At 58.4% G+C, this 113,480-nt stretch carries 102 protein-coding genes and 2 pseudogenes (2 of these 104 only partly in view); 32 read left to right on the forward strand and 72 right to left on the reverse strand.

Features of this window, described 5'->3' with window-relative positions:
- The 11 genes from ABVN21_RS08400 to ABVN21_RS08450 all read right to left on the reverse strand — a co-directional run.
- On the reverse strand, positions 1 to 874 hold the 5' portion of the coding sequence (locus tag ABVN21_RS08400) for a LysR family transcriptional regulator (RefSeq protein ID WP_339555750.1). It extends 20 nt beyond the left edge of the window; the window shows 874 of its 894 coding nt (coding positions 1-874); the start codon lies at positions 872 to 874; its stop codon lies beyond the left edge, outside the window.
- An 82-nt stretch (positions 875 to 956) separates the two neighbouring features.
- Positions 957 to 2,012: an alpha/beta hydrolase gene (locus tag ABVN21_RS08405; protein WP_339555749.1), complete on the reverse strand. Its 1,056-nt coding sequence runs from the start codon at positions 2,010 to 2,012 to the stop codon at positions 957 to 959.
- 49 nt (positions 2,013 to 2,061) lie between these two features.
- Positions 2,062 to 3,006 carry an alpha/beta fold hydrolase gene (locus tag ABVN21_RS08410; RefSeq protein WP_339555770.1) on the reverse strand — a complete coding sequence of 315 codons (945 nt, stop codon included), beginning with the start codon at positions 3,004 to 3,006 and terminating at the stop codon, positions 2,062 to 2,064.
- A 127-nt stretch (positions 3,007 to 3,133) separates the two neighbouring features.
- Entirely contained in the window at positions 3,134 to 3,907 is a 774-nt protein-coding gene (locus ABVN21_RS08415) for a carboxymuconolactone decarboxylase family protein (RefSeq protein ID WP_339555748.1), read from the reverse strand.
- Between the two features lie 229 nt (positions 3,908 to 4,136).
- Entirely contained in the window at positions 4,137 to 4,604 is a 468-nt protein-coding gene (locus tag ABVN21_RS08420; protein WP_339555747.1) for a cupin domain-containing protein, read from the reverse strand.
- A 59-nt stretch (positions 4,605 to 4,663) separates the two neighbouring features.
- Complete coding sequence (locus ABVN21_RS08425) at positions 4,664 to 5,656, reverse strand: aldo/keto reductase (protein ID WP_339555746.1); 993 nt, start codon at positions 5,654 to 5,656, stop codon at positions 4,664 to 4,666.
- A 25-nt stretch (positions 5,657 to 5,681) separates the two neighbouring features.
- Positions 5,682 to 6,272 carry a flavodoxin gene (locus tag ABVN21_RS08430; protein WP_339555745.1) on the reverse strand — a complete coding sequence of 197 codons (591 nt, stop codon included), beginning with the start codon at positions 6,270 to 6,272 and terminating at the stop codon, positions 5,682 to 5,684.
- Positions 6,269 to 7,258: an aldo/keto reductase gene (locus ABVN21_RS08435; protein ID WP_339555744.1), complete on the reverse strand. Its 990-nt coding sequence runs from the start codon at positions 7,256 to 7,258 to the stop codon at positions 6,269 to 6,271. Before ABVN21_RS08435 ends, ABVN21_RS08430 begins: the two co-directional genes overlap by 4 nt.
- A 464-nt stretch (positions 7,259 to 7,722) precedes the next feature.
- Positions 7,723 to 8,772 (reverse strand): DMT family transporter, encoded by a 1,050-nt coding sequence (locus tag ABVN21_RS08440; RefSeq protein ID WP_339555743.1) that lies wholly within the window; start codon positions 8,770 to 8,772, stop codon positions 7,723 to 7,725.
- Between the two features lie 195 nt (positions 8,773 to 8,967).
- Entirely contained in the window at positions 8,968 to 9,441 is a 474-nt protein-coding gene (locus ABVN21_RS08445; RefSeq protein WP_339555742.1) for an LEA type 2 family protein, read from the reverse strand.
- Between the two features lie 59 nt (positions 9,442 to 9,500).
- On the reverse strand, positions 9,501 to 10,973 hold the full coding sequence (locus ABVN21_RS08450) for a nucleobase:cation symporter-2 family protein (RefSeq protein ID WP_339555741.1): 1,473 nt from the start codon (positions 10,971 to 10,973) through the stop codon (positions 9,501 to 9,503).
- Between the two features lie 178 nt (positions 10,974 to 11,151).
- On the opposite strand from ABVN21_RS08450, the pseudogene ABVN21_RS08455 reads away from it, so the two are divergent.
- Positions 11,152 to 11,257 (forward strand): annotated as a pseudogene (locus ABVN21_RS08455) (arginase family protein); the annotation flags it as partial.
- Between the two features lie 65 nt (positions 11,258 to 11,322).
- Here ABVN21_RS08455 and ABVN21_RS08460 read toward each other — a convergent pair.
- On the reverse strand, positions 11,323 to 12,375 hold the full coding sequence (locus tag ABVN21_RS08460) for an aldo/keto reductase (RefSeq protein ID WP_339555740.1): 1,053 nt from the start codon (positions 12,373 to 12,375) through the stop codon (positions 11,323 to 11,325).
- Between the two features lie 169 nt (positions 12,376 to 12,544).
- Here ABVN21_RS08460 and zapE point away from each other — a divergent pair, with 169 nt between their 5' ends.
- From zapE to ABVN21_RS08475, 3 genes are all read left to right on the forward strand, one after another.
- Positions 12,545 to 13,663: a cell division protein ZapE gene (zapE, locus tag ABVN21_RS08465; protein WP_339555769.1), complete on the forward strand. Its 1,119-nt coding sequence runs from the start codon at positions 12,545 to 12,547 to the stop codon at positions 13,661 to 13,663.
- Between the two features lie 19 nt (positions 13,664 to 13,682).
- The gene (locus tag ABVN21_RS08470) at positions 13,683 to 14,264 is read left to right on the forward strand and encodes a DinB family protein (protein ID WP_339555739.1); all 582 of its coding nucleotides are present in this window, start codon (positions 13,683 to 13,685) and stop codon (positions 14,262 to 14,264) included.
- 108 nt (positions 14,265 to 14,372) lie between these two features.
- On the forward strand, positions 14,373 to 14,864 hold the full coding sequence (locus ABVN21_RS08475) for a GNAT family N-acetyltransferase (RefSeq protein ID WP_339555738.1): 492 nt from the start codon (positions 14,373 to 14,375) through the stop codon (positions 14,862 to 14,864).
- A gap of 55 nt (positions 14,865 to 14,919) precedes the next feature.
- On the opposite strand, the gene ABVN21_RS08480 is transcribed toward ABVN21_RS08475, so the two are convergent.
- From ABVN21_RS08480 to ABVN21_RS08490, 3 genes are all read right to left on the reverse strand, one after another.
- Positions 14,920 to 15,135 (reverse strand): hypothetical protein, encoded by a 216-nt coding sequence (locus tag ABVN21_RS08480; RefSeq protein ID WP_339555737.1) that lies wholly within the window; start codon positions 15,133 to 15,135, stop codon positions 14,920 to 14,922.
- Positions 15,136 to 15,458: 323 nt separating this feature from the next.
- On the reverse strand, positions 15,459 to 17,204 hold the full coding sequence (locus ABVN21_RS08485) for a phosphoethanolamine transferase CptA (RefSeq protein ID WP_339555736.1): 1,746 nt from the start codon (positions 17,202 to 17,204) through the stop codon (positions 15,459 to 15,461).
- Positions 17,205 to 17,404: 200 nt separating this feature from the next.
- Positions 17,405 to 17,581, reverse strand: a complete 177-nt coding sequence (locus tag ABVN21_RS08490; RefSeq protein ID WP_339555735.1) for a DUF6026 family protein — start codon at positions 17,579 to 17,581, stop codon at positions 17,405 to 17,407.
- Positions 17,582 to 17,855: 274 nt separating this feature from the next.
- On the opposite strand from ABVN21_RS08490, the gene gnd reads away from it, so the two are divergent.
- Genes gnd through ABVN21_RS08505 form a run of 3 tightly spaced genes read left to right on the forward strand, consistent with a single transcriptional unit; the run spans position 17,856 to position 21,189 of the window.
- Positions 17,856 to 18,836 (forward strand): phosphogluconate dehydrogenase (NAD(+)-dependent, decarboxylating), encoded by a 981-nt coding sequence (gene gnd, locus ABVN21_RS08495; RefSeq protein WP_353637233.1) that lies wholly within the window; start codon positions 17,856 to 17,858, stop codon positions 18,834 to 18,836.
- Positions 18,833 to 20,356 carry a glucose-6-phosphate dehydrogenase gene (gene zwf, locus ABVN21_RS08500; protein ID WP_339555734.1) on the forward strand — a complete coding sequence of 508 codons (1,524 nt, stop codon included), beginning with the start codon at positions 18,833 to 18,835 and terminating at the stop codon, positions 20,354 to 20,356. The genes gnd and zwf overlap by 4 nt, the downstream gene beginning before the upstream one ends.
- Positions 20,353 to 21,189 carry an HAD family hydrolase gene (locus ABVN21_RS08505; RefSeq protein WP_339555733.1) on the forward strand — a complete coding sequence of 279 codons (837 nt, stop codon included), beginning with the start codon at positions 20,353 to 20,355 and terminating at the stop codon, positions 21,187 to 21,189. Before zwf ends, ABVN21_RS08505 begins: the two co-directional genes overlap by 4 nt.
- 5 nt (positions 21,190 to 21,194) lie before the next feature.
- Here ABVN21_RS08505 and nhaB read toward each other — a convergent pair whose 3' ends face one another.
- From nhaB to ABVN21_RS08520, 3 genes are all read right to left on the reverse strand, one after another.
- Positions 21,195 to 22,697 (reverse strand): sodium/proton antiporter NhaB, encoded by a 1,503-nt coding sequence (gene nhaB, locus ABVN21_RS08510; protein ID WP_339555732.1) that lies wholly within the window; start codon positions 22,695 to 22,697, stop codon positions 21,195 to 21,197.
- Between the two features lie 53 nt (positions 22,698 to 22,750).
- Positions 22,751 to 24,064, reverse strand: a complete 1,314-nt coding sequence (locus tag ABVN21_RS08515) for a hypothetical protein (RefSeq protein ID WP_339555731.1) — start codon at positions 24,062 to 24,064, stop codon at positions 22,751 to 22,753.
- Between the two features lie 285 nt (positions 24,065 to 24,349).
- Positions 24,350 to 24,616: a hypothetical protein gene (locus tag ABVN21_RS08520; protein WP_339555730.1), complete on the reverse strand. Its 267-nt coding sequence runs from the start codon at positions 24,614 to 24,616 to the stop codon at positions 24,350 to 24,352.
- 342 nt (positions 24,617 to 24,958) lie between these two features.
- On the opposite strand from ABVN21_RS08520, the gene ABVN21_RS08525 reads away from it, so the two are divergent.
- Positions 24,959 to 26,284, forward strand: coding sequence for a sigma-54 dependent transcriptional regulator (locus ABVN21_RS08525; protein WP_339555729.1), 1,326 nt, complete (start codon positions 24,959 to 24,961; stop codon positions 26,282 to 26,284).
- Positions 26,285 to 26,325: 41 nt separating this feature from the next.
- On the opposite strand, the gene ABVN21_RS08530 is transcribed toward ABVN21_RS08525, so the two are convergent.
- The 9 genes from ABVN21_RS08530 to ABVN21_RS08570 all read right to left on the reverse strand — a co-directional run bounded on the left by ABVN21_RS08530 (position 26,326) and on the right by ABVN21_RS08570 (position 34,956).
- Positions 26,326 to 27,603: a hypothetical protein gene (locus ABVN21_RS08530; protein ID WP_339555728.1), complete on the reverse strand. Its 1,278-nt coding sequence runs from the start codon at positions 27,601 to 27,603 to the stop codon at positions 26,326 to 26,328.
- A 46-nt stretch (positions 27,604 to 27,649) separates the two neighbouring features.
- Positions 27,650 to 28,402, reverse strand: a complete 753-nt coding sequence (locus tag ABVN21_RS08535) for a hypothetical protein (RefSeq protein ID WP_339555727.1) — start codon at positions 28,400 to 28,402, stop codon at positions 27,650 to 27,652.
- Between the two features lie 33 nt (positions 28,403 to 28,435).
- Positions 28,436 to 29,116: a C39 family peptidase gene (locus ABVN21_RS08540; protein WP_339555726.1), complete on the reverse strand. Its 681-nt coding sequence runs from the start codon at positions 29,114 to 29,116 to the stop codon at positions 28,436 to 28,438.
- A gap of 61 nt (positions 29,117 to 29,177) precedes the next feature.
- The gene (locus tag ABVN21_RS08545) at positions 29,178 to 30,716 is read right to left on the reverse strand and encodes a heme utilization protein (RefSeq protein WP_339555725.1); all 1,539 of its coding nucleotides are present in this window, start codon (positions 30,714 to 30,716) and stop codon (positions 29,178 to 29,180) included.
- A gap of 50 nt (positions 30,717 to 30,766) precedes the next feature.
- A complete protein-coding gene (locus ABVN21_RS08550; RefSeq protein ID WP_339555724.1) occupies positions 30,767 to 31,339 on the reverse strand; it encodes an adhesin in 573 nt (190 codons plus the stop codon).
- A 1-nt stretch (position 31,340) separates the two neighbouring features.
- Entirely contained in the window at positions 31,341 to 31,778 is a 438-nt protein-coding gene (locus tag ABVN21_RS08555; RefSeq protein WP_339555723.1) for a hypothetical protein, read from the reverse strand.
- A 353-nt stretch (positions 31,779 to 32,131) separates the two neighbouring features.
- On the reverse strand, positions 32,132 to 32,662 hold the full coding sequence (locus tag ABVN21_RS08560) for an AAA family ATPase (protein WP_339555767.1): 531 nt from the start codon (positions 32,660 to 32,662) through the stop codon (positions 32,132 to 32,134).
- Entirely contained in the window at positions 32,659 to 33,222 is a 564-nt protein-coding gene (pnuC, locus tag ABVN21_RS08565; protein WP_339555722.1) for a nicotinamide riboside transporter PnuC, read from the reverse strand. The genes ABVN21_RS08560 and pnuC overlap by 4 nt, the downstream gene beginning before the upstream one ends.
- Positions 33,223 to 33,321: 99 nt before the next feature.
- Positions 33,322 to 34,956: a methyl-accepting chemotaxis protein gene (locus tag ABVN21_RS08570; RefSeq protein ID WP_339555721.1), complete on the reverse strand. Its 1,635-nt coding sequence runs from the start codon at positions 34,954 to 34,956 to the stop codon at positions 33,322 to 33,324.
- A gap of 261 nt (positions 34,957 to 35,217) precedes the next feature.
- Here ABVN21_RS08570 and ABVN21_RS08575 point away from each other — a divergent pair, with 261 nt between their 5' ends.
- Positions 35,218 to 36,048 (forward strand): undecaprenyl-diphosphate phosphatase, encoded by an 831-nt coding sequence (locus ABVN21_RS08575; RefSeq protein ID WP_339555720.1) that lies wholly within the window; start codon positions 35,218 to 35,220, stop codon positions 36,046 to 36,048.
- Positions 36,045 to 36,473 carry a DUF1294 domain-containing protein gene (locus tag ABVN21_RS08580; RefSeq protein WP_339555719.1) on the forward strand — a complete coding sequence of 143 codons (429 nt, stop codon included), beginning with the start codon at positions 36,045 to 36,047 and terminating at the stop codon, positions 36,471 to 36,473. Before ABVN21_RS08575 ends, ABVN21_RS08580 begins: the two co-directional genes overlap by 4 nt.
- Positions 36,474 to 36,535: 62 nt before the next feature.
- Here the strand turns inward: ABVN21_RS08580 and ABVN21_RS08585 are convergent, their stop codons facing one another.
- Both ABVN21_RS08585 and ABVN21_RS08590 read right to left on the reverse strand, forming a co-directional pair.
- The gene (locus ABVN21_RS08585; RefSeq protein ID WP_339555718.1) at positions 36,536 to 36,895 is read right to left on the reverse strand and encodes an MmcQ/YjbR family DNA-binding protein; all 360 of its coding nucleotides are present in this window, start codon (positions 36,893 to 36,895) and stop codon (positions 36,536 to 36,538) included.
- Complete coding sequence (locus ABVN21_RS08590; protein ID WP_339555766.1) at positions 36,892 to 37,800, reverse strand: LysR substrate-binding domain-containing protein; 909 nt, start codon at positions 37,798 to 37,800, stop codon at positions 36,892 to 36,894. The genes ABVN21_RS08585 and ABVN21_RS08590 overlap by 4 nt, the downstream gene beginning before the upstream one ends.
- A 130-nt stretch (positions 37,801 to 37,930) precedes the next feature.
- Between ABVN21_RS08590 and ABVN21_RS08595 the strand changes: the two genes are divergently transcribed.
- Both ABVN21_RS08595 and ABVN21_RS08600 read left to right on the forward strand, forming a co-directional pair.
- Complete coding sequence (locus tag ABVN21_RS08595; RefSeq protein ID WP_339555717.1) at positions 37,931 to 38,542, forward strand: FMN-dependent NADH-azoreductase; 612 nt, start codon at positions 37,931 to 37,933, stop codon at positions 38,540 to 38,542.
- Between the two features lie 167 nt (positions 38,543 to 38,709).
- Complete coding sequence (locus ABVN21_RS08600; protein ID WP_339555716.1) at positions 38,710 to 39,747, forward strand: dienelactone hydrolase; 1,038 nt, start codon at positions 38,710 to 38,712, stop codon at positions 39,745 to 39,747.
- Between the two features lie 110 nt (positions 39,748 to 39,857).
- Here the strand turns inward: ABVN21_RS08600 and ABVN21_RS08605 are convergent, their stop codons facing one another.
- Both ABVN21_RS08605 and ABVN21_RS08610 read right to left on the reverse strand, forming a co-directional pair.
- Positions 39,858 to 41,045 (reverse strand): MFS transporter, encoded by a 1,188-nt coding sequence (locus tag ABVN21_RS08605; RefSeq protein WP_339555715.1) that lies wholly within the window; start codon positions 41,043 to 41,045, stop codon positions 39,858 to 39,860.
- 219 nt (positions 41,046 to 41,264) lie between these two features.
- Entirely contained in the window at positions 41,265 to 42,851 is a 1,587-nt protein-coding gene (locus tag ABVN21_RS08610) for an ABC-F family ATPase (RefSeq protein WP_274075840.1), read from the reverse strand.
- Between the two features lie 483 nt (positions 42,852 to 43,334).
- Between ABVN21_RS08610 and lpxO the strand changes: the two genes are divergently transcribed.
- The gene (gene lpxO / locus ABVN21_RS08615; RefSeq protein WP_339555714.1) at positions 43,335 to 44,234 is read left to right on the forward strand and encodes a lipid A hydroxylase LpxO; all 900 of its coding nucleotides are present in this window, start codon (positions 43,335 to 43,337) and stop codon (positions 44,232 to 44,234) included.
- 99 nt (positions 44,235 to 44,333) lie between these two features.
- Here the strand turns inward: lpxO and ABVN21_RS08620 are convergent, their stop codons facing one another.
- Positions 44,334 to 45,194, reverse strand: coding sequence for a Ku protein (locus ABVN21_RS08620; protein WP_339555713.1), 861 nt, complete (start codon positions 45,192 to 45,194; stop codon positions 44,334 to 44,336).
- A 193-nt stretch (positions 45,195 to 45,387) separates the two neighbouring features.
- Here ABVN21_RS08620 and ABVN21_RS08625 point away from each other — a divergent pair, with 193 nt between their 5' ends.
- Together ABVN21_RS08625 and ABVN21_RS08630 are read left to right on the forward strand one after the other, a co-directional pair.
- A complete protein-coding gene (locus ABVN21_RS08625) occupies positions 45,388 to 45,732 on the forward strand; it encodes a hypothetical protein (RefSeq protein WP_339555712.1) in 345 nt (114 codons plus the stop codon).
- A gap of 51 nt (positions 45,733 to 45,783) precedes the next feature.
- Positions 45,784 to 46,926, forward strand: coding sequence for a PQQ-dependent sugar dehydrogenase (locus ABVN21_RS08630; RefSeq protein WP_339555711.1), 1,143 nt, complete (start codon positions 45,784 to 45,786; stop codon positions 46,924 to 46,926).
- Positions 46,927 to 46,987: 61 nt separating this feature from the next.
- Here ABVN21_RS08630 and rimI read toward each other — a convergent pair.
- Positions 46,988 to 47,431: pseudogene (gene rimI, locus ABVN21_RS08635) on the reverse strand (ribosomal protein S18-alanine N-acetyltransferase); the annotation flags it as partial.
- Between the two features lie 92 nt (positions 47,432 to 47,523).
- Here rimI and ABVN21_RS08640 point away from each other — a divergent pair.
- The 3 genes from ABVN21_RS08640 (at position 47,524) to ilvA (ending at position 51,356) form a co-directional block, all read left to right on the forward strand.
- Positions 47,524 to 49,098: a RimK family protein gene (locus ABVN21_RS08640; protein ID WP_339555710.1), complete on the forward strand. Its 1,575-nt coding sequence runs from the start codon at positions 47,524 to 47,526 to the stop codon at positions 49,096 to 49,098.
- 7 nt (positions 49,099 to 49,105) lie between these two features.
- Complete coding sequence (locus tag ABVN21_RS08645) at positions 49,106 to 50,029, forward strand: magnesium transporter CorA family protein (RefSeq protein WP_339555709.1); 924 nt, start codon at positions 49,106 to 49,108, stop codon at positions 50,027 to 50,029.
- Between the two features lie 313 nt (positions 50,030 to 50,342).
- Positions 50,343 to 51,356 (forward strand): threonine ammonia-lyase, biosynthetic, encoded by a 1,014-nt coding sequence (gene ilvA / locus ABVN21_RS08650; RefSeq protein ID WP_339555708.1) that lies wholly within the window; start codon positions 50,343 to 50,345, stop codon positions 51,354 to 51,356.
- Positions 51,357 to 51,400: 44 nt separating this feature from the next.
- On the opposite strand, the gene eco is transcribed toward ilvA, so the two are convergent.
- The gene (eco, locus tag ABVN21_RS08655) at positions 51,401 to 51,883 is read right to left on the reverse strand and encodes a serine protease inhibitor ecotin (protein ID WP_339555707.1); all 483 of its coding nucleotides are present in this window, start codon (positions 51,881 to 51,883) and stop codon (positions 51,401 to 51,403) included.
- 306 nt (positions 51,884 to 52,189) lie between these two features.
- On the opposite strand from eco, the gene ABVN21_RS08660 reads away from it, so the two are divergent.
- Positions 52,190 to 52,462, forward strand: coding sequence for a DUF1652 domain-containing protein (locus ABVN21_RS08660; protein WP_339555706.1), 273 nt, complete (start codon positions 52,190 to 52,192; stop codon positions 52,460 to 52,462).
- On the opposite strand, the gene ABVN21_RS08665 is transcribed toward ABVN21_RS08660, so the two are convergent.
- Together ABVN21_RS08665 and ABVN21_RS08670 are read right to left on the reverse strand one after the other, a co-directional pair.
- Complete coding sequence (locus ABVN21_RS08665; RefSeq protein ID WP_339555705.1) at positions 52,459 to 52,854, reverse strand: hypothetical protein; 396 nt, start codon at positions 52,852 to 52,854, stop codon at positions 52,459 to 52,461. The two genes, ABVN21_RS08660 and ABVN21_RS08665, sit on opposite strands and share 4 nt — an antisense overlap.
- Before the next feature lie 91 nt (positions 52,855 to 52,945).
- A complete protein-coding gene (locus tag ABVN21_RS08670; protein ID WP_339555704.1) occupies positions 52,946 to 53,218 on the reverse strand; it encodes a DUF2790 domain-containing protein in 273 nt (90 codons plus the stop codon).
- A 342-nt stretch (positions 53,219 to 53,560) separates the two neighbouring features.
- On the opposite strand from ABVN21_RS08670, the gene ABVN21_RS08675 reads away from it, so the two are divergent.
- Positions 53,561 to 54,862, forward strand: coding sequence for an OprD family porin (locus ABVN21_RS08675; RefSeq protein WP_339555703.1), 1,302 nt, complete (start codon positions 53,561 to 53,563; stop codon positions 54,860 to 54,862).
- A gap of 25 nt (positions 54,863 to 54,887) precedes the next feature.
- Here ABVN21_RS08675 and ABVN21_RS08680 read toward each other — a convergent pair whose 3' ends face one another.
- From ABVN21_RS08680 to ABVN21_RS08710, 7 genes are all read right to left on the reverse strand, one after another.
- Positions 54,888 to 55,826 (reverse strand): carbohydrate kinase, encoded by a 939-nt coding sequence (locus ABVN21_RS08680; protein WP_339555702.1) that lies wholly within the window; start codon positions 55,824 to 55,826, stop codon positions 54,888 to 54,890.
- 13 nt (positions 55,827 to 55,839) lie between these two features.
- Entirely contained in the window at positions 55,840 to 57,336 is a 1,497-nt protein-coding gene (xylB, locus tag ABVN21_RS08685) for a xylulokinase (RefSeq protein WP_339555701.1), read from the reverse strand.
- Between the two features lie 154 nt (positions 57,337 to 57,490).
- Entirely contained in the window at positions 57,491 to 58,963 is a 1,473-nt protein-coding gene (locus ABVN21_RS08690; protein ID WP_339555700.1) for a mannitol dehydrogenase family protein, read from the reverse strand.
- A gap of 15 nt (positions 58,964 to 58,978) precedes the next feature.
- Entirely contained in the window at positions 58,979 to 60,082 is a 1,104-nt protein-coding gene (gene ugpC, locus ABVN21_RS08695; protein WP_339555699.1) for a sn-glycerol-3-phosphate ABC transporter ATP-binding protein UgpC, read from the reverse strand.
- A gap of 141 nt (positions 60,083 to 60,223) precedes the next feature.
- Complete coding sequence (locus ABVN21_RS08700; protein ID WP_339555698.1) at positions 60,224 to 61,054, reverse strand: carbohydrate ABC transporter permease; 831 nt, start codon at positions 61,052 to 61,054, stop codon at positions 60,224 to 60,226.
- 10 nt (positions 61,055 to 61,064) lie between these two features.
- Complete coding sequence (locus tag ABVN21_RS08705) at positions 61,065 to 61,964, reverse strand: sugar ABC transporter permease (RefSeq protein ID WP_339555765.1); 900 nt, start codon at positions 61,962 to 61,964, stop codon at positions 61,065 to 61,067.
- A gap of 172 nt (positions 61,965 to 62,136) precedes the next feature.
- Positions 62,137 to 63,447 carry a sugar ABC transporter substrate-binding protein gene (locus ABVN21_RS08710; protein WP_339555697.1) on the reverse strand — a complete coding sequence of 437 codons (1,311 nt, stop codon included), beginning with the start codon at positions 63,445 to 63,447 and terminating at the stop codon, positions 62,137 to 62,139.
- 514 nt (positions 63,448 to 63,961) lie between these two features.
- On the opposite strand from ABVN21_RS08710, the gene ABVN21_RS08715 reads away from it, so the two are divergent.
- Positions 63,962 to 64,510: a cupin domain-containing protein gene (locus tag ABVN21_RS08715; protein WP_339555696.1), complete on the forward strand. Its 549-nt coding sequence runs from the start codon at positions 63,962 to 63,964 to the stop codon at positions 64,508 to 64,510.
- An 88-nt stretch (positions 64,511 to 64,598) separates the two neighbouring features.
- Here ABVN21_RS08715 and ABVN21_RS08720 read toward each other — a convergent pair whose 3' ends face one another.
- Positions 64,599 to 65,024: a hypothetical protein gene (locus tag ABVN21_RS08720; RefSeq protein ID WP_339555695.1), complete on the reverse strand. Its 426-nt coding sequence runs from the start codon at positions 65,022 to 65,024 to the stop codon at positions 64,599 to 64,601.
- 140 nt (positions 65,025 to 65,164) lie between these two features.
- A complete protein-coding gene (locus ABVN21_RS08725) occupies positions 65,165 to 65,383 on the reverse strand; it encodes a PLD nuclease N-terminal domain-containing protein (RefSeq protein WP_339555694.1) in 219 nt (72 codons plus the stop codon).
- A gap of 268 nt (positions 65,384 to 65,651) precedes the next feature.
- Between ABVN21_RS08725 and ABVN21_RS08730 the strand changes: the two genes are divergently transcribed.
- The gene (locus ABVN21_RS08730; RefSeq protein WP_339555693.1) at positions 65,652 to 66,320 is read left to right on the forward strand and encodes an ATPase; all 669 of its coding nucleotides are present in this window, start codon (positions 65,652 to 65,654) and stop codon (positions 66,318 to 66,320) included.
- A gap of 5 nt (positions 66,321 to 66,325) precedes the next feature.
- Here the strand turns inward: ABVN21_RS08730 and ABVN21_RS08735 are convergent, their stop codons facing one another.
- The 9 genes from ABVN21_RS08735 to ABVN21_RS08775 form a co-directional block, all read right to left on the reverse strand.
- Entirely contained in the window at positions 66,326 to 67,207 is an 882-nt protein-coding gene (locus ABVN21_RS08735) for a serine hydrolase domain-containing protein (RefSeq protein WP_339555692.1), read from the reverse strand.
- Between the two features lie 438 nt (positions 67,208 to 67,645).
- Positions 67,646 to 68,932, reverse strand: a complete 1,287-nt coding sequence (locus ABVN21_RS08740) for an FAD-binding oxidoreductase (RefSeq protein WP_339555691.1) — start codon at positions 68,930 to 68,932, stop codon at positions 67,646 to 67,648.
- Between the two features lie 148 nt (positions 68,933 to 69,080).
- A complete protein-coding gene (locus ABVN21_RS08745; RefSeq protein ID WP_339555690.1) occupies positions 69,081 to 70,445 on the reverse strand; it encodes a glutamine synthetase family protein in 1,365 nt (454 codons plus the stop codon).
- 389 nt (positions 70,446 to 70,834) lie between these two features.
- Positions 70,835 to 72,193 carry a chromate efflux transporter gene (gene chrA, locus ABVN21_RS08750; protein WP_339555689.1) on the reverse strand — a complete coding sequence of 453 codons (1,359 nt, stop codon included), beginning with the start codon at positions 72,191 to 72,193 and terminating at the stop codon, positions 70,835 to 70,837.
- 73 nt (positions 72,194 to 72,266) lie between these two features.
- Positions 72,267 to 72,722 carry a molybdopterin synthase catalytic subunit MoaE gene (gene moaE, locus ABVN21_RS08755; protein WP_339555688.1) on the reverse strand — a complete coding sequence of 152 codons (456 nt, stop codon included), beginning with the start codon at positions 72,720 to 72,722 and terminating at the stop codon, positions 72,267 to 72,269.
- Positions 72,723 to 72,725: 3 nt separating this feature from the next.
- Positions 72,726 to 72,977 carry a molybdopterin converting factor subunit 1 gene (gene moaD, locus ABVN21_RS08760; protein WP_339555687.1) on the reverse strand — a complete coding sequence of 84 codons (252 nt, stop codon included), beginning with the start codon at positions 72,975 to 72,977 and terminating at the stop codon, positions 72,726 to 72,728.
- Positions 72,974 to 73,414, reverse strand: a complete 441-nt coding sequence (gene moaC, locus ABVN21_RS08765) for a cyclic pyranopterin monophosphate synthase MoaC (protein WP_353637244.1) — start codon at positions 73,412 to 73,414, stop codon at positions 72,974 to 72,976. Before moaC ends, moaD begins: the two co-directional genes overlap by 4 nt.
- A gap of 109 nt (positions 73,415 to 73,523) precedes the next feature.
- Positions 73,524 to 74,351, reverse strand: coding sequence for a formate dehydrogenase accessory sulfurtransferase FdhD (gene fdhD / locus ABVN21_RS08770; RefSeq protein WP_339555685.1), 828 nt, complete (start codon positions 74,349 to 74,351; stop codon positions 73,524 to 73,526).
- 142 nt (positions 74,352 to 74,493) lie between these two features.
- Entirely contained in the window at positions 74,494 to 75,384 is an 891-nt protein-coding gene (locus tag ABVN21_RS08775; protein ID WP_339555684.1) for a LysR family transcriptional regulator, read from the reverse strand.
- A gap of 285 nt (positions 75,385 to 75,669) precedes the next feature.
- Here ABVN21_RS08775 and moaB point away from each other — a divergent pair, with 285 nt between their 5' ends.
- The gene (gene moaB / locus ABVN21_RS08780; protein WP_339555683.1) at positions 75,670 to 76,209 is read left to right on the forward strand and encodes a molybdenum cofactor biosynthesis protein B; all 540 of its coding nucleotides are present in this window, start codon (positions 75,670 to 75,672) and stop codon (positions 76,207 to 76,209) included.
- Positions 76,206 to 77,411 carry a gephyrin-like molybdotransferase Glp gene (gene glp / locus ABVN21_RS08785; protein ID WP_339555682.1) on the forward strand — a complete coding sequence of 402 codons (1,206 nt, stop codon included), beginning with the start codon at positions 76,206 to 76,208 and terminating at the stop codon, positions 77,409 to 77,411. The genes moaB and glp overlap by 4 nt, the downstream gene beginning before the upstream one ends.
- A gap of 197 nt (positions 77,412 to 77,608) precedes the next feature.
- Here the strand turns inward: glp and ABVN21_RS08790 are convergent, their stop codons facing one another.
- From ABVN21_RS08790 to ABVN21_RS08825, 8 genes are all read right to left on the reverse strand, one after another.
- A complete protein-coding gene (locus tag ABVN21_RS08790) occupies positions 77,609 to 77,899 on the reverse strand; it encodes an integrase core domain-containing protein (protein ID WP_339555510.1) in 291 nt (96 codons plus the stop codon).
- Entirely contained in the window at positions 77,883 to 79,259 is a 1,377-nt protein-coding gene (locus ABVN21_RS08795; RefSeq protein ID WP_353637232.1) for an IS30 family transposase, read from the reverse strand. The genes ABVN21_RS08790 and ABVN21_RS08795 overlap by 17 nt, the downstream gene beginning before the upstream one ends.
- The gene (locus ABVN21_RS08800) at positions 79,201 to 79,896 is read right to left on the reverse strand and encodes an IS3 family transposase (protein WP_353637234.1); all 696 of its coding nucleotides are present in this window, start codon (positions 79,894 to 79,896) and stop codon (positions 79,201 to 79,203) included. The genes ABVN21_RS08795 and ABVN21_RS08800 overlap by 59 nt, the downstream gene beginning before the upstream one ends.
- Entirely contained in the window at positions 79,893 to 80,198 is a 306-nt protein-coding gene (locus tag ABVN21_RS08805) for an IS3 family transposase (RefSeq protein ID WP_008047186.1), read from the reverse strand. The genes ABVN21_RS08800 and ABVN21_RS08805 overlap by 4 nt, the downstream gene beginning before the upstream one ends.
- A 1,715-nt stretch (positions 80,199 to 81,913) precedes the next feature.
- Positions 81,914 to 83,335, reverse strand: coding sequence for a TolC family protein (locus tag ABVN21_RS08810; RefSeq protein WP_339554458.1), 1,422 nt, complete (start codon positions 83,333 to 83,335; stop codon positions 81,914 to 81,916).
- Positions 83,335 to 86,514, reverse strand: a complete 3,180-nt coding sequence (locus tag ABVN21_RS08815) for an efflux RND transporter permease subunit (protein WP_339554459.1) — start codon at positions 86,512 to 86,514, stop codon at positions 83,335 to 83,337. The genes ABVN21_RS08810 and ABVN21_RS08815 overlap by 1 nt, the downstream gene beginning before the upstream one ends.
- Positions 86,515 to 86,529: 15 nt before the next feature.
- Positions 86,530 to 87,783, reverse strand: a complete 1,254-nt coding sequence (mexE, locus tag ABVN21_RS08820) for a multidrug efflux RND transporter periplasmic adaptor subunit MexE (protein WP_339554460.1) — start codon at positions 87,781 to 87,783, stop codon at positions 86,530 to 86,532.
- Between the two features lie 305 nt (positions 87,784 to 88,088).
- Complete coding sequence (locus tag ABVN21_RS08825) at positions 88,089 to 89,006, reverse strand: LysR family transcriptional regulator (protein WP_034146545.1); 918 nt, start codon at positions 89,004 to 89,006, stop codon at positions 88,089 to 88,091.
- A 269-nt stretch (positions 89,007 to 89,275) separates the two neighbouring features.
- On the opposite strand from ABVN21_RS08825, the gene ABVN21_RS08830 reads away from it, so the two are divergent.
- From ABVN21_RS08830 to pgm, 5 genes are all read left to right on the forward strand, one after another.
- A complete protein-coding gene (locus ABVN21_RS08830) occupies positions 89,276 to 90,298 on the forward strand; it encodes a zinc-dependent alcohol dehydrogenase family protein (RefSeq protein WP_339554461.1) in 1,023 nt (340 codons plus the stop codon).
- A gap of 184 nt (positions 90,299 to 90,482) precedes the next feature.
- The gene (locus ABVN21_RS08835) at positions 90,483 to 90,740 is read left to right on the forward strand and encodes a hypothetical protein (RefSeq protein ID WP_339554462.1); all 258 of its coding nucleotides are present in this window, start codon (positions 90,483 to 90,485) and stop codon (positions 90,738 to 90,740) included.
- A 121-nt stretch (positions 90,741 to 90,861) separates the two neighbouring features.
- Entirely contained in the window at positions 90,862 to 92,340 is a 1,479-nt protein-coding gene (locus ABVN21_RS08840) for a hypothetical protein (protein WP_339554463.1), read from the forward strand.
- A 37-nt stretch (positions 92,341 to 92,377) separates the two neighbouring features.
- Positions 92,378 to 93,778, forward strand: coding sequence for a PLP-dependent aminotransferase family protein (locus tag ABVN21_RS08845; RefSeq protein ID WP_339554464.1), 1,401 nt, complete (start codon positions 92,378 to 92,380; stop codon positions 93,776 to 93,778).
- A 107-nt stretch (positions 93,779 to 93,885) separates the two neighbouring features.
- Entirely contained in the window at positions 93,886 to 95,532 is a 1,647-nt protein-coding gene (gene pgm, locus ABVN21_RS08850; protein ID WP_339554465.1) for a phosphoglucomutase (alpha-D-glucose-1,6-bisphosphate-dependent), read from the forward strand.
- Between the two features lie 151 nt (positions 95,533 to 95,683).
- Here the strand turns inward: pgm and ABVN21_RS08855 are convergent, their stop codons facing one another.
- Complete coding sequence (locus ABVN21_RS08855) at positions 95,684 to 96,379, reverse strand: pirin family protein (protein WP_339554466.1); 696 nt, start codon at positions 96,377 to 96,379, stop codon at positions 95,684 to 95,686.
- A 278-nt stretch (positions 96,380 to 96,657) separates the two neighbouring features.
- Here ABVN21_RS08855 and ABVN21_RS08860 point away from each other — a divergent pair, with 278 nt between their 5' ends.
- Positions 96,658 to 99,132: a UvrD-helicase domain-containing protein gene (locus ABVN21_RS08860; RefSeq protein ID WP_339554467.1), complete on the forward strand. Its 2,475-nt coding sequence runs from the start codon at positions 96,658 to 96,660 to the stop codon at positions 99,130 to 99,132.
- Positions 99,133 to 99,200: 68 nt separating this feature from the next.
- On the opposite strand, the gene fabI is transcribed toward ABVN21_RS08860, so the two are convergent.
- From fabI to gloB, 8 genes are all read right to left on the reverse strand, one after another.
- Positions 99,201 to 99,995 carry an enoyl-ACP reductase FabI gene (fabI, locus tag ABVN21_RS08865; protein WP_020799278.1) on the reverse strand — a complete coding sequence of 265 codons (795 nt, stop codon included), beginning with the start codon at positions 99,993 to 99,995 and terminating at the stop codon, positions 99,201 to 99,203.
- 20 nt (positions 99,996 to 100,015) lie between these two features.
- Complete coding sequence (locus ABVN21_RS08870; protein ID WP_339554468.1) at positions 100,016 to 101,626, reverse strand: ABC transporter ATP-binding protein; 1,611 nt, start codon at positions 101,624 to 101,626, stop codon at positions 100,016 to 100,018.
- A 1-nt stretch (position 101,627) separates the two neighbouring features.
- Positions 101,628 to 102,647: an ABC transporter permease gene (locus ABVN21_RS08875; protein ID WP_339554469.1), complete on the reverse strand. Its 1,020-nt coding sequence runs from the start codon at positions 102,645 to 102,647 to the stop codon at positions 101,628 to 101,630.
- Position 102,648: 1 nt separating this feature from the next.
- Positions 102,649 to 103,722 (reverse strand): microcin C ABC transporter permease YejB, encoded by a 1,074-nt coding sequence (locus ABVN21_RS08880; RefSeq protein ID WP_339554470.1) that lies wholly within the window; start codon positions 103,720 to 103,722, stop codon positions 102,649 to 102,651.
- 4 nt (positions 103,723 to 103,726) lie between these two features.
- The gene (locus ABVN21_RS08885) at positions 103,727 to 105,568 is read right to left on the reverse strand and encodes an extracellular solute-binding protein (protein WP_339554471.1); all 1,842 of its coding nucleotides are present in this window, start codon (positions 105,566 to 105,568) and stop codon (positions 103,727 to 103,729) included.
- Positions 105,565 to 107,397: an extracellular solute-binding protein gene (locus ABVN21_RS08890; RefSeq protein WP_339554472.1), complete on the reverse strand. Its 1,833-nt coding sequence runs from the start codon at positions 107,395 to 107,397 to the stop codon at positions 105,565 to 105,567. The genes ABVN21_RS08885 and ABVN21_RS08890 overlap by 4 nt, the downstream gene beginning before the upstream one ends.
- A 266-nt stretch (positions 107,398 to 107,663) precedes the next feature.
- Complete coding sequence (locus ABVN21_RS08895; RefSeq protein ID WP_339554473.1) at positions 107,664 to 109,106, reverse strand: LysM peptidoglycan-binding domain-containing protein; 1,443 nt, start codon at positions 109,104 to 109,106, stop codon at positions 107,664 to 107,666.
- Between the two features lie 99 nt (positions 109,107 to 109,205).
- The gene (gloB, locus tag ABVN21_RS08900; RefSeq protein ID WP_339554474.1) at positions 109,206 to 109,973 is read right to left on the reverse strand and encodes a hydroxyacylglutathione hydrolase; all 768 of its coding nucleotides are present in this window, start codon (positions 109,971 to 109,973) and stop codon (positions 109,206 to 109,208) included.
- Positions 109,974 to 110,038: 65 nt separating this feature from the next.
- Between gloB and ABVN21_RS08905 the strand changes: the two genes are divergently transcribed.
- Together ABVN21_RS08905 and rnhA are read left to right on the forward strand one after the other, a co-directional pair.
- The gene (locus tag ABVN21_RS08905) at positions 110,039 to 110,797 is read left to right on the forward strand and encodes a methyltransferase domain-containing protein (protein WP_339554475.1); all 759 of its coding nucleotides are present in this window, start codon (positions 110,039 to 110,041) and stop codon (positions 110,795 to 110,797) included.
- Between the two features lie 90 nt (positions 110,798 to 110,887).
- On the forward strand, positions 110,888 to 111,340 hold the full coding sequence (rnhA, locus tag ABVN21_RS08910; protein ID WP_339554476.1) for a ribonuclease HI: 453 nt from the start codon (positions 110,888 to 110,890) through the stop codon (positions 111,338 to 111,340).
- Positions 111,341 to 112,583: 1,243 nt separating this feature from the next.
- Here the strand turns inward: rnhA and ABVN21_RS08915 are convergent.
- Positions 112,584 to 113,480, reverse strand: partial view of an IS1182 family transposase gene (locus ABVN21_RS08915; protein ID WP_339554477.1) — the 3' portion only. The gene runs 477 nt beyond the window's last position; the window shows 897 of its 1,374 coding nt (coding positions 478-1,374); its start codon lies off the right edge, out of view; it ends in the stop codon at positions 112,584 to 112,586.

A 113,480-nucleotide genomic window follows, 5' to 3' on the forward strand; every position in this document is an offset into this window, starting at 1 on the left:
CTTCAACTACAACGCCAAACGCTGATGAATGTTCACGGCGATTGGGGTAATAGAGATGGTAACCGGCAAAGGGTTGGCACCAGTCTTCCAACACTCGCACAAGGCTTCCCTCGGTAATCTCCTTGGCAACCATATCTTCCGGAAGGAAACCCAACCCACATCCCGCAACGGCGGCACGCAGAATCGGCACGCTGCTGTTGAACGTCCATTGTCCTTCAACGCGCGCCTTGAGTTCGTGACCATCCTTTTCAAAATCCCATTGCATCAGGCTTCCATGGGTGGGCAGGCGCAGATTGATGCAATTGTGTGCGGCCAGATCACCCGGCACCTTCGGCACTGGGCGCTGTTTGAAATACTCGGGTGAGCCCACGACCGCGATGCGCAAGGACGGCCCGATAGGAACGGCGATCATATCCTTGGCCACTTGGTCCCCAAGCCGTACCCCTGCGTCATAGCGCTGAGCGACGATGTCGGAGAGTGCGTAGTCGACGGTGATTTCGACCTTGATGTCCGGATAGTCGGGAAGCACCTTCAGCAACTTGGGCCAGAGAATATTGTTGGCTGCATGTTCGGATGCTTGAATCCGCACGTTCCCTGCCGGGGTGTCACGAAACTCGCTGACCGCTGCCAGTTCGAGTTCAATCTCTTCGAACCTCGGCGCCATGGATTGATATAACCGTTGACCGGCTTCGGTAGGGGATACGCTACGGGTGGTTCGGGTCAGCAGACGAACCCCGAGTCGCGTCTCAAGGGCACGTAGAGTATGGCTTAGCGCAGACTGCGAGACGCCCAGCTGCGCCGCAGCGCGGGTGAAGCTGCCTTCGCGGGTAATGATCACAAAGGCTTGCAGATCGTTGAGATTGGCGCGTGACATTGATGAGAGCCTCTCATGGGGATCGCGTAATTATTCCATGTAAGCAGGTTCCGCATGGATACGCGATCCCCCGAACAGCCCATCAAAGGGTTCGTGCGTAGAACGTTGTCAGCTTGCCCATTGCCGCGTCGACATAACGCGGGACCCAGTAGGTTTCGATGTGGGTGGCGCCGTCGATGATGAACAATTCCTTGTCCTTGGTGCCGGTGGCCTTGGGAAATGCATCCTGGGTCATGTACAGGCTGTCAGCCTTGCTGCCGGCGATCATCAGCAATGGCTGATTGATCAACTCAATCTGATTGGTCGCGTCAAAACGCATCAGGTCCAACAGGCTGCTGGTGGTGTACTTGAACGTTGAGTTCGGGTGCGCGTGGGTCTTCCAGTAGTACTCGTAGCCCTGGCGATACAGCTCGAAGGGCAGCTTGGCGATCTGCTCGTCGGTGAGGTTGGCGTCACCCGAATAGAGCACAGCACCGCCGGCCGCCTCCTGAGCGCGCGCAGCGGAAGCCTGTTGCAGGCGTTGCTGAACGCTGTCCAGTTGCGAGTCGTTGTAGCCGTTGCGACGCACCCGACCGGAGTTGAACATGCTGATGGTTGCCAGCGATTTGAAGCGTTTGTCGGTTTGCGCGACGGCCAACGAATAGCCACCGCCGCCGCAGATCCCGAGCAAGCCCAGGCGCGTGCTATCGACGCCCGCATATTGGCTGATGAAGTCTGCCATGCCATGGATGTCTTCGATGCGATACGCCGGCTTGTCGATGCTGCGAGGCTGTCCGCCACTTGCGCCCTGGTAGGCCGCATCGGCGGTGATCGTGATGTAGCCCTGTTCGGCCAGGCGCTGGGCGTACAGTCCGGCGACCTGCTCTTTGACGCCACCGTTCGGATGCGCGACCACAACGGTCGGGTAGACCTTCTTCGCATCGTAGTTGGCCGGGGTGTAAACGTTGGCGGCGATGTCCAGGCCATTGAGCTTGTAGCTGACCGGATGGATGTTGACCTTGCCCGGCTCGTTGCTGGTCAAGGCGCCGTCGTACGCCAGGGTGAACGGGTTCTTTTTGTAGTCCGCAGCGCCAGCTTCGCCCGCAGTGAGACCGACCAGCGCCGACATGAGCGTGGCTTTGAGAAAGGTGTTTTTCACGTGAAGCTCCTGAGTAATCTAAAGGGCGGCAGTGCTATCGGGAGAGGGGTCAATCCAGCTGTTTTTCTTTGAGGAATTTCGACACCAGGTCGGCGATCTGCACGTTGTTCAAGTCCGACATGGGGAAGTGGGTATTGCCGTTGATGCCAATCTCCGGCAAGTGGATCAGTCGCACGTCGCCCCCATGCCGATTGACCGCATCACGCCATAGCCGGGCCATCTTCAGGCGGGCGCGCCAACTGTCCTGGGCGGGCAGGTCGACGGCCTGTTCCGGGATGTTGTCGCCGTAGAGGATCAGGATCGGAATGCGCGTGAGCGCCATGAACTGATCAATCGGCACGGCCGCACCCTGCACCGTGTCGAAGGCACTGGGGATCGGCGCGGGCACCTCACCCTGCGGGAAGACAAAGCTGCTGCCCGGCTCGAAGGCGACAATGGCCTTGACCTTGTCATTCTTGATCGCGGTCAGCCAACCCGGCCCGCCACCTTGCGAGTGCGTGAACAGAATGCTCGGGCCGATTTTGTCAAAGACCGCCGACACACCATCAGACACCACACCCATGTCGAACGGCCCGGTGTTCGGTGTCATTGCCCGGAAGAATTGCTCGCGCGTCTGTGCATCCTTGGCTACTTGCACACCGTTGAAATAGTTGGGCCACAAGCCGATGCGAAACTGGTTGAACCACAGTTGTTCGTCCGGCGTCGGTTTGACCGTCGCCTCGACCATGCTACGGCCGGCATCGCCACGTCGCGGCTGGTCGATCAGGTACACACCGAAATGGCGGCGCAGGAAAATGGTCTGGAAACCTTCGCGGCCATCGGCGGTGGTTTCCCAAGTCTTGGAGAACTGGCCTGCGCCATGCCACATGACGATTGGTAGTTTCCGGGCGTCGACCGGCATTTGGTAGAAGGTGTAGGCATGGTCACCGTGATAGGTCTGGCCATCCGGAGCCATCGGTTTGCGCGGGTTGAACGTACCCGGCGCAGTGGTCATCGTTCCACCGGCGGCGAAGCTGCCTTGTGCCTGAATCAGTAAAGGGCCTGAGCCATCGGGCTGGTTCGCACAAGCTGCCAACAGGCTGAGCAGGGTGATGCAGAGCAAGTATTTTGCAGATTTCATGTCATTTCCCCGACGCAGCAAGTGCCTGGTTCAGCGCTGTGTTTGCACGTTCGGCAGTCTGTGCATCTCCGTGCTTTTTCAACTGCTCGGTGACTTGACGCAATTGCGTTGCGCTGAGCCCGACGCGCAGGCTCGCCAGCATGTGCGAACGCAATTGCGATTCCACCCCCGGCGTCGCCGCCAGCGCTCCGACGGTCGCCAGTTCGCGGCTTTGCCAGTCGAGGTTGTCGCGCTCGAAGATGTCGCCGAATAGGTGGGTTTGCAGAAACCGGTTGATTACCGGGGCGAACTCGAACACCGGCCCTTTGACCGGGCCACCGGAAATCTTCGTTTGATTGGCCGTGCCGGCCGCCAACAGCTCATCACCGATTGGAATCGCCCGGCCCGGCTCACGCCCCGGCGCATCGTCGATGCCGCGTTGTTTGCGCGCCTGCACCACGGTCATCAGCTCATTCAAGGCATTAAGGCTGCGCGGGAAGCCGACGTAGGCGTAGAGCTGCACCAGAATTTCCCGCGCTTCGCTGATAGTCAGGCCGGCGTCGAGGCCTTGATTGAGGGCTACGTTGAGGTTGGGCATGTCGCTGGTCGCCATAAACGCTGCGATCAGGGGAATCGCCTGCTGTTGGCTCGACAGTGTTTCTGCACTGGCTTGTGTGCGGGTCATGGTTTGCGATGCCTCGGCTGCTGGAGCGGTAACACTGAACATCACCCCAAGGCTCAGACAGAGCGCCATCAGCGCGGGATGGGGGCGGGACTTGCTTGCGTCAGGGGTCATCGTGAAAGGCTCCGTGCATTGCGGGGTCGCTGCGGTGTCACTGGATCGTACGGAGGACGGTTGTGGCGATTAACCCCGATATTGCGCAAGGACTCCTGAGCAGAACTCATGAGTCGTTTTTACGATTGCCGCTGAAAACCTGGCGACCCCGCTTAAACACGGGGGCTGGAGGTTTTTTGACTGCTCACCGCGAGGGTGTCGCGCTACGATTTCGACACATTCCGTAACTTCATTTACCGGCGTATTGCGCCTCCGAGACTTTCTCTGCCCAGGTGACAGTCTCGCCGTCCTCGGCTTCGGCAATCGCAATGTGAGTCATGCCGTTACTGGCGGTGGCACCATGCCAGTGACGGGTGTGCGGCGGAATCCAGACAATGTCGCCCGGGCGGATTTCCTGACGCGGCCCACCTTCTTGCTGCACGTAGCCAACCCCGGCGGTGACGATCAGCGTTTGCCCCAATGGATGGCTGTGCCAAGCGGTGCGCGCGCCGGGCTCGAAGGTCACCGTGCCGCCGCCGATGCGCGCCGGCGGGTCCCCCTTGAACAGTCCATCAACGCGTACGGTACCGGTGAAGTTTTCCGCCGCGCCCTTGATCGAGGGCTGAGCGCCATTCTGGGTGATGCAAATTTCGCTGGCGGCCTGGGTTTCTGCGCTCAACAGCGACAAGGCAACGAGCGGTGCGATCAATCGGTTCATCGAATGAACTCCGGTCAGGTAGTGAAGCTGCTCCGAGCCCGGAGCTGCGGGGGTAAGGCTCAGAGCCCGGTCATCTTCAGCGCCGATTCCGGCAGGCGTTCACCGTGCACCTGGATCTGCGCCATCTGCTCATTGATCACGCACAGATCATCGCCGGTCAGTTCCAGTTCTACCGCGCCCAGGTTCTCTTCCAGTCGGTGTTGTTTGGTCGTGCCCGGGATCGGCACGATCCATGGTTTCTGCGCCAGCAACCAGGCCAGCGCGACTTGTGCAGGCGTCGCCTGCTTGCGCTCGGCAACGGCCTTTACCACGCCGACCAACGCCAGGTTGGCTTTGCGCGCTTCAGGTGAAAAACGCGGGACAAAATTGCGGAAGTCGCTGGCGTCAAACTGGGTGTGCTCATCGATCTGACCCGTGAGGAAGCCAGCGCCGAGTGGACTGAACGGCACGAAGCCGATACCCAGTTCCTCCAGTACGCCAAGCAGTTCATGTTCCGGGCCACGCCAGAACAGCGAATACTCGCTTTGCACCGCCGTTACCGGTTGCACGGCGTGTGCCTGGCGGATGGTTTGCACACCGGCCTCGGACAGGCCGAAATGCTTGACCTTGCCCTCGGCGATCAGCTCCTTGACGGTGCCGGCAACGTCTTCGATCGGCACCTGCGGATCAACGCGATGCTGATAAAACAGGTCGATGCAATCGGTGCGCAACCGCTTCAATGACGCCTCTGCCACGGCGCGGATATGCTCGGGTCGGCTATTGGTGCCGCCGCCTCGTGCGCCGGTGACCAGGTCAATATCGAAACCGAATTTGCTGGCGATGACCACCTGTTCGCGGATCGGTTGCAAGGCTTCGCCCAACAACTCTTCATTGGCGAATGGGCCATACGCCTCGGCGGTGTCAAACAAGGTGATACCTTGCTCATGGGCCGAGCGAACCAGCTTGATCATGCTCGGTTTGTCGGCGGCCGGGCCGTAGGCGGAGGTCATGCTCATGCAGCCGAGGCCCATTGCGGAAACTTCCAGGCCGTTGCCCAGCGTGCGGGTTTTCATGGTGCTTCTCCAATCCAGAAATCGATTAGCGCGTGTGAGGGTGATCGCTCAGCCAGCCATTCACGCGCTCCATGGTCTTTCGCTCTTGCTCACCCTCCATCACAAATCCTTCCATCACCTTAGCCTTGGGCGCGTGCTTTTCGAGGATGCTGCGGCTATTGCCCAAGCCGTAACCACCGTGGGTGTTGAAGGGGATGAGGGTTTTGCCAGTCAGGTCGTGGGCGCTCAGAAAAGCACGCACAATCGGCGGGGTGGTCTCACCCCAGATCGGAAAGCCGAGATAAATCGTGTCGTAGTCGCTCAGAGCGTGAACCTTGCTTTCCAGCTCGGGCTCGAAGCCGCTGTCGCGCTCCTGACGCGCCTGCTCCACGGTTTGCAGGTAGTCCTCGGGATAGGCTTTGGCCGGACGGATCTCGAACAGGTCGGCACCCAATCCGCGCTGGATGAGCCCGGCAACCACGCGGGTATTGCCGGAGCGGGAAAAGTACGCGACCAGAATTCGCGAGCCTGAACGTGGTATTTCGCTGGCGGTTTGCGTGTCGGCGAGTGACAGCAACGGGGCGCTCGCCAGTGCGGCGATGACCGTGCGCCGTAGAGGATCGTGATCGTTATTCATCGCCCGACGCGCGCCTTGAGGGCCTCGGGATAACGCTCGCCTTCGATGCGGATCTGCGCCAGTGCGGTGTCAATGGCCTGGAGTTCGCCCGCGTCGAGGGTGATATCCGCGCCGCTAAGGTTTTCTTCAAGGCGATGCAATTTGGTCGTCCCGGGAATCGGCACAATCCACGGTGCCTGCGCGAGCAACCAGGCCAGCGCGATCTGCGCCGGGGTCGCTTTTTTTTGCGCGGCTATCTGGCGGATCAACACCACCAACCCTTGATTGGCTTGCAGTGCCGACTGGCTGAAGCGCGGCACGATGCTGCGAAAATCGTCGCTGCCGTATGTGGTGTCGGCCTCTACTGTGCCGGTGAGAAAACCCTTGCCCAGTGGGCTGAACGGCACGAAGCCGATCCCCAGCTCCTTGAGCGTCGGCAGGATTTCCTGCTCAGGCTCACGCCACCACAATGAGTATTCGCTTTGCAGCGCCGTGACTGGCTGCACAGCATGAGCACGGCGAATGGTTTGCGCGCCGGCTTCCGAAAGGCCGAAGTGCTTGACCTTGCCTTCCCCAATCAGATCTCTCACTACACCGGCGACGTCTTCAATCGGTACGTCCGGGTCAACCCGATGCTGGTAAAGCAAATCGATGAAGTCGGTCTTAAGTCGGCGCAATGAGCCTTCGACGGCGAGTCGAATGTGCTCAGGGCGACTATTTAGAATCTGCTGTTTATTGTCGGCACCGAAGGTGAAGCCGAACTTGGTGGCGATGACCACTTGATCGCGAACTGGCGCCAATGCCTCACCCACCACTTGCTCGTTCAGGTACGGACCGTAAACCTCGGCGGTATCGAAGAACGTAACGCCTCGGTCAACCGCCGAACGGATCAGCGTAATGGCTTGTTGTATGTCAGTCGACGGGCCGTAGCCATGGCTCAGGCCCATGCAACCCAAGCCCAGGGCTGACACTTCGAGTGAACTGTTTCCAAGTGTGCGCTTGTGCATTTCGATCTCCCGACGTTTGCGTTGGGAAACAGTAAGCCAGCTAACGAGTGGCGACTAGACGGTTAGATCGGCAAGGGTTCATGAGGTCTGCTCATCAGTCCCAGAAGAGCGGGAGGTGCCGACTTGCCTTAATGGACGCCCAAGCGCTCTTAGCCAGGACGTACTCAGTTCCCCATGCAGAATTCGTTCTGGCACAGAATCAGGCTTAACGTTCGCGTTCGATAGTAAATAATCGGCCGTCCGCTTTTGGCCGATTCCTACCTGTCGTGACCGGCTGAAAACGACCCGAAGCAGACATTTCTCTTGAGTGTTGTATTGCCTTCGCAACCATAAAACGGTTGACTGACAGTTCCACTAAAAAAGCAAAAACCCAGCACTAGATTGGGCTTCGGTGCGAGTGGGATTCTTCACATTTGTGGAGGGCAGTTGTGTGCTGCGCCCTGGCCCGTACGCCACCTATACACTCAATGATCATGTCTGTGGTGTGCGTCGGGGAAGTGCGGATGGCTGTGGGTCATGGGCTCGTGTCGATGCCAATGTTGGTGCTTGGTGCCAAGCGCGACGGGTTCATCGTGCTCATGTTGGTGGTGTTCGTCGTGTACATGCTCGTGCTCATGCTGCATGGCCTCATGCCGATGTTCATGTTCATGGCGTTCTGTGAGGTGTAACCAAACGCCTAATGCCATTAGCGATCCGGCGATTAGCAGCGGTAGCGAGACGGGATCGCCCATTGCCACCGCAAGCAATGTCCCTAAGAACGGTGCTACAGAGAAGTAAGCACCCGTACGGGCGGTGCCCAGGTGACGCAAGCCTATGACGAACAACGCCAGGCTCACACCATAGGCAAGAAAGCCAACTACTAGCGCTCCCGCCAGGTTAGGCAGTGGCGGTAACGTCGCCCCCACAATAAAAGCCAGCGCCAGGTTGACCGAACCAGCGACCAAGCCTTTGACAGACGCAATCCAGGTTGCGTCCGTCAGCGACACCTTTCGGGTCAGATTGTTATCAATTCCCCAGGCAAAGCAGGCGGCCAAGACTGCGAGTGCTGGCCATAGCCCGGCGAAATGCGCTTCACTGGGCCAACTCAGAACCAGCGCGCCGGCTACGATGGCGATCATGCCCAAGGCAATATGTCGGTCAAAGTTCTCCTTGAAGGCAAACCACGCGAGCAGGGCTGTAAATACACCTTCGGCGTTAAGCAGCAGTGATGCGCCCGATGCGGGCATTCCCGTCAGCCCCACCATCAGCAATACAGGCCCAGCAACACCACCCGCTGCAATTGCGCCTGCGAACCAGAGCGCTTCATGGCGTGGCAGACTCACGCTGGGCGCGCGGCTCAGCAAGCGATATAGCGTGAGTCCAAGGCCTGAACCCAAGTAAAGCAGGCCCGCCAGCAACCAGGGACTTACGCTGTTCAACAGTAATTTCGCCAGCGGCGTTCCTGCACCGAACAGCACGGCGGCACCTAGCGCGGCCAATACGCCCGATTGTCTCAGGCCTTCCTTCCAGTTCATTTGTCCGACTCCCCGCTCAATTGTGCCCAAGCTACATCAGGTGAGAGTTTGGGAGACTGTGAGGGTTGATTCTCGTCGTTGAGGCAGGGAAACAGCAAAATTTTCCAGGTTTTGCGGGTTAAGGACGGGGTCGTGGACATATTCGAATTGACGGTGGATGAACGCGCCAAACCCGGTGTCCGCTTTCTTTAACGCTTAGCGGCTGCCGTTGGTGAGCCCGGACAGGCTGAGCTTGCCACTGTCCATGAAGCGTCGAGTGCCGAACAATCCTCCCGCCAGTTTGCCGCGCAGGATGTAAGGCATGTTGTTCAGGGTCTGCAGTTGCGTCAGGCCATAGGTTTGCCGCAACACCGAAAACGCGGACACACTGACCGGCACGCTCAACACCGTTTCCGAGTATCGGCCAATAGAACCCGATTGATCGCTGACACCGGAGGCAAAAGGATGGCCGTTGATTTCAAGGTCCAGCGCCACGCCGTTGTAATTGACGTTGGTGCCATTGGGGTTCTGCACGCGGATCTTCACTGCAAACCGGACTTCCATGTCCTGACTTTGCAGTGGCACGATATCGACCACGTTGATATTCAGCGGATCGTTATTGGGATACACCGCACAGGCGCTCAAAGCGAGCAACAGCATAGAAAGGATGACCGCGTGGACGCTGCGCATGGACGTAACTCGTAGGCAAAAGGACTGAACCGCCAGTAGCTCCGTCCTTGAGCAAGGGTCTAGCTGTTCAACTGTGCGACCACCGCGGGCGGCGTGGGTTCACCCTTGGCCGGGACATCCGGGTTTTCCATGACCTGGAGGATCGAGGCTTCCGGATCGAAATCGTCTTCTTCCAATTCGATGAATTCTTCAGGCAGGAAGATATTTAAAACGATAGCGCACAGCGCGCCGACGGTGATGGGCGATTCGAAAATGTTGTGCAGCGCCTTCGGCAGTTCTCTCAAAACTTCCGGCACAGCCGCCACGCCCAGCCCCATGCCGATGGAAATCGCCACGATCAGCATGTTGCGCCGATGCAGGCCGGCTTCGGCGAGAATCTTGATCCCGGCGACGGCGACGGTGCCGAACATCACCAGTTCGGCACCACCGAGCACTGGTTTTGGCATCAGTTGCAACACTGCGCCAATCATCGGGAAGAGCCCCAACACCACCAACAGCCCGGCGATGAAAAACGCCACATAACGGCTGGCCACGCCGGTCAACTGGATCACCCCGTTGTTCTGCGCAAACGTCACCATCGGCATGCTATTGAACACGGCGGCCATGGCCGAGTTGAGACCGTCAGCCAGCAGCCCGGATTTGATCCGGCGGATATAGATCGGGCCTTTGACTGGCTGTCGGGAAATCATCGAATTGGCGGTCAGGTCGCCGGCGGCTTCCAGCGGAGATACCAGGAAAATCACCGCCACCGGCACGAACGCGACCCAGTCGAATGAGAAACCGTACTTGAACGGCACCGGCACGCTCATCAACGGAACGGTTGGCAGGCTGGCGAAATCGACCTGGCCCATCAGCCAGGCTGCCACGTAACCGAGAGTCAGGCCGATGACGATTGCGCCGAGGCGCAGGAACGGCACATCCACCCGGTTCAGCACCACGATGGTCCCGAGCACCAGCGCCGCCAGACCCAGATGGCTGGCCGCGCCGAGGTCGGTGGCGCCGAAACCGCCGGCGATGTCAGTCATGGCGACCTTGATCAGCGACAAACCCATGAGCGTGATGATGGTGCCGGTCACCACGGGGGTGATCAGCATGCGCAGCTTGCCGATGAATTGGCTCAACACCACTTCGATGAACGCCGCAAAGAAGCACACACCGAAAATCGTCGAGAGGATTTCGTCGGTGCCACCACCCCGGGCCTTGACCATGAAACCGGCACTGAGGATGACGCTGATGAACGAAAAACTGGTGCCTTGCAGACACAGCAGGCCGGAACCCACCGGACCGAAACGCCGCGCCTGCACGAAGGTGCCCAGACCCGAAACGAACAACGCCATGCTGATCAGGTAAGGGATTTCGCTTTGCAGGCCCAAGGCGCTGCCCATGATCAGCGTCGGCGTGATGATGCCAACGAAACTGGCGAGCACGTGCTGCAGGGCGGCGAACACCGTCGCGGTCAGGTGCGGACGGTCGTTGAGGCCGTAGATCAGGTCGTTGTGGCGCGGGGCAGGGGGTTTTTCAGAGGCGGTCATGATTGTGTGCGGGCCAGAAGGCGGGCCGGGGGGCAGAAAATGGAGGCGCAGGATGCCAGCAGTGTGAATTGAGAGCAATGATTGGAGAGGCTGCACAAACTCTGTGGCGAGGGGGAGCTCGCTCCCGCCCCGCTGCGCCCCCCCCCCCGGCACCTGGGCGCGATGGCGGGCCAGGTGAATTTCACTGGTCCACGTCGACGCCCGCAGCGACACCTGGCCGGACCCAAGAGGGCAGCCGCATCGACCACGGCACCCTGTTCTGGCATGCGGCGAAGGAAGGTGTCGAAGCCATTCGCGCACCCACCCCTTCAAGTCTGAACATGCAAGCTGGGTTGCCCGCGACGCTTTTTCAGGCGACAGGAATTCTTGGCAGATCCAGGGTCACGCCACCACTGAACCGCGCAAACGACCCTTCAATCGACTCGTGAGGCACGCCTTTCGCCACCTCGCTGACACCATCCAGGCGCGCCAGTTGCTCCGCACTCAGCTGCACATTCAATGCACCCAGCGTCGCATCCAGTTGTTCGCGGGTGCGCGAGCCGAGGATCGGAATCAGCGTCGTGGTCGAGCGTATGGCTTTTTCCCGCAGCCAGGCGATGGCCACGTGGGTCGGGCTGGCGTCCAAATCTGCGGCAACCGCCAGCAGGGTGTCGAGCAGGGCGGTTTCACGGGCGCTTTTCTCGGCGTGAACCAGCATCCCCAGTTTGCTCGCACGATTATCACCTTCGCTGTTGCGGTATTTGCCGGTGAGGAAGCCGCCGCCCAATGGTGACCACAAAGTAGCGGCCAGTCCCAGCGCTTCGGCCATGGGCAGTTGCTCGCGCTCTGCGGTGCGCTCGGCCAGGCTGTATTCGACCTGAATCGCGGCAATCGGCGCAAAACCGCGCACTTCAGCCAGCAGATCGGCGCGGGCGATGCGCCACGCCGGGAAGTTCGACAATCCGGCGTAGTGAATTTTGCCGGCGCGTACCAGATCGTCGAAACCGCGAAGAATCTCTTCCATCGGCGTCACGCCGTCGCTCATGTGCGCCCAGAACAGATCCAGATGATCGGTGTTCAGTCGTTTCAAGCTTTCTTCCACGGCGCGAACCATGTTCTTGCGATTGTTGCCGGTGTGGGAGATGCCCGCTGCCGGTGTGGTGCCCAAGGTGTATTTGCTAGCGATAACCAGGTGATCGCGTTCGGCGGCGATGAACTCGCTGAGCATGGCTTCCGATTGACCGCCCTGATAACCGTTGGCGGTGTCGATGAAGTTACCGCCAGCCTCCAGGTAGCCATCAAAAATGCGCTTGGCTTCGTCACGCTCGGCGCCATGGCCCCAACCGGTGCCGAAGTTGCCGGCGCCCAATGCCAGTTCGGAAACCCGCAAACCGGTTTTACGGCCAAAGACTTTGTAATGCATGGGATGACTCCTGAAGGGAACGCTGAGGCGTGATTTAAATGTTTGGCAACATGTATTAAATATGATGCCAATAATATCCAGCGTCAAGGCGCTTTTCCCTTCGCTGAAAAGCAGGCGACTGACGGACATTTCACTGAAGGCATGGTTGAGCAGTAACATACTGCCGCGCATGAATATCGACTCTCCACTCAGCGCCTGGCAACACGCCATCGAACAAAAGGGATTCGTCCAGGACGAAGCCCAGGAGCATGCCGTCTGGGCCTTGCAGAAGTGCCACGAAGCTCTGCATGCGGGACGAACGCCAATCATGGGCGTTTACCTCTGGGGCCCGGTCGGGCGCGGCAAAACCTGGTTGATGGACCAGTTTTACCAACACCTGCGTGTACCGGCCCGGCGTCAGCACTTTCATCATTTCATGGGTTGGGTGCACCAACGCTCATTTCAGCTGACCGGTACCGCCGATCCGCTGAAGGCCTTGGCCCGCGAACTGAGCGAAGAGGTGCGGGTGCTGTGTTTCGACGAATTGTTTGTCAACGATATCGGCGACGCGATCATTCTCGGGAGGTTGTTCCAGGTGATGTTCGAGCAGGGCGTGGTGGTGGTTTGTACCTCCAATCTGCCGCCCGACCAGTTGTACGCCGACGGTTTCAATCGCGACCGCTTCATCCCGGCCATCGCCGCGATCAAGCAGCACATGCAGGTGATCGCGGTGGACGGCGGGGAAGACCATCGTCTGCACCCGGGCCAGGGCTTGCAGCGCTACTGGGTCGCTGCACCGGGACGAGCCAGTGCACTGGTTGACGTGTTCAAGGTTTTAACCCTGGGCCAAGCGGTTTCCAACGAGCCGATCAAGGTCGGGTATCGTTCGCTCGATGTGCTGCAAGCCAGCGAAAAAGTGCTGTGGTGCCGTTATGCCGATCTCTGTGAACAGCCCTTTGCCGCGATGGATTTCATGGCCCTGTGCGACACCTTCAGCGCTATTCTGTTGAGTGACGTGCCCAACCTCAGCGCGCAAAAACGGGCAGGGCGCATCGCTCGTGGCACTGAAGACGGGGCCGAGCGGGTAGAGGCCGGTGACCGCGAGTTGCCACAATTGTCAGTGCATGACGACGGTGTGCGGCGGTTCATTGCCCTGGTGGACGAGTGCTACGACCGCAAAGTGCCGCTGTACCTCGAAGCGCAAGTGCCGATGGATTCGCTCTACACCGAGGGCTACCTGGAATTTCCGTTCCGCCGTACCCTCAGTCGCCTTCAGGAGATGCAGTTGCAACGTTTCGCCGAGGCGTGAAAATCCAGGAGGAGTGAAGATGAATCAACCGTTGTCTCATCATTTGTTGACCATGGCGTACCAAAACGCTTGGGCCAATCACCGACTGGCCAAGGCCTGGTGTCAGTTGAGCCAGGATGAACTGGCAGCGCCCCGAGTCAGCTTCTTTCCCAGTCTGCGCGCCACGCTCAACCACATCCTTACCTGTGACTGGTTTTACGTGGATGCCCTTGAGCGTGAGTTGCGCGGCGATGATCCGCATCCCGAATGCTACGTGTTCTTCAAGGACGATGAGCCGTTCACCCAGGCGAGCGACCTCAAGCGTGAACAGGCCCAGGTCGACCGACGCTTGATTGCCTACTGCGAGCAAATGCGCGACGCGGACCTCGGCAGGATTGTGACGATTGCCCGCGACACGCCGCAATACGACAGCCGCTTGCGTCTGTTATCGCACCTGTTCGAGCATCAGATTCATCATCGTGGGCAAGTCCACGCCATGCTCAGTGGCACCTCAGTCAAGCCGCCGCAGCTGGATGAGTTTTTCTGCGCGGGCGAGGCGCGGCTGCGGGCAGAGGACTTTGCCGAGTTGGGATGGACCGAAGCGTTGATTTGGGGGCATTAAGATCAGAAGATTTTCAAGGGTTGTCTCCACAACCACGCTCGCGATATGTTCGCCAGCCTTCCAGCGCGAACAACGTGCTGGGACTACCTAACGTGTTTGAGGATGGAAATGGATTCCGCAGAAATTCTTGTGCTTCAGGCCAGCTACACCAATCCGGTGCATGCCGAGGCGATTGGCCTGGTATTGAACAGTTACGTCGAAGATCCAATGGGTGGCGGCCATTCCTTGCCCGCCACGGTGCTGGAACATCTGCCGGGTGAACTGGCCAAGCGGCCCCATGCGTTCAGCGTGCTGGCCTTCGTCGGCGGCGAGCCTGCCGGGCTGATCAATTGCTTCGAAGGCTTTTCGACATTTGCCTGCCGGCCGCTGGTCAACGTACACGATGTGGCGGTGGTGCCGAAATTTCGCGGTCTGGGGCTGAGCCAGCGCATGCTGCAGAAGGTCGAAGAGATCGCCCGTCAGCGCGGCTGCTGCAAAATCACCCTGGAAGTGCTCGAAGGCAATGCGGTGGCCCAAGCGTCTTACGGCAAGTTCGGCTTTGCTGCGGGTGAGTTCGATCCGGCGCACGGGCGCATGATGTTCTGGATCAAGGCGCTTTGAGCCTTTCTGTAGGAGCAAGCTTGCTCCTACAGAAAGGCAGTCAGAGGTGTAGCAATCATTTCGGTCTGTAGGATTCGGTCATTTGCGCGGTTTGATCGTCCGGGACCCGCAATTCCTTCGCCTGACTTTGCGTAATGTTGCCCAGCGCCAGTTGCTGGTTGTAGCGCAGGGTTTCGTAGTAGTACCGCATGCGTTCGGCGCCGCCTTCGGCAAAGGCGCTGGCGGAACCGAATGTCATCAGGGCAGCGAGGATCAACGTGGTGCGTTTCATGGTGTGCCTCCCACTACAGCGGTCGGATGCCTTTCGTCCATGAACCAATGAATCGAAGTCGAGCGCACATTATCCGCCGATTCCGTTAAATGTGAATGAATAACCCTCGGTGTTTGCGGTCGAGGCTCACGGGCACCGTGCGCGGATCGCCCGACTATGCCAATTCACCGCGGCAACCACGGTCAATGCGGATTTCAGCCTGCCAATAACAACTGTGGGAGCGAGCCTGCTCGCAATAGCGGTGTAACAGTCAATATCAATACTGACTGTGCCGACGCTATCGCGAGCAGGCTCGCTCCCACAGGTTTTGCGGTGTATCAGAACTACTTTTGAGCGACTTCGGAAACCACTGGCGCCACTTTGGGCTTGATCAGGCTGAAGTCAATCAATGGCCGTTGCTGCCGTTCGTAAGGGTTGCCGATCAGCAACGGTCGTGGCTTGAAGCTGTCGCTGACCACGCTCTTGCTGCGATCCAGTTCATCGAAACTCAGGCCCGCCAGATCCGCCCAGGTATGGATCAGATGCGAGCTGCTATACGGCCGCGCCAAATCACCTGCAAAGCTCCAGTCATGGCTTTCGCGCCATTTCGGCGACGCCCAGGCCATGAACGGAATGGTGTACATCGGCGCAGTCGGCTTGCTCTCGTTGCGCCCAAGGGTGCTATGCCCAACGGAATCGAAAACGTCTTCGCCATGGTCGGAGAGGTACAGCAGGAAACCATTCGGATCAGTCTTGGCGTAATCCTTGATCAGGCTCGACACCACGAAGTCGTTGTACAGCACCGCGTTGTCATAGCTGTTGTAGGTCGGCAATTGATCGTCACGCACGCCCGCCGGAACGCCGTTGCGGTCCTTGAACTTGTCGAAGGTTGAAGGATAACGGTACTGGTAGCTCATGTGCGTGCCGAGCAAATGCACGACGATCAGCTTGCGCGGCGCGGCGTCTGCCAGGGCCTTGTTGAAGGGCTCGATCACGTCGCCATCGTACTGGGCGGCGTTCTGGTTGCGATTGTTGTTCAGGTACACCTGCTCGTCGGCCTGCTCGGAGAAGGTCGTGAGCATGGTGTTGCGCTTGGTCATGGTCTGCTGATTGGTGATCCAGAAGGTCTTGTAACCTGCCTGTTTCATCATGCTCACCAGCGACGGCGTTGACAGGTACAGCTCGGGATTGTCCTCGTCGGCGAACGTCAGCACCTGCTGCAACGCCTCAATGGTGTAGGGGCGCGGGGTGATGACGTTGTCGAAGACCGACAATTGATCCTTGAGCTTGTCGAGCTCCGGGGTGGTTTGCCGAGGGTAGCCGTACAGGCTCATGCGCTGACGGTTGGTGGATTCGCCAATCACCAGCACCAGGGTCGCGGGCTGGTTGGCCATCGAGTCCTTGAGGTTGTGCAGCGGCGGGATCTTGCTGGCACTGTCGAGCATGTCCTGCATGCCGGCCAGGGTGTCCAGATATCGGTGATAGGCCACGGCCATCTGCCACGGCACTGCGGGCTCGATGCGGGTTTCGAATTTCTCGAAGCCGTCGGCGAAATTGCCGGTACGCATCGTCTGCTTGACCAGCGGATAACCGATCACCGCCACTACAATGGCTGTTGCGGCAACCAATGCCTGGCCGCGAGGCAGGTACACCGGGCGCAAGCGTGTCCACAGGAAATAGGCAAAGGCTGTGTGAGCGAGGAAGGCGAGCACCATCCACCAGGCAAAGTACTGAGTCATGTACTCGCCGGCTTCAGACACGTTCGACTCGAACATGATGAAGATGACGCTTTGCGAGAATTCCTGCTGATAGATGAAGAAGTAACCCAGGCTGGCCATGGAACAGGCCCACAGCACCACGCCGATCAGCGCAGCCATGACACGCGTTTGCTTGGGGAACAGCAGCATCGGCGCAAGCCAGATGGCACTCATCACAAAGGCTTGGCGGAAGCCGGTGAAACCGGAGGTGCCCGTCAATTGGATCAGCAGTTGGGTGATGCCGGAAAAATACCAGAAGAACAGGAATAGCCAGAGAAATCCTGCCCAATCGAAACCTTTCGCAGACGTCTCGCTGCGTTTAAACCAAGCCATTCCACGCTCCAGCCAAAATTCACTTCCACCGCCAGGCCACAGATGCAGCCGACGAACGGAGGGCGCACGGAAACCGGGCGGCCACAAGGACCGTGAGTATCAACAAGGAGATGTGAAAACTTCGTGAGTTGCCAGGACTGGCAAAGATCGATGGCGTATCGGAAACAGCGAACGGCTGCTTCCGATTCAAGCGAGGAGAGTCAGGCGTGGGGAGCGCGTTGGGTGACGGGTAAGGGCTGTTGGCCCTGGACCAGCATGCGCAGTTGCGCAAGCTCATGCTTCAACTGATCGCGCTCGTCTTTCAACTGGCGCAATTCATCGCGGCGGATACTGACGTAAAGGGTTTGTACTGGCAGTGCGGTGTGTACTGTGCCCATTGCTCACCTCGCAAATGGCGTGTCTCAACTGTAGGAGTGCCCCCGAAATCAGAGGCTGACCTACTATCGGCGCCAATTTTGATTTCTTTTGCTCCCGAAGGGAACTTTTTTATTTTTCATGGTCGTTGTGTCTTCGGCACGATTCCCGACGTTATCAATCAGGATCGGGCACAATGCCCGGAAACTTCACGCCAACGCTCTGGACTAACCCTCATTAGTCGCGTTGGGCTATAACCATTGACACACATTTATTTGTAGTAGGGAGCATCAGCACATGCAACTCGGGATTATTGGACTGGGCCGCATGGGCGGTAATATTGCGCGGCGCCTGATGCTCAACGGGCATACCACCGTTGTGTACGACCGCAATACCGCCTTCGTCGAGACCCTGGCTGAAGAGGGCGCTACCGGCGTCGCCGATTTGCCAGCCCTGGTCGCTGGCCTGGCCAAACCACGAGCGGTGTGGGTCATGCTGCCGGCAGGCGCACCGACCGAAGACACCATCGACACCTTGAGCACCTTGCTCGAAGCCGGCGATACCATCATCGACGGCGGCAACACCTTCTATAAGGACGACATCCGTCGCGCGAAAACCCTTGCGGAAAAAGGCCTGCACTACATCGACGTCGGCACCTCCGGCGGCGTATGGGGCCTGGAGCGCGGTTACTGCATGATGATCGGCGGCGATGCCGAGACCGTTACTCGCCTTGATCCGCTGTTCAAGACCCTGGCCCCGGGCATGGGCGACATTCCGCGTACCAAGGACCGCAAGTCCGATGACGATCGTGCCGAGCACGGCTACATCCACGCCGGTCCTGCCGGTGCCGGGCATTTCGTCAAGATGATCCACAACGGTATCGAGTACGGAATGATGCAGGCCTTTGCCGAAGGCTTCGACATCCTGAAAACCAAGTCCAGCGAAATCCTGCCGCCAGATCAGCGTTTTGACCTGAACGTCGCCGACATCGCCGAAGTCTGGCGTCGTGGCAGCGTAGTGTCCTCGTGGCTGCTCGACCTGACCGCCGACGCCCTGGCCAGCGATTCGAAACTCGACGGTTATTCCGGTTCCGTAGCGGACAGCGGTGAAGGCCAGTGGACCATCGAGGCCGCCATGGAACAAGCGGTGCCGGTGCCAGTGCTGTCGAACTCGCTGTTCTCCCGCTACCGCTCGCGCGGCCAGGGCACCTTTGGCGACAAAGTCCTCTCCGCCCAGCGCTTCGGCTTCGGTGGCCACAAGGAGACTGCGAAAAAATGACCCATGGGATCCGCAGGAAATCCAAGACTGAACCCGCGCCACCCACCACGCTGTTCCTGTTCGGCGCCCACGGTGATCTGGTCAAGCGCCTGCTGATGCCGGCGCTGTACAACCTCAAGCGCGACGGTTTACTCGGAGATGGACTGCGGATCATCGGCGTTGACCACAACGCCATCAGCGATGAAGGTTTCGCGAAAAAACTCGAAGACTTCATTCGCAGCGAGGTGGCCGCCAAAGTGGGCAAGGGCGATCAGTCCCTTGATCCGGACGTGTGGGCCAATCTCGCCAAGGGCATCAGCTACGTCCAGGGCGACTTCCTGGACGACAGCACTTATCAAGCGCTGGCGGCGAAAATCGCCGACAGCGGCACTGGCAATGCGGTGTTTTACCTGGCCACCGCGCCGCGTTTTTTCAGTGAAGTGGTGCGCCGACTCGGCGCGTCCGGTTTGCTGGAAGAAAGCCCCGAAGCGTTCCGCAGGGTGGTGATCGAAAAACCCTTCGGTTCCGATCTGCAAACCGCCGAAGCCTTGAACGCCTGCTTGCTCAAGGTCATGACGGAAAAGCAGATCTATCGCATCGATCACTACCTGGGCAAGGAAACCGTGCAGAACATTCTGGTCAGCCGTTTCTCCAACAGCCTGTTCGAAGCGTTCTGGAACAACCACTACATCGACCACGTGCAAATTACCGCCGCCGAAACCGTCGGCGTGGAAACCCGTGGCAGTTTTTACGAACACACCGGAGCCCTGCGGGACATGGTGCCCAATCACCTGTTCCAGCTGCTGGCAATGGTGGCCATGGAGCCACCGGCCGCGTTCGGCGCCGATGCGGTTCGCGGCGAGAAAGCCAAAGTGGTCGGGGCGATCCGTCCCTGGTCGGTGGAGGAGGCCCGGGCCAATTCGGTTCGCGGCCAATACACCGCTGGCGAAGTCGATGGCAAGGCACTGCCGGGTTATCGCGAGGAAGACAAGGTGGCGCCCGGCAGCACCACCGAAACCTATGTCGCACTCAAAGTCATGATCGACAACTGGCGCTGGGTCGGCGTGCCGTTCTACCTGCGCACCGGCAAGCGCATGAGCGTGCGCGACACCGAGATCGTCATCTGCTTCAAACCGGCGCCCTATGCGCAGTTCCGGGATACCGAAGTCGATGAGTTGGCGCCGACGTATCTGCGGATTCAGATTCAACCCAACGAAGGCATGTGGTTCGATCTCCTGGCCAAGCGGCCCGGGCAGGCCCTGAAGATGGATAACATCGAACTGGGGTTTGCCTACAAGGACTTCTTTGAGATGCAGCCATCCACCGGCTATGAAACCCTGATCTACGACTGTCTGACCGGCGATCAGACGCTGTTTCAGCGTGCCGATAACATCGAGAATGGCTGGCGTGCCGTGCAGCCGTTCCTTGATGCCTGGCAGCAGGACGCCACGGTGCAGGGCTATGCTGCGGGTGAAGATGGACCGCAAGCGGCCGAAGGATTACTGACTCGCGATGGACGCGTCTGGCATGGGCTCGGATGAGTGAACTGACGCAACAGCCCGTTCGTTTCCTGCTCAGCGACATGGACGGCACATTGTTGTTGCCCGACCACAGCCTCAGCCAACGCACCGTTGACGCGGTGCGCTCGTTGCGCGAAGCCGGCGTCCTGTTCAGCCTGGCTACCGGCCGCCCACCCAAGGCCATGCTGCAAGTCATTGAAGCCCTGGGCGTCGATCTGCCGACGGCAGCGTTCAATGGCGGCACCCTGGTAAATCCGGACGGCAGTCTGCTGATCGCGCATTATTTGCCCGCCAATGCCGCGTTGACCTCGCTGGCGTTGTTTGCCGATCAACCGGACATTGAGGTTTGGGTCTTCAGTGGGGGCGACTGGTTGGTGAAAGATCCGGGCGGCCCGATGGTGCCACGGGAGCAACATGGCCTCGGTTACCCACCGGTGACGGTCGAAAGCTTCGAGCCATTTCTTGCCCGCATCGACAAGATTGTCGCGGCCAGTAACAACACCCAATTGCTGGTTGAACTCGAGGCACAGTTACTGCCCAAGGTGGAAGGGCTGGCCCAGGTTTCGCGCTCGCAACCGGTGTATCTGGACGTCACTGCGATGCAGGCCAACAAAGGGGACGCGCTGGCGACACTGGCCGAGTTTCTCGGCGTGCCGCTAGAGCTGACGGCGGCCATGGGCGATGGTGGCAACGACCCGGCCATGTTCCATCGCGCCGGGTTGTCGATTGCCATGGGGCAGGCCGAGGACGAAGTGAGGCGCCAGGCTGACGTGGTGACGGGCGCCAACACCGAGGACGGTGCGGCGCAGGCTATTGAGCGCTACATCCTCCCTCGGATAAGCCCACATTCTTGATTGTGTTACAGCCAGAAACTCACGGCGTACCAGCCTAAAACTCCCATCACCACGGTATACGGCAACGCCATCCACACCATCCGTCCGTACGATAGCCGAATCAGCGGCGCAATCGCCGACGTCAACAGAAACAGAAACGCAGCCTGGCCGTTCGGCGTCGCCACGCTTGGCAGGTTGGTGCCCGTGTTGATCGCAATGGCCAACGTTTCGAAATGCTCACGGCTCATGTGCCCGGAGATGAACGCCCGCTTCACTTCAGTGATGTAAATGGTCGCCACGAACACGTTGTCACTGATCGCCGAGAGCAGGCCGTTGGCGATGAACAGCATGCCCGGTTGTTGATCGGCCGGCAGGGCCAGTACCCACTGGATCAGCGGTGTGAACAGTTGCTGATCATGAATCACTGCGACCACGGCGAAAAACACCACCAACAAAGAGGTAAACGGCATGGCGTCCTTGAACGCGGTGCCCAGACGGTGTTCGTCGGTGATCCCGGTGAACGCGGTGATCAACACGATCACCATTAAACCGATCAAGCCGACTTCCGCTATATGAAACGCCAACGAGGCGATCAGGATCAGCGCCGCCAACCCTTGCACGATGAGCGCAGCACGCTGGCGCGCAGTGCGTTCGGCGCTGTCTTCGGCTGCGTAGTTGGCCAGCACGGCGCGGACGTTATCCGGCAGTAGCGTGCCGTAACCGAACCAGCGCAGTTTCTCCAGCAGCACGCAGGTCACGAGACCCGCCAACAGCACTGGCAGCGAAACCGGGGCAACCTTCAGAAAGAAATCCGAGAAATGCCAGCCCATCTCATGACCGATCAACAGGTTCTGCGGCTCGCCTACCAAGGTACACACACCACCCAGCGCCGTACCCACTGCGCCGTGCATCAGCAGGCTGCGCAGAAATGCGCGGAACTGATCAAGGTCACCGTGGTGAAGGGTGGGCAGATTTTGATCGTCGCTGAATGCGCTGTCCTGACGAGGATCGGTGCCCGAGGCAACGCGGTGATACACCGAGTAAAACCCGACGGCGGCGCTGATGATCACCGCAGTGACGGTCAATGCATCAAGAAAAGCCGACAGAAACGCTGATAAAAAGCAGAACATCAACGCCAGCAGCGCCTTGGAGCGCACTCCGAGCAACAGGCGCGAGAACAGAAACAGCAACAGGTCCTTCATGAAGTAGATGCCGGCCACCATGAACATCAGCAGCAGGATCACCGGGAAGTTGTGCACCAGTTCATCGTAGAGCGCTTGTGGAGTGGTCATTTTCAGCAGCAACGCTTCAACCAACAACAAGCCGCCGGGCATCAACGGATAGCACTTGAGCGCCATGGCCAGGGTGAAAATGAACTCCAGCACCAGCAACCAACCGGCCGCCACCGGACCTGCGGTCCACAGCACCAGGGCATTGAGAATCAGGAAGCCAACAATACAAGCCTTATACCAGCGAGGAGAGTTACCGAGAAAGTTATGCGCGAACGCCTGGGCCATGGAGCCGGACATTGGCTACTCCTTGTATATAGAAGCGCGCAAGTTGCCGTAAGCAGAAAGGAAGATCAAGTGTAGGAAAAATACTTCGGCCTATCCGTGTAGCGTGCGACAACCGCTTTGTAATTGCCATCCAGCGAATAGCCGCCTACGACGATACTTCCATCAGCCTGAACCGCCACTGAAGTTGCGGTATCCAGACTGCGACCCAAGCGGGTACGAACCCAGCCATTGCCATCGCCAAAGTTGAGATCAAGCAGTCCGTCCGGGCGGTATCGACCCAGAATGAAGTCGGCCTCAATGCCGCCAATTGTCGCGCCCACCGCGATAATGCTGCCGTCCGCCTGCAACTGAACGGCGGTCCACTGACAGCCAGTGCTACCGATTTCAAGCAACTGGGGTTGACCGCTGTTGCAGTGATGGTTCGGGCGCCCGTTGTCGTGCACTTTCAGGGCGAGGCAATGCATCGGGTCTCGGCTGCTGCCAAAACAAAGCACATCACCATTGCCTTGCTGGACGATCTGGCTGACCTGCGCACTTTGCCCTTGAGCCTTGAAACTCATGAAGCCGTCCACGGCAAAACTGACGTCGAGTCTGCCATCGGTGCGATAACGGGCCAAAAAGCCTTCTTCAGGTAAATTGATCGATCCGCCGACCAGGATCCGACCGTCGCGTTGTAACCGCAGGCTGCTGAGCCAGGTGTTCAACAGTAAGTGCCTGACCATCACAAAACCACGACCATTGAACGAGCTGTCCAATGAGCCGTCCGGTTCGAGCCGAATGAGCATGCCGGCATGATCGGCCAGTTCAAAATGATGGTTGGCCACCAACAGGATTCGTCCGTCATCCTGCACGGCAACATCACAGGCCTCGGCGCCCGGCACGCCTGGCGGCAGCCAGGCATCGCGCACGCCGTGGGACAGATTGCCCGGCAGACGCACCACGCAACGTCCATTGTCGCCAAAACCTCTCACCGGGCGGCCCTGCTGGTCAAACAGCGCCAGCGCCGGAAGGGTGCAATGCGCATTCTCGTAGTGCAGGCCGGCGAGCAGGATACTTCCGTCGGACAGAACGTGAACCTTTCCCCCCATGGCTTCGAAGCCAGGTTCAAATTGGCCGATGACGCTACCTTGATTGCCGAATTGCAGATCGGCCGAACCGTCATCCAGCAAGCGGGCCAGGCCAAAGCGGCTACCGCCAGGTGTGCCGACCTTGGCGGCCACCAGCAAACGACCCTCGGGATCCAGGGTGATTCCGTTGGTCATGCTTGAGGTGCTGCGGGCGAAGTACACCTGGGTCTTGCCGTTGGTGGCATAGGTTTGATCGAGTTTCCCGGCAGTATCAAGTAGTGCAGGGAATCTGAAAATGGACTGGATTGACATGAACGCATCTCCTTGCGAGTCGTCCTGATCCAGATGTTGGGGTGGCGACTGAATGTGGAGAACATTCAATCCCTGAATGATTAAACGCACAACTGTCCGAACTTACAGGCGGAGGGTCGCTGTGTGCCACAACAGTGTCTTTTCGAACCTTTGGCAAGCCTGCATAGTATTCAGGCGAACTTGTCACAAATAGATGTGTATCAAAAGTACAAGTGGCTGTGATTAGCCAAGCAACTAATGACAAAAAGAAGGGCGCGGATTACTCCGGAGTAATCCGCAAAAAACTTAGTGCGGCATCGACCACGATTGAAGCTTGTAGCCTTCTTTGCTTAGCTCGGCACGGGCTTGTTCCAGTAGTTTTTCAAGTTGTGCCGGATCGGTGTAGGCACTGATCGGGATCAGCTTGCGGCCTATACTGTTTTCTGTGCGATCGATAACGGTGAGGCTGAGTTCGCCGTTGCCATCCTGTGGCGCCCAAGCCACGCAGTGGAACGGCTGGAATGCGCTGTCGGCAATCAAAAGAGCTTCGTTGATACGGAGCGGGGCGGTCATAGAATGTTCTCTCTGTGTGCCCAATCAAGTGATGTGCCGACGGTTGGGCTTACCGTTCGGCAGTTATTGTACTGATGCCCGCAACCCCGGTTCAGGTCACACATGATCAAAAGAAATTTCAACTTTCTTTCATATGCCCGATGTTGCGGCCTGCATTGAAAGGTAAATGAAAGGTTTGGACTCGATAGGTAACTAACTATCGCGCTTCTTATAACTAGTTACGTAATAGCCCTATAGTCAAACGATACAAGACCACGTCAAATTCTTGCTAACGTTACAGCCAGGTCTGCCAAATGACTGTTTTTAATAATATTTCCTAGAATTTGGCGCCAAGGAACAGTCATGAGCGAAGCTCCTGCCTTACGACGTCTATTAGTGGTTGATCCTTGCGACGACTGCCATCGCCTGCTACCGGGATTACGTTCCGTAGGTTGGGACGTTGACAGCTGTACGCTGGGTAACGCTACCGATCGAACCTGCGACGTTGGTTTGTTACGCCTACAACCTTTCCATCTTGAGCACCCGGATGCGGTCAAAGAGGTGATCAGCCGCAGTGGCACCGAGTGGATCGCCGTGCTCAATCAGGAAGTCCTGCGCCTACAGAATGTCGGGGACTTTGTTTGCGAGTGGTTTTTCGATTTTCATACCTTGCCGTTCGATGTCTCCAGGGTTCAGGTCACACTGGGCCGCGCCTTTGGCATGGCGCGCCTGCGCGGGCAGGGTACGGTTCATATCGATAAGCTTGAACACGAATTGCTGGGCGACAGCAAGCCTATACGCGAATTGCGCAAGTTATTGAGCAAACTGGCGCCCACCGAGTCACCGGTGTTGATTCGCGGTGAAAGCGGGACAGGTAAAGAACTGGTCGCCCGCACGCTGCACCGGCAATCCCTGCGTCACAATAAGCCCTTTGTCGCGATCAATTGCGGCGCGATACCCGAGCACCTGATCCAGTCCGAACTTTTCGGCCACGAGAAGGGGGCCTTTACGGGCGCTCATCAACGCAAGGTCGGGCGGATTGAAGCGGCTAACGGCGGCACGCTGTTTCTCGACGAGATCGGTGATCTACCCCTGGAGTTGCAAGCAAACCTGTTGCGTTTCCTCCAGGAAAAGCACATCGAGCGAGTAGGCGGCAGTCAGCCGATTCCCGTGGATGTTCGGGTGTTGGCCGCGACCCATGTCGATCTTGAAGAGGCGATCGAGAAGAAACGCTTTCGCGAGGATCTTTACTATCGCCTGAACGTGTTGCAGGTGGCGACCGCCCCCCTGCGTGAGCGCAATGGCGATCTGTCGATGCTGGCCAACCACTTTTCCCATTTCTACAGCCATGAAACCGGCCGCCGTCCGCGCAGCTTCAGTGAAGACGCCTTGATTGCAATGGGCAAGCATGACTGGCCGGGCAATGTTCGCGAGCTGGCCAACAGGGTGCGTCGCGGGTTGGTACTGGCCGAAGGCCGGCAGATCGAGGCGCGAGATCTGGGGCTGATCAACCATCATGTCGTTGCCGCGACGATGGGCACGCTGGAAGATTACAAGCACCAGGCAGAGCGCCAGGCCTTGTGCGATGTACTTAATCGCCACAGCGATAATCTGAGCAATGCCGCGAAGGTGTTGGGGATATCCAGACCAACGTTCTACCGCCTGCTGCACAAACATCAAATCCGCTAAAGGAAGATCAAAGCCCCGTCGAAACGGGGCTTTTTTGTGGGTCAGAAGTAGTAAGGGAATTTCAGGCTGAAGGAGAAGTCTGGCGAATCGTCAGTCAGGCCAATCGCCAGGTTGGGAACGATCGTCAGGTTATCCGTTGCGGCCAAAGTCATGCCGATGTTGAAGTTGGCCGAGTTGTAATCGCTGTTGGTGATCGATTGCCAATCCCCCCCATCCGGCTTGATCTTGCTCTTGCGGGCGAATTGATCGGTGACCGAGAACGACATACTCATCTTCTCGTTCAATGCGAATGCTATGCCGCCACCGATCTGCCAGGAATCGCCCAGTTTCACGTCGCCGGGTACTTTGGAGTTGACCTGAGGACTGATGTCGCTGAAAGAATCCTCCATGTTGTAGGTGTAGGCCAGGCTGCCGAACAGCACGGCGGGGTCGAAAGTCTTGACCAGCGAGATGCCCGGCGTGATCGACCAGACACCGTTGCCGGTCGGCAGGTCCTCGGGTACCGAGAGGTTATCGTTGCCCGGGTCACTGACCAGCTTGATGCCGTACGGGTCATCACCGGTGGGGGCCTTGACGCGCAATGTCACGACGGCGTCGGGCAGGTTGGCCGACTCATCCAGAAACTTGTAGGCAACGCCAACGTTCACATCGCCGATAGTCGGGTCGCGGGTAACGGTTGCGTCCGACGTCACCGGGCCGGCGCCACCCGCGCCACCAGAAGAATACGTCGATTCGCGATAAACCACGGGAACGTTAATGTCGAACTGCCAGCGCTGGGCCACGTTGTAACGGGCGGTCAGGTCCAGGGTCCAGTTATCCGCCTTGATGCGGTCAAGGTTGATGTTGCCGAGAAAAATCGAGTCCAGTGCCAGAAAGCCGTTGAGCGTCAGCGCACGGGTATCGTAGTGCGTGTAGGTCAGGCCGGTTTCGACGCTGAACTTGCCGCCACCAAAGAAGCCACTGGCTTCGTCATACAGGTTGGAAACGCTTTGTGCCGGTTCCGAATCGTCCTTCAGCGACTGGCCATAGGAACTGCCTGTTGTTCCAGGCGCACCCGAGGCCACCGTTTGACCCTTGGGCGCTTCGGCGGGGGATTTGGTCAGGCGTTTGGGAGCCGGTGTGGCAGGTGCTTCTTCGACTTGGCGAACGCGTTGCTCCAGTACCATCAACGCGTTCTGCTGTGCTTCGTAACGCTGTTTCAGCTCCATGAGTTCTTGTTTTAGTGCTTCTACCTGGGGATCCGGTGCTGCGTATAGCAATGTGGCCGGGGCCAGGCTACTCAAACAAACGATAGTTCTTAACGTTAAAGATCGGTGCATGGGTTAGCCGTCCCTTCTGACTACATCTGATGAGACTGAGCGTAGATCAGAATCCCGAAGTGCGAAGGCCTTTGAGCTGGTCCAGGTTGCCGTTCAGCGCGCCTGCGGTCGGCACGTTGTCACGCAGCACGACATTGAGGGACGTGAGGTTGCGGACCTGGTTGCTACTGCCAAGCAAAGTCGTGTTCTGCATCAGCCCACCCTGGGCAAGGCGTTGTACGGTACTGCCCTGATTGTTGTTGGCCACGATGTTGAGTTGCACCCCGGTACCGGTCGAGGAGATGCTCATCGAACCCGCACCATTGGCGCCTGTCAGCGTAGAGCCGGCCGCCAATGCCTGGCCCTGTTCTTGCGCTGCTGGCGCCTGATTAGCCTTGCTGACGTTGATATCAACGTTGTTATAGGCAGTGTTGTTGTCGCCGGCCGCCCGCACGACTTGAGTGACGCCTTCGGTTGTGTTGAGTCCGCTGCCACCGGTGACGGTGCCAGTACCGGTGCTGCTGTTTTGCGTACGCGATGAGCCACTACCTTTTTCGTCGATCATCGACACATAGAACTGCGGCTTGATGGTCGATTGCTGAATTTGCATCGAGGAAGTGGCCCCGATCACTTCACCATTGGCGTTTTGCCAGGTGCTGGTCATGGCAATGCCGAAACTGATGATCCGTCCTGGCATCACAAAGCGGCCGCGCAAGACCGACAATTCCTGATCATTCAATTCAATGGGTTTAAACGTCTCGGCGTGAGTCGGCAGACTGGCGGCCAGGCAAAGTACGGCCAGCCAGATTGGAGTCTTCATGGGATGCTCCTGGAGCGTCGTGCTCCCTTGTTATTAGAAGAAGTCGCTTTGGATGAATCCGAAATCCATCAACTCAGCGTCTTGCACCGGGCTGAAGGCGTTGACTCGATTCTTGGCGGTGAGTGGCAGGGGGGGATCGAGCAACGCATTGGTTTTGTCGTAGCCCTGGCCGATGACGGCGAAGATGATGCCGTTCCAGCCTTTGACAAAATCGTCGACTTTGTAACGTTTATGTCCGAGTACCGGATCTCCGATATACACCCAGCCGTTATGAACTCTTTGCATGACCACAAAATGCTTGTAGCCACGGATGTCCATGAGTACCACCACCGGGATTTTGATTTCGCTCAAGGTTTCCTGGGCTACACGGTAGCCACGGGCCCGCATGCCGATACTTTCCACGTAACGCTTCATGTCCAGCATGGAGAAACCCTGGACGCGGACAAGGTCGTGATCGGAGTTTGCCAGCATGCCTTCAATGATTTGTTCTTCATTCACGTCCAGCCAATAAGCCTGACGCAAGATGGTCGCCAGCGCAGCGGCACCGCAACTGAAGTCGGTTTTTTGTTGCACCAGGTCTGAAAATTTGCGCTCGCGGATGCTCTGGATTGGCTTGTACACCACCGCTCCGCCCGGCAGGATGGAAAGCGGCATTTGTGCAGCCTCGATCACACCGGCCACGCAAAGCAGAAATGCCAAGGCGATAATGCGCATGATGGGATGCCTTCTTGTTATGTTTGAAAAGGCCCCCGTAAGGGGGCCTCCATAGACAGCATTAGAACGATTGGTTGGAGATGGCCAGCGAGTTGCTTTGTTGGTTGCCCACACCAGCAGCTACGTTGACGCCCAGGTTGCCGCTGCCGCCGTTCACCGAACCGCTCAGGGTTGCAGTGTTGGTCACAGGGTTTGCCCAGCCAGTTGGAGTCAGCACTTGATAGGAGTAGGTGTTACTCAAATCATAAGAGCTGCTTTCACTGAAGCTTTTCGCTTTGTCATACGCAGATTCGGACGACTTGCTGCCCGATTTGTCGTACGAAGAGGCGGTCGATTTCTCGTATGAGCTATCGAACGATTTTTCGAACGAGGAATCGCGCGATTTGTCGTACGCAGATTCGCGCGACTTGTCATACGAGGAGTCGCGAGACCTGTCGTACGAGGAATCGCGTGTACGGTCGAACGAGGAATCGCGCGAACGGTCGTACGATCTGTCTACCGATGCGTCAAGCGAAGCGCCAAGCGAAGCGGTAAGCGATCCTTCGGAGCTGCTGCTGCGGGTGCGATCGCCGAAGCCAAAATTGACGGTAGTGGAGTTGGAAGCCGCCGTAGAAGCGTCCAGCGAAGCGTCCAGCGAAGCACTCAAAGTAGTGTTCGAAGAACCACTGGCACTACTGCTGTTGGTTCCGCTTGCAGAGCTGCTGTTGGAACCGCTTGCAGTGCTGCTGTTGGAGCCGCTCGCAGAGCTGCTGTTGGAACCACTCGCATTGCTGCTGTTGGATCCGCTCAGGCTAGCGCTCAGAGAACCGCTGGAACTGGCGTTTTTGGACCCGGCTGCAGCCCAGCTCGAAGAAGCGCTTTGACTGCCGCTGGCTTCGAAGGACTTCTCGCGAGAGAAACTGCCGGTGTTGGTATTGGTAACGGTGATCGTATCTACACGGTAGGTCCGATCAGCGTTGTTATTGACTGTCAGGCCAGGACCGTTTTGAACAGCGGTCGCGGTGGCGGTTGCGCTACCCAGTGGGGCATTGGCGTTGGCAATTGCCATGGTGTTTTTCTGCTGGTTCAGATCGCCGCCAGCAATGTTGACACCGACGTTGCCGCTGCTGCCACCGCCGGAGCCGCTCATCACGGCAGAGTTGGTGGAGCCAAAGTTGTCGACGCGGTTATCGTTGCTGACTTGCCTCACGTCAGCGGTGGCGTTGGCCATGCCGAACACAAAGCTGTTATCGATCGCAGCGTTGTCTGAGGCGGCGTTGGCGATGGCGGCGGCGTTGTCTTGTTGGTTGCCGGCACCGGCCGCCACGTTGACACCGACGTTGCCGCTCGCGCCTGCGGCCGAACTGCTCATCTCGGCCGAGTTTTCTGTCCCTTCATTCCAGATGCTGTTACCGGTACTGTTCTGCCGGTCAGTCGCATTGGCTGTTGCGGAGATAGGAAGCATCCTTGCAGGAGGGGTTTGGTTTTGTTGACCGTTGCCGTTACCGTTACCGTTATTTCCATGGTGGTTCCCGTCACGACGATCGGCAGCTTGTACAGCAACAGCCATGACCGCAGCAATTGCGAAAACCAGAGGCTTGATTGCCATCGAAGGTTTCATGGTGATTCTCCGTACTTATTTTAGGTTAAGTGTTGTTTTTACCTATGGGGTCAATCCACGACCCGTACGCTGAAGGTGTTGGCCATTCGGTTTCCCACCCCGGCGCTCTGATTCAACTGAATTACCCCACGGCTACCGGTGAAAGCCTGGTCACTGGTAGTGACCTGGCGATTGCCGCGTGCAGAGTCAGTTGGATCGGAGTTGATGAGCAGCGCCACGTTCTGTTGCATGAGGACGCTGTCGTCGAGACTTTGTGGCTGAGCACCGACGCTGATGCGCAGTGCGTTGGCTTGCTGGTTGCTGGTGCCAGAGCTCTGATTGACGCCCAATGCGCCGTTGCCGTGGCTGAAGGAGTCGCCTTGAATGCTCGATCGGGCATCGATCCTGGGATCGACCACCGTACGCATCCGCTGGCGTATCTGGGTGGTCGCGGTGGCGCCACGGCCAACCGCGATGGCCCGGACGTTGGCTTGTTGCTGCAGATCGCCGGCAGCCTGGTTGACCGATAGGTTGCCCTGGTACTGCGAACCTGAACCGTCGATGTCGGCATTATCGATGACAGGAGACTGGGCGAAGGACGATACACTGCAAAACATGGCGATAAGCAACAGCGAACGATTCATCTCAACGGTCTCCCGTCAGGATTTTCATAGCGCCCATGCCTTGCTGGATGCTCGAATTGACCATGTTGGCGATGCCGCTTCCGGAATTCCCCGAACGCCCGGCGGGGAGATTGGATAGCTGGGTCTGGGTGCTGATATTGCCGCCCAGGTTGTTGGTGTTTTGAGTGACCAGGCGGGAGATGCCCGCACCACTGGCGACGCCGGCAAAGTCGCCGTCAGTCAACTCGCTCGTTTGCCTGAGCACTTGTTGAGACGGGTTGGCATTGACGGTTGTGGGATTCGGGTCGGGAACGAGCGGCGGCACCGTTGCGTTGCGCGTCTGGACATCACGGGTGATGGTGATGATGCCGTTGTCAGCCTGGACAGGCAGGCAGACCGTTGAGCCCAATGCGCATCCGATCAGCAGTAGTCTAAGAATGGGTTGATCAATTTTCCCCACGGCGGCAATTCCTTCTGTAAATGAAACGCTGGCCCTTATCAGCGTTGCGAGGAAGAGAGCAGAAGGTGTGCCGTTTTTGGATTATTTATTTAAATCAGATACTTACAAATTTTGTCCGGGAACCTGAAGAGCAAGCTGTTACAAGCGTGAGACAAAACTTTGCGCGCGCGAGCGTCTAAATCGTTTGCGCGGCTCTAGATCGGGGGTTGTGGGGGAGTGTTTCAACGCCTTAACAGATAAGGGCATTGCAGGCGAGGACTCGGCAAATCGGTCGTTTGAGACCGCATGGGTGTTTCAGGAATGGACAACTTTTACCCGAAACCGGGGAGAGTGCCGGGTGAAATCCCCCGAAATCAGGGGTTGCAGCCAAGCAGCTGTCCCACCGCGGTGAACGCCTGAGAGCGACGCGTAACCCAGTCGCCGTGCAGGATTTGAACCGGTTGCCGATGTTTTTCCAGCCAGGCCTTAGTCATGTTGAAAAACGCCTGACGCTCACTGAGTTCAGGCTGGCAACGCTGACCGTCGTCGGTCCATTCGACGTTTTCGGGCGACAACAGCAGATGCAGGTCGTACCGCCGGGCCAGGAGTGCTTGCTCGATCCAGGCTGGGCAGTCGCCGAAAAGTGTCTGGCTCCAGAGAATATTGCTCAGTAGATGCGTATCGAGGATCAGCAACTGCGGCCGACGCTCGCGAGCCTCATCCTCCCACGTCAGCTGACCACGGGCGATTTCAGGAATGTCCGCCAGGTTTGTGTCCCGGGGATTCTGTTCGATGAACCAGCGTACATACTCATCCACCAGGACCCCGCAAAAATGCGCCTGCAGCTCGGCCGCCAACCAGCTTTTGCCGCTGGACTCGGGACCGGTGAGCACCAGGACTTTCATGTGCGCAACGCCGGCGCCGCGCGCCATTCGCGCCAGCCTTGCACCGCAAGCAGCAGGAAGAGGCCATACAAGGCGGCGGTCAGATAAAGCTCTTTGTACACGAACAGGCCGACGAAGATCACATCCACCGCGATCCACAGCGGCCAGCATTGAACGCGTTTTTGCGCCATCCAGACTTGCGCCACCAGGCTGAAGCCGGTCAGTGCCGCATCAAGCCAGGGCTGGGCGGCGTCGGTCCAGTGAGCCATTGCGGCCCCCAGCAACAAACTGCCAACCGCCCCAAGCACCAAGCCCATCAGCACTGCCTGCGTGCCAAGTCGACTGACCTCGCGCCCTTGCTGCGCCACGCCTGCCCGAGTCCACTGGCGCCAGCCATAAATCTGCAAACCGGCGTAAATAACCTGGAGCAACATGTCCGAGTACAGCTTCACCTCGAAAAAGATCCAGCTATATATAAGCACCATGACCAGGCCGATTGGCCAGCACCAGGGGTTCTGTTTGACCGTCAACCAGACGGCAATGACACCGAGGGCGGCGGCAAACAGTTCGAGCCCGGACATGGGGGTTCCTTCGGAGAAATTGGAGAGGGTGCGGATTGTACCCGAAGATCAAAAGATCGCAGTCCTGAAGGAGATGCCTCAGGCTGCGATCTTTTCTGGTTAAACCCGGAACTGCTTGAGCAGCCCGTTCAATTGCTCACTCAGCCCCTTGAGTCGAACACTCGCCGCGCTGGATTGCTCAGCGGCCAGGGCGGTGCTGTGGGATAGACCGGCGGCCTGCGTGACGTTCTGGTTGATGTCCTCGACGACGTGCGCCTGCTGCAAGGTCGCGCTGGCAATCGACGCATTCAGTCCGTTGAGGTTGCGCAATGCCTGGCCGATTGCATTGAGGCTGGCACCGGCCAGTCCGGCTTGCTCGATGGTCAACTGTGACGCCCGGCTGCTGTCGCCGATCACCTTGACCGCCGCTTCGGAATGACTTTGCAGCCGTTCAATCATCGACTGGATTTCCGCCGTGGACTTTTGCGTGCGCTGGGCGAGCAACCGAACCTCGTCGGCCACCACCGCGAAACCGCGACCTTGCTCACCGGCGCGGGCTGCTTCGATGGCCGCGTTAAGCGCCAGCAGGTTGGTTTGCTCGGCGATGGAACGGATCACTTCCAGAACGCTGCCAATCTGCGTGCTTTCCGCAGCCAGGGTGCGGATCACTTCCACAGCTTGATCGATGGTGGAAGACAAGGTGTCGATCTGTTGCAGGCTGCCATCGATGTTGACCTGGCCTTGTCGCGCCTGAGCTTCGGCATCGCGCATTTCGCTGGCGGCATGCTCGGCGTTCTTCGCCACATCCTGGACGCCGTAAGTCACTTCATTAATAGCAGTGGCCACCAGTTCCATCTGTTGAGACTGTTGCTGACTGCGTTGCTGGGCCTGGGTGGCATCGTTGCCCAATTCGCTGGACGACTCGCCGAGCGCGCTGGCGGATAGCTGCAGCTCACTGATCACCAGGCGCAATTTCGCGGTGAAGGCATTGAAATGACGTGCCAGTTGCGTGACTTCATCCTGGCCATGGGTATCGAGGCTGCGGGTCAAGTCGCTTTCGCCGCTGGCGATGTTGGCCATCGCGTTCACGGTTTCCTGAAGCGGACGGACGATGCTGCGGGCGATCAGCATCACTAGCGCGACCATGACCAGCGCGATCGCCAGGCCGACCATCGAAGCTTTCCAGACCTGTCCATAGAACTCGGCTTGCATGTCATCGATGTAAACGCCCGAGCCAATCACCCAGCCCCAAGGCTCGAACAGTTTGACGTAGGAGGTTTTTTCCACCGGCGCACTGGCGCCCGGTTTTGGCCAGCGGTAATTGACGATCCCGGCGCCCTTGCTCTTGGCGACCGCGGCCATTTCGTTGAATACCGCAAAACCGTCCGGGTCGCGGATTGCCGAGAGGTTCTGGCCATCGAGTTTCGGGTTGGCGGCGTGCATGACCATCACAGGTGTCAGGTCGTTGATCCAGAAGTAATCGTTCTGGTCATATCGCAGGCCCCGAATGGCCGTCAGTGCTTGCTTCTGGGCGGCGTCGCGGGTGAGCGTGCCGGCGGTTTCCAGATCGTGGTAGTAGGTGAGGACGCCACTTGCGGTTTGCACCACGTGTTGGGTTTTCTGGGATTTGGCGACATACAAGTCGTCATGAATCTGCTTGAGCATCAACACGCCCAACGCTAGTAGCATCATGACGGCCACGATCAAGATGAGCCACAAACGCCGGCTGATCGACATATTGCGCAAGCTGTTCATACCGCGGTGCTCCATTTCTTGTTCTTGTAATAAATGATCGCCAGCGTTCAGCCGTTCCGACTACCCGGCAGCGCTATTCAGACTTGTCTGATAGGATTTCGGCCCCGCGCGGAAAAACCTGAACCCAAATTGATTTTTCACCAAATCTTTTGTGGTTTTATGTGATCTTGTGCGCGCAGGGCTTCAACAGCGCTGACCGTAATAAACGTTTTGAAAAATACTATTGGGGCATGCACTGTCGCATAGCCTTTTGGGGGATTGATGGATCTTTGGACTGCCTTTCAGGCGTTGATACTTGGGGTTGTGGAAGGACTAACGGAGTTTCTGCCGATTTCCAGTACCGGGCACCAGATTATTGTCGCCGACTTGCTCGACTTCGGTGGTGAGCGTGCGATGGCTTTCAACATCATTATCCAGCTCGGGGCAATACTGGCGGTGGTGTGGGAATTCCGCCGGAAGATTTTCGATGTGGTCATCGGCTTGCCGACCCAGCCCAGCGCGCGACGCTTTACTGCGAACCTGTTGATTGCCTTCTTGCCCGCTGTGGTACTGGGGGTGGTATTCGCCGACCTGATCCACCATTACCTGTTCAACCCGATCACCGTCGCCACCGCATTGGTCGTGGGCGGTATTGTCATGTTGTGGGCTGAGCAGCGCCAACATGAAGTGCATGCCGAGACGGTGGACGACATTACCTGGAAAGACGCATTGAAAGTCGGTTTCGCCCAGTGCCTGGCGATGATTCCGGGCACCTCGCGCTCCGGCTCGACGATCATCGGCGGGCTGTTGTTCGGTCTGTCGCGTAAAACCGCCACCGAGTTTTCATTCTTCCTGGCGATGCCAACCATGGTCGGCGCGGCGGTGTATTCGGGCTACAAGTATCACAAGTTGTTTGTGCCGGCGGACTTCCCGGTGTTCGCCATTGGCTTCGTCACCGCCTTCATTTTTGCAATGATTGCCGTGCGTGGCTTGCTCAAGTTCATTGCCAGTCACAGCTATGCGGCGTTTGCGTGGTATCGCATTGCGTTTGGCTTGCTGATTCTGGCTACCTGGCAATTCGGCTGGGTCGACTGGACCGCGGCCAAGCCATGAGTGATGCCAGCGGGCGCAACAATTCCGGACGCTATTCGGGCGGAGAGATCCGTCATCCGAGGTTGAAACTGCTTGTGTTCGCGATCCTGTGTGCGCTGCCGCTGTTCGGTTCGATGTCGTTATGGTTGCGCGGGGTTTCGCTGATTCCCCTCGCGGCCTACGGCATCGTCAGCGTGGTGGCGTTCTTGCTGTACTGGAGCGACAAACGCAAGGCTCGCGCCGACACTTGGCGCACGCCGGAAAACGTTCTGCATGCGCTGGAGTTCGCTGGCGGTTGGCCGGGCGCGCTGCTGGCACAGCAGGTGTTTCGGCACAAGACGCGCAAAATCTCTTTTCAACTGGTGTTCTGGGTCATCGTCCTGCTGCACCAGGTGTTCTGGATCGACATGCTGTTTCTGGGTGCAAACCTGCTGGCGTTGTTTTGACGATGCAATCTCGGGGCGAGGGAACTTGCTCCAGCAAGCGCCCTCGCCACAGGTGACTCGTTTTAAAGCAGCAACCCGATCTGGGTGCGTTTGGGCAACTTGCTGGCCACCAGTTGATGGGAGCGTTGCAACAAACCTTGCAGCTCTTCGGTACCCAGTGGATAAGGCGTCGCCATGATGATCCACTGGGCACGGGCCAGATACGGTGCCGGATGAATGCCGGGACGGTCGCAATGGCCGAGAAACAAGTCCTTGTCGACCTTGAAAGCCAACGACGCACCTCGCAGGTTTTGCAAGGCGAACATCTTGTTGCCGGCAATCGAAAACACCCGCACGCCGCCCCATTTGTAGTCTTCCCGTGCCCCGGGCAATGCCAGGCAAAAAGCCGCGACATCCTCTTCGCTCATGCGTCCTGCTTTCATATCAATCGGTCCCCGCAGGCATTGAATGTTTCAATCAAATGGTCGAGCCAGGCGCGTACGGCCGGCATTACCCCTCGCCGATGAGGGTAGACCGCTTGCAACCAGCCACCCGGCAGCGACCATTCCGGCAACAACTGCACCAGTGACCCGTCGGCCAATTCCTGCTCGCAGTACATCATGGGCAGCGTGGTAAAACCCTGGCCGGCGAGGGTGCAGGTCTTGCGCACGATGAAGTCGTCGATGCCCAGGCGCGCCTCCATGGCCAGATCGTGGCTTTTGCCCTGGCGATCCACCAGGCGGATGTGCACCATGCGATCGGGTTCGAGGGCGCCGAGTACCGGCAGGTCTTTCAGGTCATCGGGGTGGTTAATCTGATGCCCCTGGAGGAAGGCGGGGCTGGCCACCACCAGCATTTGCGCCTGACGCAAGCGGCGGGTTACCAGCAGCGGGTCTTCGTCGCCCGGTTCGCGCACGCGTAACGCGACGTCCACACCTTCGGTGACCAGGTCGACGCGGCGATTGACCAGCATCACCTCCAGTTGCACCTGGGGGTATTTCTCCAGAAAGTTACTGATCACCCCCGGCAGCATCTCGTGGGCCAGGCCGACCGGTGAGGACACGCGCAAACGCCCACGGGGTTCGCTGGACATGCTGGCCACCGCTTCGTCGGCCATTTCCGCTTCCAACAGCATTGCCTGGCAGTGCCGCAGATAGCGTTCGCCCACGGCAGTGAGTTTGAGTTGGCGGGTGGTGCGTTGCAGCAGGCGTGCACCTAGACGTTCTTCAAGCTCAGCGATGCGTCGAGACAGACGCGACTTGGGAATGCCCAGCAAGCGACCGGCCGCGGCGAAACCGCCGGCCTCCACGACTTTGGCGAAGTAATAAAGGTCATTGAGATCTTGCATTGGCATGACTCGATCGTTCTATCAGTGAGACAAACTATCGCATTGTTGCACGCTAATCAGCTATTGGTTTCGTCTGTAGGATTGTCTCCATCAGATCGCCCTGGCGGCGATCCTCACCTGGAGAACCCACATGAAACTGCTGCATATCGATTCGAGCATTCTTGGTGACAACTCGGCTTCCCGTCAGCTCAGTGGCGAAGTTGTAAAAGCCTGGCAAGCCGCCGAGCCGTCCGCCGTGGTGACCTACCGCGACCTGGCCGCCGATGCCATCAGTCATTTCTCTTCGACCACGCTGGTTGCCGCTGGCACCACTGCTGAACTGCGCGACGCAGCGCAACAACATGAAGCAGACCTGAGCGCGTCGACCTTGGCCGAATTCCTCGCCGCCGATGCCGTAGTGATTGCAGCACCAATGTACAACTTCACCATTCCGACTCAACTGAAGGCCTGGATCGACCGTGTTGTGGTTGCCGGCCAGACCTTCCGCTACAACGAAACCGGCCCTGAAGGCCTGTGCGTTGGTAAAAAAGTAGTGATCGTTTCGACGTCCGGGGGCCTGCATGCGGGTCAGGCGACCGGTGTCGCCCACGAAGAATACTTGAAGGTAGTTTTCGGCTTCATCGGCATCACCGACATCGAGTTCGTCCGCGCCCATGGCCTGGCTTACGGTGACGAAGTTCGCGCCAAAGCCATGAGCGACGCCCACACGCAGATCAGCGAGCAGTTGTTCGTCGCCGCGTAAAGCTTGCATAAAGACAACTGCCGTTCAGGCAAAGCCTCAAAAAACTCTGTATTCTGGATACGCAAGTACCAGGTACGGAGTTTTTTGTTTCTGGTCGTTTCAGATTGTGGCCCAAGTTATGCAGCCGAGGTTCACGTCTCTAGTCCGGTAACAAGGTGGGGCATCCCATGGTGCGTCTTTGTGCAACTTTACTGATTTGCCTGCTCAGCAGCCTGAATTCAGTGCACGCAGCGCCTGCGCCGCATCCTCACTGGAGCGTCGGCTTCCATGAGCTGAGCTTTCTCGATCCGCTCGACCTGCAGCCGATGCGCGCCATTGCGTTTTATCCGTCCAGCGAGCAAGAGCATTCCAGCAAGCTTGAGGGTTACACGGTTGAAGCCGGCGAAGACACCAAAGTCGCCATGGGCCGTTTCCCGATGCTGATGCTGTCTCACGGCAATACCGGAACCCCGCTGGCCCTGCATGATTTGGCAACGTCCCTGGCACGCAAAGGCTTCGTGGTGGTGGCCGTGATCCATCCCGGTGACAACTCCAAGGACCACAGCCGTCTCGGTACCTTGAGTAACCTTTACGGACGGCCGATCCAGATTTCCGAAGCCATCACCGCGACGTTGGGCGACCGCATGCTCGCACCCTTCGTCAATGCCGATCAGGTGGGTGTCATTGGCTATTCGGCGGGCGGCGAAACGGCGTTGATCCTGTCCGGCGCCACACCGGATCTGGATCGTCTGCGTCGTTACTGCCAGGAACGCCCGGATGACCGCGATGCCTGTAACACCCAGGGCGAATTGATCGTCGACCGTGATGACCTGCAACCAGTAGCCGATCCGCGCGTCCATGCGTTGATGCTGATGGCGCCGTTAAGCCTGAAGTTCGGTCGTCAAACCCTGGCCGATGTGCATGTGCCGGTTCTGCTTTACAGCGGTGACGGCGACAAACTGGTGGCGGTCGACAAGAACGCCGCGGCGTTGGCGCGCAAGTTGCCCGTCGCACCGGACTTCAAATTACTGGCCGGGGCAGGGCACTTCGTCTTCATGGCGCCGTGCAACGACGAACAAATCGTCATCATGCCGGCACTGTGTACCGACGCCGATGGTGTCGATCGCGAAGACATTCACCGCAATCTCAGCACCGAAGCCGGACGCTTTTTCTCCCGCACCTTGGGCAAGGCGACGCGGGCCGGAATGCAAACCGCCGATCAATAACGAATATACAAATCCCTGTAGGAGCCGGCTGCTGGCGATCCGGCCTTGAGCTTTGCACCGATCTTTCAGATCGCCATCGCCAGCGAGCCGGTTCCTACAGGGTGTGGGCATCAAGTCATGGCGCGGTGTTTGAGCAACAACGTCAAGCCCAAGCCAGTCACCGACAACACCGCCGCACTAAAGAAAATCCACACGTACCCCAGATTCAGCGCCACCGCGCCCATCAACGGGCCGGCAATCGCCAGTGCCAGATCGAAAAACACCGCATAGGCGCTTAACCCGGCACCACGACTGGAGTTGGGCACTTGCTTGATCGCTTCGACACCCAGCGCTGGATACACCAGCGACAAGCCGAATCCGGTGAGCCCGGCACCGATCAGGGCATAGCCAGTCGAAGGCGCCAGCCACAGCAATACCAGGCCCACCGTTTCAATGGTCATGCAGGCAATAGCCGAGGTAAACCCGCCAAAACGGCTGATGCTGGAAATGAACATCAGCCGCGCCAGGATGAAGCAAACGCCGAAAACGGTCAGGCAGTAAGCCGCGCCGGTCCAGCCGCGGTTGACGTAATACAGCGTGATAAAGGTTGTCAGGGTGCCGTAGCCAATGGACGCCAGGCTCAGGCTCGCACCGAATGGCGCGATGCGTCCGAACACCGCCCAGAAAGGCAAGCGCTCACCGCGAACCACCGGCACCGATGGCTTGTTACGGATCAGCACCAGCGCCGCCATCGCCAACACTGACAGGGCAATCCCCAGGCTGGCGAAGCCCAATTGATCGACCATGACTACCCCCAACGGCGCACCAATGGCTATCGCGCCATAAGAGGCTATGCCGTTCCAGGAGATCGAGCGTGCAGTGTGTTCGGCGCCCACCTGGCCCATGCACCAACTGATGGTGCCGACGCCGATCAACCCTTGGGCGATGCCCAGCAACAATCTGCCGACGATCAGAATCAGCAGGCTTACCAGCGGAAAACTTTGGAGCAAGGTCGAGAGCAGCGTCAGCGCGCCGCTTAATACAATCCCGGACAAACCATAAATGATCGCGCGCTTGGTGCCGATGGTGTCGGACATGCGCCCGGCCATTGGGCGGCTAAGCAGTGTGGCGAGGTACTGCGAGCCGATGGTCAGCCCCGCAATGACCGCACTGAAGCCAAGTTGCTCATGAACATAGCCCGGTAACACCGCAATTGGCAGGCCGATGCAGAGGAAAGCGATAAAGGTATAGAAGACGATAGAGACGATCTGCAGGGTGATCGCCATGGAGCTTAGCGGGGGTTGTTGCTGCGCAGACATGAGGGCTCGTTCGCGGGCGGCGGTGGGAGAACTGCATGATGGCTTCAGTATGGAATAAAAGGAAGCTGGCTAACGATTAAAACATTGCAGCCTGCGGCAGCTCTTGCAGCGAGTACACCGTCCAACTGTAGGAGCAAGGCGACAGGTACCTTGACACGTACCGTTCAGAAACAAAAAAGCCCCGTCACAAGGACAGGGCTTCTTGATTACATCTGACGCTTAAAACACTACGCCTTGGCTACGCAGGTAATCGTCATAAGTGCCGCTGAAGTCGGTCACGCCATTCGGGCTCAGCTCGATGATGCGGGTGGCCAGGGAGGATACGAACTCACGGTCGTGGCTGACGAAGATCAGCGTGCCCGGGTAGTTCTCCAGCGCCAGGTTCAGCGCCTCGATGGATTCCATGTCCAAGTGGTTGGTCGGTTCGTCCATGATCAGCACGTTCGGCTTTTGCAGGATCAGCTTGCCAAACAGCATACGACCTTGCTCACCACCGGAGATGACCTTGACCGACTTGAGGATCTCGTCGTTGGAGAACAGCATGCGGCCCAAAGTACCGCGAATCATCTGCTCGCCCTGAGTCCACTGACCCATCCAGTCGAACAACGTGACGTCGTCTTCGAAGTCGTGCGCGTGATCCTGAGCGTAGTAGCCCAGCTCAGCGGCATCGGTCCACTTGACGCTACCGGCATCCGGGGTCAATTCGTTGACCAGGGTGCGCAGCAGGGTGGTCTTGCCGATACCGTTCGGGCCGATGATTGCCACGCGCTCGCCGGCTTCAACCTGGAAGCTGAAATCCTTGAACAGTGGCTTGCCGTCGAAGCCTTTGGCCATGCGCTCGACGATGACCGCCTGGCGGTGCAGCTTTTTGTTCTGCTCGAAACGGATGAACGGGCTCACACGGCTCGAAGGCTTGACCTCGGCCAGCTGGATCTTGTCGATCGCCTTGGCGCGGGACGTGGCCTGCTTGGCTTTCGAGGCGTTGGCCGAAAAACGGCTGACGAACGATTGCAGTTCCGAAATCTGCGCTTTCTTCTTGGCGTTGTCCGACAGCAGTTGCTCGCGGGACTGGGTCGCCACAGTCATGTACTCGTCGTAGTTGCCCGGGAACAAGCGCAGCTCGCCGTAATCCAGGTCAGCCATGTGGGTGCATACGCTGTTCAGGAAGTGACGGTCGTGAGAGATGATGATCATCAGGCTGGAGCGCTGGGTCAGCACGTTTTCCAGCCAGCGGATGGTGTTGATGTCCAGGTGGTTGGTCGGTTCGTCGAGCAACAGCACTTCCGGATCGGAGAACAGCGCCTGAGCCAGCAATACGCGCAGTTTCCAGCCAGGGGAAACTTCGCTCATCGGGCCGAAGTGCTGCTCGATGCCGATACCCAGGCCCAGCAACAGTTCGCCAGCACGGGACTCGGCGGTGTAGCCATCCATTTCGGCGAATTCGGTTTCCAGCTCGGCCACGGCCATGCCGTCTTCTTCGGTCATTTCCGGCAGCGAATAGATGCGGTCGCGCTCGGCCTTGACCTTCCACAGCTCTTCGTGGCCCATGATCACAGTATCGATCACGGTGAATTCTTCGTAGGCGAACTGGTCCTGGCGCAATTTACCCAGGCGCACGTTCGGTTCCAGCATGACCTGGCCGCCGGAGGGATCAAGATCGCTACCGAGGATTTTCATGAAGGTCGACTTGCCGCAACCGTTGGCGCCAATCAGGCCGTAGCGGTTGCCCGCGCCGAATTTGACCGACACGTTTTCGAATAGCGGCTTGGCGCCGAACTGCATCGTGATGTTAGCTGTAGAAATCAAAGGTTTTTCCTGCGAAGCATTCAGAGTAGCTAGGGTTGCGGCAGTACCGAATCAGTACCCGTTCGCGCTGTACGGCCATGGGAAATACATCCCGGTCAGCAGCGGAAGATCCATCTGGCAATAAGTGGACAGCAGCATGTGGAGCGCTTGGGCCCGAGTCGAAGTGCGCTGAGGCCGGAATTGTTCCCGTCATCAACCAAGGGGGGGCGCGTAAAGTTTGGCGGCGATTGTACTGGTCTGGCTCTTTAAACGATAGGGCAATAAGGCCGCACCGGTATCAACGGACAGATTTTCACATCTGAAAGCTAACAATTGGTTACAGACGGTGGCTAAAATGCCATCTTTCACTGGATGCCGAGCCTCGGCATCGGCTCAAGGACGGGCTACCGGGACCGCTGTTTCGTTTTCAGACGCTGCACAAGACCCTTCGGCCCTGGCTGACCGGGCGCGCAGTTTGTTCACTTCTGACATGTGACGATTTCCGTGAAACTCATCATTGCTGCTCTCTACATTGCCTCCATCGCGTACGTACACCTGCGCGGAAAGGTGCGCCACAAGCTGGGTCGCCAACTGAGTGACCATTCGACGTTTCTGGCGCCAATCAATTGCTTCCTTTACCTGTTCTCGAAAATCCCCAACAAGCCTTACCTCAATCCGGCGGATTTCCCCGACTTGAGTCCTTTGCAGGCCCATTGGGAAGAAATCCGCGCCGAAGGCCAGAACCTGTTGCGGGCAGGGGAGATCAAGCGTTCGAACCAGTACGACGACGTTGGCTTCAATTCGTTTTTCAAGACTGGCTGGAAGCGCTTCTATCTCAAGTGGTACGGAGACAGCCATCCGTCAGCGATGAAGCTCTGCCCGCGCACCACCGAACTGGTGCAAAGCATCGGCTCGATTAAAGCGGCGATGTTTGCCGAGTTGCCGCCAGGCTCCAAATTGGTCCGTCACCGCGACCCGTATGCCGGTTCCTACCGTTATCACCTGGGTCTGGAAACGCCCAATGATGCCGGTTGCTACATCAACGTCGACGGTGAGAACTATCACTGGCGCGACGGTGAAGCGGTGATGTTCGACGAGACGTTCATTCATTACGCGGAAAATACCACCCAGCAAAACCGCATCATTCTGTTCTGCGATGTCGAGCGACCGATGAAATATCGTTGGGCGGCGGCGTTCAATGGCTGGTTCAGCCGTCATGTGATGTCGGCTGCTGGCGCGCCAAACGAGGCGGGCGACAAGGTAGGGGGCATCAATCGTCTGTTCGGCAAGATCTACAAGATTCGCCTGCGCGCCAAAGCGTTGAAAAAGCGAAATCGCAAGCTTTACTACCTGCAAAAGTGGGCGTTCTTTGGTGGGTTATTGGCGGTGTTTGTTCTGGTCTGATAGCAGCATCGCTGGCAAGCCCGCTCCTACAGATTTGTGTCAATCACATCTCTCTGTAGGAGCTGGCTTGCCAGCGATAAGGCCAGAACATCCAACGCATTATTTACTGACTTTTTTCCTCGCCGCCGGCTTGGCCGTCGATTTGGTCTTGGCAGATGCCTTGGTCGCCCCCTTGCCACCCAGGCTACGTTTGAGCAACTCGGTCAAATCAATAACATCCGCTGTCTTGCGTTCCTCTTCGCCAGTAGCCGTCTCAACATCTTCAATCTTTCCTTCATGGGCTTTTTTGTCCACCAACGCCATGATCTTCTCTTCGAATTCATCCCGGTAATCGTCCGGTGACCATTCGACGGTCATGTCCTGGACCAAACGCTTGGCCATGTCCAGTTCGCCTTTGGCCAGCTCGGCCTTGGTCACGTCGGGGCCCAACGCCAACTCATCCAGACTGCGGACTTCCGCTGGCCAGCGCAGTTTCACCAGGACCATGGCCGATTCCATCGGCATCAAGGCCGCCAGATATTGGCGGGTATGCAGCACTACGCGGGCCAGTGCGACTTTGTTGGTTTTAGTCAGGGTTTCGCGCAAGAGAGCGTAAACCTTGCCACCGCGCTTGTCCGGCGCCAGGTAGTAGGGGGTATCAATGTTTTGCAGCGGGATTTGCTCGCTGTCGACAAAGGCGAAAATATCGATGGTCTGGGTCGACAGGGGATGCGCCGAGCGAATCTCCTCTTCGCTGAGCACCACATAGCGGCCCTTTTCGTATTGCACGCCTTTGACGATGTGCTCCTTGGTGACTTCCTTGCCGGTGACCTTATTGACACGTTTATAGCCCACCGGATCCATGCTGCGGCTATCGAGCCAGTCGAAATCCACCCCCTGCGAAGACGTCGCCGAAACCAGCGCCACAGGAATATGCACCAGCCCGAAACTGATTGCGCCTTTCCAGATTGCCCGTGCCATGGTCGTCTTCCCAAGAGTGATGTTCAGGTGACCTGTCGCCTCGAACAAAAGTTTCAGCGGCCTGCAGCCCGGTCCTGGCAGTGGACCAACGTTGTGTTACATCTTCCCTGGAACGTTTGGGTTAACAAATCCGAACCCCAGGCGTAGCGTGCTATCAAAGACTCCATTCACGCACACGTCGAGAGGCTCCCCCATGAACCGATACGTACCTGGCCTTATCGTGCTGGCTTTGAGCGGCGTATTCGGTCCTTGGGCTCAGGCCGAGGTCGTCTCGCCAGGCGCACGGTTATACATGGCGCAGAACCTGCCGGGCAGCACAAATAACAATCCCTATAACAGCCCGATCCGCCGGGCCAATCCCAACAGCATGCAAGGCACCCAGCCCAGCGCCCCGGCCATACGTGGTCCGAACACCGTACCGGTGCCACGGCCGCCAACTCTCGATAACGGCGGCATTGGCAACCGCTACCCGCAAGGTAGCCCGGCCCCCGCCAGCGCACCGAAATTCATTCCCAATCCGCCTCCCCGCAGTCCTTGAACGGTAGGCCTACAGATCTGTCGACCCACCTCATGACAAAAGGAATCGTACATGTTGCGTAAAACCCTATTGGCCACTTTCTGCGCCAGCGCCCTGATGACCATCACATTCCCGGCCCTTGCTTTGGAGATGCAGAGCGAGCAGGGCACGCTTGAGGTCACGCCGATCGCAACAGGTCTGGAGCACCCGTGGGCATTGGCATTTCTGCCAGACCGCCAGGGCATGCTGGTGACCGAGCGTCCGGGCAACCTGCGCGTGGTAACGGCTGACGGCAAATTGTCAGCGCCGATCAACGGCGTACCCAAGGTCTGGGCCAACGCACAGGGCGGTTTGCTGGACGTAGCGCTGTCTCCAGACTTCAAGCAAGACCGCATGGTTTACCTGACCTTCGCTGAGGGCGGTGGGCAGGGGGACAAGGCAGGGACTGCGGTCGGCCGCGGACGTTTATCTGAAGACGTGACGACGCTGAAGGACTTTCGGGTGATTCTCCGACAGGAGCCCAAGCTCTCGACCGGCAATCATTTCGGTTCACGCCTGGTGTTCGACCGGGACGGCTATCTGTTTGTGACCTTGGGAGAAAACAACGACCGGCCCACCGCACAGGACCTCGACAAGCTGCAGGGCAAGGTCGCGAGGATCTATCCAGACGGCAAGGTGCCCGATGACAACCCCTTTGTCGGCCAGGCCGGCGTGCGCCCGGAAATATGGGCTTACGGCGTTCGCAATCCGCAGGGCGCGGCGCTAAACCCCTGGACCGGCACCCTCTGGGAAGACGAACACGGTCCCTTAGGGGGTGATGAAGTCAACATCATCGAACGCGGCAAGAATTACGGTTGGCCCCTGGCTACCCACGGCATCAACTACTCCGGCCAGCCGATCCCGGAAGCCAAGGGCAAAACCGCTGAAGGCACGGTTGGGCCGCACCATGTCTGGGAGAAGTCCCCCGGTCTCAGTGGCCTGGCGTTCTACGATGGCGATCGCTTCAAGGTCTGGCAGCACAACGCGTTTATTGGTGCCCTTGTTACCCGGGAGCTGATCCGACTACAGTTCGATGGCGACAAGGTGGTTCACGAAGAACGCCTGTTGGGTGAATTCAAAAAACGCATTCGCGATGTGCGACAAGGGCCCGATGGTTATTTGTATGTGCTGACCGATGAAGAGAACGGTGGACTTTACAAGATAGGCCTGAAGTAACCATCGCTTTTGTGGCGAGGGAGCAAGCTCCCTCGCCACAGGTTTACCCCATGGCTGGCCCGATGCGTTTTTCCAGGCGCAGTGCGTCGGCGTGATCCTGGTAATAGTCATGAATTAACGCGAAGCGCTGATAGCCGTTGCGTTCATACAAGGCAATCGCCTTCGGGTTGTCGATACGCACTTCAAGGCGCAAACAAGCGCGACCGTGCTCCTGTGCTGACGCTTCAATGCGCTCGAGCAATTGCTTTCCCAACCCACAGCCCCGCGCTTGGGCATCAATCGCAATCGAATACAGCCGCGCCGCTGATGTTCCTCGATGAAAAAGCACCACGGCATAACCCGCCAGGTGCTCCCCGCGCTGCGCCACCAGCAACTGCCCGTGTGCATGGGCAATCATCCACCGAAAGCTGCGACGGTTGAGCCGGTCCGTGGTGAAGCATTGTTCTTCAAGCTTGAGCAGTGCCGGTAAGTCTTCAATGACCGCCAAACGAAAAACCAGATTCATATAACCACCGTAAAAGTTGCGTAATGAAACGGGACTTTCAAAAAAGTTCGTGCTTAATAGGAAAGGTCTTGTTCTCCAACGGATCAATCACTATGTCAGCGGTACAAAGTCATTGGCGCGAAGTATCAGAGCAAACTTTAACGGCGGCAACTTTTTTAAATGACACTCTTAGAACTTCCAGTCAGTTAATTATCATCGTCGAACGCAAGGAAGACTGGGCTTCCTATTTTCCCAGCGAAGACATCGTCACGGCCCAGGAATACCTCGAACAAACCCGCGACAACGAGCAAGGCAAACGCGTTCAGGTGATTAACCTGTGTCGCAGCTACAAGTACCTGGGCCACGGTTATTACTGCTCTTTGCTGGCCGAAGCCCGAGGGCACAAGGTCATTCCGTCGGTACGGACCATCAGCGAACTGACGCGCAAATCCCTGTACGGCCTGGCTCTGGATGATCTGGATAAAAACCTGGAAAAAGCCCTCAGTCATCATGTTTACAGCGATACCGAAGGTTTCACCCTGACGTTATATTTTGGCAAGACCAACATCGAGCCATTACAGGAATTGGCGCGGCAGTTATTTGAAATCTTTGCCTGTCCGATTTTGCTGGTTGAGTTTCGTCGAACGAACGGCTGGCATATAGAAGGCATTAAGTTTGGTGCGCTGCATAAGTTGCGCGAAGACCAGGAAGATCAATTTGCCAACTCGCTCGACAGTTTCAGTCGCAAGATCTGGCGTATGCCACGCTCTAAGCGGTTGGCACGTTACGACCTGGCGATCCTGCACGATCCTCAAGAAGCCTTGCCGCCGTCAAATCCCAAGGCGCTGGACAATTTCGTCAGGGTCGGCAGGACGCTGGGCATCGACGTCGAATTGATCGAGCGCAAGGACTATGCGCGGATTGCCGAGTACGACGGCTTGTTGATTCGCGAAACCACCAGTGTCGACAACCACACCTACCGCTTCGCCAAGAAAGCCGAGAGTGAAGGGCTGGTGGTGATGGACGACCCGGCATCGATCCTGCGCTGCACCAACAAGGTCTATCTGACTGACCTGCTCAAGAGCCACCAATTGGGCATGCCCGCCACCGAAATCCTCTACAAGGAACGACCCGAGGACTTCGAGCGCGTCGGCGAGCGTCTGGGTTTTCCGTTGGTGCTGAAGATCCCTGACGGCTGTTTCTCCCGGGGCGTGATCAAGGTTGAGAGCCAACAGGCCCTGCTCGAAGCCACCGCCGAACTGTTCGAACACTCGGTGCTGTTGCTGGCTCAGGAGTTCTTCTACACCGAGTACGACTGGCGCATTGGCGTGCTCAACCGAAAGCCGATTTTTGCCTGCCAATACTTCATGTCCAAGGGCCATTGGCAAATCTACAACCACAAGGCCAAGGGCCAGGACATCAACGGTGAATGCCGCACCTTGGCGGTTCACGAAGCGCCGCGGGCCGTGGTGGACCTGGCGGTGAAAACGGCCAACCTGATCGGTGATGGCTTGTATGGCGTTGACCTCAAGCAGTCCGGCGACAAAGTGGTGGTGATCGAAGTCAACGACAACCCGAACATGGACGCGGGCATCGAAGACGCCTATTTGCAGGACGATCTGTATTCATTGGTGCTGGAGGAGTTTGTGCGGCGCCTGGAACTCAAACGTCGCGGCCAGGCCTGGTGAACGGCCGATGATCCAGAGTTTTCAATTGACTCAGGGGACACTGCACGCGGTCGAACGGCTGGACGCCGAAGTCATGCTATTCAGCAATCCTGACGCCGCCGAGCGCGACCTGCTGCATAGCCATTTCAAACTCGATGACCACGCGTTGGCCTCGGCCCTGGACCCTGACGAGGTCTCGCGTATCGAGTTCCACCCCGACAACTTGTTCCTGATCTGGAAACGTCCGGAAAACTACTCGGGCGCGGGCAGCCTGGCCTTCGAAGTGTCGTCCTGCGGCCTGCTGTTTTGCCCGGATCGCCTGCTGGTGATCGCCACGGACGACGCGCCCTTGAACGGGCTCGGCAGGCGACAGGCACTGAACACGCCGCTGGACGTCTTGCTCGATCTGTTGTTCAACAACATCCACCACTATTTGGGTCACCTCAAAGTCATCAAGCTGGTTGCCCGGGAATTGCAGCAGAAATTCAACGCGTCGATGCAGAACCAGCACCTGATCCAGATGTTCAACCTCAGCGAAAGCCTGATTTATTACATCAACGCCATTCACAGTAACGGCGCGGTCCTGACCCGGCTACGCAATCATGCAGAAAAGGAACACTTTGGCGCCCATGCTATTGGCCTGATCGACGACCTGATCATCGAAAACAACCAATGCTACAAGCAGGCGGAGATCTACTCGACGGTGTTCTCCGGGCTCATCGACGCCCGGGGCAACCTGATGAACAACAGCATGAACAACCTGCTGCGCAAGCTGACGCTGATCAACGTGGTGTTTCTGCCGTTGAACCTGATCGCGAGCATTGGCGGCATGTCGGAGTTCAGCATGATGACGGCGGGATCGCCGTGGTGGGTTTCTTATCCGTTGTTTTTGATAGCGATGATGATTGGGGCGGGAGTGATGGTGTTAGGGCTCAAGCGTTTGGCGAAATAATTTGAACGACAGACAGATCGCCATCGCGGGCGAGCCCCCCACCAAGGGGCTGGATGTGCCCGCGATAGCAATCTTCGAATCAACAGAGAGACCGGATCTGTGTTGAGCCTTCGCAACAATGACCATTGACTTGCCATCAACGCCCGGCTACTTTCCGGGCATGACTTCCATCGTATTGCGCTGCCAGCCAAGCATTATTATTACCGCCATTCCTCATTTGGCGGGCTAGCTCACGACTGCAGCACCCAACCCGCCCTAGAGGCGGGTTTTCATTTTCTGTCTCGGGGTTCTGATCAAATGTCAGGAGACGAATATGACCAGCGTGCCCGCACAACAAACCCTGCTTGAACATTACGTCAAAAAAATCCTTGCCGCGCCGGTCTATGAATTGGCGGTGCGCACACCGTTGCAACCAGCACCGGCGCTGTCCTTGGCCTTGGGCAATCAAATCCTGCTTAAACGCGAAGACTTGCAACCGACCTTTTCCTTCAAGATTCGTGGTGCTTACAACAAACTCGTTCAACTGAGCACTGAGCAAAAGGCCCGCGGCGTGGTCACGGCTTCGGCAGGCAATCACGCCCAGGGCGTAGCGTTGGCCGCCCGTGAACTGGGGATCGACGCCTCGATAGTGATGCCCGCCACCACACCGGAACTGAAGGTGCTCGGGGTGCGCAGCCGTGGGGCGGAGGCGTTGTTGCACGGGGAGAGTTTTCCGTTTGCCTTGGCCTACGCGCTCGAGCTGGCGGAAAAAACCGGGAAGACGTTTGTTTCGCCCTTCGACGACCCAGACGTGATTGCGGGGCAGGGCACCGTGGCCGCGGAGATCCTGCGTCAGCACCAAGGTGCTTTGGATGCGATTTTTGTACCGGTGGGCGGCGGCGGGTTAATCGCCGGCATCGCGGCGTACGTCAAATACCTTCGGCCAGAAATTCGCATCATCGGTGTCGAGTCGGAACATTCCGCTTGCTTGAAAGCAGCATTGGAGGCTGATCAGCGTGTCGTTTTGCCAAGCGTTGGCACTTTCGCCGACGGTGTCGCGGTCGCGCAGATCGGAGCTTTTGGCTTCGAGGTCTGCCGGTTTTGCGTGGATGAGGTGCTGACCGTCAGCAACGATGAACTCTGTGCTGCAATCAAGAATATTTATGACGATACCCGCTCGATCACCGAGCCTTCCGGCGCGTTGGCGGTGGCGGGTATCAAGAAGTACGTGGCGAGAAGCGCTTTGCGTGGCCAGACGTTCGTCGCCATCGATTCAGGCGCCAATATCAATTTCGACAGTTTGCGGCATGTGGCCGAGCGCGCCGCGTTGTGCGGCGACCCGGCGTGAAGCGTGTCAGCCGTAAAGCGGATGTCTTTACGTCCGCTTCACGGCTACTCGGTGACGGCTTTCTCGACTTTGCTGGAGGCTGACCAGACCCGGTAGCGAACCTCCACGTCCTTGGGAACGTAGAGCACGATCGGCAGTTTGCTGTTATAGCGCAGCATCAAACCGTCACCCACCACTGGCACGAAGTCTTGGGTGCTCTTGCCGTCGGGGCAGGCCATCATCGTGCTCATTGGACCGATGACTTTTTCCAGACGGTAGAACGGGTAGCCCCAGCCCTCGAGGTTTTTCTCTTCGAGGATGCCGCCCAGACGTTGGCGATTGCAGTCGACCTTCAAGGTCTTGCCGGCGAGGATCTCGACCTGAAAGTCTTCTTCTCGGGTTTGCGGGGTCAGGTGTATGACCTGGCGGGTAAAACCGTGTTCCGGTTTCGGGAAGGGCGCGACATCTTCGAGTTTTGCCGCGTGAACGACGCTTGACAGCGCCACAGCAATCAGCCCGACGGTGGTGCTGATGGACAATGAACCCATGATGCCTCCTTGCGTATGTGTGAAGTGAGCGGATACTGGATCGGCTGGGCGCTATTCTCGACGGCACCAGCGGACGATGCAAACCCTTCACCTCAGTGTGCAATTTGCAGGGCCGCTAGAGGCCCGTTTCGCAATTTGCATGATCGTTCTTACAAGCTCTTACAATAAGCCCTTGATTTACCGATGAGCTGCACAGCGAGTTTCAAGGCATGTTTTATGCTGTAGCTCTTCTCAAGCTGACCGGGATTCCATATGAGCCAGCGTCGATAGTTGATTTGGCAAACTCGCAAAAAGGAGAGGTTCGCCATGTTTCTTTCTGCCTTGGAACTCCGCAACATAATTGAAAGCAGTTTTCTACCAAAACGCTGTCAATGCACGCTGTCGCCGGATTTATCGATGACCGTAAAAGTCTATGCCGATGGTGAGACCGATCAACTCGATCTATTAAAAACCGGGATCAATGCCCGGCAACTCAATGGCTGTCGTGAAATCAACGAATTGATAGCTGTATTGCGTACCGATCTTCAGAATCACTACGCAGAGCCCGGGCATAGCGAAGGAATGCGCAAAGTGCTTTAAGCGGTCGTTTCAAACTCCACCGACATGCGCCGGGTCTGGAAAAACGCCAGGCCTAGCGCCAGTTCAACCGCGACGGCAAGCAGAATGCCCGGCCCTACATGGCCATTGAGCCATTCTGCGAAACCCAGGATTGCCAGCCCCCAGCAGCCCACCACAAAGCCATGGGTCAATGCAGTTCGAGTGGCGGATGGTGCTTCATTGCGGACCAGATAAAACATTACGCCCAAGGCTGCGAACAACACGGCGATACGTCGCGCGATCAAACCGGCGGCCAGCGAATATTCAATATCCCAGGTGGCCAGCAACCAGTCGGGCGTGATGCCCCAGGCCAGCGTCAGCAAAAAACATAAAATGGCGGTAAACGTCGACAATGTACGAAACGACAACTGCATGGCTAATCCTTGCGGCAGTGAGGGAAGGCGCTAGAGCATAGCGCCTGAATTCCCTCACGAACACCGGAAGGTGTTATTTCAGACTTTTCAGTCAGTTCTGGTAACGGCAGGCGTCAGAAAGTTTTCGGTAGGCAATCTCTGCGGGTTGGCCTGATTGATCGTCGATGTACTTCATCTTCGCCGTGACCACTACGCATTCCAGTGTGTCGGGTTCGCTGAGGTCAATCACTTTGCCCACGTGCAGCGGCATTCCGTAGTGATAGGACGGTACATTTGCCGAAGCGGTGGGATCATCGGCCTGTGCATTACCGGTTGATGAGGCGCAGACAAGGGCGATTGAAACAAGCAAGGCGCGCGAGTTCATGGGGCGATCTCCAGTGCAGACGCAAGTTTGCTCGACGTGGCGTCGAACCTGCCGCACTGGGCGTCAGAGAGCTCTGAGGGCGTGCGGTCCAGTAGAGTGTTGGACTGCGCGATTAAGCATTGGTTAAACCGCCTGAACGCCACCTGTCGTTTAGCCACTACCGTTCGGCGGCAAATACAGTCATTTTTCAGACTAAAGTCGCCTGCAGCATCGAAAAGCCTTCTGCCATCATTGCCGCTCACCCCGCGTGTTCACTTCAGCCCGGCCCATTTACTGGATCGGATGAGGGCTATTTCTGGCTGATTGCGCCCCGGCGCAGACGCTGCATTGTTGGAGTTTTTAATGCGTCCCCCTTTTACGTTCATCTCCGCGCGCCAGTCACTCGGCTTCGGCGCTGTAGTCCTGTGCGCCGGTTTTACCGGGCCGGCTCATGCGAGCGGTTTTATCGATGACACCACGGCGAAGATCGAATCCCGTACGGTGTATTTCAACCGCGACTTTCGTGATGGGCACACCTCCACCGAACAGGGCGCTTCGAAACGCGAAGAGTCGGCCCAGGGTTTTATTCTCAATCTGCAGTCGGGCTACACCCAAGGTGCGCTCGGTTTTGGGGTCGATGCATTGGGCATGGCGGGGTTCAAGCTCGATTCCAGCCCCGACAGCAGCAACAGCGGATTGCTGCCGTCCAGCGGGAGTAATCCGCGTGGCTCGGCGGATGAATACACCAAGCTCGGGCTGACCGCAAAGGTGCGCGTCTCGCAAAGCGTGCTGAAGTACGGCGCCTTGCTGCCGGATGTGCCACTGCTCAAATACAACGACGGTCGCTTGCTGCCGACCCTGTTCAATGGCGCGATGCTCACGTCCAGAGAAGTAAAAGACCTGAATTTCATGGCGGCGCGCCTGGACAAATACACCGCCCGGGATTCCACCGATTCCCAGGACATCCGCGTGCACTGCAAGAACAAGCGCTATGCCTGCAACATCACCGCCGATCATTTCGACATGTACGGCTTCGATTACAAGATCAACGAACGCCTGACCGGCCAATATCACTACGCCGAACTGGAAGACATTTACCGCCAGCACTTCCTCGGCTTGCTGGCCAACCAGCCATTGGGCAGCGGCGTGCTCAAGGCCGATCTGCGCCTGCTCAAGAGTGCCGACAGCGGCGATGCCCGCGCCGGCTCCATCGACAACCGCGCGCTGAGTGGAATGCTCGCTTACGCCATCAGCGGCCATACGTTCAGCGCCGGTTGGCAGCGCATGAACGGCGACAACTCGATGCCGTACCTGGATGGCACTAATCCGTATCTGGTCAACTATGTGCAGGTGAACGATTTCGCCGCCGCGCAGGAACGCTCGTGGCAACTGCGCTATGACTATGATTTCAAGGCCATTGGTATCAACGGGCTGAGTTTCCTGACCCGGTACGTGAACGGTGATCACATCAAGGTGCCGGGCAGCGATCAGGAAGGCAAAGAGTGGGAGCGCGACAGCGAGCTCAAGTACGTGGTGCAAAGCGGAGCGTTCAAGGATGTCAGCCTGCGACTGCGCAATGCGACGTACCGCACCAACTACGAGAAATATGCCCGCGATGTGGATGAGACGCGGTTGATCGTCAGCTACAACTTTTCGATCTTGTAGAGACTGATTCCCTGTAGGTCGTGCGTCAGGTGAGCTGCTGCCGATACGGCAAGTCCGGCCCGGTCTTGCTGCATGTGAGCGCCGCCGCGTGCACGGCAAACCTGACCATCCCGTCGATCTGCTCGCGACTCAGTTGCCGCACGCCTTCAATCGAATCCAGTTGCTGCTCGGTCAACCACGTAATCAGCGCAGCCTGAAAGGTATCGCCCGCGCCGACGGTATCGGCGATGTCCACAGTGCTGGCCGGCACCGACCATGAACCGTGAACCCGGCTGAACACCGTCGCACCCTCGCCACCACGGGTCAGGAACACCAACTGACAACGTTGTTGCAACCAGCCCTCGATCACTCGCTCTGGGTCCTGCTCGGGATACAACAGACTCAAATCCTCATCGCTGACCTTGATCAGGTCGGCATGCTCGACCAGCGCCGCAACCCGCGAGCGCCACAACTCGATGTTCGGCTCCGGGTTGAGCCTCACGTTCGGATCGAGGCTGATCAAGCGTTTGCCGCTTTCACGGCGCACCAACTCCAACAACGTATCGGCAATCGGTTGCACCACCAGCGAAAATGAACCGATGTGCAAGCCGCGCACTTCAGGTCCCAAGGTTGGCAAATGCTCGGGTTTCAGCTGGCGATCGGCGCAGCCTTCACCCCGAAAGCTGTAGTGCGGCGAGCCGTTGGCGCCGACCGCGACCATCGCCAGCGTGGTCGGTGCGGCGAAATCCACCAGATAGTCGGGGCGCACACCTTCGTCCTGCAGCACTTGCAACAAACGCCGGCCGAGGTAGTCGGTCGAGAGTCCGGCAAACAGCGCCGCGTCCACGCCCAAGCGGCACAATCCGACTGCGACGTTGAACGGCGAGCCACCGGCAATCGCCTTGAAATTCACTTTTGAAGCCAGGCCGCTGACGTCATTTTCACTGAAGAAGTCGAACAGCGCTTCGCCACACACCAGATACATAGTTGATCGCTCTTTAAAGGGTTGCGACATGCTGTTGATAGCGTTCGTAGGCCAACCGCGTGGCCGCCACGTTTTCTGCAATCGGCAAGGTTTCACTGGCCAGGTCGAGCTTCACGCAACGCTCGCACAAGTCCGCCAGACTGTCTTCGTTCCCGCTTGCCCAGGATTTGCACCACGCTGCCTGAATCGCTGCGCCGAGGGCAGCGGCTTCGCTTTGCTCGGGGCAGACGACTTTCATGTTCATGGTGTCGGCAACGATCTGTCGCCACACCGGGCTCTGCGAGCCACCACCGATCAGGCAAATGCTGCGGCTTTGTAAGCCATTGTGGTGCAGCAGGTCCAGTCCGAAACGCAAACCGAAGGTCGTGCCTTCCACCACGGCGCGACACAGATTGGCTTGGGTCAGGTTGCTCATGGTCAGGCCCAGCACGCTGCCGGTGGCGTGGGGCAGGGCGGGCACACGTTCCCCATTGAAGAATGGCAGGATGCTCACGCCTTCGGCGCCGATCGGGGCCTGGGCGACGAGGGCGTTGAAATGCTCGATATCCAGGTCGAACAATTCACGAATCATGCCCGTGGCGTTGGTCAGGTTCATGGTGCAAATCAACGGCAACCAGCCGCCACTGGAGGAACAGAACGTAGCGACCGCGGCGTCCGGGCTGACTTTCGGTTGCTCGGCGTAAGCGTACACCGTGCCCGACGAGCCGAGGCTCATGGTGATCGCGCCGGGTTTGATGTTGCCGGTGCCGATGGCGCCCATCATGTTGTCGCCGCCGCCGCTGGACACCAGCGCGCGGGGATTGATGCCCAGGTGTTCGGCGATGCCCGGCAGCAGCGTGCCGACGGCCTGATGAGCATCGATCAGCTCCGGCAACGCCGCTTGCAGGCGGCCGCTGGGGTCGATGTCGCGCAACAGCTGCAAATCCCATTGGCGGGTGCGCACGTTGAAATAACCCGTGCCCGAGGCATCGCCGTACTCGCTGCAACTGCGGCCGGTGAGCCAGAAGTTCAGATAGTCGTGGGGCAGCAGCATGCGTGCGATTCGGGCGAACACGTCGGGGTGCTGCTCCTGGGTCCAGAGCAATTTAGAGACCGTGTACCCGGGCGCGATGACCACGCCCAAGCGCTCCAGCGAGCCTTGTTCACCGCCCAGGTGTTTGAGCAGGCGATCGTTTTGCGCTGTGGTTTCGGTGTCGCACCAGAGCTTGGCCGGGCGCAGGACCCGGCCTTGATCGTCGAGCAGCACCAAGCCATGTTGCTGGCCGGAAACACCGATGCCGAGGATGTCCTGGCCATCGATGTTGGCTGCCAGCAACGCACGACGGGTAGCAAGAGTGAATGCGTCCAGCCACTGCGTGGTGTCTTGTTCGCGGCGACCATTGGCGCCGCTGATCAGCTTGTGCGCGGCAGAGCCCTGGCCCAGCACCTGTCCGCTGACGGCATCAAGGATGACCGCTTTGGTGCCTTGGGTGCCGCAGTCGATGCCGAGGAAGAGTTGTGGGTTTGCCATGGCAGGTCCTTGGTGTGTCAGGTTTGATCTCGGTTGGCCAATCGCGAGCAAACTTGCTCCTACAGGTTTTGTTTCGTTCATTGATCAGTGGCTCGACATTCGAACTGCTGGAGCAAGCTTACTCGCGATAACGGCAGTCAATTCACAGCAGTGTTCAGGCCAGAACCTTCTCCAGCGTCCGAGTCACCCCAACCTCTCTCAAACTGTTGCAACACCACTCAAACGCCGCGACGAATTCCGGCGAGTTAGGAATCGACGTGCCGAAAATCTCCTCGACGGCCAGCAACCGCTGCGTAATCAGCACATCGTCCAGCACCAACGCCTGACAAAACGCCGCCCTCGGGTCAGGAACGACGAAGGTATCGCCATTCTCATCAACACCCTTCAAATACAGTGACCACGCCGCCACCACCAGCGCCGCACGCTTGGTCTCCCGGCGATCGGCAATCAAACGATTGATCGTCGGCACGGTGAACTTAGGAAACTTCGACGAACCGTCCGAACACACGCGCTCCAGTTGATCGGCAATCGCCTGATTGGAAAAACGCGCCACCAGAGTGTTTTTGTACTCGGTCAGGTCGATCCCCGGTACCGGCGACAGTTGCGGCGTCACGTCCAGGTCCATGTAGGCGCGCATGTAGCGTACGAACAACAGGTCGTTCATGGTCTCGTGGACGAAGCGGTAGCCCTTGAGGAAACCCAAATACGTCAGGGCCAGGTGACTGCCGTTGAGCAACTTGATCTTCATCTCTTCGTAAGGCGTGACGTCGGCGGTGAACTGCACGCCGACCTTTTCCCAGGCCGGGCGGCCGTTGACGAATTTATCTTCCAGCACCCACTGCACAAAGGGTTCGCAGACCACCGGCCAGGCGTCGTCCACGGCGTGCTTGTCCGCCAGTTGCAGACGATGTTCGGTGCTGGTCATCGGCGTGATGCGATCGACCATGGCGTTGGGGAAGCTCACGTGGTTTTCGATCCAGTCCCGCAAATCGGCATCACGCAGGCCGGCGAAGGCCAACAGCGCCTTGCGGGTGACCGCGCCGTTGTGCGGCAGGTTATCGCAAGACATCAAAGTGAACGCCGGCGTGCCGGCTGCGCGGCGTTTGGCCAGGGCGGCGCAGAGGAAACCGAACACGGTTTTCGGCGCATCCGGGTTCGCCAGGTCGTGTTGGATCTGCGGCAGGTGGGCCATGAACTCGCCGTTGCTGTCGTCGATGCAGTAGCCGCCTTCGGTGATGGTCAGCGAAACGATGCGGATCTCGGGGCTGGCGAGTTTGTCGATCAGCGCCTGGGCATCATCTTCGGCCAACAGCATGTCGCGGATGGCACCGATGACCCGGACTTCGGTGTCGTCGCTATCGCCGAGTTCGAACAGGGTAAACAGGTAATCCTGTTTTTTCAGGTCATCCCGGGCGCGACGATCTTCGGCGCGCAGGCCGACGCCGCAGATGGCCCAGTCCAGGCCTTCGCCGGTGTTCATCAGCGCGTCGGTGTAATACGCCTGATGGGCGCGGTGGAAACCGCCTACGCCGATGTGCGCAATGCCTTGGCGGGTGTCGCTCAGGGCGTAGCCGGGCAGGACCACCTCGGGTGCGAGGCGGTGCAGATTCTGTTTGTTGAGTTTCATCGCAGGCTCTCTGAATCAGGCAGCGACGCGCAACGGGCGGGTCAGCGCCACGCCGTCAGCATCGAATAAATGGCAGTGATTGGCGTCCAGGTGCAGGCTTAGCGTTTCGCCGTAGCGGCTGGCCAGATCGCCACGAACGCGCAGGGTCAAGGCTTCGCCGGAAGCGGTCAGCACATGGCAGAAAGTGTCGCTGCCCAGGCGTTCGCTGACATCGGCCGTGACTTGCAAGGTGCAGTCGCCCGGTTTCGCCAGCTCGAGGTGTTCCGGGCGAATACCCAAAGTGACCGCGCCGCCAACGCTGAGGTTGGCGCCGCTCAGCGGCAGGCTGATGCGGGTGCCGGCGTCCAGTTGCACCTCGCAGCCTTGCCCGTCGACCCGGCTGACTTTGCCCTTGAGGAAGCCCATTTTCGGCGTGCCGAGAAAACCGGCGACAAACAGGTTGGCGGGCTGGTGGTACAGATCCAGCGGCGAGCCGACTTGCTCGATTTTGCCGCCATTGAGCACCACGACTTTATCGGCCATGGTCATGGCTTCGACCTGGTCGTGGGTCACGTAGATCATCGTGGCTTGCAACTCTTTGTGCAGGCGCAACAGCTCAAGTCGCATCTGCACCCGCAGGGCGGCGTCGAGGTTGGACAGTGGTTCGTCGAACAGGAAGATTTTCGGGTTGCGCACGATTGCCCGGCCAATAGCAACGCGCTGACGCTGCCCGCCGGACAGTTGCTTCGGCTTGCGTTCGAGCATCGGTCCAAGCTCTAGAATACGCGCCGCTTCGCCGACTTTTTTCTCGACTTCAGCTTTCGGTACACCGGCCAGGTCGAGGGCAAACGACATGTTTTTGCGCACGCTCATGTGCGGGTACAAGGCGTAAGTCTGGAACACCATCGCCAGGTCGCGCTTGGCCGGGCTGACTTCGGTGATGTCACGGCCATCGAGTTCGATGCTGCCGCCGCTGACTTCTTCCAGCCCGGCAATCAAGCGCAACAGCGTGGATTTGCCGCAACCCGACGGACCGACGAAGACCACGAATTCCTTGTCGTTCACTTCCAGGTCGATGCCCTTGATGATGGAAAAACCTTCGAAGCCTTTTTGCAGATTCTTGATTTTCAGGTTGGCCATGGTGATGGGCCTCCGTATGTTGTTATTCGATTGAGCCGGTCGGGCTGTTGTAGGAGCCGGCTTGCTGGCGATGAAAGCCTCAAGTGCGATGTCAGTCTCAAAGGCCCCATCGCCGGCAAGCCGGCTCCTACAGGAGGTCGTCTATTTCACGGCGCCAAACGACAGGCCGCGGACCAGTTGTTTCTGGCTGAACCAGCCGAAGATCAGGATCGGCGCGCACGCCAGGGTCGATACGGCCGACAACTTGGCCCAGAACAACCCTTCGGGGCTTGAGTAGGAGGCGATCAACGCGGTCAGCGGCGCGGCTTTGGACGAGGTCAGGTTCAGCGACCAGAACGCTTCGTTCCAGCACAGGATCAGCGACAGCAGCACCGTGGACGCCAGGCCGCCCTTGGCGATCGGCAGCAGTACCCAGACCATTTCCTGCCACAGGGTGGCGCCGTCCAGCCGTGCGGCTTCGAGGATGTCCTTGGGGATGTCCTTGAAGTAGGTGTAAATCATCCAGACCACGATCGGCAGGTTGATCAGCGTGTAGATCACGATCAGCGAGATACGCGTGTCGAGCAGACCGAAACTCTTGGCCAGCAAGTAGATCGGCATCAGTACGCCCACTGGCGGCAGCATCTTGGTGGAGAGCATCCACAGCAATGTGCCCTTGGTGCGCTGGGTTTCGTAAAACGCCATCGAGTAGGCCGCTGGCACCGCGATCAGCAGGCACAGGGCCGTGGCGCTGAAGGAAATCACCACCGAGTTCCAGGCGAAACTGAAGTAATCGCTGCGCTCGTTGATGTGCAGGTAATTCTCCAGGGTCGGAGTAAAAATGAACTGCGGCGGTGTGGCGAAGGCGTCGATTTCGGTCTTGAAACTGGTCAGCACCATCCAGAAGATCGGGAAGAAAATCACGATCGCGACGGCCCAGGCCAGGGTGCCCAGCAGCAGGCTTTGCAGACGACGGGATTGTTGAAGGGTCATGGCGCGGGCCTCAGGCTTTGTCTGTCAGGTTTTTGCCGATCATCCGCACCAGCACGATGGCCGCGATGTTGGCAATTACCACCGCAATCAGCCCGCCCGCGGACGCCATGCCGACGTCGAACTGCACCAGTGCCTGGTTGTAGATCAGGTAGGCGAGGTTGGTCGAGGCGTAGCCGGGACCGCCATTGGTGGTGGTGAAGATTTCGGCGAATACCGAGAGCAGGAAGATGGTTTCGATCATCACCACCACCGCAATCGGCCGCGCCAGGTGCGGCAGGGTCAGGTGCCAGAAGATTGCGACGGGGCCAGCGCCGTCGAGGCGTGCGGCTTCTTTTTGTTCCTGGTCGAGGGACTGCATGGCCGTCATCAGGATCAGGATCGCGAAAGGCAGCCATTGCCACGAGACAATGATGATGATCGACAGCAACGGGTAGTGCGCCAGCCAGTCCACCGGTTGCGCGCCGAACAGTTTCCAGACGTAGGCGAGAATCCCCGACACCGGATGGAAAATCAGGTTCTTCCAGATCAGCGCACCGACGGTAGGCATGATGAAAAACGGCGAGATCAGCATTACCCGCACGATGCCCCGCCCGAGAAAATCGCTGGCTTCGAGCAAGGCGCTGATCAACACCCCGAACACCACGCTGATCAGCAGCACGCTACCGACCAGCAACAAGGTGTTCGTGGCGCCGGGCATGAACCCGGAGTCCGTCAGGAAGTAGGTGAAGTTCTCCAAACCGACGAACTCGTTTTCGCCGGGATTGAGCAGGTTGTAGCGAATCGTCGAGAAGTAAACGGTCATGCCCAGCGGCACGATCATCCACAGCAGCAACAATGCCACCGAAGGGCTGACCAGAAACCAGCCGGGATTGCTCAACCGGCTCTTGCGCAGCGGTTGAGGGATTTCCATGTGAGCTTTGGCAGTTGAAGTACTCATGGTGATCAGAACCCAATAGAAGCAAGCGCCGGCTTGGCGCAAGACCTGTAGGAGCTGGCTTGCCAGCGATGGAGACGACACAAATCCACAGACGCACCGCGTCATCGTTCATCGCCGGCAAGTCGGCTCCTACAGAGATTTGAGGTTACTTTGGATAACCGGCGCGCTTCATTTCTCGTTCAGTGGTTTGCTGGGCGGCTGCCAGGGCCTGGTCAACCGTGGTCTGACCGATCAGCGCCGCCGAGAACGATTTGCCAACCTGGGTGCCGATGCCCTGGAATTCTGGAATGGTCACCAACTGAATGCCGATGTAAGGCACGGGTTTCAGTGTCGGCTGGCTCGGGTCCGCCGTCTTGAGCGATTCGAGCGTGACCTTGGCAAAGGGCGCGGCGCTCAAGTAGGCGTCGCTGTAAGTGGAGGCCCGGGTACCTGGCGGCACGTTGGCGATGCCGTCTTTTTCTGCAACCAGCGCCCCGTATTCCCGGGAAGTCGCCCAGGCGCTGAAGGTTTTTGCCGCGTCCTTGGCCTTGGAACTCGTTGGAATCGCCAGTGCCCAGGAATACAGCCAGGCCGAACCTTTGTCGGTGACCTCGTGGGGTGCATAGGTAAAGCCGACGTTGTCGCTGACCTTGCTCTGGGTCTTGTCGGTGACGAACGAGCCGGCGACGCTGGCATCGACCCAGATCGCGCATTTGCCGCTGTTGAACAGCGCCAGGTTTTCGTTGAAACCGTTGCTCGACGCACCCGGAGGACCGGATTTTTTCATGGTGTCGACGTAGAAATTCAGCGCGTTTTTCCACTCGGCCCCGTTGAATTCAGGCTGCCACTTCTCGTCGAACCACCGTGCACCAAAGGCGTTGGCGACGGTGGTGATCAGCGCCATGTTTTCGCCCCAGCCGGCCTTGCCGCGCAGGCAGATACCGTACTGTTCTTTGTCCTTGTTGGTGAGTTTGCCGGCGAAATCGGCGATCTGCGTCCAGGTCGGGCGCTCTGGCATGGTCAGGCCGGCGTCCTTGAACAGGTCGGTGCGGTAATAAGTGATCGAGCTTTCCGCGTAGAACGGCAGGGCGTACAGCGAACCTTTCACCGACAAGCCTTCGCGCACCGACGGGAACACGTCGTCGAGGGCGTAACTGGCCGTCAGGTCCTTCATCGGCTCCAGCCAACCTTTCGCGCCCCACAGTGCCGCTTCGTACATGCCGATGGTCAACACGTCGAACTGCCCGCCCTGAGTGGCGATGTCGGTGGTCAGGCGCTGACGCAGGACGTTTTCTTCGAGTACCACCCAGTTGAGCTTGATGTCCGGATGCTCGGCCTCGAAGGTTTTCGAGAGCTTTTGCATGCGAATCATGTCGCTGTTGTTGACGGTGGCGATGGTCAGGGTCTGGGCGCCAAGGCTGACGCTGCTGAGGGTCATGCAGGTGAGGGCAAGCAGAGCTTTTACAGTCGGTTGCATCGTGCACTCCTTTTCTGCACCCGGAGGGTTACAGAAGGACAGTTATTGTTTTTGTGTCTTCCGAAGGCAGGAAGAATGTGCACTGATTACAGCCTTCAATCGGGGGCGAGACAAATCATCCCTCGCACTTGAATTGATACTTTTTTGCACTGCTGTTTTGAGTGCTGGGCGCAGGGAAGGGCCTTTCAGCTCAAGCTCTGTATCGAAACCGTACAGGTTTTAGGCGGGCAGGGTTCCGTGCAAGAACCTCCCTCAGTAGGTCCAGTACTACGGCAAATGACTGTTTTTGCCACCTTTTGTCGAACCTGCTGAGCAACACCGGCAAACGTGATTTAATAGCCGCCTCTCACGTTTCCGGGACCGGAAAACGGCGCAATCGGCGCCTGCTCTCCACTCCCTTACCCTTGTAAGAGCAAGCGTGCTCGCGATAGCGTTGGCCCATTCAACTTAATGTTGAATTGCAGATTGAAATCGCGAGCAATCTCGCTCTCACAGATTGGCACATAAGGCTGTCATGGACACGGGCTCACGACTCAAACTAGTACGCGAAAGCTACAAACTCTCCCAGCGCGAGCTGGCCCGGCGTAGCGGCGTCACCAATGCCACCATCTCCCTGATTGAACAGAATCGCGTCAGTCCTTCAGTCAGTTCACTGAAAAAGCTGCTCGAGGGCATTCCCATGTCCCTCGCGGACTTCTTCACCTTCGACCAACCGCCGCGCGAGCACCAATACGTCTTTCGCGCCAACGAACAGCCCGATCTCGGCCGTCACGGCCTGCGCCTGCTGCTGATCGGGGCGTCCGTACCGAGTCGACAAATGCGTTTGCTACGTGAGCAGTACGCACCCGGCGCGAGTTCCGGGGAAGAGCCGATTGTGCACTCAGAAGGTGAAGAATGCGGGTTGGTGACGCGGGGCACGGTTGAGTTGACCGTAGATGGGCAGATCAGTGTGTTGAGCGCCGGGGATGGTTACTACTTTCCGACGACGTTGCCGCACCGTTTTCGCAACATTGGCCAGGACGAGGCGGAAATCATCAGCGCCAATACGCCCGCGAACTTCTGACAGCCGCGGGATGTTTTGGCCACGTATTCGCCTGTAGGAGCCGGCTCGCTGGAGATGGCGCCTCATGGCTGGCACGATCTCCTGGTGGTTATTTTGCCTTCCAGTGTCCGCCACCCGACTCGCAATCAATTCTCGCCTGTTCAATATGCTCCGCACCGTAGTAATACGTGGTGACCTGAGCATTGTCGGGAATGTTCGGCGACTGGCTGTTCTTGTCCTTGCTGGTGGAATGAGGGTTGGCCAGGGATTCTTGGGTCAGCGTGGCGATGCAGGTCGCTTGATAATGATCGGCGCACTGTTCGACTTTCTTCTTGGTGCTGGTCAGCATGTCTTTGCTTTCGTTGCTGCATGACCAGTCAATGGAATTGACCGGCATGCCTTCGTATTCATAGCAGCTGTGGGATTCGACAACAGGGATGGAAGGGCTTTGGGATCGGGTCAGGACGTCGCAGCCTTCGGCGAAGGCCAGGGTAGGGCAGAGGCAGGCGATCAAAAGCAGCAGTCGACTGTTCATCGGGGGTTTCCTCTCCAAAGGCGCCTAGACTCGGCGCTGATAGAGTTTCGAGGGCCCAATGAAGCACGCGGTTCCATCCACTTAAGATCTGTGGCGAGGGAGCAAGCTCCCTCGCCACAGTTTTTAAGTGGACACTGGCCTTATTGTCGGGCCTGTGCTGGATCCGGGTTGTGCGTAATGTGCTTCGGACCTGTCAGGGCCCACAGAATCAGGCCAATCAGCGGTACAAACACGATCACCACCATCCACACCCCTTTGGTGCTCGCTTTCCCTTCGCTTTTGCGCAACCGGTTAATGGCCCACAATTCGATAAGCAGAAGAACGGCTGCCAGTACGACCCACGTTGTCTCGATCTGCATGTAGTCACCTCCTGATAGTCTTTCCGTTAGGTGGACTGTCATGCGCAGGGTTCATTTAATTTGCGGCGAAGCGTCGTTCTTACCGACAACGCCCACATGAATAGTGGCGCCCAGTGGCGAGGGAGAATCCTGACAATTTGCGGACCTGGACGCCCATAGCCAAATATCGGTTTGGTCGATAACCATCATTAAAGAATGCAAGTTCTGTTTTTCTGTCATAGGAGGAGGATAGGGTCATTACAATCTCGCCATTGAAGGAACCTGCGCGATGAAACTTTCAGCCCTGTTGGCGTTTGTCGCCGTATTCACCGGTAGCGTTGCCGCTACCGCACCGGCCTTTGCAGCCGATCTGTCCTGCCATTTCCCACCCATCACCGACAGCGCCGCCATTCTGCAGCAGGCGAAATCGGTGGGCGTGCTCTACAGCGAAAACACCGTTAATACTCAGGAATACCTTGAGAACTACCACGCCGTTGCGGTGAACGGAGCGAAAAACCCTGAGATGAATTCGCAAATCAGCCAGGCGTTCGTCGACAGCTCTGATCCACAGCGCGCAATCAATTGGTTGATGGGGTCGTTGCAGAAGCAATTCACCTCGGTCACCGTCTATGACAACCTCGACGCCGCAGTGCAGGCGCACCCGGATGTGGTGGTGATGCTCGACACCTACAGCCGCCTGGTGTCTAAACGCAACAACCAGGTTGAGGCACGGTTTGTCGCCAGGTTCTACGATTCGAACCTGCAATACATCGGCCAGGCAGAAGGTTCACGTGCTGAGCAGATGCCTTCGGTGTGGGTGCATGGCAAGTCCGCGCCGCAGATTGCTGCGCAGATCAACCAGCAAACCGAGTTGCAAGTGAACGCGTTGAAACAGTTTGATGCGTCGTTGAAAACACTGGTGACCGCGGGCAAAGAGGATCACGTCGCGTCGAATTGATGGTGTCACCCGTCCACGTATTCGTATAAAAAGCGCACCGCTTGAGCTTCTACAGCGCCTTCATCGTTACCCTCGCAGAACACGGCGCAAGTCTTGGCGTCGTTTCCATGATCAGCGTGATAAACCGCCACGACACTGCCCGGCCCGGCGCCGGTGTGGCCGCTCAAGATCCGTTGATTTTCCACACCACCGCACATAAGGCCGAGGCCATAACCTGGAGACGTCCACGGCCGGCCGGATATTGGCCCACCGAGTTTCCGGATCGTTTGCATGTCCTGCAGCAGGGTTTGTGGCAGCAAGTCGCCGCCCAATAGGCGGTTCAGGCAAAGGGCTGCCTCGGCGAGAGGGCCGACCAACAAACCGTGATAGACCCAGGCCGGATCGTAGGCGGATGCGCAGCCCATGTTCACGCGTGCCAGATCGGCGCGCGTTTTTGCCAGGCGAACACGGGACACTCCGAGGGGAGCAAACACCTGTTGTTTCAATGCGTCTTCCAGTGGAAGGCCCGTAATGCGTTCGATCAGCCTTGCAACAAACAGGTATCCAACGTTGGAATATCGCCAACCTTCGCCCGGCGTGTAGCGCAATCGGGAAGCATCGAGTCGTTGCAGCATTTCATCCGCCGGCCACGGCGCTTCATTGCAGGCAACAGCAGCGTGGTATTCAGCAAGTTCGGAATAGTCCGCCAGCCCGGCTTCGTGCCGTAGCAATTGACGCAGGGTGAACGGGCCTTCAGGCACCGTATCGTCCAGATTGATCAACCGGTCCCGCACCAGTGACAAGGCTGCCGCTGCGAGCACGGTTTTGGTGAAGCTCCACCAGGGCACCGTTGTATCCGGCTGTTCAGGCGTGAGAAGGGTGCCTTTCGATACAAGGGCAAAAAGCATGGGTCGACTCTGGATGGAAAGGAAGTGCGTTGTTGCGAATCAGGTGTGCACCAACGCGATGGTGAATGAAACCACGATCATGCAGACAAAGGCGAAATTTAGATTCATGACGTTTCCTTCCGATACAGGGGTGATGGCGCTCATCTTGAACAGGTCAGTCGCAAATAAAAAATTCGGCTTCGTGATTTGAAAGATCGAAACAAATGATACCTGGCTGGGGTGTTTGTGTTTGCGCTGACGTTTGGTTGTTTACCGGGGAGTACGCGATTCATCCGGAAGTCGGTGTCAGCATGTGGCGACCGGCAGTGTCGAATTGACCATCGCTTCGCCAGCAAGCCGGCTCCTACAGTTTTATGCCATGCCCTTCCAGCATGTATCCCGCATTTTTGTAGGAGCTGGCTTGCCAGCGATAGCGGTGTAACTGTCGACCAGAAGGCCTCAGCGCAATCGCTCCAGCATCTGGTAGTACCACATGCCAGCCGCCAGCATCGGGTTGCCGAGCAGGTCGCCCATGGGCACACGAATGTGCTGGCACGCGGCGAAGGTGTCGAAGTGCTCCAGTTGCCCGGTGATCGCGCGACCCATGATTTCGCCCATGATGTGTGTGGTGGCGATGCCGTGGCCGGAATAGCCCTGGCAATACCAGACGTTGTCCGAGAGCTTGCCCAGTTGCGGAATGCGGTTGATCACGATGCCCATCGCGCAGCTCCACTGGAAATCGATGGCCACGCCTTTCAGCGCCGGGAACGTCTGCTCGATGCACGGGCGCAGTTCACCAGCAATGTCGCGTGAATCCTTGCCGCTGTAATTGGCGCCACCGCCGAACAGCAGGCGACCGTCGGCAGTCAGGCGGTAGTAGTCGAGCACGAAGCGGCAGTCGTAGACGGCCAGGTCTTGCGGGTTGATCTGTTTGGCCAAATCCCCCAGCGGCGCGGTGGTGACGATGCCGCCCATGGCCGGGAAGATCTTGCCCTTGAGCTTGCCCGGTTCCAGTTTGTGGTAGACGTCGCCAGCCAGCAGCACCTGGTTGGCGTCGATACGTCCGTGGGCGGTGCGCACGCCCGGTTTGTCGCCGTGAATGATCTCCAGCACTTCGCTGTTTTCGAAGATCAGCGCACCGAGGCTTTCGGCCGCCCGGGCTTCGCCGATGCACAGGTTGAGCGGATGCAGGTGCATGTTGCGGGTGTTCTTGATCGCACCGTGATACAGATCGCTTTGCAGCAGGTCGCGCACTTGGCTGCGGTCGAGCAGGCTGACTTCGTCGCCCATGCCACGGCGCACGGCTTCGTCGTAATCCTTGCGCAAACCGTCCATGTGGCTCGGCTTGTATGCGGCGTGCAGGTGGCCGTGCTTTAGGTCGCAGGCGATGGCGTATTTTTCCACCCGCTGCTTAATGATCTGATGCCCACGCCAGCGCAGGTGCCAGATGAAATCATCGACCTCCTCGCCGATGGTGCGGCGCATCTGCTTACGCATGGCTTCGTCGCCGGACAGGCTGCCGGTGACCTGCCCGCCGTTGCGCCCAGTGGCGCCCCAGCCGATTTTATGGCTTTCGACGATGGCGACTTTCAGGCCTTTTTCAGCCAGTTCCACTGCCGTGGCGACGCCGGTGAAACCGCCGCCGATGATCACCACGTCGACGCGGTGATTGCCTCGCAGGGTCGGGTAATTGGTTTCGTGATTGAGGGTGGCGGTGTAGTAGGAATTGCAGCGTTGGGTAGTCATGTCAGTGTCCAGGCAGAGAGGGTGGTAGAGCTAGCACGACCCTTGGGGGAGCGAGCCGGCTCGCGATGAGGTCAGCACATTCGGCACTTGGGGTGACGGATGCACCGCTATCGCGAGCAGGCTCGCTCCCACAGAGGGACGGAGCGGTTCAGGCCTCAGTCAAATACCAACGCCAGTCCTGCTCACCTACTTCCGCCATGAATTGCCGATACTCGGCACGCTTCACCGCCAGATACACCCCAAGAAATTCCTGCCCCAATGCATCCCGCGCCCATGCCGAATTTTCCAGTGCCGTCAGCGACGTCAGCCAGTCAGTCGGCAGCAGTTCGGTCGCCTGCGCGTAGCCGTTGCCTTCCACCGGTTCACCTGGATCGAGGTTTTCACGGATGCCGCGATGAATGCCCGCCAGAATCGCGGCCGCCGCCAGATACGGGTTGGCGTCGGCACCGCAGATACGGTGTTCGATATGCCGACTGTTGGCCGGACCACCGGGTACACGCAAACTCACCGTGCGGTTATCGACGCCCCAGGTCGGGGCCAGCGGCGCATAGCTGTTGGCCTGGAAACGCCGGTAGGAGTTGGCATTGGGGCAAAACATCAACAACGAATCCAGCAGCGAGGCGAGCATGCCGCCGATGGCCGTGCGCAGCAGCGGCGTGCCAGCCGGGTTCTCGGAGGCGAACAAGTTGCGCCCTTCGGCATCGGCGATGCTGACGTGCATGTGCATCCCGGTGCCCGCCAAATGGTCGAAGGGTTTGGCCATGAACGTCGCCTGCATGCCGTGCTTGTGGGCGACGGCTTTCACCAGTCGCTTGTAACGTACGGCCTGATCCATCGCCATCAAGGCATCGCCGTGTTCAAGGGTGATTTCCACTTGCCCGGGGGCGTATTCGGAAATCGCCGTGCGCGCCGGAATGCCGTGGAGTTTGCACGCCGCATAGAGGTCGGCGAGGAACGGCTCAATTTGCTCCAGCTCACGCAGGCCATAGACCTGAGTGTGTCGCGGTCGACCGCCGTCGGCGTCCAGTGCGGGTTGCGGGCGACCGTTGTGATCGCGTTTGGCGTCCAGCAAATAGAACTCCAGCTCGCACGCCATCACCGGGTGGTAACCCTCGGCTTTCAAGCCATCGATGACCTTGATCAGCAGATGACGCGGGTCGGCAATGCTGGCGGGCATGCCTTCTTGCGGGTGCATGCTGACTTGCACCGCCGCCGTCGGAATCTGCCGCCAGGGCAAGCGCACCAGGCTGCCTTCGAGCGGGTAGGCGCGACAGTCGATGTCGCCCACGTCCCAGACCAGCCCGGAGTTCTCGACGTCTTCACCCTGCAAGGTCAGGCCGAGAATGGTGCTGGGCAGCGGTCGACCGCTTTCATACACCGCCAGCAGCTCCTCGCGGTGCAGCAACTTGCCGCGCGGTACGCCGTTGGCATCGAGAATGAACAACTCGATCATGTCGATATCGGGGTTGTTCGCCAAAAAATTTTGGGCGTCTTCAAGGGCTGCGAATTTCATTGTTCGTCACTCACGTTGGCGTCCCGCGGACGCACGGATTCAGGCCACGACACGACGGCGGATAAAAATCCGGAGCGTGCTGGCAGCGATAGCGAAAAAAGGCAGGGCTCTATGCGTCGTGGACGCAATCAGGCGAGCAGGGTGCTATCCGGCGGGCGTGCGGAGTGACGCAGTTTTGAGCGGCGCAAGGCCATGGGCAGGTTGACGATGCGTTTCATGAGGCAATGCCTTGCGCGACCACCGGGGAGGTGGTCAGGGTCGAGACGTGTTGCTCTGACGGGGCAGTGCTCATGAATGTTTCCAATAGCGGAAAACGTCGGTGGCGGATGACAAGCCATCCGCGGGTGACTGGATACTAGGGGTGAAAATGAAAGCTGTAAATGTCTGTTTCAGCGCAAGAGGTGAACGCCCATCCCGATCACCCCACAACTGACCAGCACTTCAATGACGCCGCGCTTGAAGCGAAACAAGGCCATCGCCGCTGCCAGCGCGATCAGCAGCGAAGGCCAATCCAAGTGTCCGGCGAAGCCTTTGGGCCACAACACGTGGTAGCCGAAAAAGCACGCCAGATTAAGAATCACGCCGACCACCGCCGCCGTAATGGCCGTCAACGGCGCGGTGAATTTGAGTTCATTGTGCGTCGATTCCACCAGCGGCCCGCCAGCGAGGATGAACAGGAACGAAGGCAGGAAGGTGAACCAGGTCACCAGCATGGCCGCTACGACGCCGGCGCCGAAGACTTGATCAGGGCCGAATACTTGATGAACGTAGCCGCCGATAAAACCGACGAAGGCCACGACCATGATCAGTGGCCCGGGTGTGGTTTCGCCGAGCGCCAGGCCATCGATCATCTGAGTCGGCGTGAGCCAGCCATAGTGACCCACCGCGCCCTGATACACATAAGGCAGCACTGCGTAGGCGCCGCCGAACGTCAGCAACGCCGCTTTGGTAAAGAACCAGCCCATCTGCGTCAGTGTACCTTCCCAGCCGAACAGGCTGGTGAGGGCGGCCATCGGCAGCGTCCACAACACTGCGCCAATGAGCGCAAGACGCAGCAATTTTCCGCCACTGAAGCGGGCGTGATCGGGTGTCGGTGTGTCGTCATCGATAAGGGCCGGGCCGAAGGATTTCTGCGCGGCACTGTGGCCACCGGTCCTGAATTTTTCGGGCGCCAGGCGCCCGCCGAAGTAACCGATGATGGCCGCCCCTAACACGATCAAGGGAAACGGTACGTTGAGTGCAAAGATGGCCACGAATGATGCGGCGGCGATGCCCCACATCCAGGCGTTTTTCAATGCGCGGGAGCCGATACGGTGCGCCGCCTGCAACACAATGGCCGTCACCGCAGGCTTGATCCCGTAAAACAGCCCGGCCACCACGGGCACTTCACCGAAGGCGATGTAAACCCAGGACAAGGCAATCAGGATGAACAACGACGGCAGCACGAACAGCGCGCCGGCGATCACGCCGCCCCAGGTCCGGTGCATCAGCCAGCCAATGTAGGTCGCCAGTTGCTGTGCCTCGGGGCCGGGCAGCAACATGCAATAGTTGAGCGCATGCAGAAAACGCCGCTCGGAAATCCAGCGTCGGCGCTCGACCAACTCCTGATGCATGATCGAAATTTGCCCCGCCGGCCCGCCGAAACTGATGAAGCCGAGCTTGAGCCAGAAGCGGAACGCTTCTCGAAGGCTGATTGCCGCTGGTTTGGCGGGTTCTGGCAGGCTGTCCGGAGAAGGCGTGAGGCTCAAGCAGAGGTTCCTTGCGAAGACGCTTCGAGCCAGTGACTTTAGCCATGATGCCGTGCTTTGGGTAGTCGGATTATTAGTCCGTCACCCAGCGATCAGCCGCAGAGCGGTCGCTGTGCCGGGCATCGACCCAACGTACGCCAGAGGCCACATCTTCACGTTTCCAGAACGGTGCATCGGTTTTCAGATAATCCATGATGAACGCGCAGGCCTCGAATGCCGCCTGACGGTGCTGGCTGCTCACACCGACAAACACAATAGGATCAGTGACCGACAACTGGCCGATCCGGTGCACGATCTGCACAGCCTTGAGCGGCCATCGGCTCTTGGCGTTGTCGATGATCTTTTGCAGCGAGCGTTCGGTCATGCCGGGGTAGTGTTCGAGAAACAGGCTGGCAACTTCCTCGCCCTGGTTGATATCACGCACATAGCCGACGAAGTTGACCACGGCGCCGACGCCGGGTTCTTTCGCGTGGAGGTGCTCGATCAACTGGCCGCTGTCGAAGGCCTTGTACTGGACGCTGACAGTCATGCTTCAGCCCCCGGTGACGGGTGGAAAAAAAGCAATCTCGTCAAAGTCCTCAATCGTCCGATGCGGATGGCACAGTTCCTGGTTCAGCGCGCACATCAGATTGTTTTCGCCCAGTACGCTGTTCCACATTTCGCCGCGGGCCATGAGCAATTGACGGACGTCCTCGATGGTCTTGAGGCTGGCGGTCAGGGCCAGTTTTTCCCCACCGAGGTTGAGCTGCTCGCGATAACGGGCGAAGTAATTGATCAGAATCATTGTGCGTCCTCGAATTTGAAGTGCCCCGAGCGGCCACCTTGTTTACTGAGCAGGCGGACATCGTCGATGACCATGCCGCGATCCACCGCTTTGCACATGTCATAGAGGGTCAGCGCGGCGACGCTGACGGCGGTCAGCGCTTCCAGTTCCACACCGGTCTGGCCCTCGACGCGGCAGGTGCCGACGATTTTTACGCTGTCCGGTGCGCAAGCCTTGAGTTCGACGTGGATCGAGCTGAGCAACAAGGTGTGGCACAGCGGGATCAGTTCTTGGGTTTTCTTGGCAGCCATGATTCCGGCGATGCGCGCGACGGCGAACACATCGCCTTTAGGGTGGCCATCGCTCTGGATCAACTTCAGGGTTTCCGGGCGCATCCGCACCCAGGCCTGAGCTTGAGCCTCGCGCTGGGTCGATCGCTTGTCGCTGACATCGACCATGTTGGCGTGGCCGTGGCTGTCGAGATGGGTCAAGCCATTGGGCGGGGAATCGGAAGGGTCTGTCACGGGTAACTCCTGCGCTGATGAGCGCGGTGGTCGAGTGGAGGCATCATGCCGGGCTGTAGATGCGTGGCGCATTGCGATGGGGTACGTGGATCAGGTTGAGACGATGTTTGATCGCCCACTGCACGGTCAGCGCCGTGGGTGCCGAAAGACTGACCAGCGTACCGAGCCGGGCCCTGACCGCCTTGTGAATCAGTTCCAGACTGCAACGACTGGTGACAACCGTAAAACCGCACCGGCTATCAATGCCGGCGTGCTGCAGGGCACCGATCAATTTATCCAGTGCGTTATGGCGGCCGATGTCTTCACGGCAAATAAGCGCAGAGCCGTGGGCATCGAAATACAGTGCAGCGTGCAGGGCGCCGCTGCTGCGGGCCATTTGCTGGGCCTGTTCGATACGCTCGCGAATACCGATGAAATGGTCGGCCGGGGGCAGCGGCACCGGGTCGAGAATTTGCAGTTGCGGCAACGCCTGTTCCAGCGCCTCTACACCACAGAGGCCGCAGCCACTGGTGCCGGCCATTTGCCGTCGATGATCCTTCAGCGCCCAGAATGCACGGCTGGAGATCTGCACATCAGCCTGTACGGCCTGATCAAAATGGGTGAGGCGGATGTCGTAGATTTCGCTCTGGTCCTGCACGATGTTGTTGCTCACGCTGAAGCCACGGATGAAATCTTCGAGGTTGCCGGGCGACACCATCATCACCGCCTGACTCAAACCGTTGTAGGTAATCGCCAGGGCAATCTCAGAAGCCAGCGCTGCTTGAGAGACTGCCGCGCCGCTGTCGTATTCACGGAAGTTCACACTTTGTGGTGTCGGCGCGGGTGCATTGGTGTCGCTTCGATCAATAGGTTTTTTAACTTGGCACGGCATGAAAAGAACCTCGAAGCGCTGAAGTGAGTTCAGGCTACGGGTAACTTTTCAGAGCGTCCAATCGCTTGTTCCGATGCGCTGATTGGTGAGATCTATCGTTGCGGCCGAAGTGTGTTTAGTTGGTTTTTTATAACCGATTGAATTAGTTCTTTGCTGGAAATAACTGTCGCGCTTCAGCGAAACACTTCTCGGCAATCGCCGAGCGTGGTTCGGTTTTGCGCATGACCAAACCCAGCGGCGCGAGCACGCTGGCATCGGGCAAATTGATGAACGACAGGTGCTCAATCGGCTCTTCCAGACCGCTATCGAGCGGCATGATCGCGCAGCAAAAACCTTCGTGGATCGCCTGCAGCAACTGATAAGTCGAGTCGCTTTCCATGATCGGCTGCGGGTCGAGCCCGCGGCTGCGGAAGCTCAGGTCGATGGATTTGCGGTAATGCATGCCGTTGCTGAGCATGCCCAGCGGCAACTCGGCGGCGTCCTCCCAGCTCATTTCGGTTCCTTCGAAGTGGAAGTGACGCGTGTCATACAGTAGGCCGACGCGGGTTTCGCCGATCTCGAAAAACTCGAAATAACTCGGGTTGACGTGGTCGAGGTAACACACGCCCAGGTCGAGTTGGTTGTTGCCCAGTCCTTCGATGATCTGGTCGGAACTGAGCGACGACAGGCTGAACTTCAGCTCGGGAAAGCTGCGCGAAAGCCCCTGAATGTAGCTGACCGGGTTGAAACTGCTGAGCGGCACCAGGCCCAGACGCAAGTTACCAACCAGTTGACCACGGCACGCGGCCGCTTCGGCGAACAAGCCGTCGTGGGCGGCCAGCAAGGTTCTGGCCCACGCCAATACACGTTCGCCGGCCTGGGTAAAACCTTCGAAACGCTGGCCGCGGGTGACCAGCACCAGATCCAGTTCATCCTCAAGGTTGCGCAGGCGCATGGACAGGGTCGGCTGGGTGATGTGGCAGCGCGCGGCGGCCTGGCCGAAGTGGCGGGTCTGCTCCAGGGCAATCAGGAACTTGAGTTGTTTGATGTCCATGACGGCACCTGCTGACGGAGGGAATGTAGGGTAATTATTGAGTGTAGGAGCTGCCGAAGGCTGCTCCTACAGGGGTTTGCGTTGGTTTAATTTCGAGGGACGATCTCACTGTTGTTTCTGTGCGTCCAATCAACTGTTTTTAAAGGTCTATCGATCAGCTCTATCACGCATGCGAATTGTTTGATAGATACGCTCGATAGTGTGGTTGGTTAGAGTGATTAGACAGTACTTGTTGCAGCGTTTTAGTCTCCGGAAGTTAGTTAATTATATCTGCCGGAGAATTCCATGAGCGCTAAACCGGATGCATTGTTTATCCCCTTGAATATTGCCGTGCTAACGGTCAGCGATACCCGTGAATATGCCAATGACACTTCCGGGCAACTGTTGGTCAGCCGCTTGCTGGAGGCTGGGCACACCCTGAGCGAGCGCAACTTGCTCAAGGACGATCTGTACAAAATCCGTGCGCAGGTGGCGACCTGGATTGCCGCTGAAAACATTCAAGTGGTGCTGATCACCGGCGGCACCGGGTTCACCGGCCGTGACAGCACACCCGAAGCGGTGGCCTGTTTGCTGGACAAGCAGATCGATGGTTTCGGCGAACTGTTCCGCGCAATTTCCATTCTTGATATCGGCACTTCCACCGTGCAAAGCCGCGCCCTGGCCGGGTTGGCCAATGGCACGCTGGTCTGCTGCCTGCCGGGCTCCACGGGTGCCTGCCGCACGGCGTGGGAAGGCATTCTCGCTGAGCAACTGGACGCCCGTCATCGGCCGTGCAATTTCGTCCCGCACCTCAAGCCTGTGCAAGCATGCGGGACTCGGGGATGAGTGTTTCTGCGCTGATGCCAGTGGGGGAGGCCATTGGTCGTCTGCTCGAGATGGCCGAGGCGCAACGATTGAAAGAAAGCCAAGCGGTGTCGTTGAGTGCGGCACGGCAACGGGTGTTGGCCAATGACCTGCTGGCCATCCTTGATCTACCGCCCTGGCCTAACAGCGCCATGGACGGTTATGCGCTGAATCTCGACGGCTGGGACAGTCAGCCCCTGCCGGTGTCGCAACACGTGTTTGCCGGTCAGGCCCCAGAAACTTTGGTCCCGGGAACCTGCGCGCGAATCTTCACCGGGGCCCCCGTACCAGCGGGGGCGAACTGCGTAGAGATGCAGGAAAACACGGAGGTTCTGGTTGACGGCCGGGTGAGGTTTAAGCAGCCGCTGAGCGAAGGCTGCAACATCCGCCCTCGAGGTCAGGAGAACCGCGCCGGGGACGTGTTGTTGCAGGCCGGCAAGCGTCTCGGACCGTTCGAACTGGCGGTCGCGGCGGCGCAGGGCTGCACCCATGTGCAGGTGGTGCGACGGCCACGGGTGGCGTTGCTGTCCACCGGGGATGAACTGGTCGAGCCGGGCACGCCACTCAAGCCTGGCAGTATCTACAACAGCAATCGCACCTTGTTAAGTCATTGGCTAAGCGCGTTGGGTTGCGACGTCATCGACATCGGCATTCTTCCCGACGAACCTCGGCAGACGCGGCTCAAACTGGAACAATTGCAGCAGTCGGCCGACCTGATTCTCTCCACGGGCGGAGTGTCCGCCGGGGATGCCGATTGCCTCGGCCAGGTGCTGCGCGAATGCGGTAAACCCCTGCTCTGGAAACTCGCGATCAAACCCGGCAAGCCGTTCACCGTGGGCCATTTTGGCAACGTGCCGGTGATGGGTTTGCCAGGTAATCCGGCTTCTGCCTTGGTGACGTTTGGCCTGTTGGCGCGGGCGTATCTGTTGCGGATTCAGGGCGTCGAAGACGTTGAGCCGTTGAGCTTTGCGATCACGGTGGGTTTCGCCTGGCCAAAACCGGGAAGTCGCCGGGAATACCTGCGGGCCAAACTCGAGGCGGGTCGTGCGGTGCTTTATCCAAACCAGAGTTCAGGCGTGTTGTTGAGCGCATCTTGGGCGGATGGATTGGTGGAGGTTTTGGAGGGGCGCACATTGCAAGTGGGCGATACGGCACGGTTTATCCCGTTCAACGAACTCTTCTGAATACCCAAACCCTGTAGGAGCCGGCTTGCCAGCGATGGCGTCAGCACATTCAACATCGCGGTTGCCTGGTAGACCGCTATCGCGAGCAAGCTTGCTCCTACGGCATTTCGAGTCATTCACAATTCCCGCCTCCACCCTAAATCCCTGTAGGAGCTGGCTTGAACTGGTCAAGTAATCCCGGACACCGGTTACGGTGTTTATGCCGCTTTTTGCTCCATGGCTATTGGCGACAGGTAGTTGTTGTAGCTATGGAGCCTGGTGCGGTTGTAGTACAGAAAAAAACGCACCATATCGGTTTTCGCCTCCTCGATCAGGCTGTAGCCATTGCGAGGGACCCACTCTGACTTCAGCGTGCCGAAAAACCGCTCCGTTGGAGCATTGTCCCAGCACTGCCCGCGATGGCTCATGCTTTGCAAAATGCCATGGCGCAGCAGTTCCTCTTGAAACTTGCGACTGGTGTACTGGGCGGATTCAACCGGTCGTCGCAACACTGGATTGTTGTACAGACTTTAGATACTCATTCAGTGCTTCGGCAGGTGTTTTCCAGCCGAGTGTTTTTCGAGGTCTAGTGTTAAGTACGTGAGCTACCGCCTGTATTTCTTGAGCACTCCAACGAGAGAGGTCAGTGCCTTTCGGGAAGTATTGCCGTAGAAGGCCGTTCGTATTTTCGTTTGTGCCGCGCTGCCATGGACTATGTGGATCAGCAAAGAAAACCTTTACTCCGGACTCGATGGTAAATCGAGCGTGATCCGACAGCTCCTTTCCACGATCCCAGGTCAAAGATCGCCACAGCTCGATGGGAAGATCAGTCACCGTCTTCTTCAATGCATTGGCCATACTAACAGCCCCATAGCCAGCCAGCGCCGGGCCGTTCTTCGTGCGGGGAATTAGCCCATAACCTTTCTCGCGGGGCAGATGGACGAGCATGGTAAATCGAGTTGAGCGCTCGACCAGAGTTCCAATCGCAGAACGGTTCAGACCGATGATCAGGTCGCCCTCCCAATGCCCGGGTACAGCCCGATCTTCTACCTCAGCAGGGCGACTGGAGATCATGACGTCCTCGCTGACGTGTGCCCACACTTTGGCCTGCGCTCTGGCTCTCGGCACGCGCAATGCTCGTCCTGAGCGCAGGCAGCTCACCAGTTCGCGCTTGAGAGCTCCTCGACCCTGAATGTAGAGCGCCTGATATATGGTTTCATGAGAGATGCGCATGGATTCATCATCCGGAAAATCGATCTGGAGCCGGTTGGCAATCTGTTCGGGCGACCAGCCATTGACCCATTTACGGTCACTGCGATGCGGTTTATTTCGACCTTTGAAGGGCGCTTGCCGAGGCCCAGAGATCTCACGACCATCGGCGTCTTGAACCTTGCCCTCAAGGCGGTCGCGTACGTACTGGTGCAGTCGAGGGTTAGTGACCAGCTTTGCTGGTTTCGGCCTCTTGGCCACCAGTTCTGCCTTCCATTGCGCTACTGACGCTCGATATTCAAGCCGACCGCAACGGGTAGCAGCATTTCGTGTCAGCTCCCGTGAAATTGTCGATGGGCTTCGTCCAAGGCGACGGGCGATCTCACGAACGCCAACACTTTGCGCTCGAAGCAGCCCAATCTCTTCTCGCTCTGCAAACGATAAGTAACGTCCTGATATGTGATTCGACATGAATAATGGCATCCCGCCTCGATGACGGAACCAGCGTGTACCTACCGCTGTTGATACGCCAACGGCATGTGCTGCCTTTTCGCTTGTGATGCCTGTTGCAATCTGCACCCAAAATAGCCGCTCGATCTCATTACGAAGTGAGGGTGCACCTGGAGAACGCATCGCTCCCCGGCCCGTCAATTTTTGCATCCATCCTGCGGGTCGTCCCATAAACACCTCGATCAAGGTGTTGCGACGACCGGTTGAATCCGCCCTGACAGCCCTGATCCGAATGGAACATCAGGCCCGCAGGGCACGTTCGTACCTCTGTCGCCATGCGTAGCGCCTTGCTGACCAAGTTGGCGTCATTGACCAGCGAAAACGCCCAGCCAATCACTCGGCGAGCAAACAAGTCGATCACGACGGCCAGATGAACCCAGCGTTTGCCCACCATTAGGCTAGTAACGTCGCCGCACCAGACCTGATCGACAGCAGTCGGCTTGAAATTGCGCTTGAGCAAATTGGGCGCAACAAATGCTTCAACGCCTTTGGATCTGAATGGATGCGGCTGGCGTTGTTTACTGACAATGTTGGCCTCTTTCATCAGCGTTCTGGCCAGCTCCCTTCCGACCGCTATGTTTTGCGACTTCAGGCCCTTGCTGATCATTCTGGAGCCCATGGCTTCCCGGCTTTCGCTGTGCAGCTCAACCACTTTCGACTTGAGCTCTTCGCGACTGAGCCGCAGCTTGGTGCGCCGCTGAATCCACTCATAAAAGCTGCTGCGCTTCACATCGAAAACACGGCACACAATGGCAGTCGGGAATGACTCTCTTAGCTCTGCGATCATCGAAAACGATCGGGATCCGACATCAAGAGAGCGGTAGCCTTTTTTAGGATTTCGGCTTCCATCTCCATGCGCTTGATCTTGGCTTTTAGTTCCTGGATCTGGCGCTGATCCTCGGTAATCGCCTTGGTGCCTTTGACTGGCTGCCCTTCACGTTCCTTACGAACCTGATCGACCCAGCGCCGTAAAGCGGTAGGGCCGATGTCCAGCGATGCACAAACGTCTGGCACGGGGCAGTTATCATCAAGCACCATGCTGGCCGCATGCAGCTTGAACTCGCGGGTATAGACCTTTCTTTCGTTCATGGAACCTCCAAGTTGGCGAAATCATATCGCCCTTAAGAGGTGTCCGGAATTATTAGGCCAGTTCAGCTTGCCAGCGATGGCGTCAGCACATTCAACATCACCATTGCCTGGCAGACCGCTATCGCGAGCAAGCTTGCTCCTACGGCATTTCGAGTCATTCACAATTCCCGCCTCCACAACAATCCCTGTAGGAGCTGGCTTGCCAGCGATGGCGTCAGCACGGTCAACATCGCGGTTGCCTGACACACCGCCATCGCGGGCAAGCCCGCTCCTACGGCATTTCGAGTCGTTCACAATTCCCGCCTCCACCCAAAATCCCCGTAGGAGCTGGCTTGCCAGCGATGGCGTCAGCACATTCAACATCACCGTTGCCTGGCAGACCGCTATCGCGAGCAAGCTTGCTCCTACAGCATTTTGGGGCGCCCACAATCCCCGCATCCACCCAAAATCCCCGTAGGAGCTGGCTTGCCAGCGATGGCGTCAGCACATTCAACATCACCATAGCCTGGCAGACCGCTATCGCGAGCAAGCTTGCTCCTACGGCATTTCGAGTCGTTCACAATTCCCGCATCCACCCAAAATCCCCGTAGGAGCTGGCTTGCCAGCGATGGCGTCAGCACATTCAACATCATCGTTGTCTGTCAGACCGCCATCGCGAGCAAGCTTGCTCCTACGGCATTTCGAGTCGTTCACAATTCCCGCATCCACCCAAAATTCCCGTAGGAGCTGGCTTGCCAGCGATGGCGTCAGTACGGTCAACATCGCGGTTGCCTGGCAGACCGCTATCGCGAGCAAGCTTGCTCCTACGGCATTTCGAGTCGTTCACAATTCCCGCATCCACCCAAAATCCCCGTAGGAGCTTGCTTGCCAGCGATGGCGTCAGTACGGTCAACATCGCGGTTGCCTGGCAGACCGCTATCGCGAGCAAGCTTGCTCCTACGGCATTTTGGGGCGCCCACAATTCCCGCATCCACCCAAAATCCCCGTAGGAGCTGGCTTGCCAGCGATGGCGTCAGCACATTCAACATCACCATTGCCTGGTAGACCGCTATCGCGAGCAAGCTTGCTCCTACGGCATTTCGAGTCGTTCACAATTCCCGCATCCACAACAATCCCTGTAGGAGCTGGCTTGCCAGCGATGGCGTCAGCACATTCAACATCGCGGTTGCCTGGTAGACCGCTATCGCGAGCAAGCTTGCTCCTACGGCATTTCGAGTCGTTCACAATTCCCGCCTCCACCCAAAATCCCCGTAGGAGCTGGCTTGCCAGCGATGGCGTCAGCACATTCAACATCGCGGTTGCCTGGTAGACCGCTATCGCGAGCAAGCTTGCTCCTACGGCATTTCGAGTCGTTCACAATTCCCGCATCCACAACAATCCCTGTAGGAGCTGGCTTGCCAGCGATGGCGTCAGCACATTCAACATCGCGGTTGCCTGGTAGACCGCTATCGCGAGCAAGCTTGCTCCTACGGCATTTCGAGTCGTTCACAACTCCCACATCCACCCAAAATCCCCGTAGGAGCTGGCTTGCCAGCGATGGCGTCAGTACGGTCAACATCGCGGTTGCCTGACACGCCGCCATCGCGGGAAACCCCGCTCCCACAGGGATTGGTGTTACCAACCGAGCAGGCAAAAAAAAGCCCCGCGACCGAATGAGGCAGCGGGGCAAAGGAATTGGTTGGTTGCGGCCAACCAAAGGAGCTCTTTGAAAATCGTTACTTGCTGGCGACCGTCTCTGGCTGCCAGCCACCGCCGAGGGCCTTGTAGATCGCGACGATGCCGCGATACAGGTCGACTTCAGCCTGGGCCTGGGTGTCTTCTGCTGCCAGACGCTCGCGCTGGGCGTCGAGTAATACAAGGAAATCCACCGTGCCTTCGCGGTAGCGGATTTCCGCCAGATTGGCAGCGGATCGGCTGGACTCGCTCTGACGAATCAACGAAATCAGGCGCTGCTGGCGTTTGCCGTAGTCGCTGAAGGCGTTTTCCGACTCTTCAAGGGCCAGCAATACTTGTTGCTCGTAGGTTGCCAGGGCGCCTTCGGCATCGGCATCGGCACCGCGTAAACGGGCACGCACACTGCCCAGGTCGAACGCCGCCCACGTGATGCTCGGGCCGAGTGCCCAGGCATTGGCAGCCGAAGAGCCGATCTGCGAGCCACGCCCGGCCGTGAAACCGAGGAAGCCGCTGAGGCTCACGCGCGGGAACAGATCAGCCTTGGCAACGCCAATGCGCGCTGTGGCCGACGCCAATTGACGTTCGGCGCTGAGGACGTCCGGACGGCGTTGCAACAGCTCGCCCGGATCACCGATCGGCAGGGCCTTGGCAATCGCCGGCAGGTTTTTGGGGCTCAGGTCCACGCTCAACTTGTCCGGGCGTTCACCCAGCAGGGTGGCGATACGGTTTTTCTGGCGCACCTGCTCAGCCTGCAATTGCGGGACGCTGGCTTCGACAGAGGCAAGGCGTGCATCTGCACGCTCCACATCGAGCTGATCGCCAACGCCGGCGTCACGCAGGCTGATGGTGATTTTGCGCGACTCCTGCTGGTTCTGCAGGTTGGCCAGGGCGATTTTCTCGCGCAATTGCGCACCACGCAGCTGGCCATAAGAGTCCACCAATTCGGCAATCATGGTGACTTGCAGTTGATACAGATCCGCCTCGAATGCCTGTTGTTCGGCATTGGCCGACTCCAGATTGCGCTGGATGCGGCCAAACAGGTCGATTTCCCATGCCATGTCCAGACCCAGGTCGTAGCGTTCGCTATTGACCCGGTCGGTGGTCTCGCCGGGAATCTGTCCTTTGCCCAGATCACTGCTGACGCGGCTGGTGATGGTCGGCATGGCGTCATTGCTGACGTCATCGCGAATCGCCCGGGCTGCTTTCCAGCGGGCGAAGGCGACGCGCAAGTCACGGTTGCCCTTCAAGGATTGCGTGACCAACTGGTTGAGGGTCGGGTCTTCAAACTGCTGCCACCAGATGCCTTCGAAGCGCGAGCGATCAAAGTTTTTCTGGCCGGCCGCACCATCGGTCACCGCAGTGATGTTGGCCGGTTCAGAGGCTGGGGTCTTGTAGTCCGGGCCAACGGCACAGGCGCTGAGCGCCAGTACCAGCAGGCTCGGCAGGAAGGCTTTCAAACTCATCAGTGCGACTCCAGCTTCAGGTTGGCCTTGGCTGCTTTGCGCGCTTGGCCGCGTTCGACAAAGTTGCGAATCAGTACGTAAAACACCGGCGTCAGCAACAGTCCAAAGAAGGTCACCCCGAGCATCCCGGAGAACACCGCCACACCCATGGCGTGACGCATTTCCGCACCGGCACCGCTGGAGAACACCAGAGGCACAACACCCATGATGAACGCGAAGGAGGTCATCAGGATCGGCCGCAGACGCAGGCGGCACGCTTCGAGCACGGCGGCCAGCGGGTTCATGCCTTCAAGCTGTTTGTCCTTGGCAAACTCGACGATCAGAATCGCGTTCTTACAGGCAAGCCCCACCAGTACGATCAAGCCGATCTGGGTGAAGATGTTGTTGTCGCCACCCGAAGCAATCACACCGGTGATGGCCGACAGCAGGGTCATCGGTACGATCAGGATCACCGCCAGTGGCAGGCTCCAGCTTTCGTACTGCGCCGCGAGCACCAGGAACGCCAGCAGTACGCAGAGCGGGAACACGAACAGCGCAGTGTTGCCGGACAGAATCTGCTGGTAGGTCAGGTCGGTCCATTCGTAGGTCATGCCGTTCGGAAGTTCTTCCTTGAGCAGTTTCTCGATGGCTTTTTCGGCCTGGCCGGAGCTGTAGCCGGGGGCGGCGGCACCGTTGATTTCTGCGGTGACGAAACCGTTGTAATGCGAGACGCGATCCGGGCCCGAGGTGTCGCTGACCTTGATGAACGTCGCCAGCGGGATCATCTCGCCTTTGTTGTTACGCACTTTCAGCTGACCGATCTGGTCGGATTCGAGGCGGAACTGCTGCTCGGCCTGAACGTTGACCTGGTAGGTACGGCCGAAGCGGTTGAAGTCGTTGGCATACAGCGAACCCAGGTAAATCTGCAGGGTGTCGAAGATGTCACTGACGGCCACGCCGTGGGTCTTGGCTTTTTCCCGGTCGATGGCGGCATCGACCTGCGGCACGTTCACGGTGTAGCTGGTGAACAGCCCGGCCAGTTCCGGAACGCTGTGGCTCTTGTTGATGATGTTCATGGTTTCTTTGTACAGCTCTTCGTAGCCGAGGTTACCCCGGTCTTCGATCTGCAGGCGGAAACCACCGATGGTGCCCAGGCCTTGTACCGGCGGCGGCGGGAAGATCGCCATGTAGGCTTCCTGAATCCCGGCGTACTGGCCGTTCAACGCACCGGCAATTGCACCGGCGGACATGCTCGGGTCTTTACGCTCGTCGAACGGTTTCAGGGTCACGAACACGATGCCGGCGTTCGGGCTGTTGGTGAAACCGTTGATGGACAGGCCAGGGAAGGCCACCGCACTTTCCACACCCGGCTGTTTCAGCGCCAGATCGGACATGCGTTTGATCACATCTTCGGTACGGTCCAGGCTCGCGGCGTCCGGCAGTTGCGCGAAGGCCACCAGGTATTGCTTGTCCTGGCCGGGTACGAAACCGGTCGGCGTGCTGGAGAAACCGAAGAACGTCAGCACCATCAGACCTGCGTACAACAGCAGGGCGATACCGCTGCTGCGGATGACACGGGCCACCGTGCCGACGTAACCATGGCTGGCTTTTTCAAAGAAACGGTTGAACGGACGGAACAACCAGCCACCGAAGATTTTGTCGAGGACCTTGGAGAAACGGTCTTTCGGCGCGTCATGACCTTTCAACAACACGGCCGCCAGTGCCGGCGACAGGGTCAGCGAGTTGAAGGCCGAGATCACCGTGGAAATCGCGATGGTCAGGGCGAATTGTTTGTAGAACTGCCCGGTCAACCCGGAGATGAACGCCGCTGGAATAAACACCGCACACAGTACCAGCGCCGTGGCGATGATCGGGCCGGTCACTTCACGCATGGCCCGTTTTGTTGCCTCGACCGGCGTCAGTCCCAGTTCGATATTTCGCTCGACGTTTTCCACCACCACGATCGCATCGTCGACCACGATCCCGATCGCCAGTACCAGGCCGAACAATGACAAGGCGTTCAACGAGAAGCCGAACAAGTGCATCACGGCAAATGTACCGATCAGCGATACCGGCACCGCCACCAACGGAATGATCGAGGCGCGCCAGGTTTGCAGGAACAGGATCACCACCAGAACCACGAGGATCAGCGCTTCGAACAGGGTATGGACCACCGCCTCGATGGAGCCGCGCACGAAGATCGTCGGGTCATAGACGATGCTGAAATCCATGCCTTCCGGGAAGTTCTTCTTCAGCTCGGCCATTTTCGACCGCACTTCGTTGGAAATCTCGATGGCGTTGGAGCCAGGGCGCTGGAAGATCGGGATCGCCACCGCCGGTTGGTTGTTCAGCAAGGAACGCAGGGCGTACTGGCTGGAACCCAGTTCGACGCGAGCGATGTCTTTGAGACGAGTGATTTCACCGTTGTCGCCGGAGCGAATGATGATGTTCTCGAACTCTTCCTCGGACACCAGGCGGCCCTGGGTGTTGACCGACAACTGGAACGCCGTGGCATTCGGGGCGGGTGGCGCACCCAGCGCACCGGCAGCGACCTGACGGTTCTGTTCACGGATTGCAGTGACCACATCAGTCGCGGTCAGGTTACGCGAAGCAGTCTTGTTCGGATCGAGCCAGACCCGTAGCGAGTAATCGCCCATGCCGAACAGCTGTACATCACCGACACCGCCCAGACGCGCCAGCTCATCCTTGATGTTGAGCAAGGCGTAGTTGGACAGGTAGAGCATGTCGTAGCGTTTGTCCGGCGAGGTCAAGTGCACAACCATCGTCAGGTCGGGCGACGCCTTGTCCACGGTGATACCGATGCGCGTCACTTCTTCGGGAAGTTTCGGCTCGGTCCGGGTCACGCGGTTTTGCACCTGCACCTGCGCGTTATCCAGGTCAGTGCCCAGGGCGAAGGTGATGGTCAGGGTGATCTTGCCGTCGGCGGTCGACTGCGAGGACATGTAAAGCATGTTCTCGACGCCGGTGATCGCTTGCTCCAGGGGAGCGGCCACGGTTTCACCGATGACTTTCGGGTTGGCCCCCGGGAAGTTGGCGCGTACCACAACGGTCGGCGGCACCACTTCCGGGTATTCGCTGATCGGCAATTGGAACAGCGAGATCGCACCGGCAATCAGGATCAGCAGCGATAGCACCGCTGCGAAGATCGGCCGGGAAATGAAGAATTGGGAAAAATTCATCGGAGTCGTTATCCCTTAACCGCGTGGAGTCGCAGCAGCCACTTTCACAACCGTACCCGGCGCGACCTTGGCAGGCGCGACTTGAGGCAGGTTGCTGGCTTCCAGCGCTTGTCGTTGTTGTGCCAGTGCCGCGAGGGTTTGCTCGCTGGCCATCGGGATCACTTCAGGGGTGACCGGCGAACCGGGACGTACCCGTTGCAGACCCTTGACGATGATGGTGTCGTCCTTGTTCAGACCGTTGCGCACGATGCGCAGGCCTTCGATTTTCGGACCCAGCTCGACCGCGCGGTAGGCAGTTTTGTTGTCGGCATCCATCACCAACACAAACTTCTTGCCCAGGTCAGTGCCGACCGCTTCGTCGTTGATCAGCATGGCGCTGTAGGTACCGCTGCCCACCAGTTTCAGGCGTGCATACAGGCCCGGGGTGTAGCTGCCGTCGCTGTTGTCGAACACGGCGCGACCACGGATGGTGCCGGTTTTCGGGTTGACCTGGTTGTCGACGAAGTTCATCACGCCCTGGTGCGGGTTGCCGTCTTCGTTGGACAGGCCCATGTAAACCGGGGTGGTGGCGCCGCGTTTGCCCTGGCGAGCGAGTTGCGTGTACTTGAGGAACACGCGCTCGTCAGCGTCGAAGTAGGCGTAGACCTTGTCGGTGGAAACCACGCTAGTTAGCGGGGTGGTATCGGCGGTCACCAGGTTGCCGGCGGTGATTTCAGCACGGCTGACGCGACCACTGATGGGTGCGGTGACACGGGTGAAGCTCAGGTTCAGTTTGGCCAGGTCCAGTTGCGCTTGAAGGGCACCGACGGCGGCGCGGGCTTCCTGGGCAGCGCTGGTACGCGAGTCGGCCAGTTCCGCGGAAATCGCGTTACTGGTCCGCAGGCGTTCACCGCGCTGGGCTTCGTTTTCGCTGCGGGTGGCGTTGGCGCGGGACTGGGCGACCAGTGCTTCGAGGCGGCGGACCTCAGCCTGGAACGGACGCGGGTCGATCTGGAACAGCAGATCACCTTTCTTGACCAGCGCACCTTCAGTGAAGGCCACTTCGTCGATCTGGCCGGAGACCCGTGGACGAATCTCTACGGTTTCCGGCGCTTCAAGGCGACCGGTGAATTCGTCCCACTCGTTGACTGGCTGCTCCAGCACCTTGGCTACGCTGACTTTGGCAGCGGGCAGGGTGGCGGCAGTTTCCGGAGCCTTGCCGCAGGCGCTCATCACCAGAACGGCCAAGACGGCCAACGGGAAGCGCAAATGTTTGAATGACTGTTCCATGGATGCATCCGCCAATGTATTGAAGATTGGCGAATCATGCGCGGCAGGGTGGTATCGGACGAATCGAATGGGGCGAAGGTAACTATCATTCGGAATGATAGGAGAACCCAAGTTAGCTCTCTAGCCTGCGCCTTGCGTAAGGAGGGGATCAACGTGATTGATGGCAATTCTGTATTTCCAGAATTGCAAAGGTCTGGTTTTAGACCGCGTCGCGGCTATCGCTGGCAAGCCAGCTCCTACAGATTTGCGCTATCTCTGTGGGAGCTGGATTGCCAGCGATGGCGTCAGAAGCCTTGATAAAGAACTCAAGCCAGACTATCCGGATCCCCGAAGAACATTTGTATCCGCGAGCGCAACCAACGCTCCCCCGGATCATTGTCCTGCGACCCGCGCCACGCCATGTGCAACTCAAAGCTGCGCACCGGTAACGGTGGGTCTTCCGCCCGTACACCGCCCGCAGCGGTCAGCGCGTCGGCGGTGTAGTCCGGCACGGTGGCGACGATATCGGTTCCGCTCAACAGCGTGCTCAACCCGTTGAACTGCGGCACTGCCAGCACCACGTGACGTTTGCGCCCGAGCTTTTCCAGTTCTTCATCTATAAAGCCGCTCAGGTCGCCGGCGAACGACACCAGCGCATGGGGACGGGCGCAGAAGTCATCCAGGCTCAATGGTCCTGGCACAGTGTCGGCGCGCAACAGTTTCGGCGAACTGCGGCGCAGCACTTTGCGCTTGGCGTTGGCCGGCAGGTCGGTGGTGTAGCTGACGCCGATTGAAATTTCCCCCGAGGCCAACAAGCCAGGCATCAGAATGTAGTTGACCCGCCGCACCACCAGCACGATTCCCGGGGATTCGGCACGCAGGCGCTTGAGCAACATCGGCAGCAGGGCAAATTCGACATCGTCCGACAGACCGATGCGGAACACCGCAGTGCTGGTGGCCGGGTCGAACTCGGCCGCACGACTGACGGCGGTTGAGATCGAATCCAGTGCGGGAGAGAGCAGGGCGAAGATTTCCACTGCCCGGGCGGACGGCTCCATGCTGCGGCCGGTTCGCACAAACAACGGGTCATCGAACAGGCCGCGCAGCCGCGAAAGCGCCGCACTGATGGCCGGCTGGCCGAGGAACAGCTTCTCGGCCGCGCGCGTCACACTGCGCTCGTGCATCAATGTTTCGAATACGATTAACAGGTTCAGGTCGACACGACGCAGGTCATTACGATTCATCTGGAGTCCTGGCAGAGTCAGCAAACTTGACGTGAGCGGCCATATGAGAACAATGGCCAGCAAGAATATTACGGGGAAAGGCTGGTACTCTGCACCGAGTAATTCAGTTTTCCTACAAAGGCTGCTTCGGTTTCATACGACATTTGACGATGTTGACGCCGCTGCGGAATCAATGACAGGCATGTCGACTATTAATAGCCACTGATAGTGTTGGGTTGAAAGCCCAGCTAGAGTTCATGGCATTAGAGGTTTATTTGGCGAGGTTTGCGATGTCCCGCACGATCCGTTTTCACAAATTTGGTCCGGCCGAGGTGCTCAAATGCGAAGAGCATGCGGCTGCTTTGCCTGCACCGGGTGAAGTGCAGGTGCGCGTCGAAGCCATTGGCATCAGTTGGTATGACACCCTCTGGCGCCAGAACCTGGCGTCGTCCCGTGCTCAACTGCCTGCCGGTATTGGCCAGGAAATGGCCGGTGTCGTCACTGCGGTCGGTGAGGGTGTCGATGACCTGGCTGTCGGTGACAAGGTCGCCAGTTTCCCGGCTCAAAGCCCGAACGATTATCCGGTCTACGGCGAGTTGATTGTGCTGCCGCGCTCGTCGCTGACCCGTTATCCCGACGTGCTCAGCCCGATCGAAGCCAGCGTGCATTACACGCCACTGTTGATCGCTTATTTCGGCTACGTCGATCTGGCACGAGTCAAACCCGGGCAATTTGCCCTGGTCACCGACGCCAGTCACTGCGCCGGCCCTTCGTTCGTACAACTGGGCAAAGCCTTGGGCGTACGCGTGATCGCCGCCACTAAAACGGCGGATGAGCGCGAATACCTGCTGTCGCTGGGTGCCGAGAAAGTGATCGTCACCGAAGAAGAAGATCTGCTGATGCGGATTAACAAAATCACCGACAACCGCGGCGTGGATGTGGTGTTCGATGGTTTGGGTGGCCCACAGATGTCGCTGCTTGGCGATGTGCTGGCACCGCGCGGCAGCCTGGTCCTATACGGCCTGCAAGGCGGTAACCAGACGCCATTCCCGGCTTGTGCGGCGTTCCAGAAGAACATTCAGTTCTTTGTGCACTGCATCGGCAACTTCACCGGCAAGCCTGAGCTGGGCATCATCCAGGACCAGGTGGCACTGCAGCGTGCCTTGCGCGACATCAACCAGCTGACCGCCGATCGCGTGCTGCTGCCGCTCAAGACTCGGGTCTTTCCATTTGCGCAGGTGGTCGAGGCGCACCGCTACATGGACGAATGCCCATGCCGCGAACGGGTCGCCCTTCAGGTCGAACCGGCTTAACCCCCTCAAAAAGTCCGTGCCCGCACGGACTTTTACTTTTAGCACCCGCCAATACGAGACGTCCCATTGACCTGTCGATGGGCCGGTTCAGCAACTGAACTGGTTTTTGCTCTCGATCTGTAGCTTCTAATCAATATCCAAGCCCTGATAATTGGATGATTACTTTCATCTCAAGGAATGAGTCATGACTGGGTATCAGGCTGATACTTTTCAATGTCCACGGTTGATGAAATATCAACAACTAGTAGACTTCTTCGAAGTTTCCGAAAAAAAGCGGATAACTTCTTTCTTTATTTCTTGTACTAAACGTCTGTGGGAATGTGTCGGACATTTCCTAGGACGCATGGCATATTCGCATCAGGCCCAGCCTGCCGGGCTTTTCAGCGGTTCTGAAGGTGTGCATTGCGCCAGTACCTGCCAAACAATTCAAATGTTGGCTTAAAAACTTAAGTGTTAGCATTTAGCAATAAAGTCCCGAACTTCAATCATGCCCAGGCAATCCCTTGCACTGTGCGCGCAGCTGTTTGCACCGTATCGAACTTACGAGCACCAGGTAAATCAAGATGACCAACATTCATGATCAAGCGATGAACTATGTCTATCAACAAGTGCTGCAGCGCCTGCTGAGTTTTTTTTCCCGCGCCGAGCGCACAGCATTGCAGTTGTTGATTCAACGCTTGGCAGTCGCCGCCGGAGGCATGGATCGAATAGGCGACTACAAGGTGCTGGCGGTCCAGACCGGTTCCCGTGACAGCTGTTACAGCCTGGCATTGCTGCGCGCAGCTCAGTTGACGATTGCCACTCGGGCGCCGGCGTCGTTCAAGTTGCGGGTGGCGACCCTGCGCCTGAATGGCAACAGCCAGACCGCGCTGGAAAACATCCATCGCACCTGCAGTGCCTTGTTCGTCTACGACGATCCCCGGGTCGAAGTGCTGATGGTCGATCACCGCGAAGTCTTGCCGTTCGATCATGAGGCGCCAATTTGCGAAACCGGGCGCGAGGCCAGTCGGATGAACTTGCTGATGATGGGCCATCGCTGCACTTCGGACGGGCCGCTTGAGCTGGCCGACGATGGCTATCTGGCCACGGGCGAGTTCTATGGACAAATCGCCCGATGGAACCATGGTGTCGATGCGTTGGTGAGCGGCGACACACCCCGTCAACAGAAGCAGTTTATCGAGGGGTTGAAACGCGCGGCCGCCAAGGCCGGAATCGCTACACCGGATCACCACGAGCCCGGTTACAGCGCGCTGTTCCCGCTGCTCGACGCCATGGGTAGCGACTGGTACCAGGGATTTTTTCCCGAACAGGAGCAAGCGCCGTGGCGTCCGGCAGAGCAATTCGAGTCTTGTCGCCGTAGTACTTTCATCAGCATTCACGATCTGTTGGTCAGCAATCTGGAAGAACGTTGGCCGCTGCTCAGCGAATTTCTCGGGTTCAAGGCAGACGAGGTGGCTGCTCAACTCAGCGATAACGAATTCGTCAGCTTCTCTGTCGCGGCGCATATTCATGGGTTGCAGTCCTGCTTCATGCAGAGTCGCACCTACGCGGCGGGTGTCGCGCAATACCTGCAACGCGCTCTGGTAATGATGCGCCGCAAGCAGCTACCGGAGCGTCTGTGTGAGCAAGTGGTGGAGGCCTTCGGTCAACCGGAGGTGCTGGCTGAACAGCGTGTGCGGACAGCCGCCGAAGCTCAACGTACCCTTGGTTTGAACGAGGCCCAATGGGTGTGCCTGCTGTTCGCGCCATTTGTCGAACAGGGCGCAATGCTTGAACGCTTCTTGCGCCAGTGCCATCCGGGCATGCTCGTTGCGATGCCTGACTTGCACCGTGCCATGCAGGGGCATACGGTTGCCGACCAGATCATGCAATGGATGGTTGACGTCAGCGGTTTGTCTGTCAGCCAGATTGGCAAGCTCTACCAAATGGGACCGGTATCCGCGCGTCAAGGCCAGGTGATTGATACGACGAGCGATACGGGATCTCTGATCGAAGCCGACGACGTGACGTCCGTGAGCTGTGAAAAGTCAGCAGGTCGTTGAAAGTGAATGTCATCCGCCAGGCATTCGGCCCCTTGCCATGAAAGGGCCCCGTGAAACCGATTTCGCGTACCAGGCCGTATACCGTTACCTCACCAGCCTGATCAGTGAGCCTGTCAGCGATACACGCGTACGGTTGCCATCGTTGCGCCAGTTGGCAGGGCGGTTGAACGTGTCGATATCGACCATTCAGTACGCGTACTCACTGTTGGAAAAGGAAGGTCGCGTCTATTCCGTGGCCAAATCCGGTTACTTCGCACTGCCAATGCCCTCTATCAATACGCTCTACAGTGGCAATGACCTTCTCGAAACCGTTTATGTGAACGCTCGACGCCCTGGAATGCTGGTGCTGAGCGCCGACGAGCCGGCGTTGCTGCAGCCGCTCGACAGCCCTTTGTTGTTGCTCGAAAGAGAGCTGCTCCGACAATACCCGCGAGCGTCGCAGCCGGTTTCGCAACCTTGCGGCGAACTGGAGTTGCGCATGGCGCTGGCCGCGCGCTACACCACGTCACCCATGCGCTGCTGGCACGCCGATGACGTTTACATTGGCGCGGACCTTCGTGGCGTGCTGGAGATATTGATCGACGTGCTCGCCCTCAAGGGCACCACGGTGGTGGTCGAGTCGCCGTGTGACTGGGCGATATTGCGTTTGCTTCAGGCCGCGAGCGTGCGGGTGATCGAATGGCCGGTCCTGGCTGACGGCGGTCTGGATATCGATCACCTGGAGGAGGTACTGAAAACCGAACCGGTGCGATTGGTGATGGTTTCATCCGCACTGAGCATGCCCCGAGGCAGCAGGGCATCCAACGAAAACCGGTTGTCTGTGGCATACCTGCTGGAACGGCATGACAGTTGGGTGCTGGAAAACGATTGTTACGGTGAACTTGGATTCGAAACGGATGGCTTGCGGTTTCGCGAGCTATTGGCGCCCGAGCGGCTGATTGTGTTCTCCACGTTCGAAAAGATCATCGGTGCGGAAGCCCCCTACGGTTATCTGCTTTCGCGCCATCTGCGCGCTGAATTGCAGCGACACTTTCTGTTTCGTGCCTTTCGGCTGTCACCGATTCGCCAGAAGGCCATCGCTCGTTTGTACAGCAATGGACGCATCGACCAGCACTTGCAGGTGCTACGGCGGCGACTCAAGGACGGCAAGGTGCAGATGACGCAACTGCTGCAGGAACGGTTGGGTGAAGCTTTGCAGTTCGTCGAGCCTCAGGGAGGTGCGACCATCTGGGTTCGTTCCTTGCGCCGCGTCGATGTGCGTCGGGTGTTCCAGCGCCTGCTCAAACACCAGGTGGTGATAGCGCCGGGCGAACTCTTCAGTCTGCAAGGCCTGCATGCGCAACACCTGCGCTTGAGTCACGCCGTCGGCGGCGATCACGACCTCGCTGTCGCGCTGAGTTTGTTGGGAGACGCCTTGCGCCTGGAAACGATCGACTGAGCAGGGCTTGAAAACATCGTCCACACTGATGGATCGATCCCATCGCGCTACGGTCAAAGTGCCAGTAAACTGCGTCCCTAATCCTGAACCACTCCAGAGGTTTTTGCATGACTCTCAGTCCTTTTGCGGGTAAACCGGCACCGGCAGAATTGTTGGTCGACATCCCGCGACTGGTAACGGCTTATTACACCGGCCAGCCCGATGCCGCCATCTCGACCCAGCGGGTCGCCTTTGGTACATCCGGGCACCGGGGTAGCTCATTCGACTTGAGTTTCAACGAATGGCACGTTCTGGCGATCAGCCAGGCGATCTGCCTGTATCGCGAAGCCCAGGGCATCGATGGCCCGCTGTTTGTAGGCATCGACACCCACGCGTTGTCTACGCCGGCCGGGGCCAGCGCCCTGGAAGTGCTCGCCGCCAACGGCGTGACCGTGATGATTGCCGAAGGTGACGAATTCACCCCGACCCCGGCCATTTCCCACGCGATTCTTTGCTACAACCGCGGCCGTACCACTGGCCTGGCAGACGGCATCGTTATTACGCCATCCCACAACCCGCCGCAAAGCGGTGGCTACAAATACAACCCTACCAACGGTGGTCCGGCCGATACCCACATCACCAAGTGGATCGAAGCCAAGGCCAACGAGCTGCTGGGCAACAAGCTCGCCGGCGTCAAACGCATCAGCTACGAGCAGGCGTTGAAGGCCGGCACCACCCATCGTCATGACTACGTGAACACCTACGTCGCCGACCTGATCAACGTCATCGACTTCGACGCCATCCGCGACGCCAAGCTGCATCTGGGTGTCGATCCGCTGGGCGGAGCAGGGGTGCGCTACTGGTCGGCAATTGCCGAGCACTACCGTCTGGACCTGGAGGTGGTGAACAAGCAGGTGGACTCGACCTTCCGTTTCATGACCGTCGACTGGGATGGCCAGATCCGCATGGACCCATCGTCCACCCACGCCATGCAGGGCCTGATCGGCCTGAAAGAGCGCTTCGACGTGGCGTTTGCCTGCGATCCGGATCACGACCGCCACGGCATCGTGACTCCGTCCGGCGGTCTGCTGGCGCCGAACAATTACCTCGCGGTATCGATCGACTACCTGTTCCAGAACCGTCCGCAATGGCGCGCCGACGCGGCCGTGGGTAAAACCGTGGTAAGCAGCGGTTTGATCGATCGCGTGGCAAAACGCCTGGGACGTCGTCTGTACGAAGTGCCGGTCGGCTTCAAGTGGTTTGCCGATGGTCTGTTCGACGGATCGCTGGGCTTTGGCGGTGAAGAGAGCGCCGGTGCTTCGTTCCTGCGCAAGGACGGTAGCGTCTGGTGCACGGACAAGGACGGGCTGATCCCGGCTCTGCTGGCCGCGGAAATGACCGCACGCACTGGTCGGGACCCGAGCCAGGCTTATCGCGCGTTAACGGATGAATTGGGCGAACCGTTCTCGGTGCGTGTGGATGCCAAGGCCAACCCGGAACAAAAAGCCCTGCTGAGCAAGTTGTCGCCGGATCAGGTCACCTCGACCGAATTGGCGGGGGAACCGATCCAGAGCATTTTGAGCCACGCCCCGGGTAACAACCAGGCGATTGGCGGTTTGAAGGTCATGACCGAAAACGGCTGGTTTGCGGCGCGTCCGTCGGGCACTGAAGACATCTACAAGATTTACGCCGAAAGCTTTGTCAGCGACGATCACCTCAAGCAGTTGGTGGCTGAGGCGCAAACCCTAGTGGATGGCGCGATTTCTGCGAAGTAAGTAAGGGCCCCATCGCTGGCAAGCCAGCTCCCACAGGGATCACACCGAACCTGTAGGCGCTGGCTTGCCAGCGGTGACTGCAGTATTGGCGCCGCATAAACAAAGGGGCGACCAAAAATGGTCGCCCCTTTTTTGCCCGGCATTTACAGCATCAAGCCAGATCCACCAACACGATCTCGCTGTCCTCGATAGCGGTTACCCGCAACACCTGTTCCCGCTCAACCGCAACACCATCGCGAGCTTGTGCACGCAAGCCATTGACTTCAATCACACCCGTGGCGGGCACGAGGTAAGCGCGACGGCCACTGTCCAGCTGATATTCAGCGGTTTCACCGGCCTTCAGGTTCGCCGCCACCAAGCGCGCATCGGCGCGGATACGCAGGCTTTGATCATCTCCGGCCTTGCCGCTGGCCAGGGTCACGAAGCCTTCGCGCTGACCTTTCGGAAACGGCTTGGCGCCCCAGGATGGTGCCAGGCCGGATTCGTTAGGAATGATCCAGATCTGGAAAATCTTGGTCGGCGTCGCTTCCAGGTTGTATTCGCTGTGAGCGATCCCGGTGCCGGCGCTCATGACCTGAACGTCACCCGCTTCAGTACGACCCTTGTTGCCCAGGTTGTCCTGGTGGGTGATCGCACCTTCGCGGACATAAGTGATGATTTCCATGTCCCGATGCGGGTGCTGCGGGAACCCGGTGCCGGGAGCGATTACGTCGTCGTTCCAGACCCGAAGGTTGCCCCAGTTCATGCGTTTCGGGTCGTGGTACTCGGCGAACGAAAAATGGTGATGGGCATCCAACCAGCCATGGTGAGCGCCACCGAGGGAATTGAAAGGTCTGAGTTCAAGCATGATCGTCTCCTGAAAGGTTCGTCATGGGGCGGTGCGCCTGGACCACGAAGCGAGACCGGTGGTTGATGGTGGGCATCATCCGTCAGGCACTGATCGATAAAAAGCGTAAAAAATGCCTCATAACAATCGAATCAGTTGATGTGAAGTAGTCTCGAAACATTCTTATCCAGCCTTCAGTTCATCACCTAAGCCAATGAGTCATAAGCATTTCACTAGAACTCAAAGGCAAATGCAGACACCATAGCCTTCAACAGCCTCACACCCTGGAGTCAGTCCGCGTGCCGCAACACACCCCCGATCTTCCGCCTGAACTTCGTCCTCTGTCCGAGATTCCGCTGCTCAAACGCCTGGCCGCGCGATTCTTTGGTCACGGCCTGACGCGCCTGCGCGCGCAACACCGTGCGTCATGGTTGCACGGTCAGGCTGATGGCTTTCGCAGCGGTCACATTGCTGGCGTCGACTATGGCTACAAGGAAGGCAAGCTCGAAGGATTGGAAGAAGGCCGGCAGGTCCTGTTGATACGCGATTCGCGCTCGACCGAGCATCGGCCTCCCAACATCGATGATCATCTGTTCGACGACTGGCGCCTGCCATTGACCGCGGAGTTGAAGAAGCGCATGAAGGCCGATGTCGCCCGGCTGCTGCCAGCTCACGCGCAACCCAGCGTCGCCCAGTGGAAGATGATCTTCAGTGATACGCCATCGACCTCAGTGATTGCTGGCGCAGGCGCGGGCAAGTCGACGACCCTGGTGCTGCGCATTGTGTTGCTGACGCATTATTTGGGCTTCGAGCTGAGTTCGATGACCGTGGTGACTTTCACCCGCGAATCGCGCAAGGACTTCATCAACAAACTGATCGAACTCTTTGCGCTGTGGGGACGGGCGCTCAGCCACAAGGACGCGCGCGACCTGGTGCGTACCTTCCACTCGCGGATCCTGCCGATGGTTCGCAGCTTGCCAGGCTTCGAACGCCTGCAAGCTTTTGAGAATCTCAGCCATCGTGCGCAAAACGGCGATGAAGAGGTCGACAGCAATCCGTTCGATCTGCGTATCAACGACGCTCAGCGCCAGCAACTCAACGCCTGTTATCAGGCCTTGCACACCCGTGATGAGCGTTTCCGTGAATTAATCAAACCTATGTCGCGCCACGCCTTGCAGCTCAAGGAACTGGAGCGCGACCACCCGGATGTGCAGAAGCGCATGGCCGTGACCGAACTGGCCGCCAAGCGCGATGAAGAGCTCTGCGACACCATCGAGGATTTGTGGTTTCGGGCTGGGGCCTGGCCGATCAAAGGTATTGATCCCAAGCGCCAGACCTTCGATATCAACGGTTCTTCCTTTCATTGCCACGGCTACATTCCGTCCCTTGACGCTTGGGTGGTACTCGGTTTCGATCCTCGGGAAAACCCGCAGGTCACCCGTCCGAATGCGAAGCTGAGCGTGCGTGCGGAATGGGCGGTCAAGCGCACCCTGTTTCAAGCTTTCTGTCGTAAGCCGTTGATATGGTTAGATAGTTACGAGTCATCCAAGCGTGTTCTAGCCTCGCTGGCCGGCGACGCCAGTGCAGGGCCAGGCTTTGATTACAAGGTAAAAGGCGAGATCGCTTCGGCGCCATTGCTGGACAGTTTCGTCGCCGCCGCCGGGTTTATCGAAAACCTGGGCCTGGATGTACCGACCGCCGTTGGCCAGATGAGTTTTTCCAAGGACGACCCGGACCGGTTTTTCTTCGAGGCATTGAGCCTGTACTGGCGAGCGCTGGAAGATCATCTACTCGACCAAAAACCACCGATCATGACGTACAACCGGATGTTCGCCTTGTTCAGCGAGCATTCCCCGGAAAACCTCAAGCTGCTCAGCGATGAACTGCTCAGGCCGCTGTCGCACTTGATGATCGACGAGTTCCAGGATGTATCACCGCAAATCGTGTCGTGGATCCGCGCCAGCCTGGCCGAGATTCGCAGTCGCGGCCCGTCCATGCACGTGGGGCGGGGAGCGCAACGCTCTTCGTTGCTGTGTGTCGGGGATGACTGGCAGTCGATTTACGGCTGGCGCGGTAGTTCTCCAAGCTACTTCATGGAGTTCAACAAGGAATTCTCTTCGCCGAGTACCACTAAAGTCATGCTCAGCGATAACTATCGCAGCCACCAACACATCATCGACGCCGCTGAGCATATCGTTCGCGCGGCACCAGCGATCGCAGGCAAAAAGGCCAAGGCCAGCGGCGGGCTCAAAGAATTGCTGCCGGTCAATGTGCTGGAGCGGGATGACCCGGGGATGGCGAAGCGTCTGATCGAGCACTACCGCAAGGGCGATTCAATCTTGATGCTATATCGAAAAAGTAGCGATAAGTTATTGATTGAAGAGCATATTCAGTCAGTAATTAATGTCGATTCTAGCTTGCCGTATGAAGAACGACGCCTGAAACAGTTGACCTATCACAGCGCCAAAGGCCTTCAGGCTGATGCGGTGTTCTTGCTGGGCGACTGTCAGCATCTGACCAGCTCTCCCTACAAAAATCAGGTGTATCGCATGGCGGGTTTGGGCAAGGCGGGTGACAGCGAGCCTTACGACAACGCGCAGAAGGACGAAATCTTGCGTCTGGCGTACGTTGGCATTACCCGGGCAGTGAGCCATTGCTATTGGTATGTGGATACGCAGGACACCCAGGCTGTGAACATGCCAAAGGCTTCCGACCGGATCGGCAAGGGCAAGGCGTTCTTTGCTGATCATCGTGAAGGCAAGACCGTCGTGTAAGCCTCAATAGATCGCAGCCAATAAAAAACCCGCCAGGCAGGCGGGTTTTTTTATTGGCTAACCGAAGATCACTCTTCGAGGTTGCCCATCGCAGTGGTGTTGAAGCCACCGTCCACGTACATGATTTCGCCGCTGATGCCGGACGCCAGGTCCGAGCACAGGAAGGCGCCGGCGTTGCCGACTTCTTCAATGGTGACGTTACGACGCAGCGGGGTTTGCGCTTCGTTGGCGGCCAGCATCTTGCGGAAGTTCTTGATGCCGGATGCGGCGAGGGTACGGATCGGGCCAGCCGAAACGCAGTTGACGCGGGTACCGTCCGGGCCCAGGGAGCCGGCCAGGTAACGCACGCCAGCTTCCAGGGAAGCCTTGGCCATGCCCATCACGTTGTAGTTCGGCATGGTGCGCTCGGCGCCCAGGTACGACAGGGTCAGCAGGCTGCCGTTGCGGCCTTTCATCATTTCGCGACCAGCCTTGGCCAGGGCCACGAAGCTGTAGGCGCTGATGTCGTGAGCGATGCGGAAACCTTCACGGGTAGTGGCTTCGGTGAAGTCGCCGTCCAGTTGGTCGCCCGGGGCGAAGCCCACGGAATGCACGATGCAGTCCAGGCCATCCCATTTCTTGCTCAGCTCTTCGAAGACCTTGGCGATTTCGGCGTCGCTGGCCACGTCGCACGGGAAGCACAGCTCAGGGCTCGAACCCCAGCCTTGTGCGAACTCTTCAACACGACCCTTGAGTTTGTCGTTCTGATAAGTGAAGGCAAGCTCAGCGCCCTCGCGATGCATGGCGGCAGCGATGCCGGATGCGATGGACAGCTTGCTGGCGACACCGACGATCAGTACGCGCTTACCGGCGAGAAAACCCATGTGTTGCTCCTCTTTTCAGGTTATTGCGCAGTGGCTGGTGCCAAAAAGGCGGCTTCCAGCAACTGCTGTGTATACGGATGTTGGGGGGCGGCAAAAATGCTTTGCGCGTCACCCTGTTCGACCACTTGGCCATGCTTGACCACCATCAGCTGGTGGCTCAGCGCTTTCACCACAGCCAGGTCATGGCTGATAAACAGATACGTCAGGTTGTACTTGCTTTGCAGCGATCGTAAAAGCTCCACCACTTGGCGTTGAACGGTGCGGTCGAGGGCCGAAGTCGGCTCGTCCAGCAGAATCAGCGCCGGTTTTAGCACCAGTGCCCGGGCAATGGCGATTCGCTGCCGTTGCCCACCGGAAAATTCATGGGGGTAGCGGTTCCGGGTTTCCGGATCCAGGCCTACCTCCTTGAGTGCTGCAATAATCGCTTGTTCCTGTTCCGCCTCGGTGCCCATCTTGTGGATCCGCAGGCCTTCGCCAACGATCTGGCTCACGCACATTCGTGGGCTCAAGCTGCCGAAGGGGTCCTGAAACACCACCTGCATTTCCCGGCGCAGCGGACGAACCTGCTGCTGCGTCAGGCAGTCTAGCTGCTTGCCTTCAAAACGGATGGCGCCTGTACTGCCGATCAACCGCAGGATCGCCAGACCCAGTGTCGACTTGCCGGAACCGCTTTCTCCCACAATCCCCAACGTCTGACCCTGGGGCAGGCTGAAATTGATACCGTCGACGGCCTTGACGTAATCCACGGTCTTTTTCAGCAAACCTTTCTTGATCGGGAACCAGACTTTCAGGTCCTCGACCGCCAGCAATGGCGGGCCAATCACGTTGGTCGCCGGTGCGCCGCTGGGCTCCGCTGCCAGCAGGGTCCGAGTGTACGGATGCTGCGGCGCGCGGAACAACTCTTCGCACGATGCCTGTTCGACGATGCAACCGCGCTGCATGACACATACGCGATGCGCAATTCTTTTCACCAGGTTCAAATCGTGGCTGATCAGCAGCAACGCCATGCCCAAACGGGCCTGCAATTCCTTCAGCAATTCGAGAATTTTCAGCTGAACGGTCACGTCCAGCGCGGTGGTGGGTTCGTCGGCAATCAGCAGTTCCGGCTCGTTCGCCAGGGCCATGGCAATCATGACGCGCTGGCGCTGCCCGCCGGACAGTTCGTGGGGCAGGGCTTTGAGACGCTTTTGCGGTTCAGGAATGCCGACCATCTCCAGCAATTCCAGGGTGCGTTTGGTTGCGACCTTTCCGATCAGGCCCTTGTGGATGCCCAGTACCTCGTTGATCTGCTTCTCGATTGAGTGCAGCGGGTTCAGCGAGGTCATCGGCTCCTGGAAGATCATCGCGATCCGGTTGCCGCGGATGTGGCGGATGGTTTTTTCTTTAAGGCTCAGTAAATCCTGCCCGGAATACTCGATAGTGCCCGACGGATGCCGTGCCAGCGGGTAGGGCAGCAGGCGCAGGATCGAATGCGCCGTCACTGACTTACCGGAGCCGCTTTCACCCACCAGCGCCAGGGTTTCACCGCGCTTGATGTCGAAGCTGACACCTTCGACCACGCGTTGCGAGCGCTCGCCGACGACGAATTCGACGGAGAGGTCGCGTACTTCGATCAGATTGTCCTGATTCATTTCACTTCCTCGGGTCGAAGGCATCGCGAGCGGACTCGCCGATGAACACCAGCAAACTCAACATCAACGCCAACACCGCAAACGCACTCATGCCCAGCCACGGTGCTTGCAGGTTGGATTTACCCTGGGCCACCAATTCACCCAGGGACGGGCTGCCTGCCGGCAAGCCAAAACCAAGGAAATCCAGTGCCGTCAGGGTGCCGATGGCGCCGGTGAGGATGAACGGCATGAAGGTCATGGTCGAAACCATGGCGTTGGGCAGGATGTGGCGGAACATGATCGCACCATTCTGCATGCCCAGGGCTCGCGCGGCGCGAACGTATTCCAGATTACGCCCGCGCAGGAACTCGGCGCGCACCACGTCCACCAGGCTCATCCAGGAGAACAGCAGCATGATCCCCAGCAGCCACCAGAAGTTCGGCTGGACGAAACTGGCGAGGATGATCAGCAGATACAGCACCGGCAACCCGGACCAGATCTCCAGGAAGCGCTGCCCCGCGAGATCGACCCAGCCGCCATAGAATCCCTGCAAGGCGCCGGCGATGACGCCAATGATCGAGCTGAGAATAGTCAGCGTCAGGGCGAATAGGACCGAAACGCGGAAACCGTAGATCACCCGCGCCAACACATCGCGACCCTGATCGTCAGTGCCCAACAGGTTGTCGGCGGACGGTGGCGCGGGGGCTGGAACCCTCAAGTCGTAGTTGATGCTTTGGTAGCTGTAGGGAATCGGCGCCCACAGCACCCAGGCGTCCTTGGCCTTGAGCAGTTCGCGGATGTAGGGGCTCTTGTAGTTGGCTTCCAGCGGAAATTCGCCGCCGAAGGCGGTTTCCGGGTAACGCTTGAGCGCCGGAAAGTACCAGTTGTTGTCGTAGTGCACCACCAGGGGCTTGTCGTTGGCGATCAACTCGGCGCCGAGGCTGACACCGAACAGGATCAGAAAAAGCCACAGCGACCACCAGCCACGCTTGTTGGCCTTGAACAGTTCGAAGCGGCGGCGATTGAGAGGGGACAGGTTCATCTCAATGCTCCCGGCTTTCGAAGTCGATTCGTGGATCGACAAAGGTATAGGTGAGGTCGCCGATCAGTTTCACCACTAACCCGAGCAAGGTGAAGATGAACAGCGTGCCAAAAACCACGGGGTAATCGCGGTTGATCGCCGCTTCGAAACTCATCAGGCCGAGTCCGTCGAGGGAGAAAATCACTTCCACCAGCAACGAACCGGTGAAGAAGATGCCGATGAACGCCGACGGGAAACCGGCAATCACCAGCAGCATGGCGTTGCGGAACACGTGGCCGTAGAGCACGCGATGGTTTGTCAGGCCCTTGGCCTTGGCGGTGACCACGTACTGTTTGTTGATTTCGTCGAGAAAGCTGTTCTTGGTCAGCAGGGTCATGGTCGCGAAGTTGCCGATCACCAGCGCAGTCACGGGAAGCGCCAGGTGCCAGAAGTAATCGAGGATCTTGCCGCCCATGCTCAGCTCATCGAAGTTGTTCGAGGTCAGCCCGCGCAACGGGAACCAGTCGAGATAACTGCCTCCGGCAAACACCACGATCAACAGGATGGCGAACAGAAACGCCGGGATCGCGTAGCCGACGATGATCGCCGAACTGGTCCAGACGTCGAAGTGGCTGCCGTGTCGCGTGGCCTTGGCGATCCCCAGCGGGATCGACACCAGGTACATGATCAGCGTGCTCCACAGCCCGAGGGAGATCGACACGGGCATCTTTTCCTTGATCAGGTCGATGACCTTGGCGTCGCGGAAAAAACTGTCACCGAAATCCAGGGCCGCATAGTTCTTGACCATGATCCACAAGCGTTCCGGCGCCGATTTGTCGAAGCCGTACATGTGCTCGATTTCCTTGATCAGCGCCGGATCCAGGCCCTGTGCGCCGCGATAGGCGGAACCGGCCACCGACACTTCGGCACCACCGCCGGCGATGCGGCTGGTGGCGCCCTCGAAGCCTTCGAGCTTGGCGATCATTTGTTCCACCGGCCCACCGGGAGCGGCCTGGATGATCACGAAGTTGATCAGCAAAATGCCGAACAATGTCGGAATGATCAGCAGCAGTCGCCGAAAAATATACGCCAGCATCTGATTACTCCGTGCCCGCAGGGTCGACTTGCAATTTGGTTTCGATCTCTATGGCCGGTTTGGCATCGGGCTTGATCCACCAGGTGTTGATGCCGATGTCATATTTGGGCGAGACCTCAGGATGGCCGATGTGGTTCCAGTAGGCCACGCGCCAGGTCTTGATGTGCCAGTTAGGGATCACGTAATAGCCCCATTGCAGAACTCGGTCCAGTGCACGGGCGTGGGCCACCAGGCTTTTGCGCGAATCGGCGTTTATCAGTTGCTCGACCAGTTGGTCCACCACCGGGTCTTTCAGGCCCATGGAGTTGCGGCTGCCGGGTTTGTCGGCGGCCGCAGTCATCCAGAACTCGCGCTGTTCGTTGCCCGGCGAGCTGGACTGCGGGAAGCTGCCGACGATCATGTCGAAGTCGCGTGAGCGCACGCGGTTGACGTACTGCGAGACGTCGACCCGGCGAATCACCAGGTCGATGCCCAGGTCACTCAGGTTGCGCTTGAACGGCAACAACACCCGTTCGAATTCGGTCTGGGCCAGCAGAAACTCAATGGTCACGGGTTTGCCGTTGGCATCGACCATCTTGTCATCGACGATGCGCCAGCCAGCCTCTTGCAGCAACTGATAGGCCTGGCGCTGCTGGGTGCGGATCATGCCGCTGCCGTCGGTCATCGGGTTCTGGAAGGCTTCGCTGAATACCTGTTCCGGAATCTTGCCGCGCAACGGATCGAGAATCGCCAGTTGGTCGGCATCCGGCAGGCCGGTGGCGGCCATTTCCGAGTTCTCGAAATAACTGCGGGTGCGCGCGTAGGCGCCGTTGAATAACTGTTTGTTGGTCCACTCGAAGTCCAGCAGCAGCGTCAGCGCCTGGCGCACACGTACGTCCTGGAATACCGGGCGCCGCAGGTTGAACACGAAACCCTGCATCCCGGTGGGGTTGCCGTTGGGGATCTGTTCCTTGATCAGCCGGCCTTCGGTCACTGCCGGGATGTTGTAGGCATTGGCCCAGTTCTTTGCGGTCATCTCCAGCCAGTAATCGAACTGCCCGGCCTTCAGCGCTTCGAGTGCCACGGTGTTGTCGCGGTAATAGTCGGTCAACATGACGTCGAAGTTGTAGAACCCGCGGTTGACCGGCAAGTCCTTGCCCCAGTAATCCTTCACCCGTTCATAGCGCACCGAGCGCCCGGCCTTTACTTCGGCGACTTTATAGGGGCCGCTGCCCAGCGGGATCTCCAGGTTGCCTTTGTTGAAGTCGCGGCTGGCCCACCAATGCTTGGGCAGCACCGGCAACTGGCCGAGGATCAGCGGCAATTCGCGGTTGTTGTTGTGTTTGAACTTGAACAGGACGGTGAGCGGATCTTCGGCGACCACGTCTTCGACGTCGCTGTAGTAGCCTCGGAACATCGGCGCGCCGTCCTTGATCAGCGTCTGGAAACTGAAGACCACGTCTTCGGCGCGGATTGGATGGCCGTCATGGAAACGTGCTTCGGGGCGCAGGTAAAAGCGCACCCAGGAATTGTCCGGGGCCTTTTCGATTTTTCCGGCGACCAGGCCGTATTCAGTGAATGGTTCATCCAGGCCTTGCTTGGCCAGGGTGTCGTAGATCAGGTTGATGTCGTCGGCGGCGACCCCTTTGCTGATGAACGGGTTCAGGCTGTCGAAGCCACCGAACCCGGCCTGACGGAATTTACCGCCCTTGGGTGCGTCCGGATTGACGTAGTCGAAGTGTTTGAAATCGGCCGGGTATTTCGGCGGCTCGTTGTACAGGGTCAGCGCATGTTGCGGCGCGGCACAGGCCAGCCCGGCGAACAGCAGGGCGCTGGCCTGCAGGAGCAGGGCACTTGCGGGTTTCATTGATCTTTCTCCGAAGACTTCAGCCACCACGCGCTCAAACCCAGGGTATAGGGCGGCGTGGTGACGAAGGCGAACCGATTGCGGTAGGCCAGGCGATGATAATTGAGGTACCAGTTGGGAATGATGTAGTGCTGCCACAGCAGTACCCGGTCGAGGGCCTTGCCGGCGGCGACTTGCTCGTCGCGACTCTTCGCCGCGAGCAGTTGTTCGAGCAGATGATCGACCACCGGGTTGGCGATGCCTGCGTAATTCTTGCTGCCTTTGACCCCGACCTGGCTGGAGTGGAAATACTGCCATTGTTCCAGGCCGGGACTGAGGGTCTGGTTGAGGGTCATCAGAATCATGTCGAAATCGAACTGGTCGAGGCGCTGCTTGTACTGGGCGCGGTCGACCGTGCGCAGCCTGGCGTCGATGCCAATGCTGGCGAGGTTCTCGACGTAGGGCTGAAGGATGCGTTCCAGGTTCGGGTTGACCAGCAGGATCTCCAGGCGCAACGGTTGCCCGATCGCGTTCTGCAGGCGCTGACCATTGAGTTTCCAGCCGGCCTCGGCAAGCAAGGCCAGGGCTTTGCGCATGGTTTCCCGGGGGATGCCGCGGCCCTGGGTCTGCGGCAGGCTGAACGGTTCGGTGAACAGCCTGGCGGGTAATTGTTCGCGATAGGGTTTGAGCATTAGCCATTCATGACCGACCGGCAGCCCCGAAGCGGTGAACTCGCTGTTGGGGTAGTAGCTCATGGCGCGCTTGTAGGCGCCGCTGAACAGCGTGCGGTTGGTCCATTCGAAGTCGAACATCAGCCCAAGTGCTTCACGCACCCTGGCCTCGGCGAATGTCGGACGGCGGCTATTCATGAACAGGCCCTGGGTCTGGGTCGGGATCTGGTGCGGGATCTGCGCCTTGATCACCTCGCCACGGCGGATCGCCGGGAAGTTGTAACCGGTGTCCCAATTCTTCGCCTGATGCTCGATATAAATGTCGAACTCGCCAGCCTTGAACGCTTCGAACGCCACGTCGCTGTCGCGGTAGAACTCGACTTCCATGCGATCGAAGTTGTACTTGCCGCGATTGACGGGCAGGTCTTTGCCCCAGTAATCCTTGACTCGTTCGAACACGATTTGCCGTCCTGGCGTCACCGAAGTGATGCGATACGGTCCACTGCCCAGTGGAGGTTCGAAGGTCGTGGCTTTGAAGTCGCGCCCTTTCCAGTAGTGCCGGGGTAATACCGGCAACTCGCCGAGGCGCAGGATCAACAGCGGATTGCCGGCGCGCTTGAAGACGAAGCGAATGCGCCGCGGGTTGAGGATGTCGACCCGCGACACTTCCTGAAGGTTAGTGCGGTACTGCGGATGACCTTCCTTGAGCAGCAAGCGGTAGGAGAACGCGACGTCATAGGCAGTGATCGGGGTGCCATCGTGGAAGCGCGCTTCCGGGCGCAGGTTGAACACCACCCAGCTGCGGTCTTCGCTGTACTCCAGCGATTGGGCGATGAGGCCATAACTGGAGGTCGGCTCGTCACCGGACGGCGCATATTGGCCGGTGCCAACCATCAGCGGTTCGTTGAGCTCGTTAATGCCGTATTGCAGGAAATTGGGCGTGGCAACCGGGCTGGTGCCCTTGAAGGTGTAGGGGTTGAGCGTATCGAAGGTGCCAAACGCCATTACCCGCAACGTACCGCCCTTGGGCGCTTGCGGGTTGACCCAGTCGAAATGGGTAAATCTGGCCGGGTACTTGAGCGTGCCGAACTGCGCATAACCATGGCTTTCGCTGATCGTCGCGCTTGCGGTGGAACTCAAGGCCAGGCTGATCACGAGCAGGAGGAGGGGACGCTTCAAATAAGGAATCCGATCCGGGCGGCTTGGGCTTGGTGGTCGTTACAGTAACAGCTTGTATGGACAGGAAAAAGACGGGGGCTTGACGGGTAATGTCAGCGGGTCAGGATTTGCGATCTGTAGGAGCCGGCTTGCTGGCGATGGTCGTCAAAGATGACGCGTTGTGACAGGTTAAACGCGGCGCCCCAATCGCCAGCAAGCCGGCTCCTACAGGTATTGCATTCCCCTGCATGAACCCAAAAAAAGCCCCTGAAATCAGGGGCTCTTTTTTAATGCGGGTTGGACACCGTCAGCATCTGCCCCGGCTTCAACGCCTGGCCGACACGCGGGTTCCAGCGCTTGAGGTGCTGCATTTCAACGTTGAAACGCTTGGCCACGATGTACAGAGAGTCGCCTTGCTGGACCTTGTACTGCGACTGAGGCTTCTTGTCCTGGCTCTTGGACTTGGCCGCGACGACGGTGTTGATGCGCCCCGAGTTGCGTTTGCTGGTGTCCCGCATGACCAGCGTCTGGCCTGGCTTGAGATTCTTGCCGCTCAGCTTGTTCCAGCGCTGCAAGTCCTTGATGTCAACGTTGTTAGCCTTGGCGATGGAGCCAAGGTTGTCGCCGCGCTTGACCCGGTAGCTGCGCTTGGCACTCGCTAGCTGGGTATCGTTTGCACCTTCAAAAACCGGCTTGAGCTGTTTCTTGCTGATCAGCTCTTCAGGCCGCATGGTCTGCAGGCTGGTGGTCAGCAATTGCGCCTTGGACGTCGGCACCAGCAGATGCTGGGGGCCGTCGAGGGTGGTGCGCTGCTTGAGGGCCGGATTGAGCTGGAACAGTTCGTCTTCGTCGATGTTGGCGACTTCTGCAACCTTGGACAGGTCCATCCGCTGGTTGATTTCGACGACCTGGAAGTACGGTTCGTTGGCGATCGGGTTGAGGTTCACGCCGTACGCTTCAGGCGCCATGACCACTTGCGACAGAGCCAGCAACTTCGGCACGTAGGCCTGGGTTTCGGCGGGCAGCGGCAGGTTCCAGTAGTCGGTTGGCAGGCCAAGTCTCTCGTTACGCTCGATGGCCCGGCTGACCGTGCCTTCGCCCGCATTGTAGGCGGCGAGGGCCAACAGCCAGTCACCGTTGAACATATCGTGCAGACGGGTCAGGTAGTCCATCGCGGCTGTGGTCGAAGCGGTGATATCACGACGGCCATCGTAGAAACGCGTCTGACGCAAGTTGAAGTAGCGCCCGGTGGACGGAATGAATTGCCACAAGCCAACCGCGTCTGCCCGGGAATAGGCCATCGGGTTGTAGGCGCTTTCAATCACTGGCAGGAGCGCCAGCTCCAGCGGCATGTTGCGCTCTTCAAGACGTTCGACGATGTAATGAATGTAGAGGCTGCCGCGTTCGCCGGCGTTTTCCAGGAAGGATGGATTGCTGGCGAACCACAAGCGCTGTTGCTCGATGCGCGGGTTGACGCCCAGTCCATCCTGCAACTGGAAGCCTTGGCGCATGCGCTCCCAGACATCCTGCGGAATCTGCGGGCTCGGCTTTTCACTGAGCCAGACGGGCTTCTGCTTGGCGCGCGCGGCAATATTCGGAGTGTGTGCCGCGTCGGTTTGCGGCACATGGCTGGAACAGCCTGCCAATGTCGCGGACACAGCCACCGCTATGGCTTGCGCCAGGCGGGACAAAGCGTCCGAATTGATGGCTTTACGAATAGATGACGACATTGGCTGGAAGTAAGTTCCGGGCAAAAATGTCGGGCGATTCTAGAAAGCGCACCCCCGTCGGTCAACCATTCAGAATTTTAGAACCATCGTGCAAGCTGCTTAAAACTTGTCTTTCCAGGCTCGCAGAGCAGCAAAAACTATATCGGGCGCGGAGTTATCGGTGCCGGTCCGTTCATCTGCTTTTTCTTTAACGGATGTTTCACCGGTGCGCAAAAACGGGTTCGTGCGCTTTTCCAGGGCTATCGTGGAAGGCAGTGTGATGGTCCCGGCTTCCCGTTTCCGAGTGACGTCAGCGAGACGATCGAGGGTGTCCGTATTGCCCGGTTCGACGGCGGCAGCGAAGCGCAGATTGCTCAGCGTATATTCGTGGGTGCAGTAGACCTTCGTATCCTCGGGAAGGGCCGCGAGTCGCGACAGCGAGTGGTACATCTGTTGGGGCGTGCCCTCGAACAAACGACCGCAACCGGCGGCAAACAGAGTGTCGCCACAAAACAGCAGGTCAGGATGATAGTAAGCAATGTGCCCCAGGGTATGGCCTGGGACGGCGATGATCTCGAAGTCATGGCCCAGCACATTGATACGGTCGTTATCCTTGAGTGCGACGTCACGTGCCGGGATGGATTCGCTGGACGGCCCGTAGACCTTGGCGTTTGTCGCTTTCTTCAGCTGTTCGACACCGCCGACATGGTCATGATGGTGGTGAGTGATCAGAATATCGCTCAGGGTCCATTGCGAGTTTGCTGCCAGCCAGGCTTGCACCGGCGCGGCATAGCCCGGATCAACCACCGCGCAGCGCTGGGTGTCGGTGTCTTGTAACAACCAGATGTAGTTATCGGTGAAGGCGGGCAGGGCTGTGATCTGTATCATCGTCGGATTCGCCAAGCAGTAAACAATGGCGCATCTTAGAACTTCCTGGCGCGTTGGAGAATGCAATGACTGATAAAGCGTTCGCTCAGGCCGATCCTGACTGGCTGGCGTTGATCAGCGCAGCCCGCGAGTGGCTGTCTGGTCCCCTCGGGCAGTTTTTGCTGGACGAAGAGCGGCGCATGCTCGAAGACGAGCTTGGGCGCTTCTTCGGCGGCTATCTGGTGCATTACGGCCCGTCGGCACAGACGCCGCCACCGGCACCGCAGGTTCAGCGCAATGTGCGCCTGGGTGCGCCGTTGCCTGGGGTCGAGATTGTCTGCGAGGAGCAGGCCTGGCCGTTGAGCGAGCATGCCGCCGACGTGGTGGTGTTGCAGCACGGTCTGGATTTTTGTCTGTCGCCCCACGGATTGCTGCGCGAAGCGGCAAGTAGCGTGCGGCCTGGCGGGCACCTGCTGATCATCGGGATCAATCCCTGGAGCAGTTGGGGCCTGCGTCACGTCTTCGCTCATGATGCGTTGCGCAAGGCTCGCTGCATTTCTCCTTCGCGGGTAGCCGACTGGCTGAACCTGCTGGGCTTCGCACTGGAGAAACGCCGCTTCGGGTGCTATCGTCCGCCGCTTGCTTCGCCCGCCTGGCAGACCCGTCTGGCCGGTTGGGAGCGCAAGGCCGGAGACTGGCAATTGTCTGGCGGCGGCTTCTATTTATTGGTGGCGCGCAAAATAGTGGTCGGCCTGCGACCAGTGAGACAAGAACGCCGCGAGCCGATGGGCAAGCTGATTCCATTGCCGATGGCCAAGGTCAATCGTCGTAACATCGAACCGTAATACCTACTTTAATTTCCGGCCGGGGTCGCCCCGGTCTCGAGCGTCGTCGATCGTTGATTGGCGAGCCACCGCATTTTCTGGATAGATGGCATGAGCGATAGCGTAGAACTCTTCACCGACGGCGCCTGCAAAGGTAATCCTGGCCCTGGCGGTTGGGGTGCCTTGCTGGTGTGCAAGGGTGTTGAAAAAGAACTCTGGGGTGGCGAAGCCAATACCACTAACAACCGCATGGAACTGATGGGCGCGATCCGCGGCCTCGAAGAGCTCAAGCGTCCCTGCGACGTGCTGCTGGTGACCGACTCCCAGTACGTAATGAAAGGCATCAACGAGTGGATGGCCAACTGGAAAAAACGCGGCTGGAAAACCGCTGCCAAAGAGCCGGTCAAGAACGCCGACCTGTGGAAGATGCTCGACGAACAGGTCAATCGCCACAACGTGTCCTGGAAATGGGTGCGCGGACACATTGGTCATCATGGCAACGAGCGCGCCGACCAGTTGGCCAACCGCGGCGTGGATGAAGTGCGTGGCTACAAACAAGATTAAAACCGAGTTGCGACCATCGCCAGCAGGCTGGCTCCCACAGAGGATTTGTGAATGACGCAGATCGAATGTGGGAGTCAGCCTGCTGGCGATCGGGACGGCGCTGTCTACCTGAAAGACCCGGGCGAGCGTGGTAACATCGCCGCTTTTGCACGATTGACCGATTGAGAGCTGAGCACTAGATGGCCACCAGATCCGTTGCCCTCTTCTGCCTACTTGTCAACGGTGTAATCGAGCCCCTCGCACATTAGTGCACGATTCAAGGTGCTGATTGTGTGGGGGTTATTGATCCAGCTCCCGTTTTTTTAGCTGAATTTCAAGATTTCATGCTTCTAAAGTGTAAACGATGGGCTGTTTTAGCTGCCCATCGTTTACATTCTAAAAAAAGAGCCTGTAGCGATCTGATAGCCTCTTTGTCGAATGCGACGTTTCCCGTCTCGGGATAACAATTTTATTGCTCGTCGTCCGCAATAAACGGCATGAATTGCTGATGCCGACTCAACTCGCTCGACAACCATTCCCGCTCTCCGAGAGCTGAGATTCGGCGCCTGGGTGTTTTATCCATTTTCGCGACCCATGGATCCTCTGGAATTTGACCTGGTTCGAAGCTTAGCGGTTATCGATATGTATTCCGCCGAAGCAGATCTTGCATGGGGTGCTAGTCTTCCAGCGTCAAATAACCGGTGAGTTTGAAAATGAAAAAAATGACTCTAGAAGGCTTCGTTGTGAGGAGCGTGGGTCTTTGCAGAAATGACTCATTAGCCTATCGAGTAAAAATCGAGCCTCTGCCATGTCTGCGATGCGGGCCTTGGCCCCCTACGCGGGCATCGGATCCTGAAAACCGCAAGACTGATACCTAGCTCTGGAGATTAACTAATCTGAGGAGCATAGATGTATGGCGTTGGATTCAGTTCGGGCGACCCAAGCGTAGCAGGATGCTGCCATGGCTTCTTCAATGGCGTTTTTCGTGCTCAGAATGTAATGGGTAGTGAAAAACTGAGTTCGTTTGTGAATAGACGATCGGCGAAAATTTAGAAGAAATCGTCGTGGGTGAATTGAAGTTCGCCACGACAGGCAGCAACCGGCCGATTCTGTTGAAAAAGTCGGATTTTCAGATCACCTGAACTCAGGCACGGCCACCACCAGAGAACCTACTCACCACATTGAGTGGTTTCTCGGCCCTTCGTTGACCATTGTTGCTTTGTTATTGGGTTAATTTGAGGTTTTTGGCTTAGTGCAGGCGCACCTATACCGGGGCAGGCGGCCCTTGAGATGTAAGTTTGGCCAGTCGACGCAGGTTCTGTACCGCAGCCGCCAGCGTGAACTCATCGGTCGCGCCACTCATGCCCCGTAGTCGCAAGCGATCCATTTTCAGGATGCGCTTGAGGTGGGCAAACAACATTTCGACCTTCTTACGTTCGTGGCGAGAGCGCACGTACTCCGGCGTCGCCGCGATGCGTCGAGCGACATCACGAGCGGCTTCATGAACGCTGCGAGCGATCTTGCGAAACGACGTGTTCGGGCAGCACTTGGCTTTCATCGGACACGTCGCGCAGTCAGTCTGTCTAGATCGGAAGATGATGGTGTTGGCTTTGGTGACGTGCGAACGCTCGTTCTTGAAGGCTCGCCATTCGCTACGTAATGCATTGCCAGCCGGGCAGCAGTATTCCTCAGTCTCTTCATTCCAGCGGAAATCGTTGCTCGAAAAACTGTCGTTCTTGCGTTCGGTTTTGTCCCACACCGGCACATGCGGCTCGATGTCTTTTTCCTCCACCATCCAGGCCAGCATCGGCGCGGTGCCGTAAGCAGTGTCGCCAATGAGGCGTTCCGGCTTGATGTCGAACTGCGCTTCGACCCGATCGATCATCGTCTTGGTGCTCTCGACTTCTGCGGTTCGATGAGCCGGTGTGGGTTCCACATCCATGATCACGCCGTGCTCGGTATCGATCAGATAATTCGTGGAGTAAGCGTAGAACGCTGGGCCACCTGGAGCTGCGGTCCAGCGGGCTTGAGGATCAGTCAGCGATAGACGCTTCGGTAGCGTTTCGGCCAGAGCCTCTTCATCGAGTGCCTCAAGATACTCACGCACGGCGCGGGTGCTCAGGGCCGGATCGCTCCAGTTGACCGGTTCATCACCCGGTAC

It is taken from the genome of Pseudomonas sp. MYb327 (assembly GCF_040438925.1).
Classification (GTDB): Bacteria; Pseudomonadota; Gammaproteobacteria; order Pseudomonadales; family Pseudomonadaceae; genus Aquipseudomonas.

What these genes read in the sequence shown, in the direction of transcription:
- ABVN21_RS08525 (WP_339555729.1), top strand. Translation starts at nt 24,959, where the DNA reads ATGAGCGAAGCTCCTGCCTTACGACGTCTATTAGTGGTTGATCCTTGC.
- gloB (WP_339554474.1), bottom strand. Translation starts at nt 109,973, where the DNA reads ATGATACAGATCACAGCCCTGCCCGCCTTCACCGATAACTACATCTGG.
- ABVN21_RS08445 (WP_339555742.1), bottom strand. Translation starts at nt 9,441, where the DNA reads ATGCGCAGCGTCCACGCGGTCATCCTTTCTATGCTGTTGCTCGCTTTG.
- fdhD (WP_339555685.1), bottom strand. Translation starts at nt 74,351, where the DNA reads ATGCCGTGCCAAGTTAAAAAACCTATTGATCGAAGCGACACCAATGCA.
- ABVN21_RS08620 (WP_339555713.1), bottom strand. Translation starts at nt 45,194, where the DNA reads ATGGCACGGGCAATCTGGAAAGGCGCAATCAGTTTCGGGCTGGTGCAT.
- ABVN21_RS08740 (WP_339555691.1), bottom strand. Translation starts at nt 68,932, where the DNA reads ATGACTACCCAACGCTGCAATTCCTACTACACCGCCACCCTCAATCAC.
- ABVN21_RS08440 (WP_339555743.1), bottom strand. Translation starts at nt 8,772, where the DNA reads ATGAACTGGAAGGAAGGCCTGAGACAATCGGGCGTATTGGCCGCGCTA.
- ABVN21_RS08805 (WP_008047186.1), bottom strand. Translation starts at nt 80,198, where the DNA reads ATGAACGAAAGAAAGGTCTATACCCGCGAGTTCAAGCTGCATGCGGCC.
- ABVN21_RS08470 (WP_339555739.1), top strand. Translation starts at nt 13,683, where the DNA reads ATGAATCAACCGTTGTCTCATCATTTGTTGACCATGGCGTACCAAAAC.
- ABVN21_RS08665 (WP_339555705.1), bottom strand. Translation starts at nt 52,854, where the DNA reads ATGCAGTTGTCGTTTCGTACATTGTCGACGTTTACCGCCATTTTATGT.
- ABVN21_RS08415 (WP_339555748.1), bottom strand. Translation starts at nt 3,907, where the DNA reads ATGACCCCTGACGCAAGCAAGTCCCGCCCCCATCCCGCGCTGATGGCG.
- glp (WP_339555682.1), top strand. Translation starts at nt 76,206, where the DNA reads ATGAGTGTTTCTGCGCTGATGCCAGTGGGGGAGGCCATTGGTCGTCTG.
- ABVN21_RS08875 (WP_339554469.1), bottom strand. Translation starts at nt 102,647, where the DNA reads ATGAACCTGTCCCCTCTCAATCGCCGCCGCTTCGAACTGTTCAAGGCC.
- ABVN21_RS08800 (WP_353637234.1), bottom strand. Translation starts at nt 79,896, where the DNA reads ATGATCGCAGAGCTAAGAGAGTCATTCCCGACTGCCATTGTGTGCCGT.
- ABVN21_RS08575 (WP_339555720.1), top strand. Translation starts at nt 35,218, where the DNA reads ATGGATCTTTGGACTGCCTTTCAGGCGTTGATACTTGGGGTTGTGGAA.
- ABVN21_RS08550 (WP_339555724.1), bottom strand. Translation starts at nt 31,339, where the DNA reads ATGAATCGTTCGCTGTTGCTTATCGCCATGTTTTGCAGTGTATCGTCC.
- ABVN21_RS08725 (WP_339555694.1), bottom strand. Translation starts at nt 65,383, where the DNA reads ATGCAGATCGAGACAACGTGGGTCGTACTGGCAGCCGTTCTTCTGCTT.
- ABVN21_RS08775 (WP_339555684.1), bottom strand. Translation starts at nt 75,384, where the DNA reads ATGGACATCAAACAACTCAAGTTCCTGATTGCCCTGGAGCAGACCCGC.
- ABVN21_RS08720 (WP_339555695.1), bottom strand. Translation starts at nt 65,024, where the DNA reads ATGAACAGTCGACTGCTGCTTTTGATCGCCTGCCTCTGCCCTACCCTG.
- ABVN21_RS08855 (WP_339554466.1), bottom strand. Translation starts at nt 96,379, where the DNA reads ATGCTTGAACTCAGACCTTTCAATTCCCTCGGTGGCGCTCACCATGGC.
- rnhA (WP_339554476.1), top strand. Translation starts at nt 110,888, where the DNA reads ATGAGCGATAGCGTAGAACTCTTCACCGACGGCGCCTGCAAAGGTAAT.
- nhaB (WP_339555732.1), bottom strand. Translation starts at nt 22,697, where the DNA reads ATGTCCGGCTCCATGGCCCAGGCGTTCGCGCATAACTTTCTCGGTAAC.
- ABVN21_RS08625 (WP_339555712.1), top strand. Translation starts at nt 45,388, where the DNA reads ATGAACCGATACGTACCTGGCCTTATCGTGCTGGCTTTGAGCGGCGTA.
- ABVN21_RS08815 (WP_339554459.1), bottom strand. Translation starts at nt 86,514, where the DNA reads ATGAATTTTTCCCAATTCTTCATTTCCCGGCCGATCTTCGCAGCGGTG.
- ABVN21_RS08870 (WP_339554468.1), bottom strand. Translation starts at nt 101,626, where the DNA reads ATGAATCAGGACAATCTGATCGAAGTACGCGACCTCTCCGTCGAATTC.
- moaC (WP_353637244.1), bottom strand. Translation starts at nt 73,414, where the DNA reads ATGGTCGATGTCAGCGACAAGCGATCGACCCAGCGCGAGGCTCAAGCT.
- ABVN21_RS08435 (WP_339555744.1), bottom strand. Translation starts at nt 7,258, where the DNA reads ATGCACAAGCGCACACTTGGAAACAGTTCACTCGAAGTGTCAGCCCTG.
- ABVN21_RS08690 (WP_339555700.1), bottom strand. Translation starts at nt 58,963, where the DNA reads ATGAAACTCAACAAACAGAATCTGCACCGCCTCGCACCCGAGGTGGTC.
- ABVN21_RS08730 (WP_339555693.1), top strand. Translation starts at nt 65,652, where the DNA reads ATGAAACTTTCAGCCCTGTTGGCGTTTGTCGCCGTATTCACCGGTAGC.
- ABVN21_RS08675 (WP_339555703.1), top strand. Translation starts at nt 53,561, where the DNA reads ATGCGTCCCCCTTTTACGTTCATCTCCGCGCGCCAGTCACTCGGCTTC.
- ABVN21_RS08430 (WP_339555745.1), bottom strand. Translation starts at nt 6,272, where the DNA reads ATGAATAACGATCACGATCCTCTACGGCGCACGGTCATCGCCGCACTG.
- ABVN21_RS08825 (WP_034146545.1), bottom strand. Translation starts at nt 89,006, where the DNA reads ATGAATCGTAATGACCTGCGTCGTGTCGACCTGAACCTGTTAATCGTA.
- ABVN21_RS08835 (WP_339554462.1), top strand. Translation starts at nt 90,483, where the DNA reads ATGACTGGGTATCAGGCTGATACTTTTCAATGTCCACGGTTGATGAAA.
- ABVN21_RS08460 (WP_339555740.1), bottom strand. Translation starts at nt 12,375, where the DNA reads ATGCATTACAAAGTCTTTGGCCGTAAAACCGGTTTGCGGGTTTCCGAA.
- ABVN21_RS08745 (WP_339555690.1), bottom strand. Translation starts at nt 70,445, where the DNA reads ATGAAATTCGCAGCCCTTGAAGACGCCCAAAATTTTTTGGCGAACAAC.
- ABVN21_RS08640 (WP_339555710.1), top strand. Translation starts at nt 47,524, where the DNA reads ATGTCAGCGGTACAAAGTCATTGGCGCGAAGTATCAGAGCAAACTTTA.
- ABVN21_RS08475 (WP_339555738.1), top strand. Translation starts at nt 14,373, where the DNA reads ATGGATTCCGCAGAAATTCTTGTGCTTCAGGCCAGCTACACCAATCCG.
- ABVN21_RS08845 (WP_339554464.1), top strand. Translation starts at nt 92,378, where the DNA reads ATGAAAGGGCCCCGTGAAACCGATTTCGCGTACCAGGCCGTATACCGT.
- ABVN21_RS08545 (WP_339555725.1), bottom strand. Translation starts at nt 30,716, where the DNA reads ATGAAACCTTCGATGGCAATCAAGCCTCTGGTTTTCGCAATTGCTGCG.
- ABVN21_RS08485 (WP_339555736.1), bottom strand. Translation starts at nt 17,204, where the DNA reads ATGGCTTGGTTTAAACGCAGCGAGACGTCTGCGAAAGGTTTCGATTGG.
- ABVN21_RS08520 (WP_339555730.1), bottom strand. Translation starts at nt 24,616, where the DNA reads ATGACCGCCCCGCTCCGTATCAACGAAGCTCTTTTGATTGCCGACAGC.
- ABVN21_RS08595 (WP_339555717.1), top strand. Translation starts at nt 37,931, where the DNA reads ATGAAACTGCTGCATATCGATTCGAGCATTCTTGGTGACAACTCGGCT.
- ABVN21_RS08715 (WP_339555696.1), top strand. Translation starts at nt 63,962, where the DNA reads ATGGACACGGGCTCACGACTCAAACTAGTACGCGAAAGCTACAAACTC.
- ABVN21_RS08905 (WP_339554475.1), top strand. Translation starts at nt 110,039, where the DNA reads ATGACTGATAAAGCGTTCGCTCAGGCCGATCCTGACTGGCTGGCGTTG.
- moaB (WP_339555683.1), top strand. Translation starts at nt 75,670, where the DNA reads ATGAGCGCTAAACCGGATGCATTGTTTATCCCCTTGAATATTGCCGTG.
- ABVN21_RS08830 (WP_339554461.1), top strand. Translation starts at nt 89,276, where the DNA reads ATGTCCCGCACGATCCGTTTTCACAAATTTGGTCCGGCCGAGGTGCTC.
- ABVN21_RS08420 (WP_339555747.1), bottom strand. Translation starts at nt 4,604, where the DNA reads ATGAACCGATTGATCGCACCGCTCGTTGCCTTGTCGCTGTTGAGCGCA.
- xylB (WP_339555701.1), bottom strand. Translation starts at nt 57,336, where the DNA reads ATGGCAAACCCACAACTCTTCCTCGGCATCGACTGCGGCACCCAAGGC.
- pgm (WP_339554465.1), top strand. Translation starts at nt 93,886, where the DNA reads ATGACTCTCAGTCCTTTTGCGGGTAAACCGGCACCGGCAGAATTGTTG.
- eco (WP_339555707.1), bottom strand. Translation starts at nt 51,883, where the DNA reads ATGGGTTCATTGTCCATCAGCACCACCGTCGGGCTGATTGCTGTGGCG.
- ugpC (WP_339555699.1), bottom strand. Translation starts at nt 60,082, where the DNA reads ATGGCCAACCTGAAAATCAAGAATCTGCAAAAAGGCTTCGAAGGTTTT.
- ABVN21_RS08515 (WP_339555731.1), bottom strand. Translation starts at nt 24,064, where the DNA reads ATGTCAATCCAGTCCATTTTCAGATTCCCTGCACTACTTGATACTGCC.
- ABVN21_RS08700 (WP_339555698.1), bottom strand. Translation starts at nt 61,054, where the DNA reads ATGACCCTTCAACAATCCCGTCGTCTGCAAAGCCTGCTGCTGGGCACC.
- ABVN21_RS08540 (WP_339555726.1), bottom strand. Translation starts at nt 29,116, where the DNA reads ATGCGCATTATCGCCTTGGCATTTCTGCTTTGCGTGGCCGGTGTGATC.
- ABVN21_RS08810 (WP_339554458.1), bottom strand. Translation starts at nt 83,335, where the DNA reads ATGAGTTTGAAAGCCTTCCTGCCGAGCCTGCTGGTACTGGCGCTCAGC.
- ABVN21_RS08735 (WP_339555692.1), bottom strand. Translation starts at nt 67,207, where the DNA reads ATGCTTTTTGCCCTTGTATCGAAAGGCACCCTTCTCACGCCTGAACAG.
- ABVN21_RS08660 (WP_339555706.1), top strand. Translation starts at nt 52,190, where the DNA reads ATGTTTCTTTCTGCCTTGGAACTCCGCAACATAATTGAAAGCAGTTTT.
- ABVN21_RS08645 (WP_339555709.1), top strand. Translation starts at nt 49,106, where the DNA reads ATGATCCAGAGTTTTCAATTGACTCAGGGGACACTGCACGCGGTCGAA.
- gnd (WP_353637233.1), top strand. Translation starts at nt 17,856, where the DNA reads ATGCAACTCGGGATTATTGGACTGGGCCGCATGGGCGGTAATATTGCG.
- ABVN21_RS08670 (WP_339555704.1), bottom strand. Translation starts at nt 53,218, where the DNA reads ATGAACTCGCGCGCCTTGCTTGTTTCAATCGCCCTTGTCTGCGCCTCA.
- moaD (WP_339555687.1), bottom strand. Translation starts at nt 72,977, where the DNA reads ATGATTCTGATCAATTACTTCGCCCGTTATCGCGAGCAGCTCAACCTC.
- pnuC (WP_339555722.1), bottom strand. Translation starts at nt 33,222, where the DNA reads ATGTCCGGGCTCGAACTGTTTGCCGCCGCCCTCGGTGTCATTGCCGTC.
- ABVN21_RS08505 (WP_339555733.1), top strand. Translation starts at nt 20,353, where the DNA reads ATGAGTGAACTGACGCAACAGCCCGTTCGTTTCCTGCTCAGCGACATG.
- moaE (WP_339555688.1), bottom strand. Translation starts at nt 72,722, where the DNA reads ATGACTGTCAGCGTCCAGTACAAGGCCTTCGACAGCGGCCAGTTGATC.
- ABVN21_RS08580 (WP_339555719.1), top strand. Translation starts at nt 36,045, where the DNA reads ATGAGTGATGCCAGCGGGCGCAACAATTCCGGACGCTATTCGGGCGGA.
- ABVN21_RS08895 (WP_339554473.1), bottom strand. Translation starts at nt 109,106, where the DNA reads ATGTCGTCATCTATTCGTAAAGCCATCAATTCGGACGCTTTGTCCCGC.
- zapE (WP_339555769.1), top strand. Translation starts at nt 12,545, where the DNA reads ATGAATATCGACTCTCCACTCAGCGCCTGGCAACACGCCATCGAACAA.
- ABVN21_RS08600 (WP_339555716.1), top strand. Translation starts at nt 38,710, where the DNA reads ATGGTGCGTCTTTGTGCAACTTTACTGATTTGCCTGCTCAGCAGCCTG.
- ABVN21_RS08680 (WP_339555702.1), bottom strand. Translation starts at nt 55,826, where the DNA reads ATGTATCTGGTGTGTGGCGAAGCGCTGTTCGACTTCTTCAGTGAAAAT.
- ABVN21_RS08705 (WP_339555765.1), bottom strand. Translation starts at nt 61,964, where the DNA reads ATGGAAATCCCTCAACCGCTGCGCAAGAGCCGGTTGAGCAATCCCGGC.
- ABVN21_RS08590 (WP_339555766.1), bottom strand. Translation starts at nt 37,800, where the DNA reads ATGCAAGATCTCAATGACCTTTATTACTTCGCCAAAGTCGTGGAGGCC.
- ABVN21_RS08410 (WP_339555770.1), bottom strand. Translation starts at nt 3,006, where the DNA reads ATGACCACTGCGCCGGGTACGTTCAACCCGCGCAAACCGATGGCTCCG.
- ABVN21_RS08530 (WP_339555728.1), bottom strand. Translation starts at nt 27,603, where the DNA reads ATGCACCGATCTTTAACGTTAAGAACTATCGTTTGTTTGAGTAGCCTG.
- ABVN21_RS08885 (WP_339554471.1), bottom strand. Translation starts at nt 105,568, where the DNA reads ATGAAACCCGCAAGTGCCCTGCTCCTGCAGGCCAGCGCCCTGCTGTTC.
- ilvA (WP_339555708.1), top strand. Translation starts at nt 50,343, where the DNA reads ATGACCAGCGTGCCCGCACAACAAACCCTGCTTGAACATTACGTCAAA.
- ABVN21_RS08880 (WP_339554470.1), bottom strand. Translation starts at nt 103,722, where the DNA reads ATGCTGGCGTATATTTTTCGGCGACTGCTGCTGATCATTCCGACATTG.
- ABVN21_RS08535 (WP_339555727.1), bottom strand. Translation starts at nt 28,402, where the DNA reads ATGAAGACTCCAATCTGGCTGGCCGTACTTTGCCTGGCCGCCAGTCTG.
- ABVN21_RS08450 (WP_339555741.1), bottom strand. Translation starts at nt 10,973, where the DNA reads ATGACCGCCTCTGAAAAACCCCCTGCCCCGCGCCACAACGACCTGATC.
- ABVN21_RS08710 (WP_339555697.1), bottom strand. Translation starts at nt 63,447, where the DNA reads ATGCAACCGACTGTAAAAGCTCTGCTTGCCCTCACCTGCATGACCCTC.
- ABVN21_RS08480 (WP_339555737.1), bottom strand. Translation starts at nt 15,135, where the DNA reads ATGAAACGCACCACGTTGATCCTCGCTGCCCTGATGACATTCGGTTCC.
- ABVN21_RS08840 (WP_339554463.1), top strand. Translation starts at nt 90,862, where the DNA reads ATGACCAACATTCATGATCAAGCGATGAACTATGTCTATCAACAAGTG.
- ABVN21_RS08605 (WP_339555715.1), bottom strand. Translation starts at nt 41,045, where the DNA reads ATGTCTGCGCAGCAACAACCCCCGCTAAGCTCCATGGCGATCACCCTG.
- mexE (WP_339554460.1), bottom strand. Translation starts at nt 87,783, where the DNA reads ATGGAACAGTCATTCAAACATTTGCGCTTCCCGTTGGCCGTCTTGGCC.
- zwf (WP_339555734.1), top strand. Translation starts at nt 18,833, where the DNA reads ATGACCCATGGGATCCGCAGGAAATCCAAGACTGAACCCGCGCCACCC.
- ABVN21_RS08795 (WP_353637232.1), bottom strand. Translation starts at nt 79,259, where the DNA reads ATGCAAAAATTGACGGGCCGGGGAGCGATGCGTTCTCCAGGTGCACCC.
- ABVN21_RS08570 (WP_339555721.1), bottom strand. Translation starts at nt 34,956, where the DNA reads ATGAACAGCTTGCGCAATATGTCGATCAGCCGGCGTTTGTGGCTCATC.
- ABVN21_RS08585 (WP_339555718.1), bottom strand. Translation starts at nt 36,895, where the DNA reads ATGAAAGCAGGACGCATGAGCGAAGAGGATGTCGCGGCTTTTTGCCTG.
- ABVN21_RS08425 (WP_339555746.1), bottom strand. Translation starts at nt 5,656, where the DNA reads ATGAAAACCCGCACGCTGGGCAACGGCCTGGAAGTTTCCGCAATGGGC.
- ABVN21_RS08630 (WP_339555711.1), top strand. Translation starts at nt 45,784, where the DNA reads ATGTTGCGTAAAACCCTATTGGCCACTTTCTGCGCCAGCGCCCTGATG.
- ABVN21_RS08490 (WP_339555735.1), bottom strand. Translation starts at nt 17,581, where the DNA reads ATGGGCACAGTACACACCGCACTGCCAGTACAAACCCTTTACGTCAGT.
- ABVN21_RS08560 (WP_339555767.1), bottom strand. Translation starts at nt 32,662, where the DNA reads ATGAAAGTCCTGGTGCTCACCGGTCCCGAGTCCAGCGGCAAAAGCTGG.
- fabI (WP_020799278.1), bottom strand. Translation starts at nt 99,995, where the DNA reads ATGGGTTTTCTCGCCGGTAAGCGCGTACTGATCGTCGGTGTCGCCAGC.